The organism is Acetobacteroides hydrogenigenes, from assembly GCF_004340205.1.
Classification (GTDB): domain Bacteria; phylum Bacteroidota; class Bacteroidia; order Bacteroidales; family ZOR0009; genus Acetobacteroides; species Acetobacteroides hydrogenigenes.
In genome coordinates this window covers 57,672-173,014 of the sequence record NZ_SLWB01000005.1, presented here as the reverse complement: position 1 = coordinate 173,014, position 115,343 = coordinate 57,672, and the positions used below count along the sequence as shown (strand labels likewise).

Genomic DNA, 115,343 nt, shown 5'->3' with positions numbered 1-115,343 from the left:
GAACCGTTCGTCCTATATTTTCGACGCTCCATCGAATTTTCCTTTATAGAAAGGCTCTTCATTCGGATATTTGTAAGGTAAAGGTGTGTATTGCTACCAACGAAGCCCATTTTAGAAGAGAGCGCTGCTTGTTTTACACTTTTAAAGAAAAACAACACCCGAAGCTTACCTGGAGCATTCAAATCTATCTACCTTAGGTTTCTTTTTAAAGGGGAAAGTAAACCGAGAATATGGGGGAACAATAAATGGGGATGCTCTGTTAAATAGCCAACTAAGGACAACCAATATAACTCGAAAAACAAATCTGGCAGGAGATGAAATCGAAACGATTATACTACATCAATAAAATATCGGAAGTTTTCCTTCAGAATGGCATTAACAGCTTAACCGTTGATATGATTGCCGAGAAAATTGGGGTTACCAAAAAAACCCTTTACAACTACTTCGAGAGCAAGCAGGAGATGATCGAGTGCTTTCTTGATTACCTCGCCATTAAGCAGAAGAAGGAGATCTCGAAGTTAGCAAAGCAAGAGCTTAATCCTATTGAGCTTTTGGTACAAACCACAAAGCTCTTATACAACAGCTACCGTTTTTACCGTAAAAAGTTTGAAATAGAAATACAACCTCGCTACCAGGAGAACTTTCAAAACATTATTGTTAGACGAAGAGACGAACTTCAGGAGTTTATTTTGCTCAACCTCAACAAGGGTATTAGCATGAACTACATAGAGCACGACCTCAATGTAAACTTTGCAAGCAAGTTTCTACTTTTAGGGGTAGAAAATCTCTTCCTCTCCGACAATCGATTATCGCCCCTATTTAACGGCGAAAAGGAAATAGACCATGTGCTTTACTACCAGCTTAAAGGAATATGCACACCACGAGGGTTAGAACACCTAAGAAAGTCAGTAAATTTTAAAATTAATCTCTTACAAGAAGCATGAAACAGGTAACCGCAGTTCTTACACTGGCGCTAATGCTCGTGGTAAGCGGATCATTTGCAGCAGACAACCTTGCCGAGAAAAAGGTACTTACCCTTTCTCAGGCACAGGAGATTGCCATGCAAAACTCCCTTACCATAAAGGATGCCAGCTACGATTTAGAAGCTGCAAGAAAGAAGATTTGGGAAACCACAGCCATTGGACTTCCGCAAGCTGATGCTAAGTACAGCTTCACCCACAACCCCGCCTCGCTACCCGAGATTCAGTTCGATCCCAACTCGCCTCCAATAAAAATTGGAACAAAGTCGTCGTCGAGCATTACGGCAACGGTATCGCAGTTAATATTTAGCGGATCGTATATTGTTGGGCTCCAAGCCTCCAAAACTTACAAGCAGATAATGGAGCAGAGCCTGGAGAAAACCCGCATTGACGTGCGCAGCGCCGTAGCACAATCGTACTACCTTATACTCCTTACCAGCCAAACAGGCGAAGTGCTAAAGGGGAATTTGGAGAACCTCAACAAGCTGCTGAACGATACCCAAAAGATGTTCGAGAAAGGGTTTACCGAAGAAACATCGGTAGATCAGCTCAGTATTGCGGTTAACGATCTAAACATCTCGCTTTCTACCATTCAGCGTCAGGAACAGGTTGCCCGCAGGCTGCTCAACTTCCAAATGGGGCTCGAACTCGAAACCCAGGTTGACCTTACCGATAAGCTGGAAGATATTGTTCGTGGCATTAACCGCGAGAGAATCCTTGAAACACAATTCTCTCTCGAGAAGAACATCGACTACAACATGACCGTTACCAACATAAAGGCAAAAAAGCTCCTTTACAAAAACGAGCTGGCAAGCTATCTTCCAACCATTGCCGGATTCTACCAGTACCAGAAGTACCTAAACGATCAATCGTTCAACTTCCAACCAACCAACCTGTTTGGTCTTAGCATTAGCCTTCCGATATTTAGCAGCGGACAACGCTACTCGAAGGTAGGACAGGCGAAGATCGAAATGAGCAAAGCCGAGAACGCCAAGGAGCAGGTTGCACGGTCGCTTACCATGGAATACCAGCAAGCCAAGGAAGACTTTAATACGGCCTGGGAAAAGTACCAGAATAGCAAGAAAAGCCAAACCCTAGCCCAAAAGGTACTAAAGGATATGACCATCAAGTTTAACAACGGTATGGCCTCGAGCATGGACCTCACGCAAGCAAACGACAAGCTGCTACAGGCCGTAAGCAACCTTTACAACGTAGAATTCGAACTACTTAACGCAAAGATTCGCCTCGACAAGATCACGAACAACTTATAGAAAACGTAAAAACAACACCAATATGAGAAAGACATTACTCCTAGTAGCCGCAGCCAGCTTGGTAATCTCGTGCTCTAACGGAGGAAATGATGCTGAATCCATTCGAAAGCAGATTGCATCGCTTCGTGAGCAGAGCATAACCATAGATAATCAAATAAACGAGCTGGAGAAACAGCTTGAAACGGTTGCCGGAGAAAAAACAGAGGCCGGAATGATACCTATTAAGGTAAAGCAGCTAAAGCCCGAAGCATTCGACAGCTACATTGAATTTAGCGCCACCGTCGAGGCTGTTAAAGATGCAAAGGTTAGCGCCGAAACCCCCGGAATTATTCGTACTATCTATGTGGAACGAGGCCAACAAGTCCGAAAAGGACAAGCTATTGCCAGCCTTAGCAGCGAAACAATAGAAAATAGTATTTCGGAAATAGAAACTCAAATAGAGCTGGCAAGAGACGTATACAACAAGCAAAAAGCGCTATGGGCTCAAAAGGTAGGATCTGAGATCCAGTATCTTGAGGCCAAGAATCGCTTAGAGAGCTTAGAACGCCGAAAGGCAACCACTAAAGCTCAGCTAGCCATGTCTACCCTAAAGGCTCCTTTTGACGGCATTGTTGACGATATCCTAATGAAGGAAGGAGAGCTTGCATCTCCCGGGATAACCGTTGCTCACATTGTAAATCCATCTCGCCTAAGAATTACTGCCGATATTTCGGAAACCTATTCGAATACAATCCGCAAAGGAGAAAAGGTAGAGGTTAACTTTCCATCAACACCTGGATTAACCCTAACCTTACCCGTAAACCGAACCGGCAAAGTGGTAGATATGAGCACCAGAACCTTTAAAGTGGAGCTTTTAGCGGCTAATCCAAACAACACCATTCTTCCAAATCAGATAGCCAACCTACGCCTAAAGGCATCTCACGAGATGACAGCCTTAGTGGTTCCTTCTATTGTTGTAAAGCAGGATGCTAAAGGAAGCTTCCTATTTATCGCAGAACAAACTACAAAAGGGTTTGTAGCCAAAAAGGTTTACGTAAAAGTAGGAACGAACTATCAGGACAACTCCACCATCCAATCGGGCATCAAGGCTGGAGACAAGGTGATTATTGCGGGGTTTGCCCAAGTAAGCAACGGTAGTCCCGTAGTGATTCGTTAGGCATACCGAATAACTTAAGATCATATGTCAGAAAAAACAAGCGAGAGCAAAATTAGGACCTTTGGGCTTTCCAACTGGTCGCTCAAGAATAAGATCACCGTCTTTCTGGCAACGGCGCTTTTGGCCATCGTTGGTGCGTTCTCGTACACTTCGATGCCCAAGGAGCTGTTCCCCGAAATTGTGATCCCCACCATAATGGTACAAACGGTTTACCCCGGTAATCCACCTGTTGATATTGAAAACCTTATTACCCGCCATATCGAGAAGGAGGTTGAAACCATTAAAGGGGTTAAGAAAGTAACCTCTACTTCGCTTCAGGATGTATCGCTGGTTGTGGTAGAGTTTAACACCAACGTAGAGGTTAAACAGGCCAAACAAGATGTTAAAGACGCTGTAGACAAGGCCAAGCGCAACCTGCCAAACGACCTTCTCGAGGATCCCATCGTAAACGACATCGACTTCTCGGAATTCCCGATCATCAACGTCAACATTTCGGGAGACTTTAGCATACAGGAGCTCAAAAAGTACGCCGATTACCTACAGGATAAGTTCGAAGCCCTTCCCCAAATCTCCAAAGCCGAAATAAAGGGGGTTGAGGAACGAGAAATCAAGGTAAATGTCGACCTCATTAAAATGGAGGCTGCCGGACTTACCTTCGACGATATTGAGAATGCCATAAGAGGTGAAAACCTATCGATGTCGGGTGGCGAAATTAAGCTATCAAAGGCCCGCCGCTCCATTCGTATCGATGGTGAGTTTAAGAACATGGCCGATATTGAGAACATTATCGTTGAACGCGAAAACGAAAAAACAGTATACCTTAAAGATGTAGCAGAAGTGGTAGATGGCTTCGAAGAAGCAAAATCCATTACGCGCCTCAATAATGAGTCAGTCCTGTCTATTCAGGTGGTAAAGAAGAGCGGAGAAAACCTACTCGAAGGAACCGACAGTGTATACGAAATACTGAAGAAGGAAAAGGAGAATAAGGTACTCCCAGCAAACCTTAAGATTACGACTACCAACGATCAGAGCGATCATATCCGTAAGCAAATTGCCGATTTGGAGAACAACATGCTTATGGGGGTAATCTTCGTCCTGCTGGTATTGTACTACTTCTTGGGTACCCGAAACGCCTTTATGGTTGCAAGTGCCATTCCCCTCTCCATGATTCTTTCCTTTATTGTGCTTAAATCGATGGGCTACACCATTAACATGATGGTGCTCTTCTCGCTCATCCTCGCATTAGGAATGCTGGTGGATAATGCAATTGTTGTCGTAGAAAATATCTACCGATATTACAATAATGGCTACTCGGCCTACGATGCCGCCCGACTAGGAACTGGAGAAATTGCATACCCCGTAATCTCATCAACGGCAACAACCTTGGCTGCATTCCTACCCCTTGTATTCTGGGAGGGAATTATGGGTGAGTTCATGAAGTACCTGCCGATGACGCTTATTGTAGTACTTACGGCATCCCTCTTTGTTGCTTTAGTAATTGTACCCGTTTTTGCGGCAACCTTTATTAAAATGGAGAACAAGCTTATTACCCCCGAGAAGAAGCGCAAGATGTACCGCATATCTTATATCTTCTTTGGAGCTGCCGCTCTGTTCTACCTGCTTGGGATATATGCTTTCGCCAACATTTTGCTTATCATCGGGCTAATCATCTTCCTGAATATGCTTTACTTCCATAAGGCTCAATTCTGGTTCCAGGAAGAGGCTCTTTCTCGTTTAGAAAGTTTCTACGAAAGGTCTATTAGCTATGCTCTAAGAGGACGCCATCCTCGCTGGTTTTTTGGAGGTACTGTTGTTCTTCTTATTTTCACTTTTATCCTATTTGGGCTAAGACAACCAAAAGTTGAGTTCTTTCCTCAGGGAGATCCTGGATACATTAATGTTATAACGGAACTTCCTATCGGGTCGGACTTAACGGCAACCGATTCGGTAATGCGCATGGTAGAAAAGGATGTAAACGCAATCCTAAAGCCCAACCGTCAGATCGTAAAATCGGTTCTTTCTACCGTAGGCAAAGTAACCCGTTCGGGCGACTTTACGCCTAGCGATATGATTAACAAAGGAACAACAACCATTACCTTCGTAGATTATGCTGATAGAAAGGGGGTAAATACAACCGACGTTCTACAGCAACTCTCGAATGCGCTGGTAGGAAAATATCCAGGGGTTATTATTAACGTAGAAAGAGCCGAAGACGGGCCTCCAGTTGGAAAGCCAATTAACATAGAAGTATCCGGCGAAGACTTTGGTCAGATACTCAACCTATCGGATTCGCTCATTGGGTTTATCAACTCTAAGCGCATTGATGGTATTGAAGGGTTAAAGGTAGACTTAGAAGTTGGCAAACCCGAGCTGCTGATTGAGATAGACAGAGACAAGGCTCGCCGCTTTGGACTCTCCACCGCTCAAATTGGGATGGCCGTTCGTACAGCACTCTACGGTAAAGAGGTTTCTAAGTTTAAGGACAAGGATGAGGACCATCCCATCCAGCTACGCTATAGCGATACCTACCGTTACAACCTGTCTGCGTTGCTCAACCAAAAGATTTCCTTTAGGGATAACGGGAAGATGATCCAAATTCCTCTTTCTTCGGTTGCCAACTTTAGGTATAGCGACACCTATGGATCGGTTAAGCATAAGGATCGCAAGCGTGTTGTAACCGTATGGTCAAACGTTATAGAGGGCTACAACGCCAACGACATCAACCAGCAGCTCAAGATGCTTCTAACGAACTTTAAGATGCCCGAAGGCTATACCTTTGCATTTACTGGCGAGCAGGAGGAACAAGCCGAGTCAATGGCATTCCTTGCAAATGCTATGATGATAGCCTGTGCGCTTATCTACCTCATTATGGTGTCGCAGTTCAACTCGGTAGCCTATCCGTTGATTATCATGACTACAGTAATCTTCTCGCTTATTGGTGTCTTCGGTGGCATTGCCACCTTTAAGATGGACTTTGTAGTTATCATGACGGGCATTGGTATCGTTTCACTAGCAGGTGTAGTTGTTAACAACGGGATTGTACTCATCGATTATATCCTACTGCTTCGAAGCAAAAAAACCAAAGAGCTGGGGCTATCAGATCCACTTGATATACCTAAAGAAGAGAATAAGGCAATCATCGCCAAAGCTGGAAAAACCCGCCTTCGTCCGGTTCTCCTTACTGCGATTACAACACTACTTGGATTAATGCCTATGGCCATAGGCCTTAACATAGATTTTGTAGGACTATTTACTCGTTTTGATCCGAACATATACTTTGGAGGGGATAGCGTAGCCATGTGGTCACCGCTTTCTTGGGCAATCATTTTTGGTCTTTCGTTTGCAACCTTCCTAACGCTGGTAATTGTTCCGGTAACCTTTAGCCTATTTGTTGGATTACAAATTCGCATACGTAAGTGGATGGGTAAGGTTAAGTAACTCTTTACAGACAAGCATAATAAAGGGTCTCCACAAGTCAGATGGAGACCCTTTTCTTGTATAGATAGAATACACCTATGCTTAATCTAAAGCAAAGACAATAGTGCTCTTTAACTTTCCCATTGCTAAATGCCTCCTTCTCCTGATAAAGGTGAATGCTTCATAAAAAGCAACATAGCAAGGATTAATTTTAGGAACAACCATGGCATTAACATATTTTTTGTATTTTAGAGCCACAAAATATTCATCTATCCTTTATATGCTTCCTTCCATTGAAAAGTCATTTTTATATTGCTTGCGGTAAATCAATACCCACACATACACCACATGCCGTTTCGGTTAGTCTTCCTACTATTGCCGATGTGCTTGCCTATAAGGAGAACAAGAACGGTTGGAGCAACAGTATATTCTCTGGATATCCCCGATTCTATACGCACCCTTACGAGCAAATGGCTTCTGCCTTTATTCGAAAGGTATTAACTATTGGTGGCGATCAGAACATCCTTCTAATGCCCTCCAGAAGATGCGCAGAGCATGTTGTTCATTTTGCAAAAGAAGATCATCCCATTCGTTACTTCGATGGGCTAACCTTTATAACAATCCCCTACAACCATCCCAATCTTGTAAGCATTCTATCCTTCATCAGACGAACAGGATGTAAAGCCTATTCCCGACAAATTGAAGATTTTTTGATACGACAAAAACTCCTAGAACAACAATTCCATGAAGATATCGTTGAGACAAATCCTGATGGTAGCATAAAAACAACGCTAAGCAGGCTTTACAATATAGATCAAGATCAGATCTTTCTCTATTCCTCTGGGATGAATGCTCTTTATTCAACCTTCACGGCGTTTAAAACTCAAGGAGACCAAACTCAACGACAACTTTTTATCCAGTTCGGACAGATTTACTTTGGTACTGCAGAAATACTTAAGGAGTATAGCAAGGAATACCTCTGCATCGAATCTGTTTATGACTTAAATACACTTGAAAGGATTCTTAATGAAAAGGGATCTAAAGTAGCAGCAATATTCACCGAAGTACCTACTAACCCATTTCTAGAGATTTGCGACCTTCCTCAACTCAAGAAAATAGCAAGCCGATACAACATCCCCCTGGTTGTGGATGTTTCCTTGGGACCACACATTAACCTAAACGTACTTCCCTTTTGTGATGTTGCAGTAGAAAGCCTAACCAAATTCGCATCTGGTTCTGGAGAAGTTATGGGAGGTGCTGCCATCTTGAGCCAGAGTTCCATCTTCTACAATAACCTCTCTGCACTCCTACCCCAATGGGGCGAACCGTTCTACCTTCGAGATGCTCAGCGATTGGCTTACACCATAAAAGGCTACTTGCTAAGAGTAAGTTGGGCTCGGGAAAGCGTTCGAGAACTAGTTGCATTCTTTAGCAACCACCCAAACGTAAAAAAGGTCCGCTGGTCGCATAGCATAGAGAACATTGATAACTACAGGAAAATCGAATGTAGCGATGGCTGCTACTCCCCTATTGTATCCGTTGAATTTGAATTTCCTTTAGAAAAGGTTTACGATAAGCTCCTACTCCCCAAAGGACCTAGCATGGGCACCGACTTTACTCTTGTAATGCCCTACTTCTACATAGCAAACTATAAGCTAATGAGGAGCGAGGAAGGTAAACAAGCGCTATACAGTAAGGGGATCAACCCCGAAATGCTTCGGATATCCATCGGCTGCGAACCAACCCAACAAATTATCGGTATTTTTGCCAACGCCCTTAACGTTTAGAAAATCATGGCTATTCTCGAATAAAAGCACACGTGTTTTGCAAATATTCTTACCTAGCAAAAAAGGATAATAAGCTGATTCAAAAAGCCAAAGTGCTTAGTAAAAAATAAGCCGAAAAGTTTCTGTATTTAAATATCTTTGCGCCTCAACTGCAATAGCAACTCGATAGTACATCAGCACAATACCTTGCTATTGCACGAAATGCTTTAAACAAAAAAAGATTCTCGATTAAATGAGTACAAATGCGTTAATGTGGATCGGATTCAACCTGTTCGTAGTTGTTATGCTGGCTCTCGACTTAGGCGTTTTCCACCGTAAACAGCACACCGTTAAGGTTAAAGAGGCGCTAATATGGAGCGCCATATGGATCACCCTTGCTCTGGTTTTCAACGTTGGCATATACTACACCCTTGGCCAGCAAAAAGCGCTCGAATTTCTAACCGGATATGTAGTTGAAAAATCTCTGAGCATAGACAACCTTTTTGTCTTCATTCTTCTATTCGGATTTTTTAAGGTAGAATCGAAACTTCAGCACAGAGTTCTATTCTGGGGCGTATTAGGTGCTATTGTACTACGCGCAATATTCATCTTTGCAGGAGTGGCTCTTATCAACCAATTTCACTGGATTATCTACATTTTTGGCGCCTTTCTTATATACACCGGCATAAAGATGCTATTCGAAGATGACGACAAGGAAGTTCATCCCGATAAAAATCCTGTTGTAAAATGGGTTAAGCGTATTTATCCAGTAGCATCAAACGACGAAAAGGGTAGCTTCTTCAGGCGCATCGACAAAAAGCTACACATAACGCCGCTTTTCATTGTGCTGCTGCTAATAGAGATTTCTGATTTAATTTTTGCAGTAGACTCGATCCCTGCAATTCTTTCAATATCTAACGATACCTACATCGTATTTACCTCGAATATTTTTGCCATAATGGGGCTTCGCTCGCTATACTTTGCCGTATCCGAGGTAATGGGGTTATTCCGCTACCTAAAGTTTGGCCTAGCCGCCATCCTCGCCTTTGTGGGCATCAAGATGTGCATTTCGAGCATTTACGAGATACCAATCAGCGTTTCGCTGCTCTTTATCCTTGGAACTGTCACGATTTCAGTGCTACTGTCGAAGCTAATTCCCGCAGAAGAAAAAGCTTAGCAACAACCGAATACTCCAAATAAAAAGAGCATCCAAAAGATGCTCTTTTTATTAATATTGATGATGGGGTCAACTAGTACATATCATTGTCGAGCGAGGCACCAAACTTGCGGTAACGGTAGGCCATATTCTCATACAGCACACCTTTATCATCGTAGTACTTGCGCTGCGAAACACGACCCGAGTAGTAGACAATCTCCTCCTTCCCGAGCATCTTTCCAAAAGCATCGTACCTTGTTGTTAGCTGCAGCTTGCCATCCTTATTGTACGTATATACGTAAGCTGTAAAATCCTTCGACTTATCTGACTTAACCAGCTTTACATTCCTAGTAGCAATACGTCCAGCAGAGTCGTAAGTATAGGTAGTCTGACGGCTAAGCACCGAATCGGCATCTAAAACTACCTTCATAGATGCTTTCATCTTAACCTCATTACCTCGAGCATCGTAGCTGTACGATTCGGTAGCAATAGTTTTACCTTTAGCATCAACTACCTTTATTTTAGATACCCAACCGTTACCTCCTCTTGTCAACAAATCACGACGAACCAAAACGGTGTCATTGCCGCTTAACTGATAGTGTTCGCGTTCGCTAACCAACCCATTATTCAGCTTATAAACAATCCTCCTATCGAGCTTCTGAGCCAAGTAGCGCTCAAAGCGAATAAGGTTCTTATCCTTATCGTAAAAGAACCATCGGTAGTTGTTGATGGCAAGATTGGGTTGCTCCATATCTAAATCGCGCGAAACGTGCCACAACGTATCGGCCCACTTTAGGTTAATGATGTCGAACGTGTTGGTAGGCTGCCCATCTTTTATGTGAATACGCGACTGGGTAATGGTGTAAAGCGTATCACGCTTAGCTTTTTTGGTCTGACCAAAAGCAAAAGCACATACCACCAACAGGATTAGGGTTAAGATCGTCCTTTTCATCATTCTAGATTTTACCGCAGTAGATAATCTTCATCTCCTTGGCGGGAGCGTATCCCATTTTGATTGCGGCATCAAAATCGGAGCATGCACCTTTCATGTCGTTGGTATTTACGCGCGATATTCCACGGTTGTAGTAGGCTTCGGGCTGCTTAGGATCGAGCTTAAGGGTAGCATTGTAATCAACAATTGCCTCCTTGTGCATTCCTAAGATCCCCTTGCTAACGGCTCTATTATAGAATGCGCTGGCATATTTTGGATTGAGCTTAATGGCTGCATCAAAATCGGCAATAGATCCCTTATAGTCGCCCGACATAGCCTTTGCGGTACCACGGCTATACACAGCCTTTAAGAATTTCGGATTGTACTTAATCGCTTGGTTAAGATCGGCTATTGAGTTCTTAAAGCTATTCTGATATAGGTATTCCATGCCACGGCTGTAGTAAACCTCGCTATACTTTGGGTTTAGCCTAATGGCCCTCGAGTAGCTTTCCATTGCCTTGGCAAGCCCCTTAGAGTTGGAGTAGGCCAATCCGAGTTCGTAGAACACCTGCGCATCGGTGCTGTTGATTGCTGCTGCTTTGCTTAAATCTGCAATAGCACCCTTGTAATCCTTTAAGCTATTCTTAAAGAGGCCTCGTTGCTTGTAGGCGTCAAAGCTTTCCTTTCCGCTTCCCAAAAACTTGTCGTAGTCGCCTACGGCGCTCTTAAAATCGTTGATGTTGATTAGCGAGTTAGCTCGGCTATAATAAGCCTCAAGATTGGTGCCATCTAGCTCTATCGACTTTGTATAGTCTGCGATAGCACCATTAAAGTCGTGCTTTGCAGCTTTTATTAATCCCCTATTGAAAAAGGCTTTAGAGTTTAAAGAGTCGAGAGCGAGCGATTTGTTTACGCTAGTAAGCGCTTCTTCAACCTTGCCCAACCTGCGCTGTGCCCCCCCAAGGTTTGCCCAAAAGGCTGCAACAGAACCATCTTGTTCGGTAGCCTTAAAGAAGTCGGCTAAAGCTTCGCCATCCTTCTTAAGCGCCTCGTAGGCTAGACCTCTAGCATTGTAGTACTGTGCCTTACCGCTCCATGCGATGGCCGAGGAGTATCCCTCGATAGCCAGCTCATACTTTTTTTGCTTAAAAAGCGTCTCGGCTTTCTCGAACTTGCTCTCGGCAATTCGTGGCTTTACAATTAGAATGGCAATTAGGAGTATGGCAACAATGCCCAATCCAACAAGAATCTTCTTCATCTTTGGTAGCTATCTAAAGTTTGGTATAACCCTTTAAAAAAGTAGCCCAAAGTAAGCATATTCCGCTAATACATAAAACTCTAAATGGAAAGAAATGCGCCTCCCTTGCTATTTTCACGCTTATCGTTCTTTACAAACCACTTAATAAGCACAATGTCAATAAGGCTAAATATTAGTATTCCCACAGAAGCGTAGCCTATAGCCTCCTGTGTAAGCACTTTGTCGAGTCCAAAAATCTGAAGCACCATGCTAACCTGCTTGTAAATAGGTTCGAGGCTTATGGTAAGTGCAAAAATTGGGAATAGCACAGCCATCCATACTATTACAGATGGTATTTCAACCTGCTTTTCCTTCTTTACCTGTGCCTTTGCCAACTCCTTCATCACCTTACTGGTGAAGCTGGAGGATGGTTGCTCGATGCCGTTGGAAAGTATATCGTGTAAGAATTTGTCGTCGCTTAACATGACTAAAGAAGTGTTTTAGTTTCGTTACGTAGTATTTTTTCGAGCTCTTCGTGCAGCTTTTTCCTTGCCCGGTAAAGCTTTACCTTAACGTTGGAATCGGAATAACCGGTAATCTGCGAGATCTCTTCCAGCGATTTTCCATCGTAGTAGAAAAGTATAAGTAGCAGGTTATCGTCGCTATCGAGCTGCTGCATCGCCTGGTTTAGATACCGTTTCCGATCGTCTTGTTCGAGCGTACTAAATGCTTTAGCCTGCTGCTCGAACGATTCGGTGGCTACCGTCTCCTGCTGGTATTCCTGCTCGCGCTTCTTTTCGCGCGTTCGCGAAATGGCCGTGTTGTAGGCTATGCGGTAGAGCCACGAAGAAAAGCTGCAATCCATCCTAAAAAGGTTGAGCTTGGTGAAGGCCTTTACAAAAGCCTCCTGCGCAACCTCTTCGGCTTCATCTCTATCCTTTAGCACCTTTAGGGCAATGGTGTACACCATCCCCTTGTAGCGGTTGATAAGCTCGGCTACTGCAGGGGAGTTGTTCTCCTTTGCCCTTTGCACAAGGATAAGATCAGAAGTCGCTTCTAGGCTGGTTACGCTCATTTTTTGTGTAGATAAGGTAGAAGATAACCAATCCTAGTCCACCAAATAGTAGTATAAACGCGAAGTAAACCGCAACCGGGTTTAGCAACGTTGTGGCAGCCACAATTGCTGCTACGATTAATCCAACCGCGATACCAATTAAGAAAAGCCCATTCTTAAGCGCAGAGTACTTCGATACTTTGCGGCTTTGGTAGATTTCCTCGGCTGTAGCTCCTTTTTCGATAAGCGCCATTCGCTCCCTATTTCGCGTCATTATTGCGAAGTAGATGATTCCAAATGCGAGTGCATTTCCAAATACTATCCCAAATATTGGGATTAGCATTGCTAAAGATCCTGCATCCATGATTCTAATTTTTGGTTGTTTACTCGATAGACGCTTAGCGTACATCTCGGTTACAACTTTTATGTTAATTCGACTCTAAATGTACAAATAAAGTTGCTTGATAGTAAAGTGCCGAAAAGGTTTGTTGACGAGTATGGCTATCTTTGCCGTACATAAAGAACTTAGACGGAAGTTAATCGGGAGTTATTCTGAAGTTAAACAGAAGAGATAAAACGCAGACATCGCAGAAGGTACCAATTACAACATCTGTGTTGAGAATCTAAAATCTAACGTCTAAAGTCTTGATACTAATAAATAGACTATGTGGAGTAACCTTATAAGCGGCATACGCACTGGAAAAGAAACCAGCACCTCGACCACCACGCCCACCATTGGGCGCTCGCACTTTCAGCGCGATTACGACCGCCTGATCTTCTCTTCGGCATTCCGAAGGATGCAGAATAAGACACAGGTGTTTCCGCTGCCAGGGGCGGTGTTCGTACACAACCGCCTTACGCACTCGCTGGAGGTTGCCTCGGTGGGCCGCACCCTCGGATCGCTGGTTGCCGACGAGCTGCTAAACCTCTACCCCAACCTACCCCAGCTGGCCGAGATTCCCCACATAGTGGCAGCCGCCTGCCTGGCGCACGACATGGGTAACCCACCTTTTGGGCATGCCGGCGAAACCATCATATCGGGTTACTTTAAGGATAATTGCGAGCATCTCTATAATCAGGGCTTGCTTACCAAGGGCGAGTGGCACGACCTGATCTACTTCGACGGCAACGCCAACGCGCTGCGCCTGCTCACCGCCCAACTCAACGGTAGACGTGCTGGAGGATTTGGGCTTAGCTACTCTACGCTGGCCTCCATTATTAAGTACCCCTACGAATCGGCGCTAACCGATAAGAATAAGTTTGGATTCTTCCAATCTGAGAAGGAACTGGTACGCCGCATGGCCACAGCCCTAGGGATGCATATTATTGACAACGATCCGCTGCGCGTTGCCCGATACCCGCTGACCTACCTGGTGGAGGCAGCCGACGACATCTGCTACCTACTGATGGACCTAGAGGATGCCCACAAGCTCGCCATTCTATCCGGCGAAGAGGTATTCAACCTACTTCTTCCCCTCGCCTCCGACGAGGAAAGCAGCACAGAACTCCACGACAACCTAGCCATCGTTACCGACCCCAACGAGCGTATCGCCTACCTGAGGGCTGTTGCTATCAGCAAGCTGATCCAAGAGTGCGCGTTGGCATTTATGAATAACATCACCAAAATAGAGCAAGGCGAAGCGGTACTGCCTCTGGTTAAGCAGCTGCCCAAAACCTACCTCGACGCAGCCGAGCGCATTACCCAGCTCTCCATTCAAAAGATCTACAACCATAACACCGTTGTCGAAATAGAGATTGCGGGGCACCGCATCCTGTCGACGCTATGCCACGAGTACACCCAGGCGATGCTTCATCCCAAGCGACAGCTCTCTAAGAAGCTCATCTCACGCATCCCTGAGCAGTACCACAACAGCGGCGCCACCACCTACAAGCAGCTGATGACCGTTGTAGACTTCATCTCGGGCATGACCGATGTGTATGCCCTCGAGCTCTACCGTAACATCACCGGAATATCCATTCCCGGGATTGTACGGTAAGGCATTCCTCCTAAAAACACTCCGCAGAAACAGAATAGAGAAACGCCCACCCGGTGCAGTACCGGGTGGGCGTTTTATTTAAGAAAAAGTTCTATTGGTCTATATCGTAGGATCGATGGTGAGCCACTCGGCACGGTTGGTGCGCTGAGCGTCGACGGCGGCTATGGTAGCCATGTTTACAATCTCGCGAACGCTGCTGTCTATGGGCACTACGTGAATAGACTTAGGCATACCCAACAGCACCGGCCCTATAACCTCGAAGCTGGCCAAATCCTGCATCAGCTTGTAGCCTATGTTGCTGGCCGCAAAGTTAGGGAATACCAGTACGTTTACCTCCATATCCTTTAGCTTAGAGAACGGATACTGCGCCATTCGCTTTTCGGCGTTTAGGGCAAAGCGTACCTGCATCTCGCCATCCACCATAATCTCGGGGTAGTGGGCATGCAGCAGCCTTACCGCCTCGTGGGCTACGGCGGGGCTACCCTCGCTCACCGAACCAAAGTTGGAGTTGGAAAGCAGCGCAATGCGGGGCTCAATGCCGTACGAGCGCACCTCGTCGGCCACTAGCAGGGTGGTATTTACCAAATCGAGCGGCGTTGGCTCTGGATTCATCGTGCTCGAGTCGGCAAAGAAGAATGGGCCACGCTTGGTCATCACAATGTATAGGCCAGCCAAGCGGCTTCCAGTTTCCTTCATGTTGTAGTATTCGAGCGCCGGAGCAACCGTATAGGCGTAGCGCTTGGCATACCCCGAAATGAAGGCATCGGCATCGCCAGCCTCCACCATCATGGTGCCAAAGTAGTCGCGGTTGTACATGCGCTCTGCCGCCTCGGAGTAGATAATCCCGTTACGCTCGAGCTTGCGATGGTACATCTTGGCATAGCGCTCGCGACGGCTACGCTCCTCTTCTCCAAAGAACTCGACGATTTCTACGCCCTGAAGGTCTAGGTTGTTCTCCTTTATGGTTTCGGTAATCTTTTCCTTGCTGCCGAGCAGAATTGGAATGCCAATCCTATCATTAAGCACATTTTGTGCGGCACGCAGTATGTTGATGTTTCCCCCTTCGGCAAACACAATACGCTTAGCGCAGCACTTAGCCTTATCGCGCAGCGTCCGGGTTAGCCTGTTGTCGTGCCCCATACGGCGCTCGAGGTCGAACGCATAGGCATCCCAATCGTCGATGGTTTTGCGCGCCACCCCCGATTCGATAGCCGCCTTGGCCACCGCAACCGATATGGTAGAGATAAGCCTAGGATCTAGCGGCTTAGGGATAAGGTACTCGCGCCCGTAAACAATCTTATTGTTGTTGTAGGCAATGGATACCACATCGGGCACCGGCTCCTTAGCCAAAGCGGCAAGAGCCTTAACAGCGGCAATCTTCATGGTTTCGTTGATGCTGGTTGCGCGTACATCCAGCGCCCCACGGAAGATATAAGGAAATCCCAGCACGTTGTTCACCTGGTTGGGGTAGTCCGATCGGCCAGTTGCAAAGATGATGTCGGGACGCGATGCCATGGCCAGCTCGTAGCTGATCTCGGGGTTGGGGTTGGCAAGAGCAAAGACAATAGGGCTCGATGCCATGCTGCGCACCATTTCGGGGGTAAGCACATCGGCAGCCGATAGCCCAAGGAATACGTCGGCATCTACCAGCGCATCCTCCAGCGTATCGATATCCCTGTTGGTAGCAAAAAAGGCCTTAGCGCCCGAAAGGTTCTTGCGCGAGGTGCGGATAACGCCCTTGCTGTCGCACATTACGATGTTCTCCTTGCGTACGCCCAGCTCCATGTATAGCTTGGTAGAGGCAACAGCCGAAGCTCCGGCTCCGTTAACCACTAGGCGTATCTTGTCGATCTTCTTTTTGGCAATGTCGAGCGCGTTAAGCAGCGCTGCAGACGATATGATGGCCGTACCGTGCTGGTCGTCGTGCATTACGGGGATGTCGAGCTCGTTCTTTAGGCGCTCCTCTATCTCGAAGCACTCGGGCGCCTTAATATCCTCCAGGTTTATACCCCCAAAAGTTGGAGCAATAGCTTTTACCGTCTCCACAAACTTGTCGACATCGGTTTGATCTACCTCAATGTCGAAAACATCAATATCAGCAAATATCTTGAAGAGAAGCCCTTTACCCTCCATTACCGGTTTGCCGGCTAGCGCGCCAATGTTGCCCAAGCCCAGCACCGCCGTACCGTTGGATATTACCGCTACCAGATTACCCTTGGCGGTGTACTTGTAGGCATCGTCGGGATTTTCCTCTATGGCAAGGCACGGCGCCGCTACTCCTGGAGAGTAGGCCAACGCCAAATCGCGCTGCGTGCTGTATGGCTTTGTTGGAACAACCTCTATCTTTCCTGGTTTGCCCTGAGCATGATAGCTCAGCGCCTCTTCGTTTAGCTTACTCGAAGACATATCACTTATAGTTTAGTTTGAGAATATCGTAAATCCAAAGTTATTGTTAAAACCGACGTAAAGCCACTTTGTGCGCTACCTTTATCGTAAATAGGATTAATTTCGCATCCGTAAATACTCAGCATCGATGGTGTCACGTATCACGACTAGCATTCACATCGTGTGTCTTGTGTCTTGATACCATGAGTGCTAATCCTAATATCTAAACAATGGAATTCGATTTCTTTAAGACCATAGGTGGGAGCATCACCGTTAGCGACACCGAGGGAAACGTGCTTTACATGAACGATAAGGCTGCCGAGGTTTTTGGCAGTATGGTGGGTAAAAACATGATGGGCTGCCACAAGGCCAGCTCGCAGGAGATTATCGGCCGACTAATTGCCAACGCCGAAACCAACGCCTACACCATCGAAAAGGGTGACGTGAAGAAGATCATCTACCAAACGCCCTGGTACAAGGATGGCGAGGTGGCCGGGCTGGTGGAGTTCTCGTTCGTTATCCCCTTCGAGATGCCCCACTACGTGCGCACCCCAAAGGCGGAGTAGGCTTTTCCCCTGCTGCTCTTTGCAAATAACTGCTACAATCCTATAAATAGTGTAGGCAGCCAAAACCACGAATGGGTTAGATGGATACCTTTACAGCGCAATTGTGCGCTACAGCTAACCGTATAGCAATCAGAAAAAATACTATTTGACATGCTCGACCTTATTCAACAGCTCATCGATTTTATCCTGCATATCGACAAACACCTGCTCGAGATCGTTACCGACTACCAAACGTGGACCTACCTTATCCTTTTCGCCATTATTTTCTGCGAAACGGGCTTGGTGGTAACGCCATTCCTGCCCGGCGACTCGCTGCTGTTTGCCGCCGGAGCCATCTCGGCCATGGAGGGCAACCCTATAGACGTAAACCTGCTGGTGCCAACGCTCCTGTGCGCGGCCGTGCTGGGCGACAACACCAACTACTGGATTGGCCACCTTATTGGCGACCGGGTGTACGAAAGGAACTACAAGCTGATTAAGCGAAAGTACATCGACCAAACCCACGCCTTCTACGAGAAGCACGGTAAGACCACGCTCATCGTGGCGCGCTTTATGCCCATCGTCCGCACCTTTGCCCCCTTTGTGGCGGGTATCGGTAAGATGAAGTACCTGCGCTTCTTCAGCTTCAGCCTGATTGGGAACGTGCTGTGGGTGGTGCTGTTTACCTATGCCGGAAACTTCTTTGGCAATATCCCTACCATAAAGCAGAACTTTACGCTGGTGGTATTCGCCATCATCGCCATATCGCTGGTTCCGCCCATCTACACCTTCATAAAGGTGAAGTACTTCAGCAGCAAGGCTAGCTAATGTCCAGCTCTACGGAGGGGTCCCAGAAGTAGCGCCCGAAGCCGACGATCTTATCGTCGACAACCTCGATACCTTCTGCTCGTAGGAGCTCCTCCATAGCCGTTGGGCTACCGAAGCAGTGCTTGCCGGTTAGCAGCCCGTTACGGTTTACCACCCGATGGGCGGGGATGTAGCGGTCACAGGTATGGCTGGCATTCATGGCCCAGCCTACCATGCGCGACGAGCGTCCCGTACCCAGGTAGCGGGCAATAGCCCCGTAGGAGGTAACCCTCCCCTCGGGAATAAGCTCCACCACCTGGTACACCTGCTCGAAGAACGATAGCTTATCGAAGGTCATACGCCGAATGTTTGGCTACAAGTATACGCAAAAAGCCCGGATTGCTCCGGGCTTTTTCTTTTGCCTAAATAGAAGAAGTTAATGATGTTTTTAACATCCACTCTTCTATAATCTTTAAAAGCCATTTGACAATCAAAACTAGTATAGTTTCTTTTGTCTTTGGACTCCAAAAGGAGTCATTTCTAAGATTAGAAAAATTATTCATGCCAAATTGATTTTAATTTTCTCCTTAAATATTCATCCTATTCAAAAACTTAAATTACCAACTTGAAATCGGTGTCCATTTAAGAAGAAAGAAAGATATTTTTCTTATCCCAAAGCTACCTCTATACCATATCAAAGAGAATAAACACGGTTTAATACTTAAATAAACGGGGTTTAAAACACAAACAATGCCGGGAAAATTCGCCCAGATGTGCTCCGATGAGCGAAGGGACAAACCTACTTCTCACAAGCTGTGAGACGACGATCGGAGGGTCGGATTTCACTCTCACAAGCTGTGAGATGCCCATCGGAAGGTCTGCCTTGCCCTTCCTACCCCTCTAAAATGCCGAATGCCGGGTCTCCCCGGCATTCTACTTAAGTATCATCAATAGCAAATCGTGCTACGTGTGTCGTATGTCGTGCTACGCTTTAGATCACGAACGGCTCGATATCGGCCGGCTCCACCAGCGGCTTGTCGCCGTGGATGCGGAACTTGAGGTAGGTGATGGGCATCCCCTTGGCCAGGTAGTCCTGCTCGTACTTGGTTTTTACGGAGAGGATCTCGTCGGCCATGCCGCTATTGTAAAGGTCGTTGGTGGCCACCAGGATTTCCATGCCGTTTTCCTCGAGCAGCTTCTTGGTGTAGAAGTGGAGGTTCTGGTTGTCGGTTTTCAGGTGTACGATGCCATCGGGGGCCAGGAACTCGCGATAGCTGTTCAGGAACCCCGAGCAGGTGAGGCGCTTCTTGAGGCGGCTCTTCTTGAGCTGAGGATCGGGGAAGGTGATCCAGAGCTCGGCCACCTCATCCTTGCCGAAGAGCGAGCGGATGAACTCGATGCGGGTACGCAGGAAGCCCACGTTGTCCATATTATCCTCGGTAGCGGTCTTCGCCCCGCGCCACAGGCGGGCACCCTTTACGTCGATTCCGATGAAGCTCTTCTCGGGGAACTTCTGCCCTAGGGCAACGGTGTACTCGCCGCGGCCGCAGCCCAGCTCCAGTACGATGGGCTTGCTGTTGCCAAAGAAGCTGGCGTGCCAATTTCCCTTTAGGTGATAGTCGCAGCCGAATACGGCGTCGAACTCGGGCTGAACCAAATTTTTAAACGTTTCGTTTTCAGCAAACCGCTGAAGCTTATTCTTTCCCACCTTGTAACAGTCCTATTTTAAGTTTACACGTTCTATTCTGATTCCCACATCGTGGATGCCGGGCAGCTCCTCCAGGCGCATGCCCTGCTGAATGGTAAAGGTGTAGGTTCCCTTTTCGGGGAACTTCACGTTCTTGCGCATGGCAAAGCGGCTATCCCAGTACTTGGCGAATCCCTTGCCGAGCCATCGGCCCGTATCGTCGGCCAGGTAGCACTCCATCGTGTCGCGCACGTAGGCCCCAGATGGGGCAACGGTGGTCACAAACAGGTACACGTTGCGAAACGGGTAGCTGCTGGAGTTCCTCATGGTTACGTAAACGCTTTGGGTGGTTAGGGTGTCGTCGATGTTCACCTCGAAGCGGGCAAGCGAATCCTTGCTCCACACCGATCCGATGGCCTTGCTGCCCTCGTACACCCTCTGCTTATCGCACGAAGCTAGCGAGATAAGAAGCGCTCCTGCTGCAAGGAGCGCTATATTCCTAATCGTTTTCATTCTTGATTCTATAAAGATCCGTCGAAATAGCGTTGTCTTACCTCTAATGGGTATCACGTATCAGGTATCACGAATGCAAGTCGTGTGTCGTGATACGCGTGTCGTTATACGGCCTACTCGGCTCCACCGTTGGTGCCGCCCTCGCTAGGGCGCTCGGGTCGGTTACGGTTGGGGCGGCGATCGCCTCCCCTATTGCCTCCTTCACGATTTCCGCCTTCGCGGTTGCCGCCCTCGCGGTTGCCGCCATTCGATGGACGACGGCGCTGCTCGCTGCGGGGGTTGCGCTCGGTGCGAGGCCCCTGCTCGGGACGCTGCTGGCCATCCGGTCTACCCGTGGCCTTTGCCGGATTCTCGCTGCGAGCGGGTCGACCATTCTCCGGACGGCCCGGATTTGGACGGCGCTCTGGACGATCCTGCCCCGTGCGGCTAGGGCGCTGCTGCTGAGCCTGTGGCGGCTGCTGGCTGCCTCCACCCTGCGGTGAGCCTCCCTTACGGCCACGATTTCGGCCACGCGAGCTGCGCTTACCCGTGCGGTCGAAGCGGGTAATGCTATCCTCGCCAACCACGTTCTTAAAGTCGGGCTCCTCCATCATGCGAGCCTTCACCATGGTTTCTTCGCTAATCTCGCCGAGCAGCTTATCGGCCTTAATGCCGCGACGGTTTAGCTCTAGGATCTCCTTAACCCTATCTACGGATACCTCCGTAAGGTTAAGCGTAGAGTCGGGAGCGGCGCTAAACCACATCAGCCCCTTTAGGATATCGGTTTTTTGAAGGAATGCCAAGCCGTCGAAAAGCTGAAGCGGCTCCGAAACCCGTGGGAAGTCCTTTTGCGCATCCACGTAGGCGTCGAGCTCGTAGTTGAGGCAGCACTTTAGCTTGCTGCACTGCCCGGCCAGCTTTTGAGGGTTAAGCGATATCTCCTGATGGCGGGCCGAGTTGGTGGTTACCGACGAGAAGCTGGTAATCCAGGTCGAGCAGCAGAGCTCGCGCCCGCACGAGCCAATGCCGCCAATGCGACCGGCCTCCTGGCGGGCACCAATCTGGCGCATCTCCACGCGAATCTTGAAGGCCTCGGCCAAATCCTTAATCAGCTGGCGGAAATCGACGCGCTCGTCGGCAATGTAGTAGAAGATCGCCTTGGTATTGTCGCCCTGAAACTCCACATCGCCCACCTTCATGTTTAGGTTTAGGCGGTTGGCAATCTGGCGCGACTTAATCATGGTTTGCTGCTCGCGGGCAATGGACTCCTGCCATTTTTCGATATCGGTTGGCTTTGCCTTGCGGTATATCTTTTTAAACTCAAGGTTGTTGGGGTGAACGCCGGTCTTCTTCATTTGGCGCGCCACCAGCTCGCCGGTAAGCGAGATGATCCCAATGTCGTGCCCGGGCGATGCCTCTACGGCAACAATATCGCCCTTTTTGAGCTGCAGCTTGTTGGCGTTGCGGTAGTATCCCTTACGGGTATTCTTAAAGCGTACCTCAAAAACGTCATTTTCGATGGCTGTTTGAGGTAAATCGCTCAGCCAATCGTAGGTGCTAAGCTTTTGTCCACCATCAAGACTAACCGCAATGGCCTCGTCCTGATCGTTATGCGTAAAGCAGCAGCCTCGAGAGAAATCTATATTATGGGGATGTTTGCTCATCTTTCGAATAGTATTATTGCAATTTGCGAAGGTAATAAAAAATTACGGCTTAATCAGTTTCACCATTTTAAGGGACATATCGGCAAGCACGATCTTTGCGTTGCCGTTGGCGTTTATGTGGTGAATGGCCGTGTTGAGGAGGGTAAAAGTCTCCTCTATGTTGTTCGGACGGATGAATGGTTTAAAGTTTGCGTAGAATTTCTGCTGCTCGGGATTCAACGGAAGGTAGCTTACGGCCTCCATCCGGAGGTTGAGCATAAACGCCTCGCGGATGACCCTTTCGGCATAGGCCAGCAAGCGCTTAATGCGGTCGCGCCCCAGCGTTGCCACCTCTTCGCTCCATTCAATAAGCCCAATTACGTTCGACTGGTAGCAAAATCGGAGTAGCCCGATTACGTAACCGAAGAACTCGTCGCCCTCCTCGTCAAGCTCCAGCAGGCGTCGGGCCTCAATCATGCTCCCCGACGACAAACGGGCAACGCTCTCTATTGGCATCGACGAGCTGGGATACCTCTCGGTAAGCGAGCGAACCATGTCGTCGTACCTTATGCGTGGAACCCGAATGATTTGCGTTCGCGAAAGGATGGTTTTTAAGACTTTGCCCTCCTCCTGCGCAACCATTAGGAATACCGTTTTAGCAGGTGGCTCCTCAACCAGCTTCAGGAGTGCGTTCGAGGCTGCAATGTTCATCCTTTCGGGAAGCCACATTATAAGCACCTTGTACTCGCCCTCGTAGGCCTTAAACGATAGCTTTTTTATGATATTATCGGCTTCGGCCACGCTAATAAGCCCCTGCTTATTGCCCAAGTCGATGTGCGAATACCAGTCCTGCTCGTCGAAGTAGGTAAGGTTTTCGACAATTGAACGCCAGTAGCTCAAAAACAGGTCGCTTACCACAACCTTATCGCCAATCTCCGAAGTCTTATTTATGGGGAAGGTAAAGTGAACGTCGGGATGCATCAGCTTCTGCACCTTATGGCACGATGGGCAAACGCCGCAGGAGTCGTGCTCGCCCCTATTCTGGCAGTTTAGGTATTGCGCGTAGGCAATCGCTAAAGGAATAGTTCCCGAACCTGGCTCACCTAAAAACATCTGCGCATGGCTTATACGACCTTCGTGAACACCTCGTATTAGCCGCTCTTTTAGCTCATCTTGCCCTACAATATCTTTAAAAAGCATTATCTCCGTATGTTGATAAATATCTGCCAAACAAAAATAGTAAACCGATTGGCAAAATACTCTATTTCGAACAACAACCTCAAAAAAACGCACTCCATTAAAAAGTACAATAAGTTAATCTGCAAAGCCTTTCAATTGTTAAAATTCGACCATTTTCAACCGCTGAATTCTCAATTATTTGCACCTTTGGGGTTTGATCATTAAACCATACTTGCTATCAAATAATGAAGAGGCTGTCTGTTTTACTACTTTTTTTATTCGTTATAAAAATTGCATTGGCGAGCAACGGCACAAGTCAAGACTCTTTGGATAAGAAAAGCGCCAGAAACCCATTTTTATCGTTTAACTACCAAGGTGGAGCTGTGCTTCCTACCAACGACTTTGTTACAAAGCAAAAGAATAAGCCTACGTACAACTCGTACTCGCTGAAATACGGATACTCGGCAGCTGGCGATAGGTGGCAGGACTACGCCTACGGTATGCCCTATGGTGGTGTAGGGTTCTACTTTGCCAACTTCTACAACGACAACGATGCCCTTGGAAATCCGTTTGCCCTCTACGCTTTTCAGGGGACAACCCTCAACGACTACTCAAAAGCGCTTAAGTTCAAGTTTGAGTGGCAGCTGGGTGCCTCGTTCAACTGGAGGCCTTACGATCCCTTCACCAACCACGAGAATATCGCGCTTGGCTCATCGTCCAACGTATTCATCAGCCTCAACCTTTACGCCAACTACCAGTTTGCTCCCCACTGGGATTTTGATTTTGGGGTAAGCATGAGCCACTTTTCGAATGGGGCATCACGCCTACCCAACAAGGGTATCAACCTATTTGCTCCCTTTTTCGAGTTTAACTACAGCTTCGACAAGAAGCCTGTAATTAACGGCAAGCACCGATTCGTCCCCCCCACAATAGAGCCAAGAATAGACTACGACTTGCTGGTAAACATTTCATCGCGCCAGCGACGATTCGATACCACAGGAACGAACCTCCCTTCGGAGTACCTCGACCGTAACTTTGGCGTATACGGAATTTCGTTTGCGCCAATGGTCGTGAGCAGCTACAAGTACAAGTATGGGGCCAGCCTCGATTTTCTTTACGACGAAAGCTCACGGGCAAAGGCATCGAGGGCCGTCAACCCTATCGATAGTAAGACATACGACCGAATCGAACTTGGACCTTTTTGGCATCGGTTCTCGCTAGGAGTTTCAGCAAAGGGTGAGCTAGTTTTGCCCAACTACTCCATCTTTGCCAACCTCGGATACAACATCATCCATGGCAACGACAAGGATAAGCCACTTTACCAGGTGGCCGGTGTAAAGGTTTTCCTTAAGGACAACCTATTTGGAACATTTGGCATCCGAGCCTCAAAGTTCAGCAAAGCTCAATACCTATACTGGAGTCTTGGGTATACTTTTAAGGGAAGCCCTGTAAGCAAGATCAAAAAGACAATCCCTGCAATCATAAAGGGCAACTAAGCTGTAACAGCTCCTATATTTGCATAAACTGACACTTTAATGATAACCATCCCCAAATACCTTGAACAGGGCGATACGATTGGAATAGTAGCAACCGCCCGCAAGGTGTCTCCCGAAGAGCTAGCGCCAGCCATTAAGCTGCTCTCCAACGAAGGATTTAAGGTAAAGCTGGGCAGTAACCTGTTTAAGGAGGCTCACCAGTTTTCCGGAACCGACCAACAGCGCGCTGCCGATGTAATGCAAATGGTAGCCGACCCGGAAGTAAAAGCGATACTGTGCGCCAGAGGAGGATACGGATCTGCCCGCATTCTCGAATACCTCGACTACGAGGCTATACGCAACAATCCAAAGTGGTTCTGTGGATACAGCGACGTTACCGTTATGCATGCCCTATACACCAAGCTGTCGATAGCCAGCCTCCATAGCACCATGCCCATCAACTTTCCGAAGGACGGGTCGTCCAATCCATCAACCCAAAGCTTGGTTGATAGCCTTAAAGGGAAGCACACCGCGCTTGCTGCCGAGGCTAACCCTCATAACGTGTACGGCGAAGCCGAAGGCGTACTGGTTGGCGGGAACCTCTCGCTCGTCTACAGCCTTATGGCAACCGACTTGCAGCTAGACACCAACCAAAAGATCCTCTTTATCGAAGATCTCGACGAGTACCTTTACCATATGGACCGAACCATGCTCAGCCTCCGCCATAGCGGCATTCTTGGCCAGCTTGCAGGCATTGCCGTTGGCTACATGAACGACATGAACGATAACACCATCCCCTTCGGTAAAGCTGCCGAAGAAATCGTATACGAGCACACGCAGCATTTGGGGATCCCGGTTGCCTTTGGCATCCCTGCAGGGCACCTAGAGCCCAACTACGCCATGGTTCTCGGCAAACGATACAGGCTCTCGGTAAATGAAACAGGAAGCCTGCTGAAGATACAGTAAAGCACCCCACATACGAAAGCTACCCGAAACATTGGGTAGCTTTTTCTGCCTTTTGCCAACAAGTACGGAAGGTTCAATCGGAACCCAAAACACCTTCCGTACATCTACGGAAGCTCCAATCGGAACCCAAAACACCTTCCGTACATCTACGGAGGCTTCAATCGGAACCCAAAACACCTTCCGTACATCTACGGAAGCTCTAATCGGAACCCAAAACACCTTCCGTACATCTACGGAGGCACCAATCGGAACCCAAAACACCTTCCGTACATCTACGGAAGCTCCAATCGGAACCTAAAACACCTTCCGTACATCTACGGAGGCTCCAATCGGAAGAGGAATCGCCTTCCGTACTTCACCAGCTGCACGAAGCTTCAATATCAGTGGAAGCCTTCCCAATAATTCCATACTTTTACCTTCATCCGAGTAAGCAGCTACGTTCACCAATCCCTATCCGAACTATGAACGAGGAACTAGGCATCATACGCCACGACAAGCAGCTCCGCCCCTATGCCGACACCATCAACCGTCGGTACGCCAATACCCTTAAAAAGGAGATGGAGCTAACCGAAGAAAAATCATCGCTAAGCGAATTCGCCAACGGCCATATGTACTTTGGGTTGAACCGCGTTTGGGACGGATGGGTTTTCCGCGAATGGGCACCCGCCGCATCGCGCATCTACCTGATTGGCGACTTTAGCGGATGGCAGGAGCAGGAGACGTTCCGCCTATACCGCCTCGAAAACGGAATCTGGGAGATTTGGCTAGAGCCCAACCAGCTAGCGCATGGGCAGCACTACAAGCTATCCATCCACAGCGATAGCGGTAAATTCGAGCGCATACCGGCTTGGGCAACCCGCGTTGTGCAGGATAACACTTCCAAGATATTCTCGGCGCAGGTTTGGGATCCACAGTACGAGTACGAATTCCGCGTTAAGCACTTTAAGCCCCACACCTCCCCGCTGCTGATCTACGAATGCCATGTGGGCATGGCAACCGAAGAGGAAAGGGTTGGCGTTTACAACGAGTTTAGGGAGAAGGCTCTTCCCCGTATTGCCTCTCTCGGCTACAACGCCATCCAGCTGATGGCCGTACAGGAGCACCCCTACTACGGATCGTTCGGGTACCACGTCTCCAGCTTCTTTGCCCCCTCTTCGCGCTTTGGCACGCCCGAAGAGCTGAAGCAGCTGGTAGATGCCGCCCACGAGCTGGGCATTGCCGTTATCATGGATATTGTGCATTCGCATGCCGTAAAAAATGCGGTAGAAGGGCTGGGATGCTTCGATGGAACGCCCTTCCAGTACTTCCACCAAGGGCCAAGGCGCGAGCATCCGGCATGGGATTCGCTCTGCTTCGATTACGGGAAACCCGAAGTGCTGCACTACCTCCTCTCCAACTGCAAGTACTGGCTCGAAGAGTTTAAGTTTGATGGCCTCCGCTTCGATGGCGTAACCTCCATGATCTACCTCAACCACGGTCTTAACCAAACCTTCACCAGCTACAACGACTACTACAACGGCAAGCAAGACGAAGATGCCATAACCTACCTTGCGCTTGCCAACAAGCTAGTACACCTACTAAACCCTAATGCCATAACCATTGCCGAAGAGATGAGCGGCATGCCCGGACTGGCCGCCAAGCAGGAGGATGGAGGTCTAGGCTTCGACTACCGAATGGCAATGGGAATACCCGACTACTGGATTAGGCTTATAAAGGATATCAAAGATGAGGAATGGAAACCTGGTGATATCTACTGGCAGCTAACCAACCGCCGAAAGGAGGAAAAGACGATTAGCTACGCCGAAAGCCACGATCAGGCTTTGGTTGGCGATAAGACTATCATCTTTCGCCTTATTGACGAAAGGATGTACTGGCACATGCGAATTGATGATGCCGACTTAACCGTAAATAGAGGTATTGCACTTCATAAGATGATCCGCCTCATTACAGCAGCAACCATAAACGGAGGATACCTCAACTTTATGGGAAACGAGTTTGGCCATCCCGAGTGGATCGACTTTCCCCGTCAAGGAAATGGCTGGTCGTATAAGTACGCACGAAGACAATGGAGCCTAGCCTCAGATCCTAGCTTAAAGTACCAGTACCTTGATCGGTTCGACAAAGCGATGGTAAATCTTCTAAAAACAGAGAAGAACTTCCACCTAAAACCGCTTACTAAGCTTTGGGATAAGGAGGACGATCAAATTCTTGCCTTTGCACGAAACGACCTCATCTTCATCTTTAACTTTAGCCCCCAAAAATCATTTGCAGACTATGGCATCCTAGCCCCAAAAGGAAAGTACACGGCAATACTCAACACCGATGCCAAAGAATTTGGCGGCTTTGCCATAAACGACGATAGCATAGAACATTTCACCCAACCCGACGCTCTCATCAAGAACGGCAATAAGGAATGGCTCAAGGTGTACATACCCTCACGTACAGCCATTGTATTCCGAAAAGCTCCAGAATAATTGCAGGGTTTGCAGATTTCATCTAAATCCGAGCATTTTTTAATGTTGGATATCATCCAACCTGTAAAAAACAGATGTTTTTGTTATTTTTTACTAATAATATTATCCCTAAAGTGCATCTATGCAGCAAAAAAGAGTAAAGCAACCTAGTATATTTGCTTAATTTTCAGCAATATTTTTCATTTCTGCTTGAAAGTTACTATATTTGCGCTCGTAAAGGAGAAAATCCGATACAAAGGGGGACACGATGTCCCCCCTTTTGTTATCAAAAAAGTATGGTAGATCAGGCATTTGTAAAAAAAATCGTAGAGGAAAAATTAGCCGAACTAGATCTATTTCTCGTAGATTTAAAAATCGACACCTCCAATAAAATCGACATAGCCATAGATGGCGATAGCGGAGTTGGTATCGACCAATGCATTGCAGTGAGCCGCGCCGTAGAAGGCTCGCTCGACCGCGAAAAAGAGGACTTTGAACTTATGGTAGCATCACCCGGAATTGGCCAGCCATTTAAGGTACACCGCCAATACACCAAGGCCATCGGTCGCCCAGTTGAAGTTCAGCTGCTCGATGGCGCCAAGGTTGCAGGAACCCTTAGCGAAGTAACCCAAGACGATTTTGAGGTTACGTTCTCCAAAAAGGAGCAAATAGAGGGAACCAAGAAAAAGCAGATCGTAGAGGTAAAACAGCGAATTGCCTTTGCCTATGCGAAATCGACTAAAGAAACAATATCATTCAAGTAAGAAAGAGATATAAGCTTGTTGCAAATGGAAAATCTTAACCTTATAGAGACATTCGCAGAGTTTAAGGAACTCAAGAATATCGACCGTCCGACCATGATGAGCGTTCTTGAGGACGTGTTTCGTGGCCTTCTCGTAAAGCTTTACGGAAGCGACGAAAATTTCGATATCATCGTGAATATCGACAAGGGAAACCTTGAGATATACCACAACCGTATCGTGGTTGCCGATGGCGAGCTAGAAGATCCTACGAAGGAAATTCCGCTTAGCGAGGCCAAGAAAATTGACGAGGACTACGAGGTTGGCGAAGAGGTATCGGAAGAGGTTAGGTTCGAGAAGTTCGGACGCCGTGCAATACTTGCACTCCGCCAGAATCTTGCAGGCCGAATCATGGATCTCGAAAAAGCAAGCATCTTCAATAAGTATAAGGATAAGGTAGGCCAAGTAGTTACCGGCGAAGTATACCAAGTTTGGAAGAAGGAAATTCTTGTTATCGACGACGAAAACAACGAGCTCATCCTTCCTCGCACCGAGCAAATTCCATCCGACTTCTACCGCAAAGGCGACACGCTTAAAGCCGTAGTTGTTCGCGTAGAAATGCGCAACAGCAGCCCGCTTATTATCCTTTCTAGAACATCACCAGTATTCCTAGAGCGTCTTTTCGAGCAGGAAGTACCCGAAATCTTCGATGGCCTAATCACCATAAAGAAGATTGTACGCGTACCCGGCGAGCGCGCAAAGGTTGCCGTAGAAAGCTACGACGAGCGCATCGATCCAGTTGGAGCCTGCGTGGGAATGAAGGGATCGCGCATCCACGGAATTGTTCGCGAGCTTCGCAACGAGAATATCGACGTTATCAACTTTACGCATAACACTCAGCTTTATATTGCACGAGCTCTTAGCCCTGCTAAAATCAGCAGCATTAAGCTCGACGATGAAAATCTCAAGGCTGATGTTTACCTAAAACCAACCGAGGTATCGCTTGCCATCGGCAAGGGTGGCCTTAACATCAAACTAGCCGGACAGCTAACCGGCTACGAAATTGACGTTTACAGAGAAAGCGAAGAGGATGAGGAAGACGTATCGCTAGATGAATTCGGCGATGAAATCGAAGGCTGGATCATCGATCAACTCAAGAATATTGGCTGCGATACAGCTAAGAGCGTACTCGAAATTTCGGTAAGCGAACTGGTTCGCAGAACCGACCTAGAAGAAGAAACCGTAATTGAAGTGGTAAACATTCTTCGTTCGGAGTTTGAGTCTTAGCACATTGTATTAAATTTGCCTTCACTAAAAAATCGATAGGATAAGTATGACGCAGGATAAATCAACACGGCTTCTTAAAGCAGCTAAGGAGCTAAACGTAGGGGTTCAGACCATTGTGGATTTTCTTCATAAGAAGGGAATAGAGGTCGACTCGAACCCTAATGCAAAAATAACCACCGAAGCATACCTATTGCTGGAGAAGGAATTCGGCAAGGAATTTAAGCTAAAGGCAGAAGCCAGCAAGGTTGACCTGAAGGGCATTCGGGAAAAGAAGGCCGCTGTGTCTATTGACGACGTGCTTAAAGGCTCAAGCCCTTCCGATGAAGATGAAGGCGATGACGATAGCGAAAGAAGCATCATCCTTAAGGACAACACCAGCACCGAAAGGCATAAGCCGCACGAACCTGAAGTGGAGAAAATTGAAGCACCCAAAATTAAGGGTCCAAACATCATAGGCAAGATAGATCTCGAGCCTAAGCGTACCACTCGTCCTGCAACCAGTGAAGCCCCTATCGAAGAGAAGGAAAAACCGCAACCTGCTGCTGAGGTTAAAGCGGAGAAAACCGTATCTGCTCCTATCGAAAAACCTCAAGAAGTTAAAATAGAAAAGGCTACAGACATAGAGCCAGCTGCTCCTGTAACCCCAAAGGAACATACAAAGGTGGAAGAAGAGGTAAAGCCTGTGCAAGAAAAGCCAGCAGCACCTACCGAAACCGAAGGCAAACAACAAAATCGCCCCCAGCCAACTCCTGCACCTGAAAAAGAGCCGGAAGCCACCGAGCAACCTAAGAAGGGCGTTGAAGAAACGAAAACTGATTTAGTGAAAGAAGAAGTTGTAAAAGAAGAAGTAGTGGCTGAAACAGCTACCGAAACCAGCGAAGAACTTTTTAGGGCTGACGTGGAGAAGCTCTCGGGACCAACGGTTGTTGGCAAAATTGACCTTTCGGCCTTTGCGCCTAAGAAAAAACCAGTTGCCACATCGGTAGGCAACCCAAATGCAGGGGATAAGAATAAAAAGAAACGGAAACGCATTAAGCCCGATCAGAAAGTTAACGTAGAGGGTGAGGCTAAGTCCCAAGAAGTTCGTCAGCCACAATTCCCTCCTCGCGCAAAACCTCTAGAAAAGGGTCCAAAACAAACCGATGCCAACCGTCCACAGAAAGGACCTCGCCAGCCACAGGCCGGTAGTCAGCCTGGCCAACCTGGTCAAGGAGGTGGCAACCGCCTACAGGTTAACCGCAATGCAGGGGGACCCCAAAAAGGTGGTTCAAAGTTCGCTGCTAAGAAACCTGTTCACAAGGAGGTTAGCGACGAGGATGTACAAAAGCAAATTAAGGACACTCTAGCTCGTCTTACCGCAAAAGGCGCGAAGAGCAAGAGTTCTAAATATCGTAGAGATAAGCGCGACGATGTTCGTCAGCGTATGATGGCCGAGCAGGAGCTTGCCGAGGCCGAACGCAGCATCATCAAGGTAACCGAATTCGTTACCGTTAACGAGTTGGCAAACATGATGGATGTTCCGGTTACCGATGTAATTGGAGCCTGCATGAACCTAGGTTTGATGGTTTCCATCAACCAGCGTTTGGATGCAGAGGCTCTTGTTTTGGTAGCAGAAGAGTTCGGGTACAAGGTTGAGTTCGTTGCTGCCGAGATCCAAGAATCTATTCAGGAAGAGGAGGACAGACCAGAGGATCTTCTCCCCCGCTCTCCTATCGTTACCGTAATGGGACACGTAGACCACGGTAAAACATCGCTGCTGGACTACATCCGTAAGGCGAACGTAATAGCCGGTGAGGCTGGTGGTATCACCCAGCACATTGGAGCTTACTCTGTAAAAATCGACGAAGAGCGCAGGATTACCTTCCTAGATACCCCTGGTCACGAAGCGTTTACCGCAATGCGTGCCCGTGGTGCTAAGGTTACCGATATCGCCATCATCATTATTGCAGCAGACGATAGCGTGATGCCACAAACCAAGGAGGCCATCAACCACGCGGTTGCAGCAGGTGTTCCAATGGTGTTTGCCATCAACAAGGTGGACAAGCCAGGTGCAAACCCCGATAAGATCCGAGAACAACTTGCCGCCATGAACTACCTCGTTGAGGATTGGGGAGGTAAGTATCAGGTTCAAGAAATCTCGGCTAAGAAGGGAGAAGGTATTCAGGAACTTCTTGACAAGGTACTGCTAGAGGCTGAAATGCTTGAGCTGAAGGCTAACCCAAATAAGAACGCAAAGGGTTCTGTTATTGAATCGACCCTTGATAAAGGTCGTGGCTACGTTACCACGATGCTGGTTCATTCGGGAACGCTTAATATTGGAGATGTTGTTCTTTCAGGACAATACTACGGTCGCGTAAAGGCAATGTTCAACGAACGTGGTAAGAAGATCACCAAGGCAGGCCCTTCGGTTCCTGTTCTTATGCTCGGGTTGAACGGAGCACCAACAGCAGGGGAAACCTTCAACGTACTCGAAGAGCGCGAGGCAAAGGATATTGCCAACAAGCGCGAGCAGCTGCAGCGTATGCAGGGACTACGTGCTACCAAGCATATCACCCTCGACGAAATCGGTCGCCGTATTGCCATCGGAAACTTCAAGGAGCTTAACATCATCGTTAAGGGAGACGTGGACGGTTCTATCGAGGCGCTTACCGACTCGCTCATCAAGCTTTCGAACGAAGAGGTACAGGTTAACGTAATCCACAAAGCTGTAGGTCAGATTTCGGAATCGGACGTTCTGTTGGCTGCTGCATCAAACGCAATTATCGTTGGTTTCCAAGTTCGACCATCAACCAATGCCCGCCGCATTGCAGAGAACGAGGGGATCGAAATTCGCCACTACTCGATCATCTACGATGCTATTAACGAAGTTAAGGACGCCATCGTTGGCATGCTTTCTCCCGAAATCAAGGAAGAAACCACATGTTCGATTGAGGTTATGGAGGTCTTCAAGATCACCAAGGTGGGGACGATTGCCGGATGTATCGTTCGTGAAGGTACGGTTACCCGTAACTCCAAGATCCGCGTTATCCGCGATGGTATCGTAATCCATACTGGCGAGTTAGAATCGCTCAAGCGCTTTAAGGATGACGTTAAAGAAGTTAAGAGCGGATTCGAGTGCGGTTTGAACACCAAGGGATTCAACGATATTCAGGTAGGCGACTTTATCGAAGGCTACGAGCTGATTGAAGTTAAGAAAACGCTCTAACAGATCGCATAATATAAAAAGGGGGCATCCGAAAAGATGCCCCCTTTTACATTGGTGCATGCCAACCTTTCCGAAATAATCCCCAAATTTGAGATCAAAACCGGACGACATTAAACGCATGAAGAAAGAATCGTTACGCCTCGTACTTACTGCCCTACTGCTAACCTTAGCTGCTGCAACTTGGGCTCGAACTGTAAATCCCAAGCACGAGATGCGTGCTGCATGGATAGCCTCGGTAGAGAATATTGACTGGCCATCGACGAAGGGGCTTACCCCCGAACAGCAGCGGCAGGAGTTTATTAAGATGATCGATCAGCTTAAAGATGTTGGCATAAATGCCGTAATCGTGCAGGTTCGTCCGTGCGCCGATGCGCTGTACAGCTCAAGCATAGAACCGTGGTCGATGTACCTCACCGGCAAGCAAGGTTTGGCCCCCAATCCATACTACGATCCGCTAAAGTTTATGATTGACGAGTGCCACAAGCGCTGCATCGAGTTCCACGCATGGTTTAACCCCTACCGAACCATCAAGGATACCACCTATAAGGACATCGACTCAACACACATCATTAAGCAGCACCCCGAATGGCTGGTTACCTACGGCAACCAGCGCTACTTCGATCCTGCGCTACCACAAACGCGCGAGCACGTGCTTAAGGTTATCATGGACGTGGTAAACCGCTACGATGTTGACGGCGTTCACTTCGACGACTACTTCTATCCCTACAAGATTAAAGGGGTAGACTTCCCCGATAGCGCATCGTTTGCCGCCTACCCACGTGGCTTCGCTTCCGATCAAAAAGAGGCATGGCGACGCGATAACGTAAACCTAATTATTAAGGCAATCCGCGATAGCATTCGCGCGGCAAAGCCGTTCGTAAAGTTCGGCATATCGCCATTTGGGATATGGAGGAATAAGGCGAGCGATCCCCGCGGGTCGGAAACCAACGGCGGATCGAACTACGACGACCTGTACGCCGACATCCTTCATTGGATGCAGAATCGGTGGATCGACTACGTGGTTCCCCAGCTCTACTGGCACATCGGCCTAAAGGTGGCCGACTATAAAACGCTGGCCCAATGGTGGAGCAAGAACAGCAACGGAACTCCCCTCTACATCGGTCAGGGCTACTACAGGGTCGACCCTCAGTCGAAGACCAAGGAGTGGGCCGATGGAAAGGAGATCAGCCGACAGCTGGAACTCAACCGAACCATCCCAGAGATTGAAGGGAGCATCTTCTTTAGCGCAAAGTCGTTCCTCAACAATAGCCTAAACGTAAACGAGCAGCTAAAGAAGCAGTACTACCGCTATCCGGCAATCGTTCCCCAAATGCGTTTTATCGACAGCCTTCCTCCTGCTGCACCCGTACACTTTACCGTAAAGGATCGTAAGAAAAACGTAAGGCTTAGCTGGACGGTGAGCGACACCGCATCCTCCGAAATGGACAGGGCTAGATACTTTGTTGTGTACCGATTTAGCGACAAGGTAGACTACAGCAACCCAGCCAACATCTACACGATAACAAGAGACACCTCCATTATCCTAAAGAAGAATAAGAAGAAGGGCAAGAAGCACGTTCGCTTTAGCATCACCGCTCTGGACCGCCTCTACAACGAGAGCAAGCCAACAAAAGCGGTAACGGTAAGCATGTAGTCCTCATAAAAGAATAGCCAGACCATCCAACGTGGCCTGGCTATTCTTTTATGGTTAAAGCCGCTTTAGTTGAGCCGCTTTATTTCATCCTGGTAACGTTCAATAATAGTTACGGCATTTGAATCTTCCTTAAGCTGCTGCAGATACTTCTTTGCTTCCTCCTTATTGTTTAAGGCTATGTATGCGCGCATATACAATGCCGCAACTTCAGGTTTTGCTTCAGCACAAAGTTCCTCCACCTTCACCTCCCTATTTAAGGCTTCAACTGCTTTTTGGGGTTTCCCCTTTTCAACAAAAATGGATATTGTACGCAGCTTTGCAAGATCTCTAATCGTTGCATGGCCGACCTTTTCTCCCATCTTACAAGCCTTCTTATAAGACGATTCGGACAAAGCAAGTAACCGGGATTTCGAAGCTTCGGGAGCATTCTTCGCAACGTTTAAGTAGGCATCGCCTAAAGCCAATAAAGAAGAGTCGCTACCCTTACTACTACTAAAAAGGATTGCATAAACCTGGTTCATATCTGTAGGGTACGAGGTTAGCATTTTATTGATAGTACTTATGCTCTGATACCCTACCTCCTGCTGAAACGAGTTGCCGTCGGGAGTTGCAACTACAATATTGGGAATTGCTTGAACGTTGAACTGGGAGGCGACACTCTTATTATAATCAATATCGACCTTTACCATCACCATTTTATCCATATTGACCATTACTGATTTATCGGACCAAACTTCCGATTCCATGGCCTTACACGGCCCACACCAGCTTGCTGTAAAATCAATCATCATCAGCTTACCCGTTGCTTTTGCAACTTTTTGGGCATCTTCGTAACTATACAACCATTGTGAATGGGCGCTAAAAGAAAGTAAGAGCAACCCAACAAAAGAGAATAAAATTTTTTTCATAATATTAATTTTAGATTATCGCTTAAATTTAAACTATTTTACCAAACAACACTAACAAATCAAAGAAATTGACATTATTTGCTATTACCAATAAATGCTTTATATTTGGCTCATGGTCGAAAAGCACATAAATAACCTATACCACCAGCAGGGCAAGGGCCTTTACGATTGCTGGATCTGCTGATTCTCCTTCCTTTCATTCCAAGGATGCACGCTCTTGTGCACCTATCCCCACATTTTTTCAAAACGTACTTACGAATAGCAAACTCCCATTTACACTATGGAGAAAGGAGTTGTATTTGACATCAAGCGCTTTGCGGTAAACGATGGTCCCGGGATACGTACGGCCGTATTTCTTAAAGGATGCCCTCTACGCTGCCAGTGGTGCCATAATCCCGAAGGCTTATGCAAGGAGATAGAGCAATCGACCAAAAGCGTAAAGGTTGATGGGGTGGCCTACTCCATGCCCTACAGCATTGGCTACGAAATATCGGCAGATGATCTTGTAGCGGAAATCTTGAAGGATCGCATATTTATGGAGGAGTCGGGAGGCGGCGTAACCTTTTCGGGTGGCGAGCCGATGCTCCAGCATCAGTTCTTACAGAAGGTGCTCAAGAAGCTTCATCGAAATGGTATTCATACTGCTGTAGATACCTCGGGGCTTACGGCTTGGGAAAACCTTGAAAGCATTATCCCCTTCACCAGCCTTTTCCTTTACGACCTTAAGTGCATCGACGAGGAGAAGCATCGCCGCTTTACTGGCGTTTCCAACGGTATCATTCTCGATAACCTTAGGAAGCTGTCGGAGCGACGCATTCCGGTTCAGATTCGCATTCCCGTAATACCCACCTTCAACTACAATGACGAGGAGATGAACAGCATCCTATCGTTTATCGGAAGTTTGAAGAATGTCGAAAGGGTTGATCTGCTCCCCTACCACACCATCGCCCAGTCGAAGTACGAGCGGTTGGGCATCAGCAATTCGCTCTTTGAGGAGAAGTCGCTGAAGAATGAGGATCTACAGAGCTACTTTACCCAGATCCAAGAGCGAGGCGTAAAGGTGTCAATTGGAGGATAACAAGTAAAAACCAAAGCTATAACAACAACCATGAACGAACGAGTTAAAAGACTGAGAGAGGAGACCCTGAACGCCATCAACACGCTATCGTCGGAGCGGGGTGTCCTTATTACCGAATTCTACAAGAGCATAGAGAATGTCAATCTATCGGTGCCTGTGCAGCGTGCCATGGCGTTCGATTATATCCTAACCAATAAAAAGATTTACATCGGCGAAGGCGAGCTGATCGTCGGCGAGCGTGGCCCAAAGCCAAAGGCAACTCCGACCTATCCGGAGATTTGCGTCCATACGCAGGAGGATCTTGAGGTGCTTGATACGCGTAAGAACGTATCATTTAAGGTCGATGAGCAAACGCGAAAGGACTTTAGGGATATCATCACCCCCTACTGGACCGGAAAGAACAACCGCGAGCGCATTATGCAGGCCATGAGCCCCGAATGGAAGCAGGCCTTCGAAGCTGGCATCTTTACCGAGTTCATGGAGCAGCGCGCACCGGGCCATACCGTTTGCGGTGGAAAGATTTACAAGATGGGGATGAACGACTTCATCCGCCAAATTGACAATGAAGTTATAAAAAGGAGCAACGGTGGCGATGCCAACCAGCTAGAGGAACTCAAGGCCATGCGCATTGCGGCCAACGCTATCATCACCTTTGCCAACCGCCATGCCGATGCTTTGGAAGAGCAGGCCAGAAGCGAAGCCAATCCATCTCGCAAAGCAGAACTCGTAAAGATGGCAGAAGTTTGTCGTAACGTTCCTGCCAATAAACCAACCACCTTCCACGAGGCGCTGCAGTACTACTGGTTTATGCATCTCGGCGTGGTTACCGAGCTAAACCCTTGGGACTCGTTCAATCCCGGAAGGCTCGACCAGCATCTTGAGCCATTCTACACGAAGGAACTCGAGGAAGGATCGCTAACTCACGAACAGGCTCGCGAGCTGCTGCAGTGCTTCTGGGTGAAGTTCAACAACCACCCATCGCCCCCAAAGGTTGGCATCACCGCACAGGAGAGCAGCACCTACACCGACTTCTGCCTCATCAACGTGGGCGGAGTGAAGGATAACGGTGCCGATGGCGTTAACGAGGTGTCGTTCCTTATCCTTGATGTGATTGAGGAGATGCGCCTGCTGCAACCCAGCTCGATGGTGCAGCTGTCGAAGAAGAATCCCGACAGCTTTATCGATCGCACCATCAAGATTACCAAAACGGGCTTTGGGCAACCCTCCATCTTCAACACCGATGCGATGATTCAGGAGATGCTGCGCCAGGGTAAGAGCATTGTGGATGCCCGTAGAGGTGGCGCAAGCGGCTGCGTAGAGGTAGGAGCATTTGGAACCGAGGCGTACTGGCTTACCGGATACTTCAACCTGCCCAAGATACTGGAGCTGACGCTGAATAACGGCTTCGATCCAAGAACCAACACCCAGCTAGGCTTGCAAACCGGCGATGCAACCACGTTTACCACCTACAAGCAGCTGCTGGAGGCATTCGAGAAGCAGGTAAACCATTTCATGAAGATCAAGATAGAAGGTAACGTAAAGAACGAGCAAATATTTGCCGAGCACATGCCCGTACCATTCCTTTCGATCCTCATTGACGACTGCATTACCTCGGGCAAGGACTACAACGCCGGAGGTGCGCGCTACAACTCCACCTACGTTCAGGGTGTAGGACTGGGTACCATTACCGATTGCCTTTCGTCGCTGCGCTATCACGTTTATGAGAAGGGTAGTGTTTCCATGCAGACGATGCTCGATGCCCTAAAGGATAACTTTATAGGTCACGAGACGCTCCGAAACGAGCTTATCTTCAACACGCCAAAGTACGGCAACGATGACGACCGTGCCGACCGCTGCCTCGACGAGGTTTTTGAGATATACTATAATGCAATTGACGGGAAACCAAACGCGCGTGGAGGTGTTCACCGCGTAGATCTGCTGCCTACCACCTGTCACATCTACTTCGGAAAGGTTACCGGGGCGCTCCCCGATGGACGAAAGGCTACGGTTCCTCTTTCGGAAGGGATTTCGCCATCGCAGGGGTGCGATACGCACGGGCCAACTGCTGTAATCAAATCGGCAGCTAAGATAGACCACGTGCGAACTGGAGGAACGCTGCTGAACATGAAGTTTGCCCCTCAGTTCTTCAATGGCGACGAGGCAATTCGTCGTGTTTCGAGCTTAGTTCGTAGCTACTTTAAGCTCGATGGTCACCATATTCAGTTTAATGTGGTGAATGCCGATACGCTTCGTAAGGCGCAGCTGCAGCCCGAGCTCTACAGAGACCTGATTGTACGCGTTGCAGGGTTTAGCGACTACTTCAACGATCTGGGACCTGAGCTGCAGAACGAGATTATCAGCCGTACTGAGCACGAGACGATGTAGACTTTCATATTACAAGAAGTTAAACGGAAATAAACGGAAGTTAGACTGAAGTTATAAGAAGGCTAACGCATGACAATAGATACCTATCTTGAAGTAAAGCGCTACAACGTAGCGCCACTTGAGTAACCGTGGGTGCAAGCCCACGGTGCTTTGATAGAAAAGCGTCAGCCCCGAAGGGGCGACCCCAATGCTTGAAGTAGAAACCACAAGTCAAATGCCAAAAGGTTCGCCCCATTCGGGGCTGACAACAAGGAACAACCGGAGACCACGGATTGCATCCGCGGTTACTAAGGTTTAGCTACTTCGTAGCATTTTATCGCTTAGCCTAATGGCAATACTCGAAGCAATTAATGAATAAGGAAAGGGCTTTACTTCTAATTGAGAGTAAAGCCCTTCCTGTATATAATCGTGATACGTGTATCGTGATACTTGATACTGTTATCAATCTGCAATCTTAAACGTCCAAGCCCACTGGCAGGGCATTTCGTTGTACTTGATGGAAGAAACGTCAACGATCATTTGTCCGTTGGCGTAAGTCCAAGGAAGGTTGCCCTCGCGGCCAAGCAGCGTTACTTTGGTGTTGTTCGATGGTGCAGGAATGTTAAGCACCAGCTTATCGTTGGGCCATTCGAGGGCAATAGCGTAAAGGTTACCCTTGTTGGTGGTGTAGCAAAGCGTTGTCTTCTTTGAACCGTAGGCTGCCTTAAGTCCATCGCCCTTTGAGGTAGCCGAGGTAGCTAGCGCCGCTTGTGGAACAACCTCGCGAGGTTGACTCTTAGACTGCCAGTAGAGATAGGCATGCGCATTCTGCTTGCCCTCGAAGTATTCTACCTTAATGGCATACTTCTGTCCGGCCTTCATCTTTATCTGACCAGCCTTGGCGGCTCCCTTTTGGCGATCCATCACGCTTCCCTCCTTATCGGTAGAAGCAGCACCCCACTTATCCACCACCAGCTGGTTATCAATCCAAACGCGGATGCCATCGTCGGCAACGGCCTCCATTTGGTAGGTTTCGCTGTACTTTGGGGTGATGAAGCCCTCCCACTTGCCGGTAAAGTCATCCTCCTTGATTCCCTTTGCAGGAGAGTTACGAACCCAGTCGAAGCTGATGTTAGGATCGATGCGGTTAAGGGTAACATCCTTCTCCTCGATGGTGCGGCTATATGCCTTAGAGCCATATATGGCCTCGCCGTTGACCTTTAGCCAAGAGCCCAGCTGAAGCAGGCGCTCCTGCTGAAGCAGCGGAATCTGTCCATCGGCACCGGGACCAACGTTAAGCGTTATCCCTCCTCCGTTGGCAACAGCCATCACAAAGAAGTGGATTAGATCTTCGGGGGTGAGGTAGGCATCGATAGTTTCGTTGCGGTTTAGCCCGAAGCTACGGCCCATTCCGCGGCACTCGGCCCAAGGACGGTTGGGGCTGTGGATGCCCGCACTATATTCGGGGGTAAGGAAGCCGTAATCGCTGCCACCTCCCCAGCGGTTGTTCACGATGGCTTCGTCGCCAACCGTGTTAAAGTACCACGAGATAAGCTCGGGGGCCTTCCATGTTGATGCGGGATGATCCCACTCGCCATCGGTAAAGATTAGCGAGGGCTTATAGGTTGATACCAGCTCCTTGAACTGTGGAACCATATGCTTTTCTACGTACTGATGAACCTTTTCGCCGGGATCGGTTCCCCAGCGGTAAAGCGGATTGTTCCACTCGGGAAGCGAGTAGTAAAGGCCGAACTTAAGGTTGGTGTTGGAACGGATAGCTTTCTCCAGCTCGCCAACTATGTTGCGCTTGGGGCCAGTTTCTACCGTGTTCCAGCTGGGGGCATACTTGCTAGGCCAAAGGCAATATCCATCGTGATGCTTTGATACGAGAATGATATATCCTGCACCTGACTTGGCAAACAGATCGGCCCATTGGTTGGCATCAAACATCTCGGCCTTAAAGATATCCTTGTACTGCTCGTACTTAAAGTTCTCGCCAAAAACCCTCTTCTGGAAGTTGATGCGGGTTGTATCGCCTGTTAGCAAACCACGAAGGAACCATTCGGCATACTGCTCCTTACCCGAATATGAAGGTACGGAGTAAAGTCCCCAGTGGATGAAGATGCCGAGCTTGGCATCGTTGAACCAAGCGGGATAGGGACGCGTGTTGAGCGACTCCCACGTAGGCTCGTAAACCTTCTGCTGTGCGATTCCCTGCAGACTTGCTACCAGAGCAAGAGCCACAAGAATCAGGTGTTTTGTTCTTTTCATTTGAATAATAGTGTTTAAAGCGGTCGAGATGCATGGAGCATCCATCGTATTTACTTTTCAAAAGTAGGGGTAAAAGAATAGATTTACAATTGGTAGATGATATACTAGCGTAGGAAGAGCGCTCGTAGCCCTCATGTTAAGGATTTTTCTAAATTCTCTATTGATAATCAAAGAATGTGATCCTCTGTATTAAGGATGTGCTTGTTTTTTTCATGATAGTGATGGTGTTTCATTAAGATGTGGCAGTAAAACAGGCAAGAGTAAGGGTGCTGCAAGGCATAGTGTTCGTATTGCGGACATAGCTTCATGTGTTTTAATGGGAGAGTGTGCAATTTCACGACCTATTAATGGCGTGTTTTGGAAATGTGTTTGGTTTTTTTGAAAGAGTGATTGGTTTTTTAATGGGAGTGTTTGCCTTTTCGGTTGGAGTGATTGATCTGCATAGATGAGTGATCCAATTTCATACACAAGTAGCTCTGTTTCCGAGGATGCTTTCCATTTTTCGCGGTTGTTTTGTCTGTTTTTACCATGTGTAATCGATTTTCTGGGCATAGTGTTTGATTTTCTTACTAGAGTGTTTTGTTTTCGAGGGTAAGTGTTTACTTTTTTGAGGTATGTGTTTCATATCTCCCCTATAGTGTTTGATAGAATTGGCTACGTACCCCTCCTGCCCGTTCGCTTTTCTTTACGTATGCTAATATTTCGCAGTTTTTTCGAGCATTTCAGCATTTTTTTTGAGCATTCACCGTCCTGTAAATGCTGCTTTTCAACGTATTAACCGGTTTATTGGCTTTTATTTATTCTTTTAACAAACTCTATTTAGCTCAATAGGCGATTTTAAAGCTAAACGGGTATTTTGTATCCCCCCTCGGCTCCGCTCGGGGAGCACCTCGACTCCGCTCGGGGTACGGATCGGGGTACAGCGCGGGGTACGGATCGGGAAAAGGCTTAGGGAACGGATAGGGTGACGAATAGGGTGACGGATAGGGTGACGGATAGGGTGACGGATAGGCGTACAGTTCGAGATACGGCTCAAAGTTTACCGTTCCTCGAGCGGAGTCGAGAGGAACTCATCTACAAGGCTCCTCTAACTCATCTTGATTTTCTACTCGGCTTCCCCCCCTCGGCTCCGCTCGGGGAGCACCTCGGCTCCGCTCGGGAAGCACCTCGACTCCGCTCGGGGAGCAGCTCGGGGTACGGCTCGGGAAAAGGCTTATGGAACGGATAGGGTAACAGATAGGCGTACAGTTCGAGATACGGCTCAAAGTTTACCGTTCCTCGAGCGGAGTCGAGAGGAACTCATCTACAAGGCTCCTCTAACTCATCTTGATTTTCCACTCGGCTTCCCCCCTCGGCTCCGCTCGGGGAGCACCTCCACTCCGCTCGGGGTACGGATCGGGAAAAGGCTTAGGGAACGGATAGGGTGACGGATAGGCGTACAGTTCGCGATACGGCTCAAAGTTTACCGTTCCTCGAGCGGAGCCGAGAGGAACTCATCTACAAGGCTCCTCTAACTCATCTTGATTTACCACTCGACTTTCCCCTCGGCTTCCCCCCTCGACTCCGCTCGGGGAGCACCTCGGCTCTGCTCGGGGTACGGATAGGGGTACGGATAGGGGAAGACAAGTGGAAACGTATATTCCGCCAAAAACACGGATCGACCCCGTATTTATACCTGTTTTTGCAAAACAGGTATTTTCTACAGTAGATATGTAGCTTAGCAGTAGTAAGTTTAAAGGGTCGGAAACTAATGCTCATTAGTAGCTTCTAGCAGTGGCGAGCTCATCGCCTGTAGCACGGGCGTTGGCTTCGGCTAAATGAAAACACCAAATAACACAACACTAAAAACTAACCGTATGAAAGAGTCTAACAAGGTATTCCTTCGAATGATGTTGGGAGTAAGCAAGTATCTAAAGGGTAACGAAATTTTTACTAGCATGAAGGCCATCCAAGATCTAGAGGTCAAAATCGATGCGCAAGCTGCTAAAATCGAAAAGCTGATAGAGCTTATCGAAACGGAGAATAAGTCGATAGCGGTAGCCGTAAGCTCCGCAACCGACAAGCTAGTTCCGCAGCTGTATGCCATCATGAAAGCCGAAGAGGTGTACTTTATCTCGCAGGGCAACATCTCTATGGCAACCGAGCTGCACACCACCCGTGCCGAAATACAGCGTACCTCGCACAAAAGCCTTGAGACCATCGTAGAAACAGTGGCAAAAATTGGCCGCGAAAACATTGCCAAGCTCAACGCCTATAACATATACGACGAAGATATAGACGTAGTTGAATCGTACCTACAGCAGCTCGTTGCTGCCAGTACCGCGCAGGATAGGTACAACGAGGAGAAGCGCCTAAAAAGGGACGAGCTGGAGGCGCTTATTGCAGAAAGTAAGGAGCTGCTAACCGAAACCGACATGGTGGTGGAGATCATCAGCCTAACCCACCCCGCCGAGTACAAGGGCTATACCGAGGTACGCAACAAGAAGGAGTACTCCGAGCTGCTCTTTACCATCACCGTGCTGAACAGCGAAACCGGCAAACCCGAGGAGAATGCCCGGGTGGTGGTGCGGTCAACCACCAAAAAGGTAAAGGATAAGCCCTACGTGCTGCTCAACAGGGTGACGCGCAAAACCGGAGAGGTGCGCAACAACAAGCGCGAGTTCGACATCTACGAGATGACGGTAGAAAAGATTGGCTGCGAAACGCACACCCAGCAGTTTACCGTAGCCGACAATACCCCGCTACGCCTAGAGGTAATGCTGAAGAAGATTGAGGGGATGAACTAAACACTCCCCCTCGACTTTCCCCCTCGACTCCGCTCGGGGAGCAGCTCGGGGAACAGCTCGGAGTACGACTCGGGGTACGACTCGGGGGAAGGATAGGGGAACGGATCGAGGAATAGATAGGATGATAGATAGATAAATAGAATGAAAGATAGGCATATAGCTAGGGGGTTACCGTTCCTCGAGCGGAGCCGAGAGGAACTCATCTACAAGGTACTCCTCCCCTCGGCTCCGCTCGGGGAGCACCTCGACTTCCCCCTCGACTCCGCTCGGGGTACGGCTTTGGGAACACTTCAGCCGAATCTATGCTTCAGGCTTATCGCCATTAGTGTCCCATAGCCTAAGAAAGGAGCCGTAACATATCCTGGGTAGCATTATTTTTTGTTCGTTAAGCTAAAACTATTTTGTATTTGGCGAACATCGTTAAGGAAAAGCGGCTAAATTAGAGGCAGCTTATAACCGCAGATCTTAGGTAAGCAGGGTAGCTGAAGAGCGCTTCGTTTACGCCCTGTTCGGGAGGGGTAGGTTTGCGGTTAACTATAAAAAAACTAACACCAATCAGACATATACACCCAAAATTGGCAGGATATGTCTGATAAAGTCAGACCTATAAACGAGTTGGTTGCAATTACCCATACATCATCCTAGATAAAATAAGACCATTAATATGAATCTAAAAAAACTCCAAAATAGATTAGTCGAGATAATTTTAAAAATTTGTAGAAATTCTATAGTAATAGGATTTCTTGTGTTTTTTGCTAGTTTAACTTTGTTGTTTTCTTCATTTAGAACTGTTGCTGCGACATTAATTCCATTTGTGTTTTTTATGTTTGTGTTACTAGGATCTTTGATAATCTCTATTCTATTAACTCTTTTTAACTTATGATTTAATTCAATTGTAAAAAAAATAGGATTGATTAAGGGTTTGGAGACATTAAGTTATTTCAGTTTGATTGTTTTTATTTTTTTTAAGATTAATTATTTTGTGAGTTTCCGCACAATAGATACTTGCTTATATGAGAATTGTAAAAGAAAAATTACACATAATATTTTAGGACAATCAATTTACAAAGTTTACATTTATGATCACCAATGGGATGATTGGAGCTCAAGTGGGTGGGTTCATGTTGATTCAGCTACTTATTATGGCGCAAGAAATTTTATAAAGATAAACTATAATATGGGTATATTTGGATTTAAGATTATACCTAAAAATCAAAAAAATAAATAACTGCAACCAACACACGGTAAAGTCAACAAGCGGGTAAGTGGTAGGCGGTAGCTTGCTGCGCCGCCGCAGCCGCTGTGCAGGATGAGTGAACGGAAGCCCGCAAGCGCTTGCTGCCCATACCGCCAAACGTTGGGGCTAATTATAAAAAGAAAAAATGAACAATAATCTAGAACTTAAACAAAGTCTGCTTGAAACAGTTGCTGAATTAAAGAGTACTTGCATATCTGAAATTAGTACACGTCTTGATTTAGATATTGATATTTGCTATTCTATTTTACAAAATATAGGGAATGAAGGATATATTGATTTTAGAGATGCTACGACCAAAGATGGAAAAGATGCATTCGTAAAATTGAATGGAACTGGAATCCTATTTTTACAAAAAGGTGGATATAAATCTATAATAACTGAATTACTTCTAGAGAATAAAGAAAAGAAAAAGGATAAGAAACTTTCAAAGGTTAAAGATTATATCGCAATTATAGGCACTGTTTTAAGTTTAATGTTTGGGGCATTAGCCGTTTATCAAAATGAAAAAATACAACAACTCGAAGTTGATTTAAGAATGAACAATGACAGTTTGAAAATAATTGAAAAACAATTCCCTGAATTTAAAGAAAGAGAAGAGACTAAATTATTTATAATTGGTAAGTGGATTTCAAACTCAAGGAATGAATTTTCTTACTTCATTTTCAATGATAATGATACGTGGCAGCATATTTTAATTAGAGATAATGTAAAAATTATTTTTAAAGGAGAATATCAAATAGGGAAAAACAAAGGGGTTTACTTGAGAAATTTCGGAATGTATAATGATAAACAAGATACTGTATATAATGACACAAAAACTAGTATAGGAACTATGTACTTCTATCTTGATAATCATAAACTGATAAACTCTCAAGAGGATTATATAAATGTTTATTCAAAGACAATGAAATAACTAGCCCTCTGCTGAGCGTAGTGTAGTAGTATAATCGAACAACAAGGCTCGGCCCTCGCTGAGCTCTTAGTTTTGGAGATCAAATAAAGAAAAAGAAAGCAAGGTTACCCCCTTCCTTTGTTGTATAAAGGAAGGAGTTAACCGACTGGCATGGGTAAACTTACCGCTGAGCTAAATATAATTTAGGCTACGAATCAGACCTAAGCCAGTCAAGCTGATAGACACCAGATAGAATTCTAGACGAAACCTACTAAGAGTATTGGTGCAAGCAGCTATTGGTTAACTCCAGTAAATACTTAAAATCAAAAGTATGAAAAAGTTCTTCATTGGAATTGATTTCTCCAAGTTAACCCTGGATGCGTCGTTGGTAGCAAGAGGCAGCGATACCCTTTTAGGGGTTGGTAAGTTTGAAAATAGCGCGCAGGGATTTGAGGCGCTTATTGCGTGGATACTGGAAAAGACACGGTGTACACCTGATAGCTGGCTTATCTGCGGCGAGCATACAGGCCTTTACTCCTATGGGCTTGCCCAATGTACTCATGATAAAGGAATTGATTTTTGGCTAGAATCGGCTCTTCAAATAAAGCTATCGAAGGGCATGAGCCGAGAGAAAACAGACCCTGTAGATGCTACCGCCATTGCTAGGTACGCCATGCGATTCGAAGATAGGGCAAAGCTCTACAGGCCATCTTCGGGAATTCTTGAGGAGATCAAGGATTTGCTATCCTACAGGGATCGGTTAATAAAAGTAAAAGGAAGCCTCTCGAAGGCGGCAAGGGAGCTTACCCGGGTTAAGCAGTCAAGCGCCTCAGTACGGTTCATCGGTGAGGATAGCCAGCGGCTCGCTGCTGAAATGGAGAAGCAGGTTAAAGCTGCTGAGGGGCGAATGAACGAGCTGCTTCTGCAAGATGTCGGCTTGATGGAAAACTATCAGCTGCTAACCTCCATTAAGGGTATTGGTACAATTAACGCGCTGATGGTTATGGTGCTTACAGGCAACTTTACGCTATTTGACAGCGCGAGGAAGTTTGGCTGCTACTGTGGCGTAGTCCCCTTTGAACATAGATCAGGCACGAGTGTAAGGGGGAAGACCAGGGTGAGCCACCTTGCAAACAAGCCGATGAAAGTTTTGCTCACGCAAGCTGCCAGAACAGCCGTAACCTATAATCCTGTGCTAAAGGCCTATTTCGAACGAAAGAAGAAGGAGGGGAAGCATAGCCTTTTGATAATTAACAACGTTCGAAATAAGCTTATACATATGATGTTTGCTGTAGTAAAAAAGCATCAGCAGTACGACATAAATTTCAAGCATCCGCTTGCGGAAGCAGCATAGCGGGATGCTTGATCTCTTCCTTGATTTGGTAAACACCCTTTTCGTGGAGGCAGCAGGAAAGTCAAGGCTTTTATGAAAAATACAACCCGTAGGGTGGAGATTTTTTATAAAACCCGAAGGGCTTGGCCTTGATGTCCTGCTGTCGAAATGTACCTTTGTTTGCTAAATCAAGAAGGGATGTTTTAACGCTAAACATTTGGATTAACCATAGAATTCGTAGCGTCCTCGCTACGCTCCTGTAACCAAGGCCTCAGGCCTGATACAAAAACGGACGAAGGCCGCAAAGAACAAAAGCGTAGGCAGAGCCTACGCTTAGCAGCGGGACTTTGCCTAACGTGGGGTTTAACAAATTTGTTTTAAATAGGAAGTTTCGATGAGTAATAAAGAATTAGAGAAAGAGATAAAAAGATTGGTTCACTCGAATCGTTACTTAAAGGGTTATGTTTGCGCTGTAGACGTACTCTTGCAGCTTAACTTTTTGTCGGAAAGCGATTATGAAAGCTGGCAGTTGGGTAAGGTCGATTGTTTAGAGGAAGTATGTAGTGTTGATTTGGTGAAGCTTTCGCTGGTAAATAAGCTTATTAGAAGATACGCTGTTGAGCTAGATTTGGAAAGCTCTTGGACAGCATATAATCAAATGGGTAAACGATTAAGTCGTCGATTAAGGTTTAGCCAATCGGGCAGTAAAGCTATTGAAGAGCAGTATGCCACACATTATGTAGATAAAAAACGAATGGCAGAATTAAAGGAGAATAGTAGTAATATATAGCCGAGAGCTATATTGCGGGTGGTAGGCCGTCAATTAGAAAGGATGAAGTCGTAGACATCGCTCGGTCTAGAACCCCTCTGCTGAGCGTAGTATAATCGAAGTACGAGGCTCGGCATAGTCTGTGGCTATTTCGAATATAAGTAGCGGTCTTAAACCGCAATTAAATGATTGCTTGAAAAAAGAGACGCGAACATCGCGTCTCTAGAGCTTCGAATAATCGTTGCGCGTAGAGACGCATTGTATGCGTCTCGAAATAAAGGGTAATAAACAGGGTTAACGAACCTTGATTGGGGTTTGTTTCTATTCTTACCAGATGCACGGCCGTACGTCTCTACCCCGCTCCGTTAATGTTGATCTTCTTTGTTCGGCGGAGGCTGTTCCTCAGTCGAATCTATGTCTGCAAGCTATAGCCTGCAATGATAGAATTGACGAAGGCTGGAGCCTTCGCCAAACAAAGCACTATACTTATATGCAGATGTATACCCCACCCCTACCTCCCGCTTAGGCGGGAGGATAATGAGCTCGGAATCTACGCCATTTACATTCTTTGATCCCGCTAAGGCGGGATGTCGCTTCGCGCCACTTCCTTTAACGCCCTAAGCGCGTCCTCGATAATAATTCATTTAGCATCTTTAACATCGTTACTATCCGTAGCTCGCCCATTTTTTCCCTTCTTTGCCCCACTATTATCTCTAACACTACGCCATGAAAAGGAACAGAGCACTAGCGCTACTGGCAATAGCCATTGGCGCATTTACCATACGCGCAGAAGCGCAGGATGCAGCAACGCAGAAGGGGTTGGATGCCATAACCACATCGGCCATTAGCGCGCACGTTGGCTTTCTGGCTTCGCCCTTACTTGAGGGACGATACACCTCCGAAAGGGGAGCAGCGCTTGCCTCGGAATACATTGCCACCATGTTTACCCACTACGGGGTGTCGCCGGCTGGCGATAGGGTAAACGGGAAGCGTGGCTACTTTCAGAGCTTCGATCTTTACCGCTACTCTGCCCCAACCAACCAGCGCATGAGCATCGAGTCGGCTGCTGGTACGGTTGTTCCAACTCCCGATGCCGATTACCTTATAGCCAACCGTCGTCTTACCAACGGATTTTCTCTCGCGGGCGAGGTGGTGTACGTTGGCTACGGACTTTGCCTGCCCGAGCTTGGGATAGACAGCTACGGCAAGCAGGATATCAAGGGAAAGCTGGTGGTGGTGCTTCCGCTCACCAAGGAGCGGCTGATGGCATCGCCCATTGCCGCCAAAGGGCTCAGCAACGAAAAGATTTCATCCATTCTAGACAATCAGGAGAGCGAGCTAACCAAGCGCAAGCCTGCAGCCATCATATACCTTCGTACCTCAACCGAGATTGCAGAGAAGCGTCCGCACCGTGGACCGGTTACCTCATCGTTCGACGATGTGATGGGCATCCCTGCCGAAGCGTACAATGCGCCAATACTCAGGGTAAGCCTGTCGAAGGCGATGATATCATCGGCGCTAAAGCAATCGGGAGTGGAGGTAGATGCGCCACTTGATGCCCGCTTCAAGGCGGTTCAAACACGTATTAAGATTTCCCTTTCGGGCGATATTACCGCTACCCCGCTTAAGGATCGTAACGTATTGGGGATGGTTGCCGGTGAGGATACCACCCGCTGCATCATTGTTGGTGCGCACTACGACCATCACGGCATGTTTAACGGCGTGCTCTACCCGGGTGCCGACGATAACGCCAGCGGTACAGCAGGAATCATAATGCTGGCTAAGGCGCTTAAGGAGTCGGGCATCAAGCCTAAGGTAAATATCATCTTTGCGCTGTGGACTGGCGAGGAGAAGGGGCTGATTGGCTCTACCTACTACGCCCGTAATCCGATATTTCCGCTTGATAGAACCGGCATGTACGTAAACTACGATATGATTGGCAGGAATGCTGCTGAGGATACCGCCAGGCTACGCGCACACTTCTTCTTTCTCGATAAGCTGCCCCGCATTAAGGAGATCGTGGAGGCCAACAACGCCAAGCTGGGCGGAATACTCCGTCTTTCGAATGCTCCTACCGAAGGTGGATACTGGAGCGATCATGGTCCATTCTACGAGCGCAACGTTCCGTTTATGGGCTGGGCAGCCGGCAACCATCCCGACTACCATAAGCCAACGGACACAGCCGAAAAGATCGATCCCGAGAAGATTCAGCGCATCACCAAGCTTAGCTTCCTGAATATGCTGGATTTGGCAAAGGAGTTTGGCGAAAATAGATAACGGGCATATAGCCCTAACGGCAGTACAAGCGCGTCGGGACAACGTTGTGAATGCTTTTACAACGTTAAGCAGACGTTAAATAAAAAAGGGGCAACATGATTGTTGCCCCTTTTTGCAGTAAGCCCTTACTTTTAGCATCGTCAATATATAACAAGCTAATAATGTAACCACCAGTAGAAAGTAAACAAGCCGCTAATTAATCTTGTACTATAAGTATTGCACTTTGGCATGAAAGTTGTCTTTAACATCTACCGTAAAAACTTAACGTAAGGAATAGGGTTTGTGCATCAGCTTGCCAAATTCTAAAATCAAAGAAGAAAACTAATCAACCAAATAGTAAGCAATCAAACCGCAACAATATGAAATCGTTTAAAGTAATCGCAGCTGTTCTTGGCCTCTCGGTACTGGCTACATGGGCATCTTCTTGTACAAAAGACGCAACAGTAGTAGACGATGGCAAGCTTACCGGTAAGTATCTTATAGCAATTGATAGCGTTAAGGTACCCGAAAAGATAACCGCAAACAATGCTTTCGATATTTTGCTGTACGGATATGTTGGTCCTACGGGTTGTTACCACTTCTCCAACTTCGAAATCGCAAAATCGAATAAGACGGTGATTGTTGAAGTATGGGGGCAAGCACCAACCGAACCTGTAAACTGTACGCAAGCATTGGTTTTCCTAAATGGCGAGAAGTTCAACCTTAAGCTCGAAGAAAAAGGCACCTATCTGCTAAAGTTTAAGCGTGCGAATGGAACATTTTTCGAAAAGCAGATAGTAGTCGAATAATAAAAGATATTCATGGGCAAATATGTAAAGCAACTTTAGCAGCTTATGCTAAGGTAAGGTCGAATGCTACGGCTTCGACCTTTTTTATTGACCAGACAAGCTGCCTACACTATAAATATTGCAAAATACACCTCGTTATTTTCTATCTTAAGCGTCATAACGAAAAAACCAACCGATGAAAAACAGCTTATTCGGATGAAAAAAATTAAGATTTATCAGGTTGATGCATTTGCAGATAAGCTATTTTCAGGAAATCCTGCTGCTGTATGCATTCTGGATAGATGGATTAACGAAGGTATAATGCAGGCTATTGCTGCAGAGAATAATCTAGCAGAAACCGCATTCGTTGTACCCAAAAACAGCATCTACGAGATCAGATGGTTTACACCCGCCGTAGAAGTGGATCTCTGCGGACATGCTACGCTAGCAGCGGCATTTGTTTTATTCGAATGCTTAGGGCAAAAGGAGCCGGAAGTGGTTTTCGTATCGCCACGAAGCGGAGAATTGAGGGTTTTCCAGAAAGGCAAAATGCTATACTTAGATTTCCCTACCGACACCTTAACTCCTTACCATGGCTTAGACCAAATTAGGAGCGGTATAGGCATTCAGCCAAAGGAGGCATACAGGGGAAAAACAGACTATATTGCCATAGTTGATTCGGAAGAAGAGGTTCGAACGCTCAAACCCAATTTTCAGGAGATTGCGAAGCTACCGGGAAGAGGGTTAATTGTAACCGCAAAAGGAAACGATGCCGATTTCGTGTCGAGATTCTTTGCCCCACAGGCAGGAATTAACGAAGATCCGGTAACCGGCTCAGCACACACTTCACTTATTCCTATTTGGTGGAAGAAGCTAGGCAAAACGCAGCTAACGGCAGAGCAGCTCTCGGTCCGCGGGGGTAAGTTGAGCTGCGAATACCGAAACGATAGATGCCTGATTGGTGGAGAGGCAAAACTTTACATGATTGGAGAAATAAACATCGAATAGTATGAAAATACTTGCTATAGAACGGGAACAAGAAGGTGTAAACTGGGATGCCGAAAAGGAAACACTGGAGGCAGAGGCAAAGCAGGTTTACGAGCTATACTTTTCGGGATATCTACGCGAAATATACTTTAACGAGCACTATTGTGCCGTGATAAGCCTCGAATGCGAAAGCAAAGAAAAAGCAATAGAGCTGCTCGATACGCTACCTTTAGCAAAAAAGAAGCTTATTAAGTTTGAGGTTATGGAGCTAAGACCTTACACAGGATATCAAAGATTAATGAAAGCAACAAAACCGCCTAAAGACGAGAATGCATAATACGTAAAAAGGGGATATAAAGAATATCTCTTTATACCCCCTACCGCGTTTGTTACTATGTGGTTTAAGAAGGCGGTAAATACTACTATAAGAACACGCAAAAATTATTTCTACTTACAAGAGCCAATATAGTCTTCGACTTATTGGTTATCATTCTATACAATCCTTTATACGTTGTAGTTCATCACAACAAAATCAACAATCTTTGCTGCAAGGTTAGCCGTATGCCTGTCCCTATCAATAGATGGATTTAATTCGGCAATATCGAAGGCGATTACCTTTTGCGTTGCAAAAAGAAAGCTTAGCAATTTAAAAACAAAGTAAGGTGTAAATCCAAGTGGCGATGGGGCGCTAACTCCTGGAGCGTATGCCGATGAAAAACCATCTAAGTCTAAAGAAATGTAGAGGTAATCATTCCTTTCAATTATGGGGTTTAACCTATTCTTTAGCGCTTCCATCTCCATGCTCGACGATTCGCAGTCGTAGTTTATGGCATAGCTTACATTTTCCCGTTTGGCGATCTCAAACAGCTCTTTTGTATTCGATTGCTGCTGAATTCCTATGGCAAAGTAGTCGACATGCTCGTCCATTTCCTCGAATTCCGATAGAATTTGGTTGAAAGGGGTTCCTGAATTTCCTCTTCCCTCTACCGGACGAAGATCGAAGTGCGCATCAAAGTTTATAATGGCAACTCTACGCTTGTTGGTATGGTTAATGGCATCCCAAATACCCATAAAGTGACCGTAAGCCATGTCGTGTCCGCCTCCAAGGGCTATAGGGAAGACGTTTTGCTTTAGCAAATCAGCTATTGCCATGGAAAACATCTTCTGGCAGGCTTCCATATCATCGTCAACGCAAATAATATCGCCCGCATCAACCACACGTTTTGATTCAAAGTGGATGGGAAGCTTCGCCAGCCTTTCGCGAATTGCTTTAGGTCCTTCGTGAGCGCCAATTCGTCCTCGATTTCTCCGCACTCCCTCGTCGCAAACGTAGCCAAGAAGAGCAACATCAATAGGAGGTAGCCCCGGGAGCTGCTTTGTGAAGTTGTTTATATCCAGCAGCTCTATCTGCTGGTGCCAATACTGGTTTCCCATATCGGGATTCGATTTCCGTCCCTCCCAGTTGCCTCTTTCTGCAGGCTTATACTCTGCATTAATAGCGCTACTCACTGTTTCTTTATTTGATTAATGTCGGTTCGACTTGAGTATTGAACCTTGTAAAATGCAATTAGCACTAAGAATAGTATTAGTGCAATTCCTCCTTTCGTTAGAGGCTGTTTCTATAGCCAACAGACTAGGTAAATTTCAATAGTATATATAATTGTAGCACGTTACCCCCTCCATTGGAGGGGTAGGGTGGGTTTAGGACTACTTCTAGTTGAGATGTACCTTTTTTCTGCTTTACCCACCCCTTGCCCCTCCCAAGGAGGGGATAGACTGCGGCTATTATTCGTTATTGCGTACTATCTATTTTTTCTACTAATGAAAAAATTTAGTCTTATGGTACAATAACAAATAAAAGCAGCAATAATCCCCCTGTTAGCAAGGTGTGCTTAGTTCTACGGTATGCGAAAGTTTCAGAATTATTCTGTTTAACTCCAGTATATATTCCGTATTCTTCCGTTTAACTTCTTCGATTTTAGAAAAGCCCCTTTAAAAGATCATCTTCAACCATATTTGGAAGCGTAATCTTTAGGCTAGGCGTACGCTCCATCTCGCGCTTAATGGCGAAGAGGGCTCCATCGTTTCTAGCCCAGCTACGACGGGCAATACCGTTGTTTACATCGTAAAGAAGCATTCTCTTAAGGCGAACATCTGCCTCTTGAGTTCCATCGAGGAACATTCCAAAGCCTCCGTTGATAACTTCGCCCCAGCCAACGCCGCCTCCGTTGTGTATAGATACCCAAGTTGCGCCCCTAAAGCTATCGCCAATCACATTTTGGATAGCCATGTCGGCAGTAAACTTGCTACCATCGTAGATATTCGATGTTTCGCGGAAAGGAGAGTCGGTTCCGCTCACATCATGGTGGTCTCTACCCAGCACAACTGGTCCAATCTTGCCTTCGCCAATTGCTTTATTGAATGCTTCCGCAATTTTCGAGCGTCCTTCGGCATCGGCGTAAAGAATACGTGCCTGCGAACCTACCACAAGCTTATTCTTCTTGGCGTTTTTAATCCAGGTGATGTTGTCCTGCATCTGAAGCTGGATCTCTTCTGGCGAATTCTCCATGATTTCCTGAAGAACTCGCATTGCAATCTCGTCAGTTTGATCGAGATCCTCTGGTTTACCCGACGCACACACCCAACGGAATGGACCAAATCCGTAGTCGAAGCACATAGGTCCAACAATATCTTGTACGTACGAAGGATATCTGAAGTCGATTCCATTTGGCGCCATGATATCGGCACCTGCACGCGATGCTTCTAGTAGGAAGGCGTTGCCGTAGTCGAAGAAGTAGGTTCCTTTTGCCGTGTGGCGGTTAATTGCAGCCGCATGACGACGTAAAGACTCCTGAACTTTTACCTTAAACTGCTCTGGCTCCTCGCGAATCATTCGATTCGACTCTTCGTACGTAATTCCTGCAGGATAGTAACCTCCCGTCCATGGAATATGTAGCGATGTTTGATCGGAACCGATGTGTACGAAGATATTTTCCTTATCAAAGCGCTCCCAAACATCTACCACGTTGCCGATGTATGCAATGGATACAACCTCTTCGTTTGCCTGTGCCTGTTTAACACGTGCAATAAGATTATCCATAGAGTCTACTAGAACATCAACCCAACCTTGCTCGTAGCGTTTGGTTGCTGCCTTTGGATTAACCTCGGCACATACGGTAATACAGCCCGCAATATCTCCAGCTTTTGGCTGAGCACCGCTCATACCGCCCAATCCTGCCGTTAGGAATATCTTTCCTTTAGAAGATTCTCCCTTCTTCAGCATCTTACGGAAGGCATTCATCACGGTAATGGTAGTTCCATGAACAATACCCTGTGGTCCGATGTACATATACGATCCTGCAGTCATCTGTCCGTACTGCGAAACGCCAAGAGCATTAAACTTTTCCCAATGATCGGGCGAAGAGTAGTTCGGAATAACCATCCCGTTGGTAACAACCACTCTTGGTGCCTCCTTCGACGATGGGAACAACCCCATTGGGTGACCTGAGTACATATTCAAGGTTTGTTCGTCGGTCATGGTGGCTAAATACTGCATGGTAAGCAGGTATTGCGCCCAGTTTTGGAACACCGCACCGTTGCCGCCGTAGGTAATCAGCTCCTCGGGGTGCTGCGCAACGGCAGGATCGAGGTTATTCTGTATCATCATCATGATTGCCGCTGCCTGCTGGCACTTGGCAGGATACTCCTCTATTGGACGAGCGTACATCTTGTACTCAGGTTTAAGACGATACATATATATACGTCCATAATCCTTCAGTTCCTGAGCAAACTCAGCTGCCAGCTCCTTGTGCCACTCCTTTGGGAAGTAGCGAAGGGCATTGCGAATGGCAAGCTGCTTTTCTTCTACCGATAGTATGTCCTTTCGCTTTGGAGCCCTGTTGGCATCCTTTGGAATCTCTCTTCTTGCAGGTAGCTCCGCTGGAATTCCCTGTAGTATCTGTTCTTGAAATGTCATTTTCTATTTTGTTTTATTACTTAACAACAAATGCTCGTGCCTTTACCAGCTCAACCATGGCGGTAACATCATCCTTTAGCACGCGATCGTCTTCGAGCTTGGCAACTTTGCTACGAATAATCCTAAAGTTCTCCTCTATGATTGGTGAAAACCTATTTGGACGTCTGAACTCCATGGCTTGTGTGGCGTACATGAGCTCGATGGCGAATATCTTTTCGAGATTACCCAGTATTTGGTTAAATTTTCGTCCTGATATGCTACCCATCGAAACGTAATCTTCCTGTCCGAGCGATGTTGGGATACTATCAGCCGATGCGGGGAAGCAAAGCGTCTTGTTTTCGGTAACCAATGCAGCGGTGGTGTACTGTGGAATCATGTATCCAGAGTTTAGTCCGCCGCTAGTTGTAAGCAGGCGAGGTAAACCGTACTTTCCTTCGAGCAGCAGGTAGCTTCTTCTATCCGAAATGCCTCCAAGTATCGATGCAGCATTAGCGCAGTAGTCCTGAACATTTGCCATCGGTTGTCCGTGGAAGTTTCCTCCCGAGATTGCTTCGGTATCGCTTAGTACAATTGGATTATCGGTTACCGAATTCATCTCAATCTCTGCCATATCGTTTAGGTGATACCATGCATTGCGTGCTGCACCGTGTACCTGTGGAATACAGCGTAACGAATATGGGTCCTGCACGCGTTCGCAGCTAACATGCGACGATACATTCTGAGAATCCTTTAGTAACATACGCATACGCTCGGCAACAACAAGGTTTCCCTTAAATGGGCGGATAGTATGCAGCGCTTCTTTAAATGGTGCAGCGCTTCCTTGGAATCCTTCGAGGCTCATTGCTCCGGCAACATCGGCAAGATCGAGCAGGTATGCCATCTTATGTAATCCCTTAATGGCGTGAGAAAGGATAAACTGTGTTCCGTTTATAAGGGCCAAGCCTTCCTTAGCCGCAAGCGTGATGGGTTCTAGGTTATGCTTTGCCAAAACCTCCTTGGCAGGAACACGCTCGTCGCCTTGCCAGAATTCACCTTCGCCTAAAAGCGTTAGGAATAGGTGCGATAGTGGAACAAGGTCGCCGGATGCTCCTACCGAACCTTGTTCTAGAACTACAGGAAGAAGATCGTTCTCGATAAAGAATATGATACGCTCCACAACCTCTAGGCGGATGCCCGAAAATCCTTGGCAGAGGGCGTGAACCTTACATATCATCATGATTTTTGACAGCTCCCTATCGATAGGGTTTCCTACGCCAACGGCATGGGTGATAATCAGGTTTTCCTGCAGCTTGCTGGTCTCGGCGGGGGTGATTTGTGTATCGCAAAGTGGACCAAAACCGGTATTAATACCGTAAACTGCCTTGTCGGAGCTGGCAATTGCATCGACATGTGCTCTGCAATCGTTTACCTTTTTAATGGCCTCGGGTGTTAGCCCTGCCTTGAGCTTGCCTTGGGCAATCTCGATGGTCTTATCAACGGTTAAGTGATCGATTCCGTATTTAAACATAGTTCGTTAGGCTTTTATTTTATTACAAAGTTATTCCTATTTTTGATGCTGAATGAGACTACTTTTGTCAAGATATGATAACCACAAGTAATCAAATAGAGTTCCGACATCTGAAGTATTTCCTTGCGCTAGCAACGGATTTGCACTTTAGAAAGGCTGCAGAGCGGCTGTACATCTCGCAACCTGGACTAAGCCGACAGATAAAGCAGCTGGAGGATGACCTTGGCATCAAGTTATTCGTGAGGCATAACCGAAAGGTGGAGCTTACGCAGGCGGGATTGTACCTTCAGGAGGAGCTAACCAAAACCTTTAAGCGGTTGGACGACATTGTTGCCCATGCCAAGCTGCTGAACGACGGCATCGCCGGCAACCTGAAATTGGGCTACATCGGTTCTGCCATGCAAAAGGTGATTCCCGAGCTGCTCCTTAGGTTCAGAACCGAGCATCCCAACATCATCTTTAGCCTAAACGAGATGGGCAACGAGGAGCAGGTGCAGGCGCTGCTGAAGCAGGAGATCGATATCGGCTTTGTGCGCATGGAGCGCATGCCAAGGGGCTTAAGTACACGATCAGTCTTCGAGGATACCTTTTCGCTGGTGCTTCCCAAGGATCATGCGATAACCGAGGCGAGCTTTAAGGACCTCTCGCAGCTGAAGGATGAGTCATTTATCCTCTTCGATGCCTCGTTTAGCGAGTCGTACTACGTAAACATTATGCAAATATTCGATACTAGCGGTTTTACCCCTATCGTTTCGCACTATACGGTTAACGCCAGCTCCATCTTTAGGCTGGTGGAGAATGGTTTTGGCGTCTCCATCGTGCCAACATCGCTAAAGCTGGGCTACGATATGGGAATTAAGTTCGTAGAGCTTAAGAAAATCCCCCAGCGCACCACCTTAAAGATGGTTTGGAGCAGTAAGAACCCCAATCCAATCCTTAACAGCTTCTTGCAAGTGATGGAGTAGCGGGGAAGGAGGTAGAGATGCACTGCTGAGCGGCCCTACGGAAGAAATTAGCAGGCAAATTCCCTCTCGATTGTTTACCACCACTGTTCGTATTAGCCACTGGAGGGAGGATTGCTAAGCAATGTTCTGCAAAAATACCGTATTGGGAAGTGTTCTGCTGTATTTCCATCAATATTATGCTTGCGATTGGGCGCTTATTTTCTACTTTTGCACCCGAATTTAAAACTATAGCGATAGCGTTATGAGAACTGTACTAAAATTAGTAATAGAAGCTTAGTTGACCTCCAGAAGCCGCAGGTTAATGATCTTTAGTTCGAAAATGTCTTTTCGAGCAGGCTTCAGCATGCTTACAATATCAGATTATATGCTGCCTACATAGGGTAGTTGTTAATCTATTACCATTTATTTTACAGAATATCAATCATGACATCAAATAGTAAGATGCAGGTCGTTGGTCTTGCGCTGTCCGTTATAATGCTACTCACTTTACTAAATAGTGGCTACTTCTTTTTGGCAATGCTAAAGCTGAGCATCGGCAAGTGGCTTGCCTTTAATGCATGCTCGCTGGCTACTATTGCATACCTGCTGTGCTTTGTCCTATACAAAACCACCAAGCGCGATTACATTTTGGCCATTCCGCTGCTGCCGTTGTACTACTATGGAACAATGGGGATGTTTGTGATGCCGTGGAACGAGGCTAACCTGTTTCCACAGATCACGCATATAATTATCACCCTAAATGTGCTATGGATTGTGTACGTTCTGCTGAAGGAGCACAAGTTCGAGGCATTGGGTAAAGGCTCGTTATTGGGTATGATTATCTTTGTGCCCATCTTTGCCTGCATACAGGGCTATACGCAGCAGCACATGGGAGAGTTTATGGCCGTGCTTCAGGCTCTATAAAATGAGAAATCCCCTTAGCAATAGTAAGGGGATTTCTCCAATTCACATAGCTGTTACTTCTACGCCTTAGCGAAGGCAGAAGCCTTACTCGAAGATTTATTCCTTTTAAAAGAACACCTCACCTCCAGGGACTCTAAGCTTAACCTGCTGTTCGGTAAGCTTTAGCTCTTTATTGTTGAGTGCTGCCAAGACAACACTCTTATTGTAGCTATTCACATCGTCTGAGCGAAGAAATTCTGTAGGTTCTATCCAACGTGCTTCGACAATTTCAGACGAATCGTTTATAGAAATATCATTAGAAAAGGCTTTTGCTGTACATACAATATAAAGGTTCGATTCTCCAAACTGCCCATTTCTGAAATGCCCAATATTTACAATAGATTCGAACTCAACGCTTACTCCGGTTTCTTCGAGAACCTCTCTCCTTAGTGCATCCTTTATGGATTCGTTCTTATCAATATGCCCGCCAGGCAGCTTATAGCCTTCCGAGAATCGATCCTTAACCACCAGCAGCTGTCCTTGGTTAAGCACAATTGCACCAACTCCTACAATGTAGTTTTTAGTTGTAGGAATAAAGGAGTCGTGCGCCAGCTTTTTTACAAGCATTACGCTTCTCTCGTCGCAGTGATGAAACTCAAAATCAAGCTTGGTAAGTACGGGTATAAATTCAGACTTCTCGATTGGGATTTTTATCCATAGAAGCCTTTTATTCGTTAGGCTTTCAACTAATTCTACTATTCCCTTTTTGAAATCATCCAAATTATCTGGAAGTGTTGTACTGTCTACTACCACTCCATCATACTTGTTATTAGCTGTTTCTATCATTTCCATCATGCTTTATCGATCGGCTGGCAGAACCTCTAGCCGTGGGCAAATATACTTTAATTCAACAGGCTTTTGCCTGTAAGCATGGTGGCGGATAAAGCGTTTGCGCGTACAACCAACGGAAAATATCCCCCCTTACCTCTTGCTATCGCTATTCTACGCTTTATGACGTAGCTTTATTTGCAGCACGCAACCTTTCGAACTGTGCTACTACCTCTAGTATATCTATGTTCTGTTCTGGATTTCCTTTTGCAGCTTTTCTATTTCGATGTTTTGCTGGGTAATTAGCGTTTTCTGCTGTTTTAGCTCCTTCTCCAGCGCTTGTATGGTGTTATCCTTTTTGGCTATTCGGGCTAGATACTTTTCCTCCTTAGCTAAAAGCTTCTCTTCCTTTGTGCGGAACTTTGCCTTCTCGGTGAAGACAACTTGATATAGGTTGATGTTAAGGTACTCGAGTTCCTGTATTTTTACCGCATTCGCATCGCGAATGGCCGAAAGCTTTTCTACCTCCGCCCGTAGCAGCTCCAGCTCGGTCTCAAGGTTGGTAAGGTATTGGCTGGCGTTGGTGTCCAGCGTATCAACAAAGCGAAGCTTTACCTTTACGTATTCCTTACCGTTTATGGTAATGGTATTGCCGCCACCAATATTGTTTAGGTGGCGATTTTCCTGTTGCTTTACGCTACCGTTGCGTGGCTGCTTTAGCCTGTCAATTGCCTTCTTTATTCCACTCATAGCTAGAATATTTTCTACTTCTAACTTTTCCGAGACGCATTCAATGCATATCTATACTCATTGTCCGAATCACAGATTAAAATGATTACACCAATTTCACGGATAGTACACCAAGTAACCAGCGATAATCCTCTTTGCCGAAAGGCTAGCCGTATAATCCTTTAATCCGTCGAATCTGTGATTCAGACAATGTTCGACGGCATTACAGCTGCCGCCGAGCCTTGTGCGTTGAATTAGACTACGCTTAGCGTGGGGTAAATTTTTTTAGATTAAAACTTTTTTCTATAAGTTTAAAATTTGTATTCAACTTGTCTTTTGTATCACTTTGTTTTGTCACTACAACTGTGTTGCCATTCATTATAAATGATATAATTTTACCGTATATTATTTCACCAAATAATGTCATTGTATAATCTAACGCAACAGCATCCTTACCAATGAAAGTACAATAGTATAAATTTCCTTTATTGGCTTTTGCATTATACGCAGACATTTCTTCATTAATACCCTCAATAGTATTTTCTGCCATTTCTCTTATTGTACTAAAATTTGTACCACGAAGCCATACAATAGAAATCATATCAGAAGAAAGCCCCGTTTTTTCGCAACTTACTTGAAAACCCAAATTTTCTTGTAAAACTTTAGTTTCAACTTTCCAACCATTGAGATATGAAAACGATACTCCATTAAAATCTAAATTTAACAACTGGCTTTTATCATTGGTTTCATTTTTGGTTGAGTTCGTATCAAGTTTTAATATGTCTTTATTTTTGGAATATTCTTGAATGAATATTCTATTCTTTGTTTCAAGAGCATATTGTGCGATTGAACCAATAAGTGAGATACCAATAAAGATTACAAGTAGAATTGGAAACTTTACAATATTCTCACTTTTAATCTTCTTTTTTATTTGAAAATAAATAACAATACCTGAGATTATTGCAGGTATTAATGACATACCAATTTCATGTCCAGCAAAATATGCGGATTTTACAATAGATATTATTACTCCAAAGACAATTAGACTGAAGAAAGGTATCACGATAGCAATAATCCATATTTTTGACTTGTCTTTTAGTTTGATTGAATAAGTACTAATCAAAGCAATCAACAGGAAAATAAACAAATTCTTCATAATGTGAAAATTTTATTGTTAGTTCGTTTTAGTCTTATATAATGCTATACAATGTCAAGGGCGTTATTTTTCCAATTTTGAATAAGTAATCTCCAATTTTTCTGCTTGCTAAAATCCAACACATTCAATATGGAGCAAAATCTGTTAAAATCAAATAACTCAAAGTAGTCAAGTCTATTCTCTTGTTTCAAGTTCTCAACAACCTTTTTCGATTAATTTGAAAAACTCTTTGCTGTAGAGACAATTATACCCTCGTTAGGCGAAGGCTCCTGTCTCAGTCGAACTAAGAAATTATTTTTATTGTACTTTCCAAAGATCTAACTAACGCTTTGATTGCAATTTCTACCACCGCCAAGAAAGATTAGTCCAAAAAATATGAAACTAATCCACCACCATAAGCTATATGCAGTCGTGGAGTTAGGTGCTTTGCAATATATATCATCTAAAAACCAGCTTATAATCCAATGAGGTATAACAAGTATGCCATGCAAAATTCCCGAATACCAAGTGTAGGTCTTGTCAGGATTGATGTAACAAATTTTGATTGACAAAAGACAAAAAACTAGGAATATACCTATATAGAAAACAATAGACCCGATTGCAAGTATTATAGCTAGAGATGCACCTTTTTCTTCTTCCATCTGAATACCTGCACCAATAGAAAAGGATGCTGCAAAACCAATTGTAAGACAAGTTAGCATTATTCCTAAGAAATATCCAAAACTACATGTGGTTATGTTGGGAGCTGACCAATAGCCATAAATCTGAACAATGCTCAATAGAATACTAATTGTCAGAATAGAATTATAGGCAAATTTTTCACTTGGTGAAATTTTAGATGAAAGCCAAGCGACACCTATTGGTAGTAATTGAAAAATAACCACGGCTAATCCACCAAAAAATACTAGCAGTATGATGAGCCATATATTGCTTAGACCCATTAGTCCAAACAAAGCCATTGGCAATAAAGTGTAGATTGTTGCAATAATCAAAAAGATTATTGGAATAAAAATGATGTATCTAATTGCTTTCATAATTTGAATTTAGTCGTTTGTGATTATTAAAAATGTCTATTACTGTGTCGTTGTCGTCTTACAATTGCCGTTTATTGTGTATAGTTATTTCAATTATAGTCAGGCGGGTGTGAGAACGCTCACTATGATGGTAAAGCGTAGGGGTATTCTCTACTTTCTCCCTACGCATTCGCCAAATAGTAATATTACATCAGATAAATCCTTAAAAGGATTCTAACAACCACTGAGATTGCTTTAAACAAAAAATCCCATTTTGACGGAGTGGATTTCCGCAGGTAAACTTTTACAAAAATTTTCATTAAATTTTTTTTTAAGTTACCCCGCCTGACTTTATTGTTACATAAATATTATTCTATTAGTGAAATAACAACGGAATAAATTTTGAATGTAATAACAGAACTCGGTGTTTTTGTTTCTGACTTAAGTCAAGAACAATACATCGTTTGCCCGTATAATTTAACGAATAGGAATGATAGAATTACTACTTCCCTTTCGAATCATTTCTATTGTAAGGAGATTGATTAGTTGGTTTTAAAGAAAATCCCTCACCGTTTGCCTTTGTCCTGATAGCATCCTCAGACCTGCCTAGTTTAAAAGCAATTATTCCAGTGGGAGTGTTCCCATTAATTAGAACTCTCAACCTTTCAACGTCATTTTCAGACCATTGCTTGCCGTGATTTTTGGGTTTATTCATTATAGTAGAATTTGGTTTTATATTACACATAACTCATTTATAAGCGCAACAAAACTGTGCTTATCCTCACCGTATAAGGTTTATCTCTAACCTACAACCTTCATCCACCCCCTCCGAAACGGAGCCCCACAAAATCTCTCCCCCTCTAATCCATCAAGTTATGGATATACTATAGGTTATCCCTCGAAAGTTATAAAAAAATCTCCCATTAAGCACATCTGTATAAAATAAAAAATAGCGCTACAGTGTGCTATATGGTAGTATCGCCTATATTATAGCAGCTTATACAGAAAAAAGCTTGTAAAATATTTGTTTGTTAGCTGAACTTTTGCTAACTTTTCATCGGTTTTGGAGACCAATTGGCCGCTAGCCGGGTGTAGCTGGAGCGATTTTGATGCAAATCACGGTTTGCATTAAAGAAAGCAAAGGGTTACCCGGTTAGCTGGCCAAACAAAAAAGTGCAAATGGATCTCCGGCTGCCAATGTGTCGGCATGCAACAATTCTCGGTGTAGAATGGGAGGTAAAGGTACGTTGCGAATTAGTTCACGACGTACAATGAGAGGCAAAAGTACGTTGCGAATTTGTTCAAGGCGTACAACGGGAGGTAAAAGTGCGATTTGAACTAGTTTGTGGAGCACATTGACTGCCAATTAGGCATCGCGAAACGATTCAAGACGTATAATATGAGGCATAAAGGCTATTTTCCATATTCTGTTTGGGTAAAATAGCCACAGCATATAGTCTTAACCAGAAATATAAATGCAAGTAGTATGGCATTCTACGTAAGGTTCGCAAATGTCGGCCTCGCTATGCGCCGATTAGGCCATATAGAAAGATACTATTTACTGGAAAGCAGCCTATCTACGCTGCCAAATGGGTGCAAGAATTCCCTTAAAGCGCCCGGTATATCATCATTCCCTTTGCAGTATCCCCACCATATATACCAACAGCACAATTAATTTAACACCTTAATGAAATGAGCAAATTTTTGTCATTCTTAAGAAAATGCCTACTTAACTCACTTGTAGGCTACGCCAACGACCTAAACCTAATTCTAACTGCTGAGGAGAATGCCGAGCTGTTCGCATCGAACGCTTACAAAACGTATCAAGGCACCTTTACCCGAATGGAGCTGGGGTACATGCAGGTACGCAAGAATCCGTATACCGATAAGGTGTCGGAAATTGCGAAGATGCGGGGCAAGTCGTTCCAAGCTATCCACATGGGAATAAAGAGCTACCTGAACTCCAGCATCGAAGCGGAACGGAATGCAGCTATTATACTCAATGCGCTCTTTACGAGGTACGCAGCTGAGTTCTCGAATACCAGCTACAGCGGTGCAACCGGAATGATTAACAGCTTCATTCAGGATGTAAAGCAGCAGGTGTATGTTGATGCGATGGCTACCCTAAAGCTGGAATCGAAGCTGCAGCAGCTCCTTGCTGAAGAGGCCGAGTACGAAGCAGTATTCCTCCAAAGTATCATGAAGAATATTGAAGCAGAAGAGAATGAAGGTGCTTCCAATATCCGTAACGAATTTCATGCCGATACCCGCAATCTGCTGGTATATATCGGCATTAAGGCTAGCGAGGAAAAGACCAGCAAGTGGGCAGAACTCTATTCTACGATTGCGATCCACAACGCCAAATTCGAGAAGGGCGAGGCTGTTCGTCAGGCCGCCCTCAAGAAGAAGCGCGAGGAGAAGAAAAATAACCAAAAGCCGGAAGCATAGGCTTACCGTGGGGATATAAGGGGAAGGGAGCTGCGGCTCCCTTTTTTGTTGTGGTTTTAACACCGAGATAAGAAAATGCAGAGAGCTCTGAGAGTATATCCTGGTACCCTTCGGTTTTAAATAGCAAAATATGGAGGCGTATAAAGGACTCTGAAATCAATCTTCGTATGCTTAGCTATTTTTGGTATTTTCTGGATTGGTAAGCTTTACCATTCAAATAGGTAGCCCTTATGGGCCATTGTCGTGAAGTATGCATTATGGCGGTATCGCAATCTCCCGTTAGGAAGATAGGTTGAGATAGATGCTAGAAATGCTCGACAGTTCGCCTGTACAATAAGACTAAAAAGGCAGGGTCATGTCAACTTATAGCTCTTCAATAAACCTTAAGAAACAGAATTAAGTTGCTTTTCACCAACTCAACCACATATAACGTTATTTGTCTGCATGTTAATACTCTGAATATTTGATTATACGAGTGGATGATCTCGTTGAAAACGCTGCTTCACTTGTAATATTTCTAAATTTTATATAGAATTATTCTAAATAGTAAAACTTTTTTAAGCGAATAGAGGTATTATATAAAAAGCATGTCAGCCGCCCGAAAACAATCAAACAACCTTAAAGTCTATGAAGAATCGATTTTTCTTTGGATTAGCTGCAGGAGTAACAATGTTATTCGCATCCTGTCAGCAGGAAACGTTGGTTGATGAATTATCCTTAAATTCAGATGCTACTCAAACAGGAACGGTAATGTCATATACTGCTTCCTCGGCTAACTGCCCTGCCGATACGTTTAAGATCTATGCAGGACAAACTATCGATGTTGGCAACCTTATAGTTTACAACGACACCCAAAATCTTTACGTTACCTACGAAATCTACAATACCAACTACTACATTGAGCAAGCACACTTATGGGTTGGCGTAGATCCTACACTGGTTCCAAAGACCCCAGGAGGGACACCAATACCTGGTCTATTCCCTTATAAGGCCGAGGGCTTAGATCCTTCTACCACCGTTTATACGTTTACCGTTCCGCTAACCGATGTAATTGTAGATTTAACGACCTTCTGCGACAAGGATATTTACATCTATGCTCATGCTGCACTTAAGGGTCTGAATGGAGCGAGTGATGAAACTGCATGGAGCGAAGGTACACCATTTGGTGGACCACGCTGGGGATGGTTCTCCACCTACACCGTTTGCTGTCCTACCACACCTCCTCCTTTAGAGTATGTAAACGAAACAGCCTTTGCAAAGTTTGCAAAAAGCCAGGGAGGATATGTATTTACCACAAACAAGAAATCGAATCCAGAGAACTACCCATCGCTTAACCTTACCCAAAATCGCTGGGGCTGGGCTGGTAATCTGGCATTTGGCGACTATGCGGCACCAATCTATGCCGGTGCAGGACTAAACAATACGGCTAATGGTACACTTGTAGGCACATTATACGTAAAGGTTATGCTTGGTCTAGTACAGGTTAAGTATGAGATGAATGTTCCTTACAAGTTAGGCGAGGTACACATCTACGTAAGCGATGCAAAGCCTACAACGCTTGCTCCAGGTCAGTATGGCTTTACCGAGTACTTCGATCCAAAGGCAACCTCATTTAGTCAAGATTTTATGGTTACAGATACCAATGGTGATGGCAAGCTCTGGATTATTGCCCATGCCGTTGCGAGCATACCCAAATAGCGTTTTTAAAGTTAGGTAGAAATATAGATCCTTGCAGGAATAAGAAAGTTGCCTGCAAGGATCTATTTTTTTACTAGAATGCACCTCACTTTTTTATATCCAATAGGAATGGGGCATCATAGATTACAAGGATTATTCCTTATTACAATTTTACGATCCGTTGTGCCGCCTGTGGTTGTCCAAACCCAAATATTCCTTATAGAGTTTTAGTAACTTTACTCGCTCAATTGTATTACCATCGGGAAAATCCTCCTTGGATTGTGCTGGTTGCAACGGCCAAGGGGTGCCCTATACATCATACCTATTGAACGAAGAATGAAGCAGCTAAAACAGACGGCAATACTACTACTTATGGCCATTTCGACAGCGGGAATGGCCGCTACGGGCGATTACGTGAAGTACGTAAACCCCTTTATCGGAACGGGTGGACATGGGCATACCTTTCCGGGCCCCGTTGTTCCTCATGGCATGATTCAGCCCAGTCCCGATACGCGGATGCTCGATTGGGACTCCTGCTCGGGCTACTACTACGATGATACCACCATCAACGGCTTTTCGCATACGCACCTTAGCGGTACGGGCTGCTGCGACTACGGCGATGTGCTGCTGATGCCTACCGTTGGCAGGCAGGACTACTTTTCGTTGGGATCGAAGAGCCAGCGAATGGCCTACGCCTCCTCGTTCTCGCATAGGAACGAGCATGCCGAGCCGGGCTACTACTCCGTTTTGCTCGATCGCTACAAGGTAAAGGCCGAGCTAACCGCCACCAAGCGCGCCGCCATCCATCGATATACCTTCCCAGAGAGTAAGAACGCTGGTTTTATCCTCGACTTCGACTACAGCCTTCAGCAGCAAACCAACAAGGAGATGCAGATTGAGGTTATCAGCAATACGGAGATCCGCGGGCGAAAGAAAACCATGTACTGGGCTTTCGATCAGTACATCAACTTCTACGTTAAGTTCTCCAAACCCTTTACCTACACCATGGTAACCGACTCCATGGCCTTGGATAAGGGCGGACGAAAGCGCCCCGTTGCCAAGGTGCTGCTCCACTTCAGCACCAAAAAGGGCGAAGTGGTGCTGGCTAAGATGGGCATCTCGTCGGTGGATATGCAGGGGGCTAAGATGAACCTTGAGGCGGAAATTCCAGGATGGGATTTTAATGGAGTTCGCGCTTCGGCCCGTAAGGCCTGGAACGACTACCTTGCCAAGATCGATGTAAAGGATAAGAACACTCAGAATAAGACCATATTCTACACGGCACTCTACCACAGCGCCATATCTCCAAACATCTTTTCGGATGTAGATGGAAGACATTTGGGGATGGACCTCAAGATCCATCAGGGTGATCCGCATAAGCCTCAGTACACCGTCTTCTCGTTGTGGGATACCTTTAGGGCGCTTCACCCCTTGCAGACGATTATCGATCCGAAGCTGAACCAGACGTTTATCCGATCGCTGATTCAGAAGTCGCGCGAGGAGGGCATCTTCCCCATGTGGGAGCTAAGCGGCAACGAAACCGGCGAGATGATCGGCTACCATGCCGTTCCGGTTATAGTCGATGCCTACATGAAGGGCTACCGCGATTTTGATGTGGAGGAGGCGCTTAAGATGAGCGTTCGCACGGCCGAGTACGACACCGCCGGGATTAATTGCCCCCGCTTGGTGCTGCCCCGCCTGATGCCACAGGCTAAGTACTGGAAGAACAGGATAGGCTATGTGCCCTGCGATAAGGACAACGAATCGGTAGCCAAGGCGCTGGAGTATGCCTACGACGACTGGTGCATCTCCATTCTGGCAGATAGCTTGGGTAAGAAGGACATTGCCAACCGCTACGCCACATTTGGCGAAGGGTATAGGAACTACTTCGATCCATCCGTAAGGTTTATGCGAGGCAAGGATTCGAACGGCAATTGGCGCACGCCGTTTAATCCCACCTCGTCAGTTCACCGCAACGACGACTACTGCGAGGGCAACGCCTGGCAATGGACGTGGTTTGTTCCCCAAAATGTTGATGGGCTGATGAAGCTGATGGGCGGTAAGCAGGCTTTTATAGGCAAGCTCGATTCGCTCTTCTCCGCCAGCTCCAAAATGGAAGGCGAGTCCGTATCGGCTGATATCTCGGGTCTTATCGGGCAGTACGCGCATGGCAACGAGCCAAGCCATCACATCACCCACCTATACAACTACGTTGGACAGCCTTGGAAAACCCAGGCATTGGTGGATAGCGTGCTGCACAGCCTCTATCATAACGCGCCAAACGGTCTCTCGGGCAACGAGGACTGCGGCCAGATGTCGGCATGGTACATCCTAAACAGCATGGGCTTCTACCAGGTTTGCCCGGGCAAGCCGGTGTACTCCATTGGTCGCCCCCTTTTCAGCGAGGTGACCATCAACCTGGAGAATGGCAAGCACTTTACCATCGTCACCAAGGAGAACAGCCGAAAGAACCGATATATTCAATCGGTAAGCCTCAACGGGAAACCGCTTAGCACGCCATTCTTTACCCATTCCGACTTGACAAACGGTGGAACGCTGGTAATAACGATGGGCGATAGGCCAAATTATCATACCTTTAGGGAGTAGATTGATGGGAGTTTAGGAAAGTATCAAACCCATAATTGGTAGCTATCGGAAATAGGTAACCGGGAAGTTATAAGAAGTTACACGAAGTTATTTCAGAAGTTAAAGGAAGGCTTGCGCACGAGAGTTTGCCTTGTACCTTGCTTTGATTAAGCAAAAAAGGAGGATTGCTTAAGCTTAAATAGCCTTGTTCGGTTGAGATTACGCTTATAGTCGTCAAGCTAAAGCATCAAACGACAGCAGGGGCTGCATTAAAGCGCTACAACGTAGCGCCACTTAAGTAACCGTGGGTGAAACCCACGGCAATGTGGTAGAAAACAATCAGCCCCGAAGGGGTTGCCCCAAATGCCGTTCGTTCGCCAAAAGGTTCAGCCCCATCCGGGGCTGCTAAATAGGGGGACGTTCAGCATCCACGGATTTCATCCGCGGTTACTAAGGGTTAGCTACTTCGTAGCATGCTACCGCTTAACTTGATGGCTATGGTCTGTGCCTCATAGCCGTTAAGTTAAGGTTGAATTTTTAAGAACAAACGCTTAATAGCAGCACGTTATCCTCCCGTTTAGACGGGAGGTAGGGGGGGGAAGAAAGCTAAGTGGAGTAAGAATGTTGATTTAAAAGAGCAAACCCACTGCCCTCCCGCCTAAGCGGGAGGATAATCAGCCATGATTATGCATTTAGGCTTTGAGAAAATGGTTTAATTTGCAGGCTATGGATTATAGCCTTCGACTAACATAGCTTTACATCGACCAATTGATCACTACTATTATCAAATATTATCAAACACAGACTTATGAAGAGAATAACCGTTGCAGCATTGCTCACTCCTCTCCTACTCGGGGTAGCGGGAAGAGCATTTGCTCAGGAGCCCATCTCCTACGTCAACACGCTGATGGGAACCGAATCGACCTACCAGTTCTCGTACGGGAACACCTACCCGGCGGTGGCTGTTCCTTGGGGAATGAACTTCTGGAGCCCACAAACGGGCGAGAATCGTAGCGGATGGATGTACTCCTATGCCGACAAGGAGATACGAGGCTTCCGCCAAACCCATCAGCCCAGCCCATGGATTAACGACTACGGAACTTTTTCCATTATGCCCGTTTCGGGCGAGCTGAAGCTCTCGGACAAGGAGCGCGGCGCAGCCTATAGCCACAGCAACCTAAAGGCGCAGCCCAACTACTTTAAGGTAACCTTCGACAATGGAACATCTACCGAGATGACGGCCACCACGAGGGGAGCCATTTTCCGCATTCGCTTTGCCCCCAATCAAAAGCGCTACCTAGTGGTAGATGCCTACGATGGCGGCAGCGGCGTAACTATTAGTAAGGATCGTAAGCGCATCACCGGATATGTGAGGAATAATAGCGGAGACGTTCCTGCCAACTTCGCCAACTACTTTACCATCGAGCTCAACAAGCCAATCGTTAGCGGTGGAACCTCTACCGACAATGTTGCTACCGAGGGTAAGATGGAGGCCGAGGGAAAGAAGACCCTTGCCTACGTGGTTCCCGATGTTAAGGATGGCGAGGAGCTGATCGTTCGTGTTGCCTCGTCGTTTATCTCGCCCGAGCAGGCGCAGAGGAACTTCGACCGCGAGGTTGCCGGCAAATCGTTCGATTCCATTAAGGCCGAAGCCGCAAAAGAGTGGAACACCTACATGAATCGCATTAAGGTAGAGGGCGGCACCGACGAGCAGCTGCGCACATTCTACTCGTGCCTATACCGTGTGCTGCTTTTCCCACGTCAATTCTTCGAGTTTGATAAGGGCAACAAGCCCATCTACTACAGCCCATACGATGGCAAGGTACATAGCGGCTACATGTACACCGATAACGGCTTCTGGGACACCTTCCGCGCCGTACATCCGCTCTTTACCTTGGTTTACCCCGAGGTTTCGGTAAAGATTACCCAGTCGATCATCAACGCCTACAACGAGAGCGGCTTCCTTCCCGAGTGGGCAAGCCCCGGACATCGCGGCTGCATGATTGGGAACAACTCCATCTCCATCCTTACCGATGCCTGGATGAAGGGTATCCGTACCATCGATGCCAAGAAAACCCTAGAGGCAATGATTCATCAAACCAAATTTCAGGGGCCTCACTCATCGGTTGGACGCAATGGCGCAGATGCCTACTTTAAGCTGGGTTATGTCCCCTACCCCGATTTCAACGAGTCTACTGCCAAGACTTTGGAGTACGCATATGCCGACTGGTGCTTATCGCAGTTCGCCGGATCAATCGGACGTAAGGATGTTCAGAGGGAGTACCAAAAGTATGCCTATAACTACAAGAACGTATTCGATACCAGCGTAGGTTTTGTGCGCGGAAAGGATAAGAACGGCAAGTGGATTGAACCTTTCGATGCAGTAGAATGGGGTGGACCATTTACCGAAGGAAGCTCGTGGCACTGGACTTGGAGCGTAATGCATAATCCCGAAGGATTGGCGCAGCTATTTGGTGGCCACAAGGCGATGGGCAAAAGGTTAGACTCGCTATTTACCGCACCAAACACCTACAAGGTGGGAACCTACGGTTTTGTTATCCACGAAATAGCCGAGATGGTTGCCCTAAACATGGGACAGTACGCCCACGGCAACCAGCCCATTCAGCACGCCATCTACCTTTACAACCACATAGGCGAACCCTGGAAGGCGCAGTACCACCTACGCAACGTAATGAACCGACTCTACAACTCGGGCAGCAAGGGCTACTGCGGCGACGAGGATAACGGACAAACCTCGGCATGGTACGTCTTTTCGGCGATGGGCTTCTACCCCGTATGCCCCGGAAAGCCCGAGTATGTGCTCGGATCGCCACTATTCAAGAAGGCAACCATCAGCCTACCCAACGGCAAGAAGTTTACCATCGATGCGCAGGGCAACGATGCGAAGAATGTTTACATCGACAACGCCCAGCTATCGGGCAAACCCTTTACGCGAAACTTCCTTACCCATAAGGAGATTGTTGGCGGCGGCACGCTTAAGCTAAAGATGGCCGACAAGCCCAACACATCAAGGGGAACCAAGAATTCAGACTTACCCTACTCGATGGATAAGAAATAGAAAAAGGGAGGCAAATGCCTCCCTTTTTTTGGTTAATATTCTGTTGGTGTGGTTCCTCTTTTTTATTTCAACATTCACCCCCTTTGCGGTTGTTGTAGCATTGCCTACTGTTTCCCCGCATTGCATACGGGGCTATTCATATTCAATCCTTTCAGGATTGCTATTCGTCAGCTTATAATAGTTGCATTAATTGATGAAGATAGCGGGAGTATTGCTTCTTGATTTCGATTAGAAGCCCTTATGGGCTTCAATGTGAATAGCCCCGAGTGCAACTCGGGGAAATGAGGACGAGAAGGAAGCAACCACGAAGTGGTTGAATAGCTTCTTTAGCAAAAGAAGAGATTATAAGGGATAGCTGTTTCTCCGTCATTCTTTAGTCCCTTTAATTCCTTTAATCCCGCTATGGCAGTATGTTGCTACGCTCCACTTCTGAAATAACTTCTTTTACCTTCTAAAGTAACCATCAAAGCTTAATTATTCCAAGGGCCACCATAATTGGTAGATAGTCTTTTAGCTCTGCACGAAGTATCTTAAGAACCTGTCCGATGTGGTAGTTTACCAGCTGCGGAGAAACGTTCAGCTTTTCGGCAATCTCCTTATGGGTGAGGTTTCCATTCCTATGCATTTCGTAGGTTTTACGAAACTCTTCGGGAACCTTTTTAAGCGCTTCCTGGTAAAGCTCAAATAGCTCCGTCTCGAGGTAGAAATCGGGAGAAGAAAATTGCTCATCAAACTTTTCTACAATCTCCTGATGAACCTTTTGCTTTACCTTTTGGTGCGATATCTTATTGAGCGATTTATTCTTAACGATGGTAAATAGAAGCGTCTTAAGGTTAAGCTCGGCTATTAGCTTATCTCTATTTTCCCATAGCCATACCATTGTTTCCTGAACAACCTCTTCAGCTTCGTCGCGGCTTAAATATTGGCAGGCAAATGCAAATAGCTTCTGGAAGTAGTACCGATATACCGCATCGAAGCTCTCCTCGTCGTTATTACGTAGCATCTCGACGATCTTCCGATTATCCGAAATATCTTTTAGTTGCGAGTTCTCTTCCATTGGAACAACATTTTTCCTATTATTGACACAATAATAAGTGCAAAAAAAGGCTAACTAAATAGAAAATCAAAAACACAACACTTAAATAGGCTTAATATTACCTAAATGCGTTAGTATGATGTCTTCTCCAAATGTATAATCAGTGATTAGTCGAAAATTGTATGAGAATAGATGAAGGTTTACTTCTTCGCTACTTAAGAGGGAATACCAATAACCTTGAAAATGCAGAAGTAGAAAGTTGGTATAACGAGTCCCCCGAAAATAAGAAGCTGCTAGAGCAGCTTTACTATACAGTTTTTATCGGCGATCGATTAGACGATATGGAAAGCGTAGACGTTGAAAAGTCGCTAAAAGAATTTAAGGCGCTACTTGAAAAGAATAGGCGTAAAACTAAAACCCTAAAGCTATGGACAAGTAAGGTTGCCGCCGTTGCCGCATTCTTTATTGGAATAGTGGTGACTAGTGCAATTTTTTTGATAGCAGTTAACAAACAATCGGAATATACGGTAATTACCGATGCAGGAGAGCAATCTCAGGTTCTATTGCCCGATGGTTCTAAGGTCTGGGTAAACTCGTCGTCGAAGTTGACATATACAACCTCGATGTTTTCTTCCAAAAGAAATGTGCTCCTTACCGGAGAGGCATACTTTAAGGTTGCAAAAGACAAGCGATCACAGTTTGTCGTAAACAGTAAAAATGTAGAGACAAGGGTATACGGAACGGAGTTCAACGTAAAGGCTAGATTGGAAGACGAGCTGGTGACAACAACATTATACAGCGGTTCTGTTTCGGTGAATGTGCCTAATGCAGGAAATGGAGAGCATAAGCTTACTCCGGGGAATAGAATTGAGGTAGATACCAAAACAAAAGTGGTCACCTACTCATCTGTTTCGAATCAAAAGTATCCTATTTGGATAAGGGGTAAGTTCCATTTCGAGCAAACTACGCTGCTCGAAATAGCCTTAACTCTCGAAAAGCACTACGGAGTAAGGTTTGTGTTTCTCGATAACAGCTTAAAGAAAGAACGCTTTACCTGCGACTTCTATAAAGATGAAGGTTTAGACAAAATATTGTCAATCCTAAAGATGACCCGAAGCATTGATTATTCGATAAAAAGTAAGACCGTATACCTTTTTAAACCTGGCCGAAAATAAGCTGCATAAAATAGTTGCAGTATAGTTTTTTACAGAGCAGTGTCGAATTTAAAAGAGAGAACTTAATCTATGGAAGCACGAAAACGACATCAGGATTCTTTGAGGGGGTAATCATTCGGATTCGCTCCTAAGCCAACACTTTGCTTATTGTTAATACAATGATATGTAGCTACATACGTAATGCTATACGGGTGGCTTATGCGCCATTTGTACTATTGTTAATCAAACAACAACACCGTTATGAAGAAAAAAGCTAGTCTTATTCTGTTTGTACTACTTGCTTTTTTGTCCAGTGCAATGGGACAAATAAAAGTAAGTGGTACTGTAAAAGATCTCAATGGGAATTTAATTCCTGGCGTGTCGGTAGCACAGAAGGGAACAACATCAGGCACAACAACAGATGTTGATGGAAAATTTACCCTAAAGGTTACAAACGAAAACGCAGTTCTTCAGTTTTCATTCGTGGGAATGAAAACCTTAATGTTACCATTAAACGGCAAAACCTACTTTGAGGTTGTTCTAGAAAACCAAAGCGTAGGAATCGACGAGGTAGTTGTAACAGCAATGGGTATTAAGCGTTCGGAAAAGAGCTTGGCCTACGCAACGCAAAAGCTATCGGGTAAGGAGCTAACGGCTGTTCCTTCTTCAAACTTTTTGGGGAACCTGGCAGGAAAGACCTCGGGTATGCAGGTATCAAGCTCTGGCTCGGGAGTTGGTAGCTCTGTAAAGATCGTACTTCGTGGTAACCGATCAATTCAGGGTAATAACCAACCTCTATATGTCGTTGATGGTACCCCAATTAGTAGCGGAAACTTCTCTCAAACTGGAGCCGAAGGTGGCTACGGAGGTGGAGTTGATGCAGGAGGTGGCCTTGCTGGTATTAATCCAGACGATATTGAAAGTATCAACGTTTTGAAAGGAGCAACTGCAGCTGCATTGTACGGAAGTCAAGCCTCAAATGGTGTAATAGTAATTACAACTAAACGTGGTGCTTCCGATAAAACAGCCGTAAGCTTTACCTCTACAATACAAACAGATATTCCCTATTTGACCTACAAGTTTCAGGATAGGTATACCATGGGGGTTGATGGAAAGAAGAATCAAACCAACGATGCATGGGGTGCTAAAAGAACAAATGAAGATTTGAGCAACTCTTTCGTAGAAGACTTCTTCAATACAGGAGTTATGTACCAAAACGGAATCTCAATTAGTGGTGGAAATAAAACTTCTCAAAACTTCATTTCGTACCAAAACACCTCTGCTTCGGGTATTGTTCCAAAGAATGAGTTTACTAAGCATAACTTTAGCTTAAGGAACACCTCTACCTTCTTCAATAAGTTTGTTGAAGTTGATGGAAGCATTGCATTAACAAAGCAGGATATCGACAATGCACCCGCAGCTCCTGGTCAATACTTTAACCCCTTAGTTGGTCTATACTTATATCCAGAAGGAACATCCGAATTCAACAAGTATAAGGACACCTACGAAATTCCTGATCCAAGTAGAAATGGATTAATGAAGCAAAATTGGATCCACGAACGCGATATAAATAAGAACCCATACTGGTTAGTAAATAGACATATATACACTGTTGGAGTAGATAAGGTTATTACTAAAGCAAACGTTAAGTTCAACTTCACCGATTGGTTAAATTTACAAATTAGAGGTAGCTACGATAAAACAAATCTTTTAAGCGAGCGTAAGGTTTATTCGGGTATCGAAACCATTGCAGGTCGTGGAGGTCGCTATAACTACGAAACAAATTCAAATACCCAAGCTTACGGCGATGTGCTACTATCGCTAAATAAAGAAATTAATAAGTTCTCCGTAAATGCTACGCTTGGTTCTAGCGTTAATGACACCAAGTTGTATGTTGTAAATAACGACCTAGGCGACCTTGCTATTCCAAACCTATTTGATCTCCGAAACTTTGTAGGTAAAGGAAATGCAACTAATAAAAAAGAGCACAAGCAGCTGCAGTCTGTTTTTGGTACTGTATCGTTAGGTTATGCTGATGTTGCATATCTTGATGTTACCGGTCGAAACGACTGGTCTTCGACGCTTCCTGCAAAAAACAGAAGCTACTTCTATCCTTCTGTTGGGGCTTCTCTAATTTTCTCTCAGCTACTGAAGAATATGAACCTAAATCCAGAATGGTTAGACTTCGGTAAAATGCGCTTTTCTTGGACCCAAGTTGGTAACGATATGCCTTGGGGGCTAACTGAGCCTGCCGATAAGATTAACAATGGAGGCATTATTGAAGCTAATACGGTTAAGCCATTTACCGATCTAAAACCAGAACGCTCGACTTCTATTGAAGGAGGTTTAACTCTTCGCATTCTCAACAACAGGTTGTCGTTTGACATGTCTGCTTATCAAACAAATACTAAGAACCAATACTTCTTGGTAGATAACACATCGGGGTCTGGATTCTCTAAGTACTACATCAATGCAGGAGAAGTTCGTAATAGAGGAATGGAGTTTACGCTAGGCTTTACCCCTGTTAAAACCAACGATTTTAGTTGGGATGGCTTTGTAAACCTATCCTTTAATACCAATAAGATTATTTCTCTACCAAGCCAATATAAGGACAACGGATTTGAGTTGAGCAATGCCGGATTTAAGTTCAGGCTCTATGAAGGCGAAGAGTGGGGACTTATGTATGCAAAGCGACTAAAACGCGATAGCGAAGGTAGAATCATTGTGACCAAGGTAATTGAGAATGGTAACGAAGGAAGCTTACAGCTATCTCAAAGCAATTCAGAAGAAAAGATAGGCAGCGTAAATCCAAAGTACATGCTTGGTTTCAAGAACGAGTTCACATATAAGAACGTATCGCTAGGCCTACTTGTTGATGGAAGAGTTGGTGGTAACGTTGTTTCCTTGACTCAAAACTTCCTAGATGGTGCAGGACGTAGCGAGGTTACTGCTGATGCAAGAGATAACGAAGGAGTACACATCACCGGCGTACTGAATACCGTTGTTAAAGAAACCGGAAAGGCAGATGTAACAACGTCTTCTAACTTTGATGGCAAGATTGACGCCCAAACCTACTACAAAACTGCACCAATAGGCGAGATAAACGTATACAAAGCCACGAACTTCAGGCTAAGAGAACTCTCTCTTTCGTATATGCTACCCCAATCTGTTGTAAGCAAGCTGAAAGTTGTAAGCGGAGTTCGTCTTTCTCTAGTAGGTAGAAATCTGTTCTTTATTTATAAGGATGCTCCATATGATCCCGATAACATCTTGACAACATCAGGAAATGGTGGATCTAATGCAGATAACTTCGGTTTACCTACCACAAGAAGTATTGGCTTTAGCTTGAATGTAAACTTTTAAAAAGAACGAAGATGAATAAATTAAAATACTTAATAGCACTAGCTACTCTCCTAGTTAGCTTTAGTAGCTGCACCGATAGCTTTGATGATTACAACCGTAATCCATATGCTGTAACAGACGATCTTAAACAAGCCGACTGGATTTATCTCAAAGCATATTTCCCTCAGATGGAGCAGTCGATTTACTATAACAATAGTGGAGGAAACTGGGAGTGGCAAATAGCTCAGAACTTGAATAGCGACCTTTTTGGAGGCTACTTAACCCCTCCAACTCCATACAATAACGATAAGAACAACATCAACTATTTCATGATGGAAGGTTGGAACGGGTTTGCATTTGGCCTGTACAATAACAACATTATGAAGCCTTGGCTAAATGTGAAAAAGTTAACCTTTGATCAAAAGAAGTTCTTGGATGTGTATGCCGTTGCTCTAATTCTAAAGGTAGAAGGAATGCATCGTTGCACAGACCTTTACGGCCCTATTCCTTACTCGAAATATGGTTCGGGATCGGTTAGCTCGGAGTATGATTCACAAGAGGCAATATACAATCAGTTTTTCTCGGAACTCGATCAGGCAGTAGAGTACTTAAATGCACACTTAAGTGGACCAGAGAGTTCGGTTAATCGATTAGGTGCTGCCGATCTTATCTATAAGGGTGACTATAAGAAATGGATTCAGTGGGCAAACTCTTTACGACTTCGTCTTGCAGTTCGTATCTCAAAGGTAAATCCTGCAAAGGCAAAGATGGAAGGTGAAAAGGCGATGACCAACCCGTACGGTGTTATTGAAAGGAATAGCCAAAATATAAATGTACCTACCGTAAATATGGGCCATCCTCTTACGATTGTTGCATACGACTACAACGACTCTAGAATGAGCGCTGATATGGAATCTATTCTTTCAGGTTTGAATGATCCTCGTATTGAAAGGTATTTTGCAAAAGCCACAGACTCTGATCCAAACATTAATGGCAAGTATCGTGGTATACGCCAAGGTATTTACATGACTAGCAAGGAACTTCGTGTTAAGTATTCGAATGTTGGAGAAATATTTAACATGAACAATAGATATGTTACTCCAGTTACGCTGATGACCGCTGCTGAAGTGTACTTCCTTAGAGCCGAAGGAGCCCTAAGAGGCTGGAGCAACATGGGAGGAACACCCGCTCAACTTTACCAATCGGGAGTTGAAACATCTATGGGACAATGGGATGTTTCCGGAGCAGCTAAGTATCTTGACGATGCAGTAAGCATTCCTGCAAACTATGTGGACTATAAGAATCCTAAATATAATGCTCCTGCAGCATCAAAGGTTACAGTTAAATGGGACGAAAGCGCTTCTAACGAGGTAAAGTTAGAAAAGATTATTACCCAAAAGTGGATTGCAATGTTCCCTGAAGGGGGTGAGGCTTGGGCTGAGTTCCGTAGAACTGGATATCCAAAGTTATTCCCTATTGTTGAGAACAACAGCAACGGAGAAATCAGCTCTACTGTAATGATTCGTAGGCTTCGCTTCCCACAGGATGAGTATAATACCAATAAAGCAGAGGTGGAAAAAGCTGTTAAGCTACTAAAAGGAGCAAAAGATTCTCCAGCCACAATGCTTTGGTGGGATACTAATGCTGGATCTTCAAACTTTTAATCCGTAAATTAGTCTTTTTGATCCTACTTTGAAAAGGAGGCTGACTCAAATATGAATTGAATCCTAAAGTTGCGTGTTTGAATTTAGGTCACATTCAACAATTGGGTCAGCCTCCAAATTTTTTGAAAAAAGTACAACAAGAATTTAGTTTCGTTCACACAAAATACTTACCCAAAATAGCTTTGACGATAATGTGTAACGGCTAACCTTTGAGACTTTTTACAAAAACAGCTACTTTAGCAGGTATCGCTTAGATGACAAACCTATTAGATTTTACTAATAGCGTTGGTTCACAAATTGATGGTGCTATAGCAACGTGCTAATAACGGGAATAATTCTTTTGCAATTTGCAATTCTGTAATACATCGTATGATGCAATTTTAAGCAATGGAGAGTTTATTAAGCAATAATAAGTATAGCGGGTGGATTTTAGTAATAATGGCAAGAGCAAAAAAATTGCTCCTACCCTCTACTCTATTGCTTTTACTCTTAACTACTTCACTAACAGCCAGAAGTCAAACGATTCGAATTAACTTAAACTACAAAAAGACTACACTGGGAAACGTTCTTAGAGATATTGGAAATCAAGCTTCAATGCTGGTTGTGTACAGTAATACAGATGTAAACCCTTCCAACTTGGTCTCAATTAACGCAAAGGATGAACCTTTAGAATCTGTTTTGCACAAGCTACTTAAAGGCACAAACTTAACCTTCTCTATTGAGGAGAATCACATCATACTATCGCAAAAATCGGTAAGAATACCTCTTGCAGATCAAGCGGGTAAGTATGTGGTAAAAGGTAATGTAAAAGATCCAAAAGGAGAAAATCTGATAGGAGTAAACATTAGCATTAGAGGAACGTCATGGGGCACAACAACTGATGTTAATGGAAACTTTTCGATTCCTGCCTCAGCTGACGATATCTTGAATATTTCATATATCGGTTTTATACCCCAAAGTATACCAGTAAAGAATGTAACGTTTATAAACGTAATCCTGAATGAAGATTTCAAAAAGATAAATGAGGTTGTTATTACCGCATTAGGAATCAAGAGAAAGCAAAATGCACTTAGCTACAATATACAGGAGATTGGTTCAGAGGTGTTGACAGAAGCAAAAGATCCGAACTTTGTAAACTCGTTGACAAGCAAAATTGCGGGCGTTTCGATAAATAGCTCTTCAGCAGGCATAGGTGGAGCCACAAAAGTTTTAATGCGTGGACCAAAATCAATCAACGGCAATAATAATGCACTATATGTAGTTGACGGAATTCCAATGCTTAATACCAGTAATGGAGAAACGTTAGGAGAATACTCCTCACAACCCCGAGGAGAAGGTATTTCTGATATCAATCCCGAAGATATTGAGAGCATCTCTATTCTAACAGGGGCTGCTGCTGCTGCCTTATACGGTAGTAGTGCAGCAAATGGGGTAATAATAATTACTACTAAAACAGGAAAGGCTGGGAATACGCATTTAACCATCAGCAATAATACCGACTTTATGACCCCCTTTATTATGCCGAGGTTTCAGAATACTTATGGCAACAACGAAGGTATATATGCGAGTTGGGGACAAAAGTTAAATACAAAATCAGAATATAATCCAAAAGATTTTTTTAATACAGGAGTTAATGTCCAGAATTCGGTTTCACTATCAATCGGAAATGCTAAGGCTCAAACGTACATATCTTTAGCTACAACAAATTCGACTGGAATTATTCCCAACAACAAGTATAATAGGTACAACTTTACCTACCGGAACTCTTCATCTTTTCTGGAAGGCAAAATGCTTTTTGATATTGGCCTATCCTATATAATGCAGAACGATAGGAATATGATGGCTCAAGGAAAATATTTTAACCCCTTAACGGCAATTTACACCTTTCCTCGGAGCGATAGTTTTAAAGAGGTTCAATACTATGAGCGATTTAATTCTGATAGAAATATTTATGTGCAGTATTGGCCATATGGAGATCAAGGTCTGAACATGCAAAACCCATACTGGGTTGTTAATCGGAATATTTATGAGAATAAGAAAACTCGCTACATGCTTAATGCAAATCTGAAGTATTTAGCAAACAGCTGGCTAAATATTACAGGAAGAATACGTGTTGACAATGCTGAAAATAAGTATACTAAAAAGTATTATGCAAGTACGATAGGTTTGTTTGCCGGACCTAAAGGTTTTTATATGAATCAGAATGATGATGATCGCCAGCTATATGCAGATGCTATAGCAAACATCAACAAATCGTCTAAAGAATTTAGCCTTTCTACGAATATTGGGACATCGGTTTCGTATAACAAGCTTAAAATGTTCGGGATACAGGGACCTCTAAAGGATGTACCCAATTTCTTTTCAGCAAATAACGTAGATATTCAGGGCAGAGACTCTAAAATTTTTGATAAGATTGGGCCTTCGAACATTATGACGCCGTCCATCTTTACAAATGCTGAATTGGGGTGGAGAAGCATGGCGTTTGTTACCCTTACAGGCCGAAACGATTGGAGTTCAACACTGGTTAACATGCCTAAAAAAAGCTTCTTTTACCCATCTGTAGGATTTTCCATGCTGCTAAATCAGATGGTAACTCTTCCAAAAAGCATTTCTTATTTAAAGATCAGGGCTTCGTGGGCTTCCGTAGGATCTGCAATACCTCCATATATTAGCATACCTACATATCAAAAAGATAACTCAACAGGACAATGGAAGACAACCACCTATATGCCAATTGATAGGCTTTATCCAGAACGTACAAATTCTTGGGAGGTTGGCTTTAATTCAACCCTATTTGAAAATATAGTCAGCTTAGATTTCACCTTATACAAATCGAATACTACAAAGCAAACCTTCAACATGCCAATATCTACATCGTCGGGCTACGATTCATGGTATGTACAAACTGGAAATGTAGAAAACAGAGGTATTGAGCTTACCCTAAAGGTAAAAAAGAGTTGGGATGATTTAAGCTGGAGTTCGGGTATTGTGTACAGTCAAAATAAAAATGAAATCGTAAAACTTTTCGATACTAACTTAATAGATCCAACAGGGGCTCCTGTTAGGATTGATAAAATAAGTAAGGGAGGGATCGGATCATCAGACATTATACTAACAGAAGGTGGAACAATAGGGGATTTGTACACAAAAACAGAGTTGAAAAAAGATAACAAGGGAAATATAGTAGTAGATGCCGATGGGAACCTATCTGTAGATGCTAATGTAATACGTAAAGTGGGTACATCTTTACCAAAATGCAATCTGGGCTATAACAATGAATTTAGTTGGAAAAAGTTCGATTTGAGCTTTATGTTTTCTGCTCGTTTTGGAGGCAAAGTAATATCTGCAACACAAGCTGTACTCGATGGCTTTGGTGTAACTAAAGAAACAGAAGTAGCAAGAGACAATGGTGGTGTTACCGTAAACAATAGCAAGTTTGATGCGCAGAAATGGTACGAGACAATTGGTCGGGGAGGTGTTTATTCTCACTATGTATATAGTGCTACAAATATTCGTATGCAAGAAGTTCGATTTGGCTACACTTTTCCATCATCGTGGTTTGGAAATAAAATGAGCATTAATCTATCCTTTGTTGGCAGAAATCTTTGGATGCTCTACTGCAAAGCTCCTTTTGATCCAGAATTAACTCCATCAACAGGAACCTTCTACCAAGGAATCGACTACTTTATGCAGCCTAGCCTACGGAAAGTAGGCTTCAGCTTGAAATTCCAACTTTAAATAAGAAGAACAGAACTATGAATAAAAGTTGCATCTATAGAGTATTCAGTAAGCTGTTCTTCGGAGTGGGTTGTATGCTCATCGTTTCATGCTCAGAGATGTTTCGCGATTTAAATGCCGACGAAACGCAGCTAACTCCAGATTTAATGAATGGCGATAACTATAAACTTGGAGCCTTTTTTCCTCAGATGCAGGAATCGGTAAATCCCGTTCAAGAAAACGACTATCAGATGTGCAACAGTTTGATAGGAGATGTATATGGCAGATATATGAGCATTACCAATGATGGATGGAAAAATAATTTTGCAACTTTCAACGCTCCAAACTATTGGATAAGCTATCCTTTTAGTACAACTTTTACAAAAATATATGGCCCATGGATTCTAATTAAGAAAGAGACTAAAGGGCAAGGTGCATACTTTGCATGGGCACAAATACTAAGGGTTGCTGCATTTCATCGAATTACCGATATGTATGGGCCAATTCCTTATTCAAAAGCAGGAAGGGGTGCTGTATCCGTTGAGTATGATTCGCAAGAAGATGTCTACAAGGCTATGTTTGCCGATTTGACCGATGCTATTAACACGCTAACCGAATATGTCAATAAAAATAGAGGCACGAATCCTCTAGCTGCTTATGACGAGGTTTATGGAGGAGACTTTGTAAAATGGATAAAGTTCGCCAACTCTTTAAAGCTACGCATGGCGATGCGAATTGTTTATGCCAACGAGGTGTTGGCAAAGAGAATGGTAATCGAAGCCATTATCCATCCCATTGGGGTTATAAAAAAGAATTCTGATAACGCATTTATAGCATTTCCTAGAAATCCAATAAATGTAATGTGGGATGCTTATACCGATACCCGTGTATGCGCGGACATTGTATCCTACATGGAAGGCTATAAGGACCCAAGAATGGAGAAATATTTTCAGTTGAGCGAGATAAATGGCAATAAAGGCTACTTTGGCTTACGATGCGGTATTTCAATTTCAAGCAAAGCTTGGGCTTTGAAGTACTCAGCACCAGTAGCAAATCCAACGGATAAACTCTTATGGATGAATGCTTCAGAGGTCGCATTCTTGCTAGCCGAAGGAGCCCTTAGAGGCTGGAATGTAGGGGAAACTGCAGAGCAACTTTACAAAGAAGGGATAAAACTGTCATTCGAACAGTATGGTTTGATAAGCGCAGAGGCATATCTCGCAAATGACACCTTTAGACCTGCGGATTATGTTGATCCTCAGGGACTGTATTCTGAACCATCACAAAGTTCCATTACGATAAAGTGGGTATCGGAGGCTCCTTTTGAAGAAAATTTAGAGCGTATAATAACCCAAAAATGGATAGCTATTTGGCCTCTTGGTTTGGAAGCATGGAGCGAACAGCGCCGAACAGGATATCCTCGCTTTATGCCGGTAAAGTTAAATAGTAGTGGGGATCCTACCTTAACAACAAAACTTGCAAGCCGTATTCCATTTCCTCCTGATGAGGTAGAGAACAATCGCATAAACTATACTACCGCCGTTCTGCTGTTAAATGGATCTGATAATTACAGTACAAGACTTTGGTGGGATAAAAAGGTAAAATAGTAGTTTTAGGTTAGAGCCTCTATACTTCGCGATAAAATTCAACAGCAGCGATTGCAGGTGGTTGTCGTAAAAAAAGAAGTATTGATTCTGAGGTTAATTGGAAATAAGAGTGGTAATAAGGAGCCGATATTTTCTCGGCTCCTTACCTACATATATGAATGAGTTTTTTTGTTGTAAAAACAAACATAGCTTACAACACCAAATAAGGAGAGTACAAATAATTGTATTCTTATTGAAATAAGAGAGAGTAATGAAGATATTTTATGGTAAGGTGGCTTCAATAGCCATCCCTTTGCTCATATCAGCCATCCCCTTTTACGGGCAGGTGGCATTGGTGAAGGAGGGCAAGCCGATGTCGCGCATTGTGGTTGCATCGGACAGCAAGAATGATCGTAGCGCCGCCGTGCTGCTTAACGACTTTGTGGGGCGTATCAGCGGATGCACGCTTCCGGTAATTCAGGATGCAAAGGCAAAGCCTCGTAAGAACGACATCGTAATTGGCGATCGTTCGGTAGTTAAGCAGGCCGATGAGGTTCAAAAGGCATCGCTTTTAAAGGAGGATGGGTTCCTACTTTCTTCGAAAGATGGCATCCTCAAAATTATAGGCGGAGGCGATAAGGGCTCCATTTATGGAGTGGTAACGCTCCTCGAAAAGTACTTTGGTGTCGACTACTGGGGCGAGAACGAGTACTCGTTGACCAAGACAAAGACGCTTACCCTACCCGTTATCTCCACCTTCGAGAATCCAACCTTCCGCTACCGTCAAACCGGATGCTATGCGGCTCGTAAGGATTCCATTTACAAGCTTTGGTATAGGATGGATGAGCCCGAGGAGGTGTTTGCTGCCGGCCTTTGGGTGCACACCTTCGATAAGCTGCTGCCCTCCGACGTATACGGCAAGACGCACCCCGAGTACTACTCGTACTTTAACGGCAAGCGCCATCCGGGGAAGGCCAGTCAGTGGTGCCTTACCAATCCGGATGTGTTTGAGATTGTTGCAAAAAAGGTTGATTCCATATTCAAGGCTAATCCTGATAAGCATATCATCTCGATTAGCCAGAACGATGGAAACTACACCAACTGTACCTGCGATAATTGCAAGGCTATCGACGATCGAGAAGGTGCATTATCTGGAAGTCTGATCTGGTTCCTAAACAAGCTGGCGGCTCGCTTCCCCGATAAGGAGTTTTCGACTCTGGCCTACCTGTACACCATGAATCCACCGGCACACATTAAGCCGCTACCCAACGTAAACATCATGCTCTGCGATATCGACTGCGAGAGGGAGGTGTCGCTAACCGAAAACCGCTCGGGGCAGCAGTTCGTAAAGGCGATGAAGGGATGGGCTGCCATCACCAACAACATCTTTGTTTGGGACTACGGCATCAACTTCGATGGATACCTTTCGCCGTTCCCCAACTTCCATATTCTGCAGGATAACATCCAACTGTTTAGGGATCATCACGCAACCATGCACCACTCGCAGATTGCGGGCAGCAAGGGTGGCGATTTTGCCGAGCTTAGGGCATACCTGGTTGCCAAGCTAATGTGGAATGCCGATGCCAACGTCGACTCGTTGATGCACCACTTCCTTAACGGCTACTATGGTGCTGCCGGACCGTACATCTACCAGTACGTAAAGGTGATGGAGGGTGCGCTTTTGGGAAGCGGCAAGCGTTTATGGATATACGACTCGCCGGTATCCCATAAAGCGGGGATGCTTAAGCCGGAGCTGATGCGCCGCTATAACGCTCTGTTCGATGGGGCCGAGAAGGCCGTTGCCAACGATGAGCAGCTGCTGAAAAGGGTAAGGCGCACACGCCTGCCCCTTCAGTTCTCGGAGCTGGAGATTGCCCGAACCGAGAGCGTGAAGGACCTGGATAAGATTACCGAGCAACTCTCCCTCTTCGAGAGTAGGGTAAAGGAGCTGGATGTCCCTACCCTTAACGAGCGAAACAACTCGCCTGTTGAGTACTGCCAGCTATACCGCCAGCGCTACATGCCTCGCTCCGAAAAGAGCTTAGCCGAGGGCGCTAAGGTTATCTATGCAACAGAGCCAACCGGGCGCTACAAGCAGATCTCCGACGTTGCGCTCACCGACGGCCTCTTCGGCGGATCGACATTTGTTGAGAGCTGGGTTGGCTGGGAAGGCAAGGATGCCTCCTTCACCGTCGATCTTGGAGCGGTTAAGGAATTCCACTCTGTCGAAGCCGACTTTCTCCATCAGCTGGGCCAATGGATTCTGTTGCCTACTCAGGTAACCTATTCCTACTCCAACGATGGGGTGAACTTTACGACTTGGGAGGTGCACAACCTACCCGAAGACAGGTCGGTAGAGGTAAAGTTTAAGGGCGTAAAGAGCACCTCTGCTACTCCAATCAAAGCAAGGTACATTAAGGTCGATGTTGTTGCCACCAAGGAGTGCCCATCGTGGCACTACGGCGTTGGCCATCCCTCTTGGTTCTTTGTAGATGAGATTTCTGTTTACTAATGTTATAGGGGTTAACCTAATAGAAAAACATTACTAATTTCGCCGAGCCGATTTCTCCTCATGAGGGATGAATATAACTTTGGCCTATTGGCAATACCTCTAATTAGCACCATTTTATATCAATGTTTAAGAAAAACATACAACCCCACTTCTGGGTTCCGACAGTTTACTTTGCAATGGGATTGCCCTTTGTGGCGCTCTCCACTGTTTCGGTTCTGATGTTCTCCGATATGGGGATCAGCAACACCCAAATCGCCTTTTGGACTTCATTAATTATGCTTCCCTGGACGCTGAAACCGCTGTGGAGTCCGTTTCTCGAAATCTTTAAGACCAAAAAGTTCTTTGTGGTAACTACGCAGCTGGTAACAGCCGTTGCCTTTGCGCTGGTGGCGCTCTCGTTGCCGTTGCCAAACTTCTTTACCTATGCAATTGCCCTTATGGGTGTGGTGGCCTTTAGCGGCGCAACTCACGATATTGCCACCGACGGCGTATACATGGCCGAGCTGAGCGATACCATGCAGGCACGCTACATTGGATGGCAGGGAGCCTTCTACAACCTTGCAAAGATTCTTGCTTCGGGCGGGTTGGTGTACTTCGCCGGCTACCTAAAAGATACTATGGGCATCGCCTCGGCTTGGATCGTGATTATGGCGATCTTTGCAGCCATCATGGCCTGTATGGGGCTTTACCATATTAAGGTTTTACCATCGGGAGGGGCAAAGGCTACAACCAAGCAAACGGCAAGCAGCGCTGCCAAAACGCTATGGGAGGTTCTGCGCTCATTCTTCGAGAAACGTAACGTGGTTTGGTATATCTCCTTCATAATCCTTTACCGCTTTGCCGAAGGTTTTGCCATGAAGATCGTTCCCCTCTTCCTTAAGGCACCCGTTGCCAGCGGAGGTCTAGGGCTCGACGTTAAGGATATTGGCCTGATCTACGGAACATACGGAGCTGCGGCGTTTATTCTAGGCTCGGTGTTGGCAGGGTACTACATCTCGGCCTTCGGTCTTAAGAAGGTGCTCTTTTCGCTTTGCTGCGCCTTCAATATCCCCTTTGTGGTTTACCTGTTGCTCGCCATCTATCAGCCTACCAGCCTTTGGACTATCGGAATGGCAGTTGTATTCGAATACCTTGGCTATGGATTTGGCTTTGTTGGTCTGATGCTCTTTATGATGCAGCAGGTGGCCAAGGGCAAGCACCAGATGGCCCACTACGCCTTTGCAACGGGTATCATGAATCTCGGGGTAATGATTCCCGGGATGATGAGCGGTTTGCTTAGCGATTGGTTGGGCTACCAGAACTTTTTTATTTGGGTGCTGATTGCTACTATTCCGGCATTTGCCATAACTTGGCTGGTGCCTTTTACCAATAACGACGGAGCAAAAGGGACCATGAGCAATGAAGAGAGGAAAACTCTTGTAGGTGAATATGCAAGTGATGTCAGCTCAACGTAAGTGTCTAATGTCATAGGCAAATGATGAACAAAGATTATTATGTTCGGCTGAGGCTGTGCCTATTAAGCAAGGAAATGTAGTAAACTTTTTTTGAAGAGAAAGAATTATTAGAAAGCACTAGCGTATGATTGAAACTACTTATCCCCTCCTAAGGAGGGGGCAGGGGGTGGGTGAGAAGTGAAAACCCACCCCTACCCCTCCCAAGGAGGGGATAAACTGCCATTATTATACGGTTATTGTTTAAAAAAACTCTGTTCGTATGAGGTACAACTTCAGACTAACAGAGGTTGTAGAAGTTATTAATAGATTGAACAGAGATTTTAAAGACTAAATTCAAACACTACTATGATTCAGAAGCTAACCATGCCTTGGGAAGATCGTCCCGAAGGCTCTAAAGAGGTAGTTTGGCGTTACTCGCAGAACCCTATCATTCCTCGCAATCTACTACCTACTTCAAATAGCATTTTCAACAGTGCGGTTGTATGCTTTGGCGATAGGTATGCTGGAGTTTTCCGTTGTGACGACACCAACCGTCGCATGCGCCTACACGTTGGCTTTAGCGACGATGCCGTAAGCTGGAAGATTAACGAGGAGCCGCTTAAGTTTACCTGCGACGATGCCGAGATAGGTGAGTGGGTTTACGGTTACGACCCACGTGTTTGCTGGATCGAAGATCGCTACTATGTTACCTGGTGCAATGGCTACCATGGACCAACCATTGGCGTAGCTTACACCTTCGACTTTGTAACCTTTCATCAGCTCGAGAATGCATTCCTTCCCTTTAACCGCAACGGCGTACTCTTCCCAAAGAAGATCAACGGCAACTTTGCCATGCTAAGCCGTCCTAGCGATAATGGGCATACTCCATTCGGAGATATTTTCTATAGCGAATCTCCCGATTTAGAGTACTGGGGAAGACATCGCCATGTAATGTCTCCTGCACCATTCGAGCAGAGCGCTTGGCAATGCACCAAGATTGGAGCAGGTCCTATTCCTATCGAAACTCCCGAAGGATGGTTGCTAATATATCACGGTGTACTAGCATCCTGCAACGGATTTGTATATAGCTTCGGATCGGCACTACTTGATCTCGATCAACCTTGGAAGGTAAAGTACCGTTCTGGTCCATACCTGCTTTCTCCTCAAAAAGATTACGAGTGCATGGGCGACGTTCCAAACGTAACATTCCCTTGCGCCGCCCTTCATGATGATGAAACAGGACGTATCGCAATCTACTACGGCTGCGCCGATACCGTTACCGGTTTGGCCTTTGGGTATATCCCCGAGATTGTTGAGTTCACCAAAAAAACGAGCATAGTATGAGATTAAAATGGATAACCAGCGTTGCATTTGTGCTGATTTCGATGGCCTCATTTGCTCAGGAAACCTTTAATCCTGTTGATTTTGTCAATCCCTTTATAGGAACAACCAACTACGGCACCACCAATCCTGGTGCCGTCACCCCAAACGGGTTGATGTCGGTAGTTCCCTTCAACGTTATGGGATCGGCACAAAATAAGTTCGACAAGGATGCACAATGGTTCTCCACTCCTTACGAGCATACCAACTCTGTGCTTTCAGGCTTCTCGCATGTAAACCTCAGCGGCGTTGGATGTCCCGATTTGGGCTCGTTGCTGCTGATGCCAACCACCGGAGCGCTTAATGTTGACTATAAGAGCTACGGAAGCGCCTACTCCAACGAAACGGCAACTCCCGGATACTACTCCAATCTTCTTACCAAGTACGGAATTAAGTGCGAGGTTTCGGCAACACCACGTACCGGCATATCGCGCTTTACCTTTCCTAAGGGCGAAAGCCACATCCTGCTAAACCTTGGCGAAGGGTTAACCAACGAGAGCGGTGCAATGCTCCGTAAGGTTAGCGATACCGAGGTTGAGGGGATGAAGCTCCTTGGAACCTTCTGCTACAACTCTAAGGCTGTATTCCCCATTTACTTTGTTATGCGCATCAGCAAGGCGCCAAAGCAGATGGGCTACTGGAAGAAGCAGCGCACCATGGGCGTTGAGGCGAATTGGGACAACACCAGCGGCAAGAATAAGCTCTACACCACCTACGGCAAGGAATTGGCAGGTGATGATATCGGCGCCTTCTTCTCGTTCGACACCAACGAGGACGAAGAGGTGGTGGTACGCATGGGCGTTTCGTTTGTGAGCATCGCCAACGCTCGCCTTAACCTCGATAAGGAGCAGGCAACCTCCAGCTTCGACGAGATACGCGCCAGCGCACGCAAAAGCTGGAACGACGATCTTTCGCGCATTAAGGTAGAAGGAGGGACTAAGGAGCAAAAGACGGTTTTCTACACCGCGCTTTACCACATGCTCATCCATCCTAACATCCTTAACGATGTTAACGGGCAATACCCCGCCATGGAGAGCGACAGAATCCTCACCACCAACGGAAACCGCTACACCGTATTCTCGTTGTGGGATACCTACCGCAACGTCCACCAGCTTCTAACGTTGGCTTATCCCGAGAAGCAGCTGGGAATGGTTCAAACCATGCTGGGCATGTACCGCGAGAATGGCTGGTTGCCTAAGTGGGAGCTATTCGGAAGAGAAACCTACACCATGGAGGGCGATCCAAGCATTCCGGTTATTGTTGATACTTGGATGAAGGGCATTCGCGGCTTCGACATCAACCTTGCCTACGAGGCTATGCGCAAGTCGGCTACCCTTCCGGGCAACGAGAACCTGATGCGTCCCGATAACGATGACTACCTGAAGCTGGGCTACGTTCCCCTTCGCGAGCAGTACGACAACTCTGTATCGCACGCGCTGGAGTACTACATTGCCGATTACGCCCTATCGCGTTTAGCCGATTCGTTGGGTAAGAAGGATGATGCTAAGCTATTCTTCAACCGTTCGATGGGCTACAAAAACTACTTCTGCAAGGATTTCGGGATGCTTCGTCCTAAGCTGCCCGATGGAAGTTTCTACAAGCCTTTCAATCCACGCGAGGGTGAGAACTTCCAGCCTTGCCCCGGTTTCCACGAGGGTAGTGCTTGGAACTACACGTTTTACGTGCCTCACGACGTGTTTGGACTCGCTAAGCTGATGGGTGGTAAGAAGAATTTCATCACCAAACTGCAAAAAACGTTCGACGAAGGCTTGTACGATCCTGCTAACGAGCCGGATATTGCCTACCCATACCTCTTCAGCTACTTTAAGGGCGAGGAGTGGCGCACCCAACAGCAGGTGCAGCACTTGCTCAACAAGTACTTTACCGATAAGCCCAACGGCATCCCCGGCAACGACGACACCGGAACCATGTCGGCATGGGCAGTATTTAGCATGATGGGCTTCTACCCCGATTGCCCCGGAGAACCATACTACACGCTCACCACTCCGGCATTCGATAAAGTAACCATTACGCTTGATCCGAAGTACAGCGGCAAGAAGGAGCTGGTTATCGAAACCGCGCGTCCAACAGCCAACTCCTCGTACATTAAAAGTATGACACTTGGCGGTAAGCCGATTAACAAGTACCGCATCGCGCACCGTGATTTGGTTAACGGTGGAATCCTAAAGCTGATACTTGAGGAGAGAACTAAGTAATCTGAATAATCTATAACGACAACGGCTGCTCATTGGGCAGCCGTTGTCGTTTAAACGCTATAGAGTAATAAACAAAGAATTTATGAGCTGGTGTGATACTACTTTACCTTTACAAACTCAACCCTACGGTTCTGAGCCTTCCCTTCGGGCGTATCGTTGCTGGTTACTGGCTTACTCTCGCCCCATCCTTTAGAAGTTAGGCGATTGGCGGAAATGCCCTGGTTTATCAGCTCGTTGCGTACTGCTGCTGCACGTTTCTCGGATAGGGTTTTGTTGGCGGCATCGGCACCATCGCTGTCGGTATGCCCCTCTACGCAGAAGTTAAGCTCGGGGTGATCGTTCATCATCTTAACCACGTAGTTTATGGTACCCATGCTTTCGGGTTTGATGGTGGCTTGGTTCACATCGAACTTAATTCCGGTAGTCACAAACTTTCCATCGGTTAGAATCTTGCTGTAAAGTGGCACAGCCCCTTTGGCAATTCTAACGTTTTTGATGTATCCGTTTATGTTACCACTTGGATTGTGGAATCCAACGGTAAAACCAACCGGATTAAAATCGACATTTGGGATGTTTATCACGCGAGCATCGTCGATGTAGGCCTTTAGTGCACGCTTGTTGAACGATATGGCAATATGCCGCCATCCGGGAATCGATTTTGTGTCGGCGTTGGAGAATCCGGGATAAAAACCCTTGGCTATATTTTTACCATCGGCCGCATTTTGGTCGAAACGGAGGAAATGCCGACTGCTAAGGTTGTTGCTCTTATCCAGGTTCTTCTGGTTTTTAGCATCCAGCAAAAATATGCGGTAGGAGTTATTGTATTTTTCGTAGTAGGCGTCAAATTCGATGGTAAACTCGTCGGGTAGGTAGTCTTCGTTGCTGTTTTTCATTAGGGGAACGATACCATCGTAGGCGTTGATATTGCATTTCCTAAACATTATCACATTATCTCCATTGAGATTGGCATTTTCCACAATACCAAAAACTAAATCCCACTTGCTGGGGAATTCCCCGTTTTGCTCATCCTGTAGATTATCCTCAAATATAATTTGGGAGCCTGGAACAAAGTCGTACTTTGCCCATGTAAGCACAGCTTGAGGCTGTTCTCCTGTAGCGCTTGCACCTTGTTTGGGTTTCCCCTGTTGTGCCGGTTGCTTCTGATTGTTTGTGCCGTCACCTTTCACGGTACTATCTACGCCTTCTTCGGCCTTATCGAAGGCTTTGTCTATGCCCTTGTTAACTTTCTGGTCGGTACGTTTCTCCGCTTCTTTCTCTACCTTTTTTCCTACCTTCTTTATCGTTTTCTCAAGAAGCTGCGCATTCGTACTTGCCGAAAGGGCGATCACCATCGTACAGATAAGGAGTAATGTAGTTGATTTCATAGCGCGCTGTTTTTACAAAGTAAAGGCACGGTGATAGTACCGGCACAAAAAAGCGGAACCATACTACTTACAACAATGGCAATGTAGATTTGTTTTTTCGGGTTAGGTTAAGTGAGGTGCGAATATGGATTTCTGTTGCAATAGGTAAGCCTTTGCTTTCACAAAACGTCAAATCGGAATAGGAGCTGATAAACAATTAATCGAATACAGCCTTCTTACGAAGCTCTTCGATAACCGATGTACTTATCCAGTAAATGTCGGTATTGCCGTTTTGTGGAGAGTTATGGAAACGATTAATGCTTTCTCTGCTTAGCACATCTATGCTGTAGTTACCCATTCGTGCCGACATAAAGAAGAGATACTTTCCATCTGGCGATAGCGATGCCGACCATTCCTTCGGATTATCGCTGTTTACTTTAGGTCCCATATTAATTGGCTTGCTCCATTTGTCCGACGAATCTCTAAATACAATGTAGTAGTCGGTACCACCAAAGCTGTCGGGCATGCCAAAGGCTGGAACAATAGTAAAGCTCTCGTCGGGAGCAATAAGCGCATTAAAGCGAGCCTTACTAATGTTCACGTTTGGCCCTAGCTTCTCGGGTTGCTGGTAAACGCCATTGATGCATCTCGAACGGTAAATAAATTCATCCTTTGCTACAGTGTCGAGATGGGTATAGTAGATAGTCCCGTTTGTTGTAACCGAAGGAAAGAATTCTTTGCTTTCGGTATTTATTGGTGCACCAATATTATACGGTTTAGTCCACATTCCATTCTTTTTCTCTGATACCCATATGTCAAAGTTATCCTCTTTATTAGAGCCTGTTGGCATGTTGGATACGAAGTATAGCTTACTACCGTCGGGAGAAAGATGAGGTTCGAGGTACTTATAAGATGTATTTCTGCAGAACTCTAAAACTTCCGGATTAGTCCATTCCCCATCAACCTGTTTTGTGTGGAATATGGCATTGTACTTAAAGCCTCCCACCTCGCGGCAGAAGAAAATCTCCTTCCCATCGGGGGTAATTGCCAGATCGCGCTCGTTTGTACCTGTCGATACAATTCCGGGAGCAAATAGTAATGCGCTATCCTTGGGAGGTGTTTGGTCAAGATATTAGCTGTTTCTTATATTTGTTCCTCTTGGAACTATTGAGCACGAGATAACGTTAAGCAACAGAAAAGGCAACAGAAGCAATGAGCAAACAGATAACAACTTTATCTTACGTTGCATTGAACCACAAACAAAGATTATACAATGGAAGTAATGTTTCATGCTTAAAATCAAGTTTTTATTATACAATAATATCACCAACCAACCTAAAAAACTCCTAATTACGCCTACGAAGCAGAAACTTCCGCAAAAGCAAGCACATCCTTAAAGGGCTAAATTTAACTGGCATTGCTTACCTTCAGATCAAAGCCTATCAGAAATTAATCATAGCCCAAACTTGAACTCTGTTAGACGCCTTCATTATTATCTACTTGTGCCTTTAAGGTTAACCTAAGAACTAGTAATCCGATGATTCCTGCAAGAATCGACGCAATAATGATTGCAATTTTGGAGCTGTTTACGATGGTCTCGTCATCAAATGCCAGAATCGCAATGAAAATTGACATGGTAAAGCCGATTCCTCCTAAAAAACCTGCACCAACAATATTCTTCCACTTCAAATCCGAAGGTAATGCGCAAAAACCAAGAACAACCCCTATATACGAGAAAAGCCAAATGCCTAAAGGCTTCCCGACAACCAATCCTAAAACAATTCCTAGGTTGTTTGCGTCCACTAAGGATGATTGCCAGCCTTCGCCAATGGGAATACACATATTGGCCGCTGCAAACAACGGAAGAATCAAAAAGGCTACAGGCTTGTGCAAGTAATGCTGGAGAATATTCGAAGGCGACTTCTCGCCACAGTATCCAAATGGAATAGCAAACGCCAGCATAGCTCCTGTTATTGTGGCATGAACTCCAGAGTGCAGCATAAAATACCACATTGCCACTCCACCTACCAGATACGGAATTAGGTTACGCACATTAAGCCTGTTTAGAACGACAAGGATGCCAAACGTACCGAGTGCAATAAGTAGGTTCGAAAAAACAACAGTACCCGAATAAAATATTGTAATTTCGATAATTGCTCCCAAATCGTCGATTACCGCCAAGGCTGTCAAAAATATCTTCAATGAAACAGGAACACGATTACCTAACAACGATAGGATGCCCAAAACTAAAGCAATATCCGTTGCCATTGGAATTCCTGCTCCTGCTTGCGTTTCGGTTCCAAAGTTAAGCAGTAGGTACAATGCAGCAGGAACAAGCATCCCTCCTATTGCGCCAACAATAGGCAAAGAGGCCTTTTTTATATCGGAAAGCTCTCCACAGTAAAACTCTCGCTCCAGCTCTAGGCCAATCAGCAAAAAGAAGATGGCCATTAGCCCATCGTTAATCCATTGAATAATGCTATGCCCGCCTAAGTCTGCCTGCCAAAGGCTGATGTAATCCTCACTCCAAGCAGAATTTGCAAGAACAAGGGATATGGTCGTTGCAAAAACGAGAATTAACCCACCCTTTTTTTCGCTTTTAAAGAATTCGTTGTATAGCTTTGTGAGCTTCATAGCATTCCTCTTTGTTAAGGTCAGCAGCGCCTAGGATTGCGGATACTACCGGGCTAGGGTAAAACCCGCAAATAATGCATGATAGCCTAAATATATAAAATAATGAATGCTTTTACAAAAGCTTCGTAGGAACAGCTGTGAAAGGCACGAATACCCATAAGCTGCAGTCTTAACCATACCAAAATCGTTGCTTGAAGGTAGCATAGGTACTTAATCGACAATTGGGATGCTATCCATGCAATTCCAAATATCTAGCTGCTATCAGCCATTCCTGTTTCACTATTCTCGTATTTTGAGATGAGATTCCTACTTGCTTGCAGCAATTCGTCCAAATTCAAGAACTATTTCGACCAACCTTAGCTCAAATCCTACTAAGCAAAGCTGAGTTTCGCAAATGCATTACCTACTTTTTGCCAATCTAATGCCCTTTTCAGCAATTACTAGAGCTGTTTTCAATAGTACTTTTCCAAGTTTTCATTAATATTAATAGCATTTTTACCAATCCTAAGCGCATTTCTCACAAATCTTAGTATTGCTTTCGCCAATATTTTTCTCGTTTTTATCAATTCCATTATGCTTTTTGCGAGCTAAAAGCTCATTTCGCATGAATCCTAGAGCTGTTTTTGACAAATAGTAAAAGATATTGCTGCTTACTTAATAGCATACTCCCTTTTTCGTGATAAAAATTAGGCGAGTACAGAGCCCTTTCTGAGCCGCTTTTTACACATTCAACCGCGTGTAGTTACCGTATTTTTAAATAAAAATAAAAAAACTAAGTAAATTAACTTGAAATCGATTTTTCGCCAGTCGTAAATTGAAACGTATAATTAAAACCTACTAGAATATGAGGTATTTACAAGAACCACTAAGAAAGAGCATTGAGTCGAAATGCAACATCGTTATCAACTCGACAGAAGCCAAGGACCATGCCGAAACAAAATCGCTTGCCGAAAACATTCTTTCGGAAATAAACGGCCGAGCAGCTACTAACATGAGGATTACACTGGTAAAGAAGGAGGTTGAGGATAAGCGGCGAATGGGTAAAGCACATTTAGGAAAGCTCTCGGTGCTTGCCGTTGAAGGAAGCTACATGCTAGAGTCGATTAAATCGGATGCCGAAGCGGATTCGAAAAATCTGAAGGTGAAAACGAAGCTGGAAAAGATGAGCGATGATAAGCTTTTGGAGGAGTGCGAAATTATTAACGCCGATTTGCAAAAGCAGAAGCCAAAGCTGCTGGAGTATGGCTATACGGAGGAGCAAATAGGTAGGCTATCGGGAGCCCTTGCTCAGATGTCGAGCATTAAGAAGGAGCTTTCGGCTACCAAGCTTTCCTACTCGGAGATACGAGGACAAAGAGAGAATATCGATAAGGGCATACTGGAACGGCTGGAGAAACTAAACCAAAAGGTTGAGATAAATAAGGTGCTTATGCCAAACCTTTTCCGCGATTACTTTGCCGTTAAGCTGGTTACCACCAAGAAGCAGCAATCGGGCATTAGCGGGACGGTACTCTTTAACGGACAACCGCTAGCCAATGCTTCGATTAAGCTCTACTCCAACAAGGTTGCTACACCTAGAAAGAATGCTTCGGCAAAATCGATAAAGGCTAATGCGGTACCCAAAGAAAAGGTCGTTTACGATAAGCTGAGCAACAGCAATGGTGAGATTAACATCCGCGACCTTAAGCCGGATACCTACCGGCTAACCATATCGAAGATCGGCTACAAGAGCCAGGAACTTACCGTTTACGTAAATCCTAAGGAGTTTTCGGTGGTAAACGTTGAGATGGAGAAGCTGTAGAGCGGCGTTAGCTGAATATACAGATGAAAAATTGCGTGTTTTGAATAAAATAGACTGTGTAGAGCTTGGGGCATAGGTGGAATCGGCAACGATGAAGCTTATGCCCCTTTTCATTTCAAACTATCCCCAGCAGCATTTCGCCACTTAATCATGAATGATTTTACCTCTTCAGCAGCCTATCAATCTCGTCGAGCAGCTTTTGGCCGGTGCTTGGGCGGGGAAGATCGCTACCAATAATATCTCCGCTTCCATTTACCAAAACGTAACGGGGTATTTGTACCAATCCTTCACTAAAAAGACGGCTTTCCAAGTCCTTTCCCAGCCTATCGTCGCTATCGGTACGGTAATGTTTCCCCTTTAGCTGGTACTTCTCCACGTTATCGCTCCAAGCCTTCTGGTTGGTACGAACATCCAACGAGATATAGAGCAGCTTAATGCCCCTCTTCTCCAATTCGCCATCCAACCATGCACTATGGCTAAACTCCGCCTTACAGGGGCCGCACCAGCTGGCCCATAAATCGATGAATACGGGTTTTCCTCCAAAGTTTTCGCCAATGAAATTGCGTAAGGAGGGGTATTCCTTTATCTTTATGTAGGTATACGGCGCATCTTGGGGAGCAACAGCTTCCGATGGCTTAAAGTTGGCCTGCTTAAAGTAGCCCTCTATAACAGGAATAAACTCGCTATTAGGGAACTTCTGCCTGTAGTAGCGAAATTTTCCTGCTATTCTATCAAGTGAAGTAGTCCCTGCCTTAAAAGATGCTATTATATTATCCCCAAAAAAGAATTCTTGCAACTCCTTACTGAAAAAACGAACGCTACGCTCTGGTGCAAATGGAGCCCACGTCGAATCGTTTTTTAGTTTCACATCTTTTTCTACGTAATCACTAAGATAAGCTCCTAAGTAAACACGCCAGCCCGTAGATAAATTGTAGCAGGAAGTATCGGTAGGTTTTAAATCGGCATACAGCTTACTTCTAAGCTTTAAAAGATTAGGGTAGCTGGCGTTAGGGTCTTCGTTTATTGTATTAATTCTTGCGACATATCCCCAGTAAAGACCTGCTTTTAGCTCTTTGATAAGCTTTTCGTATAAATAATCGCTTAAAAGGCCTCTACTATGTAGCGAATCCATCTTAACAAGCATCTCTTTCTCTTGTAATGGCAATAGGGAGTCGCACTGCATAGCAAAATTTCCACCGCTTTTGCTATGCATCAGGCCAATATAACGCTTGCTCAAAGCGCTTGCCTCCCAAAAAAAGGCAAAGCGGTTATAGTATTCCGCTTTTCGAAACTTTATTCCTTTAGAAAGGCTATCAACCGCCATATAAACGGTGTCGCTGGGCATTAAAAAAAGAAGTGCTGAACCATTTGGAAATCCAATCTTATAAAATCCATGCCTATTTAGGGTAGAGGCAAACCTAAAATAGCCTGTGCTATCTACCTTTATCCGTACAGGAGCCGATGAGACATTAACCCCAACACCTAGGGGTTGGAAAACCTCAACAAAGCGGGCTTTGGAGTAGATGCGGCCTTCTAGTACTTGAGATTTCCCCAGTAACGGAAGGGTTAAAATCAGCAATAAAAGTTTAAACTTTCTCATATATTATAAGCAAGATTCAAGTTTCAATCGCAATTTTTAAGCTGTCAGAGAATAAAATATCGTTCGTTATATCTTTGCTCACTGAAGTCTGCAACAACGCACAAGGCCAGGCCAAGTTTAGCGTCGTGCGCTTATTTTTACTCTACGGCTAGTGAGGCAAATCGTAGATATAGAATGGCGATACCTTTGAAGTTTTAGCCGTTTTAGATACCAGAATTATTTTCCCGTTCTTTTCATCAATGCAAAATTGCTTTCCGAACCGATCAAGCCGAATTCGTTGAATAAGCACCCCATTCCAATCGTACCTTTCTATATAGACATAGGTCTTCTTTTTCGCATTATCAGCATTTACCTGCTTATAATCGCGACCGATATAAAGCATATATATATACTTCTCGCCCGCATGGCAGCAGCTGTAGTGGTTTGTATTTAGCGCAATCCCATCTGGCACTTTTAAAGTATTGGAATTAAACTCTCTCCCTTCTTTCTTAATTATATTTACAGTATTCTCTTGCAGGTTAATAATGGCAAATGCATTAAAGAATTGGTAGGCATATATGGCCCTTCTCTTATCCGGACTTAAAGTAAAATTACCGACAAAAGGCTCCCATCCCTTATTGGTAGAAATAGCATTAAGTGGGATGAGCTCCTCTGTTTGAGCATTCTTCCCGCTATTTACGGTCTTAAAAATACTAAACCCATTGATAGACTTCCCTGCAAACAGCCATGTAGAATCATTTAGCTGGGCAAAATCATGAACTAGAACAACCCTATTCCCTCCATTTTCGTAGCCCCATGAGTAAATTCGCTGATTAGTCTTTACCGCTTCTCCATCCTTTGCCAATCTATACACAATCCCTTGATCTGAGACATAGCAAAGCAGCGAATCTTGAGATGATTGGCTAAAGTATGGTAAAAAAAATAGCGAAGAGTACTCTCCCCAGCTACCTAAGTCAGCAACAACATTCAATTGATGGATGCTGAATACTCGCAAAGGCTCCTTTGTATTCTTATAAAGAAGAAGCCCATCTTTTAGAAAGACGCTTACATCTTCGGTTGTACCTGAAAAAGCAGTTCTAAAAGAGAGATGCTTACCCTTAACGCTTACCTCTTTAGCCGTGCATTGGCCCCTATCCTGCGCCCAGCAGCTCCAAATAATCCCGTTAAGGAGCAAGAACAAAAAGAAAAATAAATACCTATTCATATCTTCGTGTATTATGCAATTACTTTTCCAATGGTGAATATGGAATTGAGATATCAGCAACTCGCTCACCGTAAGACCCATTACTTCTCACCATAAACTTCATCCCTAACGATTCGCAGAACTTGAACGGGTTCTCATGCATTTTGACGATAGTAGCATCCATCTTTTGCTTATTCACGTCGTCATAGTTCCATTTATACTCTTTAATCGTTTCGCTTTTTTGAGCCTTTTCTATTCTTGTACATATCCAAGAATACTGGTTGTCATTATCGCCAATTTTTAGGATTAATCCGGGTAGACCCCAAAATTTGTATGGTCCATAGCTCAACGGTATTTCCATGGTAAACCATGCAGTATAGCTTCTACCCCTAAACTGGCATGTGGCCTTTTGACAGGAGAAGCTTAAGATTGAATCGGCATCAGGTGATATTTGCCAGTTGATCACTTCGATTGGCTCACTATAGCGCAGTATCGGACCCGAATAAAATGTCCTGTAGACCAGTTTAGTACTGCCTTGGTTTCGATCTACATAAGTCTCAACAGGAAAAACCATCTGCTGAATAATTACCCCTACATCCATCCCCTTATCGCGCATTACCGTAGACGTTGAATCCTTTTGGTACAGCAAATAGCTAGAGCATTTGGCTATTCTACTCCCGATCTCTAGCCAATGGACATCGTTAATAGGACTCCCTTTTTCAGCTGTCGAATTCTGAATCCTAACATCGTAGTAGACCCGATATAGGCAGCTGTCGAGTATTTTAAACTTATCGATGAATTGTGGTGCTGGTACAAATTGAGCCTTCAGCTTTATGCAAACCAGCATTAGGAAGCAACATAAAAGCAGCTTAAAAACGAACGATAGTGATTTCATATTTCTAATTTTTGAATCTACCATAGCTTAAATCGAACGTTAAATAGAACAGAGGTTGGTCGTATGTAGTAAACATACCGTGTAGAGCTGAGCGCCGATAGCGAAACAGTCTCGTAAGTATCAACATTGAAGATGTTGTTCCATTCTATAGAGTATCGGGTTGTCTTTCGGGTATACTGCAACTTCACATTAACAAGATTAAAATCCTTTCTACCATCGGTTCTACTGTTATAGTAGCTGTAAAACGATGAAGAAATGGAAAAATCTTTCTTAATATTAACCGTAGCATCCATCTTGCTTGTTGCTGTAATTATTGCAGGAATAGCATCACCACACTGCTGCCGCCCCTTCTCCTTTGCCCATAGCTCCTCAAGACTAATAGACATAAAGCTAAATGGGTTTATAAATAGTTTTAACTGTGCCGACAGCTCTTTACCCAAGTATCGCACAACGGTATCCTGACGCAAAACTGGCGTATTTTTCGAATACCAGGCCAGAGACATTCCTAGGTTTAACTTTTTCCAATCGAACCCTTTACTCACCTCCATTCGCACCAGCGAATGATGTCCGTTGGCATCAACTTGTAGTGCAGTAATTTTAGATAACAGCCCATCAAAGGTTTGACCATACAATGCATCTGAGCTAAACCTGCTGTAGGTTAGCTGAACATTCGCAAAGAGCAGCCTATAGCTGTTTTTATAGCTCATAGTGCCCGAAATGTTATTCGATTTTCTGTCGTTAAATAGGGGGTCATACCGGCTCAGCGTTCGATAGTTGGTGAGGATACTTCCGGTATAGAGCTGCTCAAAGCCAACCTGCTCAATGGTGCGATAGAGCTTTATCCCGAAATCCCACTTACCCCTATACCCGTTTAAGCTCAACGAAGGTTCCCCGTAAACCTTCGAATCTTTGAGAATAGTGCCCGAAATATCATTGCTGACCATTCGATTGTAGTAGAAAAAAGGGAAATAACCACTAACATCGAAGTAAGTCGATGCGTATCTAGCAGAAATCGAAGGACCAACTTTTAGGGTAAAATCGCTCATGTCATTCCTAAACCTATCGTTATTAGGAAGATTAAACGACATGGCTGTTGGCCTCAAGGTACTGGTTAGTACATCCCTGTTCACTTCAACGAAGACATCGGGAGAAAATCTTATCCCCCCAAACCGAAAGCCTGAAAGCAAAGCAGCCTTATTCTGTGTGTAGAACGATGTCACACCAACATGCTGATGCAGCTCACCGACATCACCTGCGAAGTAGCTTGCAAAAAGGTTGGGAGCTACGTAAAGATTTTGAGGTGTTGTTTTAAAATCCACTTCCGAGTTTACTGTCCACCCTGTATACTCGCCAGTTTTAGCAATCCAACATAAGCCGTTGACAGCATGAATACTTGTATTATCCGCTTTTTGAAAGATCGATTCTCCAGCACTCATGGCACCATCACCATTAACCCATGACATGTCACACGAAGCAACCTCACTCAAATAGGTTCCTGTACGATTTACCTTATAGCTGTATTCGCCTGTTATGGAATTCCGAAGAGTAGTAGTTCTTTCGGCTTCGTTAATGTAGTGGTATGTTCCATCAGGAAGTAGAAATGACGAATATGTTCCAGAATGGGATTTAACCTTATCGCCTAAATAAAATAGGTTCAGGCAACTCTCATTGCCTTTCGAGTTCTTGAAAATGGTGTTTACCGTACCGAGATTCGATAGATTATCGTAGTACTTATCCTTCGAGATATTTGGTGGAAGTGGCTGCTGAAGCGATGTCAGTAAGCCATTCGACTTTTCGGTTACGTTCAGCTTTCGTATCTCTCGTTCCAAATCAACACCACAGTTATTACCCTTGTACATGGCTAAATATTGTTTTTGCCGGGTAAAGTACGATGCAATCAGCTCCGATTCTCCAAGAGCTGATGTGTCGCAACCTACTCCTAAAAGTGCGATTAAAGAGAATATCCCTCTCGAAGAATCCTTTAACCTCAGGTTGATTGCTGCCTGATTAGAACTCGACAGCTCTTTCAGCGCCTTAATTGGTTGATGGTGTTCGAGCACCTGAACGGTAGAAATATCCGATGGCGAAAGATTATTTGTTGCCAAGCCATACCGTCCTTTTAGCAAATCTAACCCTTCGATATAAAATTTATTAATGGGAATACCATTATACTCGATCATGCCCGAAGAGCGAACATTTATTCCTGGCATTTTTTTTAGCACATCCCCAATGGTAGCATCATTCTTATCCTGAAATGAGCTCACCAGATAGTTAATTGTATCCTTTGTAGCCCATACGCGCTTATTGGTAACAGTCACCTCTTTAATCTCTATTCGAGATTCCTTTGCAAGAATACGTGTTGGCCGATCAGTATTGGCAACCTTTCGTTGAGTAGGCTTAACATTCAATCCCTTAACTAAAACATACAGCGAATCGGTTTTACACCTATGGCTCAATGAAAAATCACCCTTATCGTTAGTAAGCGCAAAGGCTATAATGGTAGGCTTGCTAAAGCTCTCAACAATTAGAACATTTACAAAAGGAATACCCCCACTCTGCTCGTTAACAACCTTACCTTTAAAAACCTGTTGAGCATTTGTTAGCAAAGGGATAAATAGTGATAGAACAACAAGCACTTTTATCCAAAAAAAATGTAATACTTGTATCAGTTCTACTATTTCTATCCTTAATATTTTGGCGGCCCTGCTAATTCCATATAGCGATACCCCCTCGCGCGAAAGGTGAGCGTTCTCCCTAAGGCTCTGTATCGAAAAATTCTTTCCATGATGCTTCGCCACCATTTGTAGGCAGGTGGGGCCACAATCCATGACATCGTGCTGATGGTAATGCGTAAATTTTTTACTCATAGCATTTCCCGATATTATATGTAAACGATATACAATAATTATAGGCCTATATTTGAAACTAAGTCAAATATAAGGCTTTGCATCATGTACTATAATCGGTAAACCTATACCCAGGAACAAGGGTCTAAAAGAAGTTGTGCATTATCATGTATGTTCTTCAAGGTTTACGATTATAAAATATTTGCCAATATAGCATTTGTTTTGCCTTGTTGTGTTTTTTTAACTTTTTATTTATATATACATTCGAATCTTCATCTGGTTAATCATTACATCATGGTATAACAGTAAACATAGTTTGCATTTAATCCTCAAGTTTAAAAATAGAATGTAAAAAGTGATATAAAGCAAAGAAGGCTGCCCCTTAGGGGGCAGCCTTCTTTGCTTTATATCGTACGAAATACTAAGCGTTGATAAGCGCACCGTACTGCTCGGCAGTAAGAAGGTCTTCCAGTTCGGCAGGGTTTGCAACCTTAACCTTAATCATCCAACCAGCTCCGTATGGATCTTTGTTGATGCTATCGGGTTGATCAGCCAAAGCGCCGTTTACCTCAACAACCTCACCGGTAATAGGCATAAAGGCGTCAGAAACAGTTTTAACAGCCTCGATGGTACCGAAAACCTCTTCCCTATCGAGCATTTCGCCTTCGGTTTCGATCTCAACGAAAACGATATCGCCAAGCTGGCCTTGAGCAAAATCGGTAATGCCAATGGTGGCAACATCACCTTCAACAAGTATCCACTCGTGATCCTTGGTGTACTTAAGATTTGATGGAATATTCATGGTTCTAGTCTTTTATTGTTAGCATTTAGATTAGATTCGCTTCTAAAAGCACTTCAAAGTTAAACAATTTTCTTACTTAGCAACTACTGCCCGATATTATATCGTACGCTAAACCCAAAAGAGGTGTTTGCCGTAGGATAGGTATTCGATATCAGCGGCTTGTTTACCACCCTATCGTAGAAGGCTCGCACGTTTATACGTTCCTTAAACATGTAGTCGGCGCTAATTTTTAGGGCAACGGTATTTCTCCCATCCGAAGCTTGCGTAAATCCTTCCACAATTTTACGGATAAGCGACTGGTTCTGGTTGAACGATAGGCCGCAGTCGAGCTTTAAGTAGGAAGGTACTACCTTTTGCGACTGATCGTCAATCCATTTAATCGGATCGTCGAGGCGATAGCCAACGCTAAAAGTCCACTCGTTGTTGCGAATTTCGGTAATTTGGTTGTTGGTAAGGCTCAGCGCCACCACCCTACTCCTATTTATGCGTGCCTGCGTTTGAAGATTGTTAACCCAACCCACATTTACGCCAATAAGAGGCTGGAAGTATTCGGATATGCTTACGTTAACGATTTCGTGGCGCGAAATAAAGTCGTTCTGAGCATTCCGTACGTAGCTAAACCCATCGCTCTGCGCATCGTACTGAGGGTTCGAGTTGTACCCTCCGATGGTGTAAACAGCCCTATACGAGTGCTCGATATCGGCGCTGTTGATGTAGGGTTTCAGCACGGCCATTTTGCCGATTCCCTGGTAGCGAACCGTCCAGTTAGGGAATGGAATGCGTATAAACGTTTTGCTTCCGGCCTTTGAAGGCGTAAGCGAAGTGTATGCCGACAAGAATGCAGGCAGCATTACATCCTGAGATAGCGAACCGTATCCATCGCTAAAGCCCTTATTTGGCGTGCCATCGTAGCCATTGGTCGAAGCCTGGGCTCGATCGGCTCCCAAACGCTGCGATATGGGGGATCGGTTTGCCATAAACCTATCGAATGCGGCAGAATGGTACCCATTCCCCGATGTTGGCTTCTCGAACGCCGAGCCTATTCCTATCACCGAGATGTTAAACGAGCCGTTAAGTACGGTTGACTTGTCGCTACCCGTACCGTACTGGCTGCTATTCTTTTGGTACGATCGGCTTGCCGTAATATCTACAATCAAATCCTTTATGGGTTCGAAGTTTACCCTCGCCGTGAAGGTCTCCATATGGGTCATTACAAACGGCTGTAGGAAGTTGTTGTCGTCAACAAGCCAGCCCTTTGCCCGTGCAACATCCATCATATCGGGATCTTGCTGCCCCATAATAAAGGCTAACCCCGGAGCCAACCCTGTTGATGTATGCAGAGTTCCAAACCAGCTGGAGTTATTCTTGTATCCAGGAAGTATTGTCCCCTCGTTTTGGGTGTAGCTGGCGCTAACATTGCGAACTCCCATAAGCATACGAACGGCACCCTTTGCCAAGTAGGCTAGCGGATTTCTATACTCCACCTTTCCCGTAATGTGAACAACTGCTCCTTTTACCGTTTCAGCAACCTGAATGGTAACCTTCTTTTTGGGTAGCACCTGGGTTACGGCCTCCACCGGCTTACCCTTAGCATCGTAAACGGCTACCTTAATATCAACACCTTCCAAATCGTGCGATATGGTACGCTTACGCCCCTTAAAGAGGGTCATCTTTTCCGTTTTAATGGTTTTGCTTACAAGCACAACCTTCTTATTCGGATTATCAAACTCCTGGTTAATGGCCCGTAAAAATGGCACCTTGTTGTACAAGCTAACCATATTAAGGGTTCCCATCAAGGATGCTTGATTCATATTCTTAATAGTATTACCAATAGAGTACGAAGAGCCAGCCGGAAGCATCGGACCCGCATCCCAATCGTAGGTTCCGTCGTACGATGCCGATGCCGTTACCCAGTTAAACATCGGAATCTTGTTTATTGGAATGTTGTAGCGCACGTTAAAGGAGTGATCGTAGTGCACGTTTCGTCCTCCCATGGCTATATTCTTCCAAACGGAATCCTTCCATACCTGATAGCTGCTCCTATCGCGCTTTCGGTCTACCATACCTTCGGGTTCGTCAATGCGCGCTAGATTATTTGCAGAAAATGTAAGCTTCAGGCTCTTGGTTAAATCCCACTGCAGCGCATAAACCCTATTCCAGTAAAAATCTTTGGCGTACGATGATGGAATTTGTATGTCCGAATTGGCCGAAAGATTACGAACCTTTATCTCGTTGTAGTTTCGATTTATCTCGGAGACAAAGCTAAGCTGCGAAGGCTTGTACCCAACATTAAAATCCTTAATTAGCCTCAGGTAAGGCGACTGAATCGTCCTACCGCGAGCCTTTCCTAGCGGTTCGAAGTACCGAGGTGTCTGATTATACGCATAGCTGAAAATCCCCTTATAGTTTTTCTGCAACTGACGCTCCATCTGAGGGTTCCGCGAGTAGGTTTCGTAGTAGGCGTAGGTGAGCGAAAAGTTCGATGGCGAAATAATCGAAGGCTTTGCCGTAGGAGGCGCAACCCCCACATTCGTAAAGTTGATGCTCTTTCGTGCAGTAAAGTCCTGTGCAAGCATCAGCACCGAATCCTTCGCATGCTGATTGGGTAAGTACTTCAGCGCTGTTTTAAGCAACAGATCCTGATCGGTAGGACTATACTTGGCGTTAGCAATAGATTCGGAGTAGCCAACGTGCATAGGAATTCTTACCCCGGCCTTTTCGGAGAAGAACTTGCCTAGCTCAAAATCTCCCGCCACATCGTAGGTGTAAACATCCGATTGATTTCGGCTATTAAGCTTGCTCTCCAACGATCCAAAGCCAGGCTTCATCGTGCTTCCAGCCAACGACACCACCCCAAAGTCGGCCATCTTGGCAATCATGTGGGCATTTGCCGCCCAACCACCATCTTCGTTGAAGCTGTTAAGACGCATTTCATTCACCCACACTATCCCCGACTTAGGTTGCCCATCGTCGGTTACATTATCTTGCTTAGAAGGGTTACGAATACCTATCATAATGGTGCGCACGTTGCTTAAGCTAGGGTTACCAAGTATTCGAACAACGTTTGCTCCATCGTTCATCGCAAAAATCTTGGTGGTTGATGCGCTGGAACCCAAGGCTCTCATTGCATCGTAGCGCTTAAGCTTTATATTCTGGAATATATCCAGCGCTATATTAAAGGCATTACTACTTGGCCAAACAATCTCTCGGTCCGATTCCCTGTCGCTAGAGTATTTTCCATAAGGAGTAAGCGATAGCGGAATTTCGTACTCGTAGTAGTTGTTACGATAGTCGCTGCCCAATCGGATGAAGATATGAAGATCGCCATTCTTAAGCGGCAGACCAGGAATTGCCTCTGCATGTACATCGAGCTTAAGCCTTTTGTACTGGCGGAAATCGTAGCCGGTAGTTTTATAGGTTGCCCGAGCATCGCCCTCCTGAAGGTCGATCACCTTTAGCTGCATGGCCTGCTCGTTTTCTCGAATGACCTGCGGATTGCTCGGATCTATCACCCTGTCGATACCTGGAGGAAGAATGTAGTTAATTGGGGTTCGGCTCGAGTTCTCCTCAACGCTAACCGTAGAGATATCCATGCTTCCGTTGGTCATTTGCGAAACATTTCCGGTTTGACCCTCGAGCAAAGAGAAGTTATACCTACGCCATTCGCCCTTTACCAGCTCCAAACGGGCAAAACGAAGAATCGTGGTATCCTCAAATCCGTGTAACAGCATACGGATAAACCTAACCGACTTAAAATCCTGAATATTGCCAATAATCTTCTCGTACTCTGCAATAGGAACCTTAAACTGATACCAAGCAACCTTACTCTTTCCGATTGGCAAATCAACCTCCACTTCGCGCTTGTCGCTAACAAAATTCTTACCGACCTCTAGGCCTGTGGGCGATAGCGGAATTCGATACTGAAAGTAGGATTCGGCATCGCTAAGGGTGTTGTCGCGATTAATATCCTCTCCATCGGGAATTGAAGTAGCCGATGTGCTGTACGACTCCCCACTCTGGTTGGAGGCAGGAGAGTTTCCCTCTGGGTTGTTGAAGTTCTTATACCTATCGAGAATGGACAGCTTCTGCTCGTCGTAATCGCTCCCTCTAAAGTAGTGGTAGTTGTCGTTCGAAGGGTCGTTAAGCGCGCTCTGGTAAGCCTTTGATCCTGCACCAAACAGCATCTCCAGATTCTTAAGGTAAGCATTAAAGAAGCTTTGCTCGTCATTGGAACTTAGCCCATCAATACCAACATCCTGATATTGGCGAGACGCTGCATTATTATCGAATGCATTTACCAACGATTGGATAATGGGAACCCGCCCCCATACCGTAGTATCAACCTTGGTAACCGTTGCTGTGGTGGGAAGCCCATGCTCGAAAGACTTACGACCATCTCGAAGAATATCCTCCGATATGTTTCCAAGATTAAAGATAAGCTCTCCACCCTTTTTATTCTGATCGTAAACAAAAGGATCCATCATCCAAAACTCGATGTAATCCACATTTGCCATCTCGAAATCGCTGATCGGAATTGAGCGCATAATACCGCCCCAGCGCGTTTCGGGAGCCGCAAGCTCGCCATTGCTCAGCAATCCTTTTGATACGGCACTAGTCGATGTCTCGTAGTTGTAAGGACCCTTTTCCTTCGGATAGTAGGCAAGGTTCAGCACCGATATGGTATTTGGAATGCCTTGAATTTCGTCCTTCTCAGGGTAAAGCTCCCGTTCGCGAATCTCGCGTACCCAATGGCTCGATAGCTGAGCCTTATCGCGAGCAATGTGCGAAGGAGTATACGAAGTGTTTCGGAGAAAAAGCGGATCAATGGTATACCAAGCAAGCTTAGCCCTGTTATATCCGTAAGCTAGATTATTTGTCTGGTTTCCTTCGGGGAACAAATCGGGTTGACCTTGAGGTGTCGAGGCCAGCGTCCACGCATTCCAGCTGCGCAGATCAATTGGAATTTTAGCGCCTTCAAAATCGTCGATGTACGAGTTGCCCGTTTTACCAATTGCCTTAGCATGCCCAGGGATAAAGTGCGCAAACTCCGCCTCAAAGAGAATGCTCGATGGCGCCTGCGTCTCAATAAACGGTATCTTCTGAACCATTGAGGTAAGCCAAGGCGCCTTGCTCTGGTAGGAAAGGTTTACCCCCCATATTGTATTCGATATGGGCTCATCGGAGAAGTTGACCTTTTGCGTAAGAGGACGTTCGGATAGGTGAAGAACCGTAGCTCCAATATGAAAATCGTCCGATAATCTGTAATCGAAATGCGAACCAACCAACGTTTTGGTTTGAATGTTGAATAGCGCTTGGCTCTCCAGCGAAACCTTAATTGGAACTCCCGATTCGAGGTACGCCTGGTTGATAATGCGCACGCGACCCAACGCGTAATCCACCGTGTAGTCGATATTTTCGGCCAACTTTAAGCCTCCAGCGGTAACAACTACAGAACCCTGTGGAATATTCATGGCGTTGAGCGAGATTTCAGATCCTGCTGACGATTGGAATGTTCCGAAAAGCTTAAACCTATTCTTATCGGCAACTTGCTTCGCTTTGGTTAGCGAAGAGTCGTATAGCTCTTGGTAAACGTAACGGTCTGCAATAGAGTTATCCCCAATTTTCGCCCTCAGGTAACTCCCGAATGGCTGAAGTACCGGGAATATAATTTTACCTCCTTCCGATAAAACAGTTATGCCATTCACAAAGTCGAAAATACCATCGGGATAAGGGTCTCCCTGAGAGTTAAGCCTATCGAGGTTAAGAACGCTAAGCAAAGGCTTATTCTTTATAGTTCCTTCGGGAATGTAGTTAATGGTTGTACCGGCCTTGCTATCCTCGAAAAGAATGTCGAGATAGAAGTTCTCCTTATTAACCTGGTAGCTGCCTATGGAGTAGATGTTCTTCATCATCAGCGCCCAGTTGGGGAGCTTTGGCGTAAGGTTAGTTCCTTTTAGCAGCTTAACGACAAGCGCCTTAGGAGCCTCAACCCCATCGGTTGATAGCTCACCGACCTTGTAGGTTTTTCCATTCTGAATATACTCGTAGGCCACACCCAAAATCTCGTCGTTGTTGAGAGCGCTATTCAGCGATATGTAGCCGAGTTTCGGATTAAAGGTATACTCGTTGGTGCTCAGCTTTCGAGCATTCTCGAGCTTCTCATAGTCTTCGCCCTGACGAAGCCCAATTCCCGATAGAATAGGTGAAGTTTGATCGATCTGCCGTATGCCCGAAAGTGCACCGTTCATCATCGAGTATAGGTTGTTCGCTTCGTTTGCAGGAAATACCACGCCTGCGTTACCCGTGAAAGCGGCTTTGTTGTAGATGTTGCGCTGCGACTCTCCAAGGTCGAGGAAAGCAACAATGTTGCGCGCGTTGTCGAATTGCGCAGTCTTATTGGTTACCCATACTTCCAGCTTCGTAATGTTGATACCCGACTGAATCAGCGGAAAGGTTGATAGCGCATTGTCGTAGCTTTCCCTGAAGTAGTGGCCCATTAGGAAGTGTCGGTTAGCATCGTAGCTGTCGGCTGACAGCTCGAACTGTTGGTTTTGGGCTCCACCCTTTAGCTCAACAGACTGGCTCTGACCCCTCTGTCGGCTAAAGATCGAGGTCATTGTTAGATTCCCAAACTTAAGTTGAGTCTTAAATCCAAAGAGCGATTGGCTTCCGGTGATAAGCGTTCCGGGTAAAGGCAACGAAACATTACCGGCTTCCACCTTTTGAATGATTTCATCTTCCGTTCCCGTATACTCCACCTTTACGTTGTTCTCGAAGTCGAACGTAGCTTCGGTGTTGTAGTTGATGTCCATTTTAAGCTTATCGCCTACCATTCCGGTAACGTTCATCTGCAGCTTCGACTGAAAATCGAATATCGATGTCTTGCGGAACTGCTCCGCAATAACGGGATTGTCGGTCTTATTGGTTTTTATACCAAGAATCAGCTCTACCGAACCGCGAGGAATAACGCTAATGGTATTGCTTCCAAAAATTCTATCGAATCCTTCACCTCCAACATTTAGCGAGGGAATGAGCGAGTTGGCCAAGCCTCCGCTCCCAGAAACAGGTTCCGATCGCTTAGCAAGGAGCATCTGCTGCATTGCCGTTTGAACACGGTACCGTTGGTACTCCTCACGGCTCATTATCTTGTAAGGAATTCCTCGGGCAACACTCTGATTTTTATAGAAAATGTATCTGTCGCTCTTGAGGTCATAGAGCACATAATCGCCAGTTGCCGGATCTACATTAAGCGGCTTGGCCGTTAGCATTCCGTTTTGTTTGGCAGAATCCTGATTTTGGCTTAAATCGGCAAAGCTAATACACGGATAGTGTACTCTTGCCGAAGCCAAAGTGACACCGAATATGCATAGGCAAAAAAGTAGTAACCGCTTTATCATTATACTCTATAGCCTTTTAAGTGCCGATTTAATAATATCTTCAACCGTAAGCGCACCGTTTTCCTTAAGTATCGCATCCAGCACCTTCTCGACATTAGCCTTTGCAAACCCAAGGGTAACCAAGGCTGATAGCGCCTCTTCTCGGGCAACATTTCCCCCAACGGGTAACATCTCTCCCTCAATCAGCTCGCTGCCAACCTTACCTTTTAGGTCGACCAGCACGCGCTGAGCTGTTTTTAGGCCAATCCCCTTAACGCTCTTAATCCGATTAAGATCTTCGGTAGTAATTGCGGTTGCCACCTCGGCAGGCGTTAGCGATGATAGCATTATTCGAGCAGTATTAGGTCCAACCCCAGATACACCTATCAACAGCCTAAACAAATCGCGCTCAACCTTATCGGCAAAAGCGAAAAGCAGCTCGGCATCTTCGCGAACAACGTGATGCAGGTATAGCTTTACATCCTTTTGTTGATGTATCTTTGAGTACGTGTTAACCGATATGTGAAGGTTGTAGCCAAATCCGTAGGCTTCTACAATTGCATTAGAAGGAGTAATTTCTATAAGGTTGCCCTTTACGTATTCGAACATGCCAAATTTTTTATATCAATTTGTTGCAAAGTTTCTTTTAGATTTGCAAATATATCTATTTGGAACAATTAGGAGGTTAAAAGGAGAAGTTTATCTGAGCTAAAATTAACCCATAAAATCGAGATTATGTTCAACCTACTCCGTAGTATACCGTTGGCAATCTTAGCATTGTAC

Annotated in this window: 76 protein-coding genes (1 of these 76 only partly in view); 44 read left to right on the top strand and 32 right to left on the bottom strand. The window is 45.4% G+C overall.

The window, feature by feature from the left end; translation table 11 throughout:
- Positions 1 to 314 precede the first annotated feature (314 nt).
- The 6 genes from CLV25_RS07135 (at position 315) to CLV25_RS07110 (ending at position 9,767) form a co-directional block, all read left to right on the top strand.
- Positions 315 to 944 carry a TetR/AcrR family transcriptional regulator gene (locus CLV25_RS07135; protein ID WP_131838949.1) on the top strand — a complete coding sequence of 210 codons (630 nt, stop codon included), beginning with the start codon at positions 315 to 317 and terminating at the stop codon, positions 942 to 944.
- Complete coding sequence (locus CLV25_RS07130) at positions 941 to 2,251, top strand: TolC family protein (RefSeq protein WP_131838948.1); 1,311 nt, start codon at positions 941 to 943, stop codon at positions 2,249 to 2,251. Before CLV25_RS07135 ends, CLV25_RS07130 begins: the two co-directional genes overlap by 4 nt.
- Positions 2,252 to 2,273: 22 nt before the next feature.
- A complete protein-coding gene (locus CLV25_RS07125; protein ID WP_131838947.1) occupies positions 2,274 to 3,407 on the top strand; it encodes an efflux RND transporter periplasmic adaptor subunit in 1,134 nt (377 codons plus the stop codon).
- A gap of 24 nt (positions 3,408 to 3,431) precedes the next feature.
- Entirely contained in the window at positions 3,432 to 6,845 is a 3,414-nt protein-coding gene (locus CLV25_RS07120; RefSeq protein ID WP_131838946.1) for an efflux RND transporter permease subunit, read from the top strand.
- A gap of 272 nt (positions 6,846 to 7,117) precedes the next feature.
- On the top strand, positions 7,118 to 8,611 hold the full coding sequence (locus CLV25_RS07115) for a PLP-dependent transferase (RefSeq protein ID WP_131838945.1): 1,494 nt from the start codon (positions 7,118 to 7,120) through the stop codon (positions 8,609 to 8,611).
- 232 nt (positions 8,612 to 8,843) lie between these two features.
- Positions 8,844 to 9,767, top strand: a complete 924-nt coding sequence (locus CLV25_RS07110; RefSeq protein ID WP_131838944.1) for a TerC family protein — start codon at positions 8,844 to 8,846, stop codon at positions 9,765 to 9,767.
- 73 nt (positions 9,768 to 9,840) lie between these two features.
- On the opposite strand, the gene CLV25_RS07105 is transcribed toward CLV25_RS07110, so the two are convergent.
- The 5 genes from CLV25_RS07105 to CLV25_RS07085 all read right to left on the bottom strand — a co-directional run bounded on the left by CLV25_RS07105 (position 9,841) and on the right by CLV25_RS07085 (position 13,332).
- Positions 9,841 to 10,698: a hypothetical protein gene (locus tag CLV25_RS07105; protein ID WP_131838943.1), complete on the bottom strand. Its 858-nt coding sequence runs from the start codon at positions 10,696 to 10,698 to the stop codon at positions 9,841 to 9,843.
- Positions 10,699 to 10,702: 4 nt separating this feature from the next.
- Positions 10,703 to 11,935 (bottom strand): tetratricopeptide repeat protein, encoded by a 1,233-nt coding sequence (locus CLV25_RS07100; protein WP_131838942.1) that lies wholly within the window; start codon positions 11,933 to 11,935, stop codon positions 10,703 to 10,705.
- An 80-nt stretch (positions 11,936 to 12,015) separates the two neighbouring features.
- The gene (locus tag CLV25_RS07095) at positions 12,016 to 12,399 is read right to left on the bottom strand and encodes a hypothetical protein (RefSeq protein ID WP_131838941.1); all 384 of its coding nucleotides are present in this window, start codon (positions 12,397 to 12,399) and stop codon (positions 12,016 to 12,018) included.
- Between the two features lie 2 nt (positions 12,400 to 12,401).
- Positions 12,402 to 12,989, bottom strand: a complete 588-nt coding sequence (locus CLV25_RS07090) for an RNA polymerase sigma factor (RefSeq protein ID WP_131838940.1) — start codon at positions 12,987 to 12,989, stop codon at positions 12,402 to 12,404.
- A complete protein-coding gene (locus CLV25_RS07085) occupies positions 12,958 to 13,332 on the bottom strand; it encodes a DUF6249 domain-containing protein (RefSeq protein ID WP_131838939.1) in 375 nt (124 codons plus the stop codon). The genes CLV25_RS07090 and CLV25_RS07085 overlap by 32 nt, the downstream gene beginning before the upstream one ends.
- Before the next feature lie 301 nt (positions 13,333 to 13,633).
- On the opposite strand from CLV25_RS07085, the gene dgt reads away from it, so the two are divergent.
- Entirely contained in the window at positions 13,634 to 14,965 is a 1,332-nt protein-coding gene (gene dgt, locus CLV25_RS07080; protein ID WP_131838938.1) for a dGTP triphosphohydrolase, read from the top strand.
- 99 nt (positions 14,966 to 15,064) lie between these two features.
- On the opposite strand, the gene CLV25_RS07075 is transcribed toward dgt, so the two are convergent.
- Positions 15,065 to 17,371 (bottom strand): NADP-dependent malic enzyme, encoded by a 2,307-nt coding sequence (locus tag CLV25_RS07075; RefSeq protein WP_131838937.1) that lies wholly within the window; start codon positions 17,369 to 17,371, stop codon positions 15,065 to 15,067.
- Positions 17,372 to 17,580: 209 nt separating this feature from the next.
- Between CLV25_RS07075 and CLV25_RS07070 the strand changes: the two genes are divergently transcribed.
- Both CLV25_RS07070 and CLV25_RS07065 read left to right on the top strand, forming a co-directional pair.
- On the top strand, positions 17,581 to 17,916 hold the full coding sequence (locus CLV25_RS07070) for a diguanylate cyclase (RefSeq protein ID WP_131838936.1): 336 nt from the start codon (positions 17,581 to 17,583) through the stop codon (positions 17,914 to 17,916).
- Between the two features lie 162 nt (positions 17,917 to 18,078).
- Entirely contained in the window at positions 18,079 to 18,723 is a 645-nt protein-coding gene (locus tag CLV25_RS07065) for a DedA family protein (protein ID WP_207895602.1), read from the top strand.
- Here CLV25_RS07065 and CLV25_RS07060 read toward each other — a convergent pair.
- The 5 genes from CLV25_RS07060 to CLV25_RS07040 form a co-directional block, all read right to left on the bottom strand.
- Positions 18,716 to 19,060, bottom strand: a complete 345-nt coding sequence (locus tag CLV25_RS07060) for an MGMT family protein (RefSeq protein WP_131838934.1) — start codon at positions 19,058 to 19,060, stop codon at positions 18,716 to 18,718. The genes CLV25_RS07065 and CLV25_RS07060 overlap by 8 nt on opposite strands.
- 633 nt (positions 19,061 to 19,693) lie before the next feature.
- Positions 19,694 to 20,410 (bottom strand): tRNA (guanosine(46)-N7)-methyltransferase TrmB, encoded by a 717-nt coding sequence (trmB, locus tag CLV25_RS07055; RefSeq protein WP_131838933.1) that lies wholly within the window; start codon positions 20,408 to 20,410, stop codon positions 19,694 to 19,696.
- Positions 20,411 to 20,422: 12 nt separating this feature from the next.
- Positions 20,423 to 20,902 carry a gliding motility lipoprotein GldH gene (locus CLV25_RS07050; protein ID WP_131838932.1) on the bottom strand — a complete coding sequence of 160 codons (480 nt, stop codon included), beginning with the start codon at positions 20,900 to 20,902 and terminating at the stop codon, positions 20,423 to 20,425.
- A gap of 113 nt (positions 20,903 to 21,015) precedes the next feature.
- Positions 21,016 to 22,545, bottom strand: a complete 1,530-nt coding sequence (gene ricT / locus CLV25_RS07045; protein ID WP_131838931.1) for a PSP1 domain-containing protein — start codon at positions 22,543 to 22,545, stop codon at positions 21,016 to 21,018.
- Positions 22,546 to 22,587: 42 nt separating this feature from the next.
- A complete protein-coding gene (locus CLV25_RS07040; RefSeq protein ID WP_131838930.1) occupies positions 22,588 to 23,724 on the bottom strand; it encodes a DNA polymerase III subunit in 1,137 nt (378 codons plus the stop codon).
- A 305-nt stretch (positions 23,725 to 24,029) separates the two neighbouring features.
- On the opposite strand from CLV25_RS07040, the gene CLV25_RS07035 reads away from it, so the two are divergent.
- The 8 genes from CLV25_RS07035 to CLV25_RS06995 all read left to right on the top strand — a co-directional run bounded on the left by CLV25_RS07035 (position 24,030) and on the right by CLV25_RS06995 (position 35,483).
- Entirely contained in the window at positions 24,030 to 25,199 is a 1,170-nt protein-coding gene (locus CLV25_RS07035) for an acyloxyacyl hydrolase (protein ID WP_165877021.1), read from the top strand.
- Between the two features lie 39 nt (positions 25,200 to 25,238).
- Positions 25,239 to 26,144 carry a S66 peptidase family protein gene (locus CLV25_RS07030; protein WP_131838928.1) on the top strand — a complete coding sequence of 302 codons (906 nt, stop codon included), beginning with the start codon at positions 25,239 to 25,241 and terminating at the stop codon, positions 26,142 to 26,144.
- A 31-nt stretch (positions 26,145 to 26,175) separates the two neighbouring features.
- Positions 26,176 to 26,442, top strand: coding sequence for a hypothetical protein (locus CLV25_RS15925; protein WP_207895600.1), 267 nt, complete (start codon positions 26,176 to 26,178; stop codon positions 26,440 to 26,442).
- A 163-nt stretch (positions 26,443 to 26,605) separates the two neighbouring features.
- Positions 26,606 to 28,618, top strand: a complete 2,013-nt coding sequence (locus tag CLV25_RS07015) for an alpha amylase C-terminal domain-containing protein (RefSeq protein WP_131838927.1) — start codon at positions 26,606 to 26,608, stop codon at positions 28,616 to 28,618.
- 275 nt (positions 28,619 to 28,893) lie between these two features.
- Entirely contained in the window at positions 28,894 to 29,361 is a 468-nt protein-coding gene (gene rimP, locus CLV25_RS07010; protein ID WP_131838926.1) for a ribosome assembly cofactor RimP, read from the top strand.
- A 24-nt stretch (positions 29,362 to 29,385) separates the two neighbouring features.
- Positions 29,386 to 30,624, top strand: a complete 1,239-nt coding sequence (gene nusA / locus CLV25_RS07005; RefSeq protein WP_131838925.1) for a transcription termination factor NusA — start codon at positions 29,386 to 29,388, stop codon at positions 30,622 to 30,624.
- 46 nt (positions 30,625 to 30,670) lie between these two features.
- Positions 30,671 to 33,829 (top strand): translation initiation factor IF-2, encoded by a 3,159-nt coding sequence (gene infB, locus CLV25_RS07000; RefSeq protein WP_131838924.1) that lies wholly within the window; start codon positions 30,671 to 30,673, stop codon positions 33,827 to 33,829.
- 118 nt (positions 33,830 to 33,947) lie between these two features.
- The gene (locus tag CLV25_RS06995; RefSeq protein ID WP_131838923.1) at positions 33,948 to 35,483 is read left to right on the top strand and encodes a glycoside hydrolase family 10 protein; all 1,536 of its coding nucleotides are present in this window, start codon (positions 33,948 to 33,950) and stop codon (positions 35,481 to 35,483) included.
- Positions 35,484 to 35,548: 65 nt separating this feature from the next.
- Here CLV25_RS06995 and CLV25_RS06990 read toward each other — a convergent pair whose 3' ends face one another.
- Entirely contained in the window at positions 35,549 to 36,391 is an 843-nt protein-coding gene (locus CLV25_RS06990) for a thioredoxin family protein (RefSeq protein ID WP_131838922.1), read from the bottom strand.
- A gap of 280 nt (positions 36,392 to 36,671) precedes the next feature.
- Here CLV25_RS06990 and CLV25_RS06985 point away from each other — a divergent pair, with 280 nt between their 5' ends.
- A complete protein-coding gene (locus CLV25_RS06985) occupies positions 36,672 to 37,469 on the top strand; it encodes a glycyl-radical enzyme activating protein (protein ID WP_131838921.1) in 798 nt (265 codons plus the stop codon).
- A gap of 30 nt (positions 37,470 to 37,499) precedes the next feature.
- Positions 37,500 to 39,854, top strand: a complete 2,355-nt coding sequence (gene hypD / locus CLV25_RS06980) for a trans-4-hydroxy-L-proline dehydratase (protein WP_131838920.1) — start codon at positions 37,500 to 37,502, stop codon at positions 39,852 to 39,854.
- 441 nt (positions 39,855 to 40,295) lie between these two features.
- Here hypD and CLV25_RS06975 read toward each other — a convergent pair whose 3' ends face one another.
- A complete protein-coding gene (locus tag CLV25_RS06975; protein WP_165877019.1) occupies positions 40,296 to 42,104 on the bottom strand; it encodes an alpha-L-fucosidase in 1,809 nt (602 codons plus the stop codon).
- A gap of 1,856 nt (positions 42,105 to 43,960) precedes the next feature.
- On the opposite strand from CLV25_RS06975, the gene CLV25_RS06970 reads away from it, so the two are divergent.
- From CLV25_RS06970 to CLV25_RS06935, 8 genes are all read left to right on the top strand, one after another.
- On the top strand, positions 43,961 to 44,890 hold the full coding sequence (locus tag CLV25_RS06970; RefSeq protein WP_131838918.1) for a hypothetical protein: 930 nt from the start codon (positions 43,961 to 43,963) through the stop codon (positions 44,888 to 44,890).
- Between the two features lie 1,382 nt (positions 44,891 to 46,272).
- Positions 46,273 to 47,061, top strand: coding sequence for a hypothetical protein (locus CLV25_RS06965; RefSeq protein ID WP_131838917.1), 789 nt, complete (start codon positions 46,273 to 46,275; stop codon positions 47,059 to 47,061).
- A 310-nt stretch (positions 47,062 to 47,371) separates the two neighbouring features.
- Positions 47,372 to 48,394 carry an IS110 family RNA-guided transposase gene (locus CLV25_RS06960; protein ID WP_131838916.1) on the top strand — a complete coding sequence of 341 codons (1,023 nt, stop codon included), beginning with the start codon at positions 47,372 to 47,374 and terminating at the stop codon, positions 48,392 to 48,394.
- 373 nt (positions 48,395 to 48,767) lie between these two features.
- Complete coding sequence (locus CLV25_RS06955) at positions 48,768 to 49,163, top strand: hypothetical protein (protein WP_131838915.1); 396 nt, start codon at positions 48,768 to 48,770, stop codon at positions 49,161 to 49,163.
- A gap of 705 nt (positions 49,164 to 49,868) precedes the next feature.
- Positions 49,869 to 51,419, top strand: a complete 1,551-nt coding sequence (locus tag CLV25_RS06950) for a M20/M25/M40 family metallo-hydrolase (protein WP_131838914.1) — start codon at positions 49,869 to 49,871, stop codon at positions 51,417 to 51,419.
- A gap of 359 nt (positions 51,420 to 51,778) precedes the next feature.
- The gene (locus CLV25_RS06945; RefSeq protein ID WP_131838913.1) at positions 51,779 to 52,207 is read left to right on the top strand and encodes a hypothetical protein; all 429 of its coding nucleotides are present in this window, start codon (positions 51,779 to 51,781) and stop codon (positions 52,205 to 52,207) included.
- Between the two features lie 195 nt (positions 52,208 to 52,402).
- Positions 52,403 to 53,194, top strand: a complete 792-nt coding sequence (locus CLV25_RS06940) for a PhzF family phenazine biosynthesis protein (protein WP_131838912.1) — start codon at positions 52,403 to 52,405, stop codon at positions 53,192 to 53,194.
- A gap of 1 nt (position 53,195) precedes the next feature.
- A complete protein-coding gene (locus CLV25_RS06935) occupies positions 53,196 to 53,510 on the top strand; it encodes a superoxide dismutase (protein ID WP_131838911.1) in 315 nt (104 codons plus the stop codon).
- A gap of 167 nt (positions 53,511 to 53,677) precedes the next feature.
- On the opposite strand, the gene hutG is transcribed toward CLV25_RS06935, so the two are convergent.
- From hutG to hutH, 3 genes are all read right to left on the bottom strand, one after another.
- A complete protein-coding gene (hutG, locus tag CLV25_RS06930; RefSeq protein WP_207895599.1) occupies positions 53,678 to 54,682 on the bottom strand; it encodes a formimidoylglutamase in 1,005 nt (334 codons plus the stop codon).
- 469 nt (positions 54,683 to 55,151) lie between these two features.
- Positions 55,152 to 57,149: a urocanate hydratase gene (locus CLV25_RS06925; RefSeq protein ID WP_131838910.1), complete on the bottom strand. Its 1,998-nt coding sequence runs from the start codon at positions 57,147 to 57,149 to the stop codon at positions 55,152 to 55,154.
- Positions 57,150 to 57,165: 16 nt separating this feature from the next.
- Positions 57,166 to 58,656, bottom strand: coding sequence for a histidine ammonia-lyase (gene hutH, locus CLV25_RS06920; protein WP_131838909.1), 1,491 nt, complete (start codon positions 58,654 to 58,656; stop codon positions 57,166 to 57,168).
- A 74-nt stretch (positions 58,657 to 58,730) separates the two neighbouring features.
- On the opposite strand from hutH, the gene CLV25_RS06915 reads away from it, so the two are divergent.
- Positions 58,731 to 59,621 carry a LysR family transcriptional regulator gene (locus tag CLV25_RS06915; protein ID WP_131838908.1) on the top strand — a complete coding sequence of 297 codons (891 nt, stop codon included), beginning with the start codon at positions 58,731 to 58,733 and terminating at the stop codon, positions 59,619 to 59,621.
- A gap of 423 nt (positions 59,622 to 60,044) precedes the next feature.
- On the top strand, positions 60,045 to 60,524 hold the full coding sequence (locus CLV25_RS06910; RefSeq protein ID WP_131838907.1) for a hypothetical protein: 480 nt from the start codon (positions 60,045 to 60,047) through the stop codon (positions 60,522 to 60,524).
- A gap of 105 nt (positions 60,525 to 60,629) precedes the next feature.
- Here the strand turns inward: CLV25_RS06910 and CLV25_RS06905 are convergent, their stop codons facing one another.
- The 5 genes from CLV25_RS06905 to CLV25_RS06885 all read right to left on the bottom strand — a co-directional run bounded on the left by CLV25_RS06905 (position 60,630) and on the right by CLV25_RS06885 (position 64,944).
- Positions 60,630 to 61,349: an NUDIX hydrolase gene (locus CLV25_RS06905; RefSeq protein WP_165877018.1), complete on the bottom strand. Its 720-nt coding sequence runs from the start codon at positions 61,347 to 61,349 to the stop codon at positions 60,630 to 60,632.
- A gap of 225 nt (positions 61,350 to 61,574) precedes the next feature.
- Positions 61,575 to 62,081, bottom strand: coding sequence for a hypothetical protein (locus CLV25_RS06900; RefSeq protein WP_131838905.1), 507 nt, complete (start codon positions 62,079 to 62,081; stop codon positions 61,575 to 61,577).
- A gap of 244 nt (positions 62,082 to 62,325) precedes the next feature.
- Complete coding sequence (locus CLV25_RS06895; RefSeq protein ID WP_131838904.1) at positions 62,326 to 63,216, bottom strand: hypothetical protein; 891 nt, start codon at positions 63,214 to 63,216, stop codon at positions 62,326 to 62,328.
- A 317-nt stretch (positions 63,217 to 63,533) separates the two neighbouring features.
- Positions 63,534 to 64,250, bottom strand: a complete 717-nt coding sequence (locus tag CLV25_RS06890) for a hypothetical protein (protein ID WP_131838903.1) — start codon at positions 64,248 to 64,250, stop codon at positions 63,534 to 63,536.
- 481 nt (positions 64,251 to 64,731) lie between these two features.
- A complete protein-coding gene (locus CLV25_RS06885; RefSeq protein WP_131838902.1) occupies positions 64,732 to 64,944 on the bottom strand; it encodes a hypothetical protein in 213 nt (70 codons plus the stop codon).
- Between the two features lie 977 nt (positions 64,945 to 65,921).
- Between CLV25_RS06885 and CLV25_RS06880 the strand changes: the two genes are divergently transcribed.
- From CLV25_RS06880 to CLV25_RS06865, 4 genes are all read left to right on the top strand, one after another.
- Complete coding sequence (locus CLV25_RS06880; RefSeq protein ID WP_131838901.1) at positions 65,922 to 66,677, top strand: DUF6261 family protein; 756 nt, start codon at positions 65,922 to 65,924, stop codon at positions 66,675 to 66,677.
- 627 nt (positions 66,678 to 67,304) lie between these two features.
- On the top strand, positions 67,305 to 68,375 hold the full coding sequence (locus CLV25_RS06875) for a hypothetical protein (protein ID WP_131838900.1): 1,071 nt from the start codon (positions 67,305 to 67,307) through the stop codon (positions 68,373 to 68,375).
- A 351-nt stretch (positions 68,376 to 68,726) separates the two neighbouring features.
- The gene (locus CLV25_RS06870; RefSeq protein WP_243649607.1) at positions 68,727 to 70,961 is read left to right on the top strand and encodes a GH92 family glycosyl hydrolase; all 2,235 of its coding nucleotides are present in this window, start codon (positions 68,727 to 68,729) and stop codon (positions 70,959 to 70,961) included.
- A gap of 787 nt (positions 70,962 to 71,748) precedes the next feature.
- The gene (locus CLV25_RS06865) at positions 71,749 to 74,019 is read left to right on the top strand and encodes a GH92 family glycosyl hydrolase (protein WP_131838898.1); all 2,271 of its coding nucleotides are present in this window, start codon (positions 71,749 to 71,751) and stop codon (positions 74,017 to 74,019) included.
- Between the two features lie 463 nt (positions 74,020 to 74,482).
- Here the strand turns inward: CLV25_RS06865 and CLV25_RS06860 are convergent, their stop codons facing one another.
- Positions 74,483 to 75,076 (bottom strand): RNA polymerase sigma-70 factor, encoded by a 594-nt coding sequence (locus tag CLV25_RS06860; RefSeq protein WP_131838897.1) that lies wholly within the window; start codon positions 75,074 to 75,076, stop codon positions 74,483 to 74,485.
- A 161-nt stretch (positions 75,077 to 75,237) separates the two neighbouring features.
- Here CLV25_RS06860 and CLV25_RS06855 point away from each other — a divergent pair, with 161 nt between their 5' ends.
- The 9 genes from CLV25_RS06855 (at position 75,238) to CLV25_RS06815 (ending at position 94,059) form a co-directional block, all read left to right on the top strand.
- Entirely contained in the window at positions 75,238 to 76,230 is a 993-nt protein-coding gene (locus CLV25_RS06855; protein ID WP_131838896.1) for a FecR family protein, read from the top strand.
- Between the two features lie 240 nt (positions 76,231 to 76,470).
- Positions 76,471 to 79,572: a SusC/RagA family TonB-linked outer membrane protein gene (locus tag CLV25_RS06850; protein ID WP_131838895.1), complete on the top strand. Its 3,102-nt coding sequence runs from the start codon at positions 76,471 to 76,473 to the stop codon at positions 79,570 to 79,572.
- An 11-nt stretch (positions 79,573 to 79,583) separates the two neighbouring features.
- On the top strand, positions 79,584 to 81,215 hold the full coding sequence (locus CLV25_RS06845) for a RagB/SusD family nutrient uptake outer membrane protein (protein WP_131838894.1): 1,632 nt from the start codon (positions 79,584 to 79,586) through the stop codon (positions 81,213 to 81,215).
- 387 nt (positions 81,216 to 81,602) lie between these two features.
- Positions 81,603 to 84,953, top strand: a complete 3,351-nt coding sequence (locus CLV25_RS06840; RefSeq protein WP_243649605.1) for a SusC/RagA family TonB-linked outer membrane protein — start codon at positions 81,603 to 81,605, stop codon at positions 84,951 to 84,953.
- Positions 84,954 to 84,970: 17 nt separating this feature from the next.
- Entirely contained in the window at positions 84,971 to 86,539 is a 1,569-nt protein-coding gene (locus CLV25_RS06835; RefSeq protein ID WP_131838893.1) for a RagB/SusD family nutrient uptake outer membrane protein, read from the top strand.
- A 250-nt stretch (positions 86,540 to 86,789) separates the two neighbouring features.
- Positions 86,790 to 89,030: a DUF4838 domain-containing protein gene (locus CLV25_RS06830; RefSeq protein ID WP_131838892.1), complete on the top strand. Its 2,241-nt coding sequence runs from the start codon at positions 86,790 to 86,792 to the stop codon at positions 89,028 to 89,030.
- Between the two features lie 122 nt (positions 89,031 to 89,152).
- Entirely contained in the window at positions 89,153 to 90,484 is a 1,332-nt protein-coding gene (locus CLV25_RS06825) for an MFS transporter (protein WP_131838891.1), read from the top strand.
- Positions 90,485 to 90,829: 345 nt separating this feature from the next.
- A complete protein-coding gene (locus CLV25_RS06820) occupies positions 90,830 to 91,807 on the top strand; it encodes a glycoside hydrolase family 130 protein (protein WP_131838890.1) in 978 nt (325 codons plus the stop codon).
- 41 nt (positions 91,808 to 91,848) lie between these two features.
- Positions 91,849 to 94,059, top strand: a complete 2,211-nt coding sequence (locus CLV25_RS06815; protein ID WP_394345237.1) for a GH92 family glycosyl hydrolase — start codon at positions 91,849 to 91,851, stop codon at positions 94,057 to 94,059.
- A gap of 98 nt (positions 94,060 to 94,157) precedes the next feature.
- Here CLV25_RS06815 and CLV25_RS06810 read toward each other — a convergent pair whose 3' ends face one another.
- From CLV25_RS06810 to nhaA, 3 genes are all read right to left on the bottom strand, one after another.
- The gene (locus CLV25_RS06810; protein WP_131838888.1) at positions 94,158 to 95,444 is read right to left on the bottom strand and encodes an OmpA family protein; all 1,287 of its coding nucleotides are present in this window, start codon (positions 95,442 to 95,444) and stop codon (positions 94,158 to 94,160) included.
- Between the two features lie 196 nt (positions 95,445 to 95,640).
- Positions 95,641 to 96,429: a TolB-like translocation protein gene (locus CLV25_RS06805; protein ID WP_131838887.1), complete on the bottom strand. Its 789-nt coding sequence runs from the start codon at positions 96,427 to 96,429 to the stop codon at positions 95,641 to 95,643.
- A gap of 470 nt (positions 96,430 to 96,899) precedes the next feature.
- The gene (gene nhaA / locus CLV25_RS06800) at positions 96,900 to 98,057 is read right to left on the bottom strand and encodes a Na+/H+ antiporter NhaA (RefSeq protein ID WP_131838886.1); all 1,158 of its coding nucleotides are present in this window, start codon (positions 98,055 to 98,057) and stop codon (positions 96,900 to 96,902) included.
- Between the two features lie 844 nt (positions 98,058 to 98,901).
- Between nhaA and CLV25_RS06795 the strand changes: the two genes are divergently transcribed.
- The gene (locus CLV25_RS06795) at positions 98,902 to 99,858 is read left to right on the top strand and encodes a carboxypeptidase-like regulatory domain-containing protein (protein ID WP_131838885.1); all 957 of its coding nucleotides are present in this window, start codon (positions 98,902 to 98,904) and stop codon (positions 99,856 to 99,858) included.
- Positions 99,859 to 100,018: 160 nt separating this feature from the next.
- On the opposite strand, the gene CLV25_RS06790 is transcribed toward CLV25_RS06795, so the two are convergent.
- The 7 genes from CLV25_RS06790 to ruvA form a co-directional block, all read right to left on the bottom strand.
- The gene (locus CLV25_RS06790; RefSeq protein ID WP_131838884.1) at positions 100,019 to 101,458 is read right to left on the bottom strand and encodes a TlpA family protein disulfide reductase; all 1,440 of its coding nucleotides are present in this window, start codon (positions 101,456 to 101,458) and stop codon (positions 100,019 to 100,021) included.
- A gap of 148 nt (positions 101,459 to 101,606) precedes the next feature.
- Positions 101,607 to 102,662, bottom strand: coding sequence for a BF3164 family lipoprotein (locus tag CLV25_RS06785; RefSeq protein WP_165877017.1), 1,056 nt, complete (start codon positions 102,660 to 102,662; stop codon positions 101,607 to 101,609).
- 19 nt (positions 102,663 to 102,681) lie between these two features.
- On the bottom strand, positions 102,682 to 103,536 hold the full coding sequence (locus CLV25_RS06780; RefSeq protein ID WP_165877016.1) for a GLPGLI family protein: 855 nt from the start codon (positions 103,534 to 103,536) through the stop codon (positions 102,682 to 102,684).
- 17 nt (positions 103,537 to 103,553) lie between these two features.
- Entirely contained in the window at positions 103,554 to 106,403 is a 2,850-nt protein-coding gene (locus CLV25_RS06775) for a cysteine peptidase family C39 domain-containing protein (protein ID WP_131838881.1), read from the bottom strand.
- A gap of 400 nt (positions 106,404 to 106,803) precedes the next feature.
- Entirely contained in the window at positions 106,804 to 107,184 is a 381-nt protein-coding gene (gene gcvH, locus CLV25_RS06770) for a glycine cleavage system protein GcvH (protein WP_131838880.1), read from the bottom strand.
- Positions 107,185 to 107,267: 83 nt separating this feature from the next.
- Positions 107,268 to 114,452, bottom strand: a complete 7,185-nt coding sequence (gene sov / locus CLV25_RS06765) for a T9SS outer membrane translocon Sov/SprA (protein WP_165877015.1) — start codon at positions 114,450 to 114,452, stop codon at positions 107,268 to 107,270.
- 135 nt (positions 114,453 to 114,587) lie between these two features.
- Entirely contained in the window at positions 114,588 to 115,169 is a 582-nt protein-coding gene (gene ruvA, locus CLV25_RS06760) for a Holliday junction branch migration protein RuvA (RefSeq protein WP_131838878.1), read from the bottom strand.
- Between the two features lie 126 nt (positions 115,170 to 115,295).
- Between ruvA and CLV25_RS06755 the strand changes: the two genes are divergently transcribed.
- Positions 115,296 to 115,343, top strand: partial view of a trypsin-like peptidase domain-containing protein gene (locus tag CLV25_RS06755; protein WP_131838877.1) — the start only. It continues 1,614 nt past the right edge of the window; 48 of the gene's 1,662 nt are visible here — the first part of the coding sequence; its start codon is at positions 115,296 to 115,298; the stop codon falls past the right edge of the window.

Bases quoted from the DNA above. Each gene is read 5' to 3' on its own strand.
- CLV25_RS06875 (WP_131838900.1), top strand. From the start codon at position 67,305: ATGAAGAATCGATTTTTCTTTGGATTAGCTGCAGGAGTAACAATGTTA.
- gcvH (WP_131838880.1), bottom strand. From the start codon at position 107,184: ATGAATATTCCATCAAATCTTAAGTACACCAAGGATCACGAGTGGATA.
- nhaA (WP_131838886.1), bottom strand. From the start codon at position 98,057: ATGAAGCTCACAAAGCTATACAACGAATTCTTTAAAAGCGAAAAAAAG.
- infB (WP_131838924.1), top strand. From the start codon at position 30,671: ATGACGCAGGATAAATCAACACGGCTTCTTAAAGCAGCTAAGGAGCTA.
- CLV25_RS06995 (WP_131838923.1), top strand. From the start codon at position 33,948: ATGAAGAAAGAATCGTTACGCCTCGTACTTACTGCCCTACTGCTAACC.
- CLV25_RS06970 (WP_131838918.1), top strand. From the start codon at position 43,961: ATGAAAGAGTCTAACAAGGTATTCCTTCGAATGATGTTGGGAGTAAGC.
- CLV25_RS07040 (WP_131838930.1), bottom strand. From the start codon at position 23,724: ATGCTTTTTAAAGATATTGTAGGGCAAGATGAGCTAAAAGAGCGGCTA.
- CLV25_RS06890 (WP_131838903.1), bottom strand. From the start codon at position 64,250: ATGAAAGCAATTAGATACATCATTTTTATTCCAATAATCTTTTTGATT.
- hutH (WP_131838909.1), bottom strand. From the start codon at position 58,656: ATGTTTAAATACGGAATCGATCACTTAACCGTTGATAAGACCATCGAG.
- CLV25_RS06855 (WP_131838896.1), top strand. From the start codon at position 75,238: ATGAGAATAGATGAAGGTTTACTTCTTCGCTACTTAAGAGGGAATACC.
- CLV25_RS06990 (WP_131838922.1), bottom strand. From the start codon at position 36,391: ATGAAAAAAATTTTATTCTCTTTTGTTGGGTTGCTCTTACTTTCTTTT.
- CLV25_RS07090 (WP_131838940.1), bottom strand. From the start codon at position 12,989: ATGAGCGTAACCAGCCTAGAAGCGACTTCTGATCTTATCCTTGTGCAA.
- CLV25_RS07050 (WP_131838932.1), bottom strand. From the start codon at position 20,902: ATGAAAACGATTAGGAATATAGCGCTCCTTGCAGCAGGAGCGCTTCTT.
- CLV25_RS07070 (WP_131838936.1), top strand. From the start codon at position 17,581: ATGGAATTCGATTTCTTTAAGACCATAGGTGGGAGCATCACCGTTAGC.
- rimP (WP_131838926.1), top strand. From the start codon at position 28,894: ATGGTAGATCAGGCATTTGTAAAAAAAATCGTAGAGGAAAAATTAGCC.
- CLV25_RS07060 (WP_131838934.1), bottom strand. From the start codon at position 19,060: ATGACCTTCGATAAGCTATCGTTCTTCGAGCAGGTGTACCAGGTGGTG.
- CLV25_RS06810 (WP_131838888.1), bottom strand. From the start codon at position 95,444: ATGAAATCAACTACATTACTCCTTATCTGTACGATGGTGATCGCCCTT.
- CLV25_RS06785 (WP_165877017.1), bottom strand. From the start codon at position 102,662: ATGAATAGGTATTTATTTTTCTTTTTGTTCTTGCTCCTTAACGGGATT.
- CLV25_RS07095 (WP_131838941.1), bottom strand. From the start codon at position 12,399: ATGTTAAGCGACGACAAATTCTTACACGATATACTTTCCAACGGCATC.
- CLV25_RS07125 (WP_131838947.1), top strand. From the start codon at position 2,274: ATGAGAAAGACATTACTCCTAGTAGCCGCAGCCAGCTTGGTAATCTCG.
- CLV25_RS06845 (WP_131838894.1), top strand. From the start codon at position 79,584: ATGAATAAATTAAAATACTTAATAGCACTAGCTACTCTCCTAGTTAGC.
- ricT (WP_131838931.1), bottom strand. From the start codon at position 22,545: ATGAGCAAACATCCCCATAATATAGATTTCTCTCGAGGCTGCTGCTTT.
- CLV25_RS06860 (WP_131838897.1), bottom strand. From the start codon at position 75,076: ATGGAAGAGAACTCGCAACTAAAAGATATTTCGGATAATCGGAAGATC.
- hypD (WP_131838920.1), top strand. From the start codon at position 37,500: ATGAACGAACGAGTTAAAAGACTGAGAGAGGAGACCCTGAACGCCATC.
- CLV25_RS06985 (WP_131838921.1), top strand. From the start codon at position 36,672: ATGGAGAAAGGAGTTGTATTTGACATCAAGCGCTTTGCGGTAAACGAT.
- CLV25_RS06820 (WP_131838890.1), top strand. From the start codon at position 90,830: ATGATTCAGAAGCTAACCATGCCTTGGGAAGATCGTCCCGAAGGCTCT.
- CLV25_RS07015 (WP_131838927.1), top strand. From the start codon at position 26,606: ATGAACGAGGAACTAGGCATCATACGCCACGACAAGCAGCTCCGCCCC.
- ruvA (WP_131838878.1), bottom strand. From the start codon at position 115,169: ATGTTCGAATACGTAAAGGGCAACCTTATAGAAATTACTCCTTCTAAT.
- CLV25_RS06955 (WP_131838915.1), top strand. From the start codon at position 48,768: ATGAGTAATAAAGAATTAGAGAAAGAGATAAAAAGATTGGTTCACTCG.
- CLV25_RS06830 (WP_131838892.1), top strand. From the start codon at position 86,790: ATGAAGATATTTTATGGTAAGGTGGCTTCAATAGCCATCCCTTTGCTC.
- CLV25_RS06840 (WP_243649605.1), top strand. From the start codon at position 81,603: ATGGAGAGTTTATTAAGCAATAATAAGTATAGCGGGTGGATTTTAGTA.
- CLV25_RS06950 (WP_131838914.1), top strand. From the start codon at position 49,869: ATGAAAAGGAACAGAGCACTAGCGCTACTGGCAATAGCCATTGGCGCA.
- CLV25_RS06790 (WP_131838884.1), bottom strand. From the start codon at position 101,458: ATGAGAAAGTTTAAACTTTTATTGCTGATTTTAACCCTTCCGTTACTG.
- CLV25_RS07110 (WP_131838944.1), top strand. From the start codon at position 8,844: ATGAGTACAAATGCGTTAATGTGGATCGGATTCAACCTGTTCGTAGTT.
- CLV25_RS06965 (WP_131838917.1), top strand. From the start codon at position 46,273: ATGAACAATAATCTAGAACTTAAACAAAGTCTGCTTGAAACAGTTGCT.
- CLV25_RS07100 (WP_131838942.1), bottom strand. From the start codon at position 11,935: ATGAAGAAGATTCTTGTTGGATTGGGCATTGTTGCCATACTCCTAATT.
- CLV25_RS07075 (WP_131838937.1), bottom strand. From the start codon at position 17,371: ATGTCTTCGAGTAAGCTAAACGAAGAGGCGCTGAGCTATCATGCTCAG.
- CLV25_RS06870 (WP_243649607.1), top strand. From the start codon at position 68,727: ATGGCCATTTCGACAGCGGGAATGGCCGCTACGGGCGATTACGTGAAG.
- CLV25_RS07120 (WP_131838946.1), top strand. From the start codon at position 3,432: ATGTCAGAAAAAACAAGCGAGAGCAAAATTAGGACCTTTGGGCTTTCC.
- CLV25_RS07085 (WP_131838939.1), bottom strand. From the start codon at position 13,332: ATGGATGCAGGATCTTTAGCAATGCTAATCCCAATATTTGGGATAGTA.
- dgt (WP_131838938.1), top strand. From the start codon at position 13,634: ATGTGGAGTAACCTTATAAGCGGCATACGCACTGGAAAAGAAACCAGC.
- CLV25_RS06935 (WP_131838911.1), top strand. From the start codon at position 53,196: ATGAAAATACTTGCTATAGAACGGGAACAAGAAGGTGTAAACTGGGAT.
- CLV25_RS06775 (WP_131838881.1), bottom strand. From the start codon at position 106,403: ATGAGTAAAAAATTTACGCATTACCATCAGCACGATGTCATGGATTGT.
- CLV25_RS06905 (WP_165877018.1), bottom strand. From the start codon at position 61,349: ATGATAGAAACAGCTAATAACAAGTATGATGGAGTGGTAGTAGACAGT.
- CLV25_RS06835 (WP_131838893.1), top strand. From the start codon at position 84,971: ATGAATAAAAGTTGCATCTATAGAGTATTCAGTAAGCTGTTCTTCGGA.
- CLV25_RS07105 (WP_131838943.1), bottom strand. From the start codon at position 10,698: ATGAAAAGGACGATCTTAACCCTAATCCTGTTGGTGGTATGTGCTTTT.
- CLV25_RS07135 (WP_131838949.1), top strand. From the start codon at position 315: ATGAAATCGAAACGATTATACTACATCAATAAAATATCGGAAGTTTTC.
- CLV25_RS06940 (WP_131838912.1), top strand. From the start codon at position 52,403: ATGAAAAAAATTAAGATTTATCAGGTTGATGCATTTGCAGATAAGCTA.
- CLV25_RS06850 (WP_131838895.1), top strand. From the start codon at position 76,471: ATGAAGAAAAAAGCTAGTCTTATTCTGTTTGTACTACTTGCTTTTTTG.
- CLV25_RS06900 (WP_131838905.1), bottom strand. From the start codon at position 62,081: ATGAGTGGAATAAAGAAGGCAATTGACAGGCTAAAGCAGCCACGCAAC.
- CLV25_RS06780 (WP_165877016.1), bottom strand. From the start codon at position 103,536: ATGAAATCACTATCGTTCGTTTTTAAGCTGCTTTTATGTTGCTTCCTA.
- CLV25_RS06815 (WP_394345237.1), top strand. From the start codon at position 91,849: ATGGCCTCATTTGCTCAGGAAACCTTTAATCCTGTTGATTTTGTCAAT.
- nusA (WP_131838925.1), top strand. From the start codon at position 29,386: ATGGAAAATCTTAACCTTATAGAGACATTCGCAGAGTTTAAGGAACTC.
- CLV25_RS06915 (WP_131838908.1), top strand. From the start codon at position 58,731: ATGATAACCACAAGTAATCAAATAGAGTTCCGACATCTGAAGTATTTC.
- sov (WP_165877015.1), bottom strand. From the start codon at position 114,452: ATGCTAACGGCCAAGCCGCTTAATGTAGATCCGGCAACTGGCGATTAT.
- CLV25_RS06795 (WP_131838885.1), top strand. From the start codon at position 98,902: ATGAGGTATTTACAAGAACCACTAAGAAAGAGCATTGAGTCGAAATGC.
- CLV25_RS07130 (WP_131838948.1), top strand. From the start codon at position 941: ATGAAACAGGTAACCGCAGTTCTTACACTGGCGCTAATGCTCGTGGTA.
- CLV25_RS06975 (WP_165877019.1), bottom strand. From the start codon at position 42,104: ATGAAAAGAACAAAACACCTGATTCTTGTGGCTCTTGCTCTGGTAGCA.
- CLV25_RS06895 (WP_131838904.1), bottom strand. From the start codon at position 63,216: ATGAAGAATTTGTTTATTTTCCTGTTGATTGCTTTGATTAGTACTTAT.
- CLV25_RS06885 (WP_131838902.1), bottom strand. From the start codon at position 64,944: ATGAATAAACCCAAAAATCACGGCAAGCAATGGTCTGAAAATGACGTT.
- CLV25_RS06925 (WP_131838910.1), bottom strand. From the start codon at position 57,149: ATGACATTTCAAGAACAGATACTACAGGGAATTCCAGCGGAGCTACCT.
- CLV25_RS06865 (WP_131838898.1), top strand. From the start codon at position 71,749: ATGAAGAGAATAACCGTTGCAGCATTGCTCACTCCTCTCCTACTCGGG.
- CLV25_RS06910 (WP_131838907.1), top strand. From the start codon at position 60,045: ATGACATCAAATAGTAAGATGCAGGTCGTTGGTCTTGCGCTGTCCGTT.
- CLV25_RS06825 (WP_131838891.1), top strand. From the start codon at position 89,153: ATGTTTAAGAAAAACATACAACCCCACTTCTGGGTTCCGACAGTTTAC.
- CLV25_RS07030 (WP_131838928.1), top strand. From the start codon at position 25,239: ATGATAACCATCCCCAAATACCTTGAACAGGGCGATACGATTGGAATA.
- CLV25_RS06960 (WP_131838916.1), top strand. From the start codon at position 47,372: ATGAAAAAGTTCTTCATTGGAATTGATTTCTCCAAGTTAACCCTGGAT.
- CLV25_RS06945 (WP_131838913.1), top strand. From the start codon at position 51,779: ATGAAATCGTTTAAAGTAATCGCAGCTGTTCTTGGCCTCTCGGTACTG.
- CLV25_RS06880 (WP_131838901.1), top strand. From the start codon at position 65,922: ATGAGCAAATTTTTGTCATTCTTAAGAAAATGCCTACTTAACTCACTT.